Consider the following 103,524-nt stretch of genomic DNA (forward strand, 5'->3'; position numbering starts at 1 on the left):
CAGGGAAACTCAGCCTTTCCTACCAGCTATCCAGCGTAGCACTGATAGCTCATCCCCTACCGTCAAACCACAGGGAAACTCAGCCTTTCCTACCAGCTATCCAGCGTAGCACTGATAGCTCATCCAACTACCGAGCAGCCACACTACCCTACCGCCATGAAAAGCCAGCCCGTGAGGCGTGTGCTGCCTGTCGCCGGACTCTGCAGGAGGGGAGCTGATTCTTGGCTGGCGGAAATCTGCGTTGTTTTACAAAGGTCCGCTGTCTGAGCGGCTGCAAGACGCGAGTTCGGACTTTTGTAAAACGCTTTTAGCAGATTCCCGGCAGCCTAGAAGCCAGCCCCCGACGAAGCCCCGGCGGCAGGCAGCACACGCCTCACGGGCGTCCCTTTTCACCAAAAAAAGCCGAACCAGCCACATCCCGCAGCCAGTTCAGCTCACCCCATACAACTACAAACTCACTCACCATCAACCCAGGCAAGCAGCTTCCCGGTAAAAACCCTATTAAAGAAATGAATCACCGGTCCCAGCCCAAAAGCCGTCACCAGCGTACCAATACCCACAACACCACCAGTCAGATAACAGATCAGCGCACAAAGCACATCATTAGACATCCTGTGCCAGAAATAAGGAATCTTCGGCCATCTCTCTGTCATGATCAGCGAAAGACTATCATAAGGCGCAACCCCCTCATCCGGCATCTGATACATCGACAGTCCCAGACAGCAGATCACAACACCCACACACAGTGCCACCAAACGTACCGGCAGCGCCACAAGCTCCAATCCAAAAACACCAGTATAAATATTATAAAAGAAAGTAGTAATATAAGCCAGACAAACCGCATTCACAACCGTACCGATCCCCAGGAACCTTCTGCCAAAAGCAATCTCAATGATCAGCAGCACAATATTTACAATCAGCTGGAAATTACCATACGCCATACCAATCATATCCGCAACCGCCATATTCATTCCACTGAACGGATCCGTTCCAAGCCCGGCCAGCTTGAAAATTCCAATCCCCATACCTGCAAAAACATTTCCGATACACATGATCAGAACATGCTTCCAGTTAATGTTCTTCAAAAAATCCCCCATAAACCTCATACCTCATCCTCTCTGAAAATATTGTCAGGCAGATATCCACGATCCACCTTCACTGCGCAAGATCCATACCAGATAATACCTTAATAACCAGCCTGCTGCAACGCTTATATTCTATCACACCCCCTCACCCCTGTAAAACACAAAAACCCCAAGAAACAACAAAAAGCAACAAAAAAAGACATCCTGCAGACCACATTATATGATCTGCCGGACATCTCTCTTTTTCATATCACGCTGTTAATTCAATTTCACAATCACCAGTCAATCCTGAAGCTCTCATGGCAGAGCCTCGTTATTTCAGATATCCCGAAAAATTTTTTCAATATCCAATATTATTTAATGAACTTAACCTCAGGATAAATTGCCTGCTTGGCAGCCTCTTTACGCTCATTAAATACAACCTTGTTCTCCTCAAACAGGTTACGTCCCTGTGCATCGATAGATACGATCAGCGGCCCAAATTCTTTAACCTTGTTGCACCATAAAGTCTCAGGCATTCCAAGCTCATCCCAGTGATGCTCAGCAATCTTCTCAACCTCTGTAGCAGCTACAACTGCACAGCCGGCCGGGAAAACACAGTGGATCGCACCGAACTCTTTGCAGGCACGCTCAGTGTTCGGACCCATACCACCCTTACCAACGATCACTCTGACACCAGTAAGCTTGGTAAACTCATACTCGAATTTCTCCATACGCATAGAGGTTGTCGGTCCTACAGAAACCATTTCATAATCATCCTCTGTACCCTCGATCTTGCGAACGATCGGGCCGGCATGGAAAATAGCTTTGTTGCGGATATCATACGGAAGCTCTCTTCCATACTCCACCAGACGACGGTGAGCAACGTCACGACAGGTCATCAGATCTCCGTCCAGCCATACAATATCACCGATTTTGATATCAGCCAGGTCTTCTGCGCTTACAGGTGTAATAAGAACTTTTTTATCTCCTCTGATTTCGATCATGATTTTTCCCTCCGTTTATATTATGCATTAAATTTCCATGTGGAATGAGTATCACAGGTTACTGTAAGATCCGGATTTACAACCAGATGTCCACGACGGTGGGACCAGCATCCAACATTTACTGCAACACCGATGGTAGATGGATGTCGTGCAGTATTCTCAATGTTAACACCCATTACAGAATACTTTCCGCCCATACCCTGCGGTCCAAGGCCGATGGCATTGATACCATCCTCGAGAAGCTTCTCCATTTTTGCTGCGTTTGCGTTATCGTTGTGAGAACCGATCGGACGCATCAGCGCTTTCTTGGAGTTCAGAGCAGCTGTCTCTACAGATGTTCCTACACCAACACCAACAAGAAGTGGAGGACACGCATTCAGTCCGTAGGTTGTCATCTGATCAAGAACGAAATCTGTAATACCCTCATATCCTGCACCCGGCATCAGAACCATTGCTTTTCCCGGAAGGGTACATCCGCCGCCTGCCATGTATGCGTAGATCTCACATTTATCGCTGTTAGGAACAATATCCCACCATACAGTCGGGGTTCCTTTACCAACATTTTTCTTTGTATTGTACTCATCAAAAGTCTGAACTGAGTTATGTCTTAACGGTGCTGCAAAAGTAGCCTGGACAACGGCATCTTTCAGAAGTGCTTCCAGCTCATTGATATACGGGAAATTTGTTCCGCATTTCAGCCAGAACTGAAGAACTCCTGTATCCTGACAGCTTGGGCGGTTCAGCTCTACAGCAAGTCCCTGGTTCTTTGTCATTGTTTCATAAAGAACCTTTGGAAGTGCAGCTGTTTCCTGTGAACCAAGCTCTTCAAGTTTATTAACTACGTCATCCGGTAATTTTTTTCCAATATGGGCAACAAAATCTGCTACCATGTCTGTTAATACTTTAACTCCATTTTCCTTAGTCATGATTTACCTCCTGATATGGTTCGATGGTTTAATGTTTTTTAGTTACATAGGTTTTTGTTGGTTGTTTCATCATTAATTTTGGCTGATTAATGGTTAAGATGGCTTTTTTGGCTTATTTATCATTTCTCCTTCACTGTATGGTCAGTGCAGAAGGGAATGAACTTAATTAAAAGTGTTGCTGGTCACAAAGTGAACAGTAACTCAAAAGTTTCTCTCCTTACGGATAGAACGGAAACAGGATCGGTAACAGGATCATACAGATCACAAAGGATACCAGGATCAGCGGCAGACCGGATTTCACATAGTCCTTGAATTTGTATCCTCCAAGACCGACTACCATGGTGTTTGCCGGCATACCGATCGGTGTTGCATATGCACAGGAACCTGCGATAACAGTTGCGATAACAACGGCTCTCGGATCTGCTCCGAGGTTGTTTGCAAGAGATACCGCAATTGGAATCATCAGTGCTGTGGTTGCTGTATTTGACATGAAATTTGTCAGCACACAGGTTACAATAAAAATCACCAGAAGAAGAAGGATCGGACTCGGATCTGCTCCAAGAAGTCCTACGATCTTATCTGCGATCAGTTCTCCGGCTCCGGTTGTATCCAATGCTTTTGCAAGTGTCAGAGAACCGCCGAAAAGAAATACAACCTTCAGGTCAATGGAATTCAGTGCGTCTTTCTCGGAAATAACTCCTGTCAGAACCAGGAGGATCGCTCCGATACATGCGGAAACCTCAATGCTGATGCCGATCTCTTTCTCAAAGATCATTGCAAGGATCACAAGAATCAGTACTACCAGGGAAACAGTCTGTTTCCACTTCGGTACATGGCTGAAATCCTGCTGATCTTCAAGAGCTGCACCGGATGCATTCTTTCCATCCGGAAGGAATTTATATCCGATAAGGACAAAGTAAAGGATTCCGATCAGAAGCATCGGAACTCCAACCGGCGCATACATAAAGAAGCTTGTGGAAAGCCCCATCTCCTGAAGTGCATTCACACCCATCAGGTTTCCGGGTGCACCGATAATAGAAAGGTTTCCGCCAAGTGCTGCGGCAAATACCAGCGGCATCAGAAGACGGCTTCTGGAATAACCGGACTCATCGGCGATTCCACAGACTACCGGGATCAGCACTGCTGCAGTACCTGTATTGGATAAGAATCCGGACATTACACCTACGATCACCATGATCGCAATGATCAGTGTTTTTTCTGTTCTGGCAAATTTCGTGACCAGTCCTCCGATCTTATTTGCCATTCCTGTTTCGAACAATGCCTGGCCTACTACAAACATGCCAACGCAAAGGATTACGTTACTGTTTACATACTGTGAAAATGTTGTTGTTGCATCCACAACTCCTGTAAGGGTCAGACCGATCGCACAGATCGAAGCCGTCAGACCAAGAGGAATTTTTTCAAGGATGAAACTGATAATGGTGAACACAAGAAACAGCAATGTGATAGTTGTCTGAGACATTTCTGTACTCTCCTTCCATTTGGTTTTTTCCTGAAAAGTATAAGCCGTACACGTTTCTTTTGATGGTTCCATTATAACCGGTGTACATATAAAAAAACAAATTAATGAAACATATATCCGCATAAAAAATATTTATAGTATCAGTTTTTAATGATAATTTTTGTACATTACTAACATAAAATCAGCGTATCAGCAAATGAATCTGGCAAAAATTATATTTCTATGCTATTTTTATGTAGACACCAAAATACTCTGTCACATCTTTTCCGGACAGAAATGAAAAACTTTACTAAAAAATTTAATCTGACAATTCATCGAGAGAAGGTTTATCATGACACTGAATCAACTACGCTATTTCTGCACAGCCAGCCGCTGCCACAGCATCACAAAGGCAGCCGAAGAATTATATGTGACCCAGCCCACCATTTCCATGGCTATCCGCGATCTGGAGATTGAATTCGGGATCAGCCTTTTTTCCAGAAAAGGAAATCAGCTGAGTCTGACCCAGGAGGGAGAGTCCTTCTACAAAAAAGCTACCTATATCCTTCAATATTGTAATGAGCTTCAGGCCGATTACTCCAGCATGTCCAGGATAAAACCGCCTCTTCGCATCGGGATCCCTCCCATGCTGAGTACCGTATTTTTTCCGGAGCTGCTTACGGCGTTTCACGAAAAGCACCCGGAAATTGCCGTAGTACTGGAAGAATACGGATCTGTCCGTGCCTGCAATCTGGTACAGGATGACACCCTGGATGTAGCTTTGGTCAATATGGAACAGTATAATATAGATAAATTTCACAACACCGTCCTGGCCAACGACCAGGTGGTTTTCTGTGTGAGCAACGACCACAGGCTGGCAGAAAAAAAATCAGTCACAACAAAAGATATGGCGAAAGAGCAGCTGATCTTTTTCAATGCTGACTCCGTCCAGAATCAGATCCTGAAAATGCGTTTTGAGATGGATGGCCACACACCCAATATCGTTATGCGGAGCAGCCAGATCTACACCACCCTGCAATTTGTAAAAACCGGAAAATATGGCTGCTTTCTCTACTCCAGCATGACCGATAACTTTTCCACTTCCAATGTTACCGGTATCCCGCTCAATCCACCTGTCCGCATAAAAATCGGCATGGTATGGAAAAAAAGCAAATATATCAGCGGCGATATGCTGACATTTCTGCATTTCACCCGCATGTATTACAAAGAACATCCGCTGATAGAAAAGTAAATCCCAAAACTTCCAATTATATGTCGATTAATTTTTCTAATAAATGCAATTTTTTTTAAAAAACCATTGAAATCCATCAATTCATGTGATACTCTGTGTTACAGTGTTTTTCTACACGAAACGAATGACCGCCACCACCGCACACAAAAGATCCTGGCATCATTCAAAAATAAAAAAACTCAGGAGAGTCTCTTCAAATCAAAAGGGAAGAGCGCCGAAGGTGTACGCAGCACACAAAATGCTGTAAATCTCTCAGGCAAAAGGATGGAGGAAAGAGTAATGTTTACACAAATCAACAACTTTATCACATGGTTTGACGGAGTCGTTTGGGGACTTCCGCTGATCATTCTGATCCTGTTCACAGGAATTCTGTTAACCGCTCGGTTAGGTCTTTTACAGGTAAGGCACCTCGGAAAGGCACTGAAATTCATGGTAAAAAATGAAGAAGGCGGCGATGGTGAGGTCACAAGCTTCGGAGCTCTGTGTACTGCGCTTTCAGCAACCATCGGAACCGGAAATATCGTAGGTGTCGCAACTGCTATCGCAGCCGGCGGACCAGGAGCACTTTTCTGGATGATCGTAGCCGCATTCTTCGGAATGGCAACCAAATACGCAGAAGGACTTCTGGCGATCAAGTACCGTACCATTGACAAAGAAGGCCACGTTCTCGGCGGACCTTTCTACTACATCGAAAACGGTATGGGAAAACAGTGGAGATGGCTTGCCAAGATCTTCGCATTTTTCGGAGCAGGTGTGGGACTTTTCGGTATCGGAACCTTTACACAGGTAAACGGTATCGCATCTGCAGTTACCAATTTCTTTGACCCGGATAAAGCACACACAGTAGCACTTTTCGGAAATACATATTCCTGGGCAACTGTAGTTGCATGTCTGATACTTACCGTATGTGTAGGACTTGTCGTTCTCGGCGGAATCAAGAGGATCGCAAAGGTATCCCAGGTCGTTGTACCGTTTATGGCAGTTCTCTATGTTGCACTGGCACTGATCATCGTGATCACAAACATCACTGCAGTACCTGCAGCGATCGTAACTATCGTAAAATCTGCTTTCACAGGAAGCGCACTTGCAGGTGGCGCAATGGGAACCATGGTCGTAGCTATGCAGAAGGGTATCGCCCGCGGTATCTTCTCCAATGAGTCCGGTCTTGGTAGTGCCCCGATCGCAGCTGCCGCAGCTCAGACAAAGGAGCCGGTACGTCAGGGTCTTGTATCCATGACAGGTACATTCATCGATACCATCGTGATCTGTACAATGACAGGTCTTTCCATCGTCATCACAGAGACATGGAACACAGGTCTTGAGGGTGTTGCTATCACAACAGCCGCATTCCAGAAAGGACTCCCTTTCCCGCCGGTTGTAGCATCCTTCTCACTGATGCTGTGCCTGGTATTCTTCGCATTCACAACAATCCTCGGATGGGATTACTACGGTGAAAGATGTCTGGAATACCTGTTCAACAGAAACAAAGCCGCAGTTACAACATACCGCTGGCTGTACATCATCTGCGTATTCATCGGACCATATATGACTGTAGCAGCTGTATGGAACATCGCAGATATCTTCAATGCCCTGATGGCATTCCCGAACCTGATCGCTCTTCTTGCCCTGAGCGGTGTGGTTGTAAAGGAAACTAAGGATTTCTTCAAAAGACATAAAAATTACGAATTCTGATCCCAAATATCGTAATCAAATGTAAACACACGCAAACCCATGATGATCCCCTAATATCATATAAAAAAAGACGCGAACCTTTTTATCTTCCGATAAAAGGCCGCGTCTTTTTTATTTAAAAGCTTTCTATGCCAGCGTCAGGATCTCCATCTGCTGTGTCAGATCCGCTGCATCCAGAATCTCTCCATTTCGGATATCTTTCTTATCAAGCCGGACACACATTTCCTCTCCATCTGTCATATGGAAATAATTATCCTCCAGAGTAACATCCGCATCAGTAAATCCAATAGCTGTAAACGGGCTGAAGCAGCTGCTTTTTAAATGGATCACAAATGCATCACCTTGCTCCTCCACCTCGGCAGTGATCTCCGGTTTATCCAGCTCCAGATATTTATACGGAACAAGGGTCTCCACATCACAGAGCACACCTCCGTCAGCAAGTGTCACTTCCGCCTCAAGAAAGATCTCATACTTCTTGTCTTCCCATCCGGAAACATCCACCGCCAGGATCGGAGCGGACTCCTGCACACCCACAGTGCCCGTTCCGGTAAGCTTCTCAAGAATCTCGCATTCCATATTTTTCACATAAAAGGCAACCTGATATGACTGTGCGTCCATACTTTCATTTGCCAGATACACCTGCATGATATCCCCATCCATGCACATACTCACCGCCTGTGGCCCATAGAATTTTTTTGCCATATAATGAAGTGCCTTCCAACGGCCAAAGTAGTCGATACTTGCCCAGGATGCCACCGGCCAGTTGTCATTGATCTGCCAGTAAAGGGTACCCATACAGCGGCCTCTGTGACGTCTCCAGTGGTCTACTCCATACTTCATGGCCATTCCCTGAAGGATCTGGCTCACATAGAGAAGCTTGCGGAAATTCTCCGGATAACGGAAATTCTCGGAAAGATAATACAGGATCTTTCCGTTAGCTGCAGGATTTTTCTGGTGGTTCTCCATCACCCTGGAAAAAATATTCCTGTCTTTCTCTTCCGTAAAGCTCTCCACAGTTTTCAGGCACGGAAAAGACTGGAAGCCAAACTCCGAGCAGAAACGAAAATAATGTTTCTGATAATCTGTAAAAGGCTTCTGACCATGCCATACATCCCAGTAGTGACAGTCTCCTCTGTTCTCATCGTCCGGATTATCAAAGCAACCTCCGGAGCTTGGGGAAGACTGCCAGAAAAAGGTCTCGCTGTCTGCCGCCCTCACTGCTTTCGGAATCACATACTCAAACATTTTTATGTAGTCCGCACGGAGATATTTCGACTCACTCTGTACCTCCGGCCAGTGATCCCAGGCAGACTCCATCTCATTGTTTCCGCACCACAGGCCAAGGGATGCATGATGACGGAGACGTTTTACATTTTCCGTGATCTCCTTCGTGATATTATCTTCAAATTCTTCTGTAAGATCATAAACATTACATGCGAACATCAGATCCTGCCATACGATCAGTCCCATCTCATCACAAAGATCATAGAAATGATCCGAAGGATAATAACCGCCGCCCCACACACGGACACAGTTAAAATTGGCACGTTTGCAGGATTCCAGAAGATACTTCTGGACCTCCGGTGTGATCCTGGAATAGATGCAGTCCTCCGGAATATAATTTCCCCCCATGGCAAAAATTTTCACGCCGTTGACACAGAACGCGAACTCTTTTCCCCAGAGATCTTTTTCCTGGCTGATGGTAAGGGTACGGAGACCGATGCGCTTCGTTATGGTTTCCAGAACTGTGCCATACTCGTCCAGAAGTTCCACCTGAACTTTATATAACGACTGATCGCCGTAGCCGTTTGGCCACCAGCGCTTCGGGTTGTGGATCGAGGATGTCAGCACTGCTGGATTATTATTCACTGATACAGTCTCCCCCACTTTGCATACATGGGCTTCCGTTTTTCGGTCGTTAGCACCTGTTCTATGTCCACAGACGCTCTCTGCATCCTCCTGGATCGTCACCCTCAACTGACACTTATCCACAGCATCTCCGCTTACAGCCACAGTTGTACACACATCCACAGCATTATCCCCATGCACCTGTGTGATCTTCACATCCTCAATTCTCGGATGACTGTATGCTTCCAGATAAATATCCCGAAAAATCCCGGCATCAATGGTCTGGGGGCCCCAGTCCCATCCAAACATACAATGAGCCTTCCGGATCAGCTGGTTTCCTTTCATTCCACCGCAGGGAACATAGTGGATCTCTTTATTATCTTCATACTCATAAGCTTCGATATACTTGAATACCGACCGGAATACGATCCGGATCTGATTCTCCCCGGAATGAAGAAATTCTTTCACATCCAGCTTCCAGGTACGATGCATGTTATCTGCAGATCCGGCTTTTTGCCCATTGATATAAATATCTGCAAGAGTATCCAGCCCCTCACAGACCAGTATTATTTTTTCTTCTTTCAGGATATCCTCTGCAGCCACAAATGTTCTGCTGAATTCATAATCCTTCCAGAACAGTTCCCTTGTCACATCCTCATTTGTCCGGTAAAAAGGATCTTCGATCTTCCCGGCACCATAGAGCCCGGAAAGCACAGATCCCGGAACCTGTACCTCACATAATCTGTCATTTCCTGCTTCTGCCAGCTCCCACTGGCCATTTAACATTATTTTCCTCATAAAATATATCTTCTCCTGTAAAAATCCCCTTCGCACGATCTTATATACAGGGCTGTTGTATCAGCCGTACTGTATTTTATTTATAGCCGTCCCCCATAATTCCGGTAATTCTCAATATAATCCAGGATCTCCTCCGGGTCTTTCATGAACCGGCACATACCCACAACATCTCTGGACATAAATTTTTCCCCGGCTGTGTATTCCAGGAGTGCCTGCATGCTGTCGTAATATCCCTGAATATTATAAAGAACGATCGGCCTGTCGATCCGTCCCAGACTCTTCAATGTCAGAATCTCAAAAAACTCCTCATAAGTACCAATTCCCCCAGGTACCACGATAGTCGCATCCGAGCGGCTTTCCAGCAGGTGCTTCCTCTCACGCATATTTTCAGTAAAAATGAACTCTGTACAATGCTCATACAACACTCCCGGCTGGTCAAAAAATCTCGGTGCGATACCCAGGATATAGCCTTTTTCTCTGTCAACACCCCGGGCTGCCGCCCCCATCAGCCCCTCTTTTCCACCTCCGAAAACAAGGCCGTGTCCTCGCTTTCCCATCAGCTGTCCCAGCTCTTCCGTTTTCTCATAATAGATCTTTTTCAGCTCTGCGCTGGACGCTCCATAGATACAAATATTCATGCTTCCGTCTCCTTCCCTGCTGCCTCCACAAATGCCCGGAGAAGCTTCAGCTGTTCTGAAGAATCATACATCATCTCCGGATGCCACTGCACAGCTACTGCAAATGGATGATTATTTATCTCTGAATATAACTTTTGCCGGCCTCTGCACATGATACTGGCAAAGACCGGCTTTCCGTCATTTCCGATACATCTGGAGTGCATCCGGAAATGCCTGTTATTTTATTATAATCTGACATACACATGGGGTCAAGCAATTGCCGCTGCCTGAAGCTCCCGTTTTATTATACGAGAACTTTTTCTACTGCGTTTTTCCATCCGCTGTATTTCTGGTTTCTTTCCTGCGGATTCATGGAGGGGATGAACTGATTGCGGTTCTTCACCTCGAAAATGCTCTCCATCTATAATTTAGGACTGATCAGTCATACAAGCCATTCTGCTCAAAATCTCTGAACAGGCTAGCTTCTCCATCATCAGCAAATGCATCTGCATCCCCCTGATCGGAATCATCCTGTCCTCCCTGGATATCTGGGATATCTGCATCCTGGGAATCCTGGGACGTGCTATCCTCAGAGCTGTCCTTGCTATCCTTGCTGGAACTGTCATCTTTACCAAGTTTTACAGTGAGTGTCTTCTCCTTATATTCATTACCATCCAGAACTGCAACCGTCACATCGATCTTTTCCTTCGGCTCATAATACTGAAGCAGCTCAACCAGCTGATCGATACTGGTGATCGTTTTACCATCAAACTCTGTAATGACCATATTCTTGGTAATACCTGCATCATCGGCAGGGCCGCCCTCGGTTACCTCAGAAACAAATACACCCTGCGGGATACCATAAATCTGTACTGCCTCCGTACTTACTGTACTGCCTGTGATACCAAGGATACCATGATTATCCACTTTATCCCTTGCCTTGGCATTCATCATGTTCTCAAGAGAATCCGCAACATCAGAGATCGCAATGGCATAACCCATACCTTCAACCTCAGTAGAAGCAAGCTTGGAAGAGTTAATACCAACAACCTCACCATCCATATTCAGAAGCGCACCGCCACTGTTACCGGGATTGATAGCCGCATCTGTCTGGATCAGGTTCACGCCCTTGTTGATACTGCTGCTGTTATCTGTAGAATCACCCTCGATCTGTCCTGATGCATCTGTCTTACGGTTCTTAGCACTGACAATACCAGTAGTAACGGACTGGCCATAGCCAAGTGCATTACCGATGGCAACAACCTGCTCACCGATCTTCAGATCATCAGAGCTTCCGATCTTTGCAACAGAAATTGCATCCATTGTATCATCCGAAACATCCTTCGTTGCAACAGAAACAACTGCAAGATCCTCGTTTTCATCAAAGCCCTTTACCGTAGCCTCATAAGCATTACCATCTGCAAAGGCAACTGACAAGGTATCGGCACCATCCACAACATGATAGTTTGTGGCGATCAGCAGCTCAGAATCTGTTTTTCCGATGATAATACCGGAACCGCTTCCTTCAACTTCCTGCTCCTGGCTCGGCGCATACTGGGAACCAAACATGCTGTAATAATCCTGAACCTCCTGAACGGACTTGGTTGTGATGGCAACTACAGAAGGCATTGCCTCCTCAGCAACATCTGATACATCCAGACTGCCCTTTGTATCGGAGGATTTTGTATCCTTTGTATCTTCGCTGTCTTTATTTGATTTTTTATCAGACTTCATAAGAGTCAGATTCTCGGAGCTGTCGGTTGCCGCCTGTACGGACTGTGCACCGGAGAAATAATTTATACCTTCATATGCACCAACTCCAATGCCGCCGGCAAGTACTGCACACAGGCTGATGGTTGCACCCTTTTTCATCATTTTCTTTATTTTTAATTTTCTGTTATTGTTCATGGTTAAGTCCTCCCTGGGAAAAAATTCTTCTCTGTTTCCTTTTGATGCTTCAAAGTATATGGGTTAATTGTGTTTACTTTGTGGGAAAAATGTGTTTTATTTGTTAAAACTTTTCACTGTCATCACAACTACAAACCACGCAACCTCAAGAAGAACGATCATTCCACCTGGTTTCAGTCCGGCATAATAGGAAAGAAACAGTCCGGCAATGGTGGTACATACCGCCACGATAATGGCACAGATCAGTGTACCCTTATAGCTTTTTGCCATCTGCATCCCACACGCCACCGGAACTACCAGCATGGAGGAAACGATCAGGGTCCCTACTGTACGGGACGCAATGGAAACTGTCAGAGCCGTCAGAATAGTAAAAAGAAAATTAATATTCCGCACGGAAACACCGGAGATCCTTGCCGCATTTTCATCAAATCCGATATAAAATAGTTCCCTGTAAAAAAACAGCACTGCTGCCAGTACCAGCACACTGATCACAACTACCAGCGCCAGCTCTCCTTCACTGATGGACACAATACTTCCGAACAAAAAGCTGTTCAGACTGGCACCGTTTTCCACAAAGCCGGACAGCACACCGGCCAGTCCGATCCCGGCAGACATGACGATGGAGATCGCCACCTCCGAATAACGCGGGATTTTTTTGCGGATAGCCTCAATTCCAAGAGCAGCTACGATGCACATCACTACTGCACCGGCTACCGGATTCACTCCAAGTATCAGTCCCAGCACAACACCGGCCAGTGAAGAATGGGAAAGCGCATCTCCGATCATGGACATCCGTTTCAGAACAATGGTGATCCCGATGCAGGGCGTGATCACAGCCAGAAGGATTCCCACCAGAAAAGCCCTCTGCATAAATCCATACTGTAAAATACTCATACTTCGTCGATCCTCCCCTCTTCCGCTTTAAAGAACCGGTTTGCTCCTTTAAACTCACCGGAATTTCCATGAGTAACCATAAGGATCGTCAGCCCCTGTTCCTCATTCCGCTTCCTCAGAACTTCTGCAAGTGTTTTCACAGAAACCATATCCATTCCTGTGGTAGGCTCATCCAGGATCAGGATCTTCGGTTTTCCTGCCAGCGCACGTGCCAGCATAACCCTCTGCTGCTGTCCTCCGGAAAGATCTCCGATCCTTCTTTTCCAGAACTCTTCCATTTCCATTTCCGCAAGTGCGGCTTTCAAACGCGGGATCTCTTTTTTTGCCCGGAAACGTGCCTTCCAGGAAGAGGAATACACACCTGTCATCATGATCTCTTCCACAGTCGCCGGAAAATTCTGGTTTCTGCTGATACTGTTCTGTGGAACATATCCCAGATCTCCCTTTCCGAATGTGGCAGAAATATCTTTTCCATTTACAGTGATACTTCCCTCCTGCGCCTTCAGTTCACCCAGAAGAAGCTTCAGAAATGTACTTTTTCCACTTCCGTTTTCACCGGTAAGGATGGCATAATCGCCATCCTTCACCTCCAGGTTCACCTGATCCAGCACAGGTGTCCCTGTATAGTGAAACGAAAGATTTTCTATCAAAATTCCCATAATTTCTCCTTTTTTATTACAGCTGTTGTCCTGCACCTTCAGTTCAATGCCTTCCTGAGTGCCTCCAGATTCTTCCTCATCACAGAAAAATAATCCTCTCCGGCCTCTATATCCTCCTCACTTAATCCCTCGATCGGATTCAACACAGCAGTCACCGCATCCACTTCCTTCGCCACTGTCTTCGCCACCTTGGGACTTGCCAGCTCCTCAAAAAATATGGTATGGATGTCGTATTTTTTCGCATACTCGATCACTTCCTGCATCTTGGCAGGATCAGGCTCTGAATCCGGTGTCAGCCCTTCAATAGCCAGCTGCTTCAGATCATAGGCATTGCACAGATATCCAAAAGCCTCATGCGCCACTATGATATCCCGGCTCTTCGTACCTTTCAGACCATCTCTGAACTCCTGATCCAGCTCATCAAATTCACCGGCATATTTCTCATAATTTGCTTCATAATAATCACCGTTCCCAGGATCAGCCTTTACCAAAGCATCCCTGATATTCTTCATTTCCTGCTTTGCACGCATAGGATCAAGCCAGACATGAGGATCTTTTCCTTCATCACCATGAGCATGATCATGTCCTCCATCCAGAAGCTCCACACCATCCGATGCCTCAGACACAACCAGATCCTGATTCTCCAGAGTATCCAGTACATCCTCCGCCCAGTGCTCCAGATCCGCACCATTATAGACAAACACATCTGCATCCTCAAGATTCCGGATATCCGTTGCCGCCGGCTCCCAGTCATGAGGCTCCGTTCCCGCCGGAACCATATCCTTTACCTGGATCCTGTCGCCTCCTACCTTCCGGGCAAAATCATACATGGGATAAAAGCTGGCCATCACCTTCAGTCGGCCATCCTCCACAAATGGCTGTCCCACCGTTCCGGCCCTGTGCAAACCATATCCGGTCACACCGCCCACAACAAGAAGCGTCACCGCCAGAACTGCTGCCGCTGTCATCTTCCCTCTGTTAACATTCATTTTTTAAGCCTCCTGCAGCTGTCACAATATCCATAAAAGATCGTCCGGCTCTGATCGATCTCAAATCCGTGTTCATCCAGCACATGTCCCACAAAATGATCGATACATCCACACTGCAGAGGAATCGTATGCCCACATTCCAGACACACAAGCTTACCGTAATTCTTCCGCTCCTCATCACGTATAAAACGATACTGGGCAGGCGCTCCCTCCACAGACGGAACCTTCAGCACCGCTCCCTCCTTCTGCAGCCGCTCCAGTCCTCTGTATACCGTTGTCCTTCCAATCTGGATCTCTTTTCCACGAAGGAGCTCCATAAACTGATCTATGGTATAAAATGTATCTCCATATTCCTGCAGGCATTCCAGAATTATTTTCTGCTGCCTGGTGCTGTATTTCATTTTTTCTTCCATTATATTTCCTACTCTCTTCTATCAACTGCACCTTACATGGCAGATTTGAATTTGAAAACCGTTTTCATATTACATTCAAATAAGAATTTCGTCAAGATATTTTTGAAGGGAAATAATTTTTGGTATGTTCTTATAAAAGCACTTTATCTCTACCTTCTTTTATGATAAAATATAACCAAGACTTAACCAATAGAAAGAAGGTAGACCTCTATGAAATCACAGCGACTGGACATGATCGAAGAATATGTGCTGGAGCATAAGAACGCTTCTCTCGATACATTATGTGAGAAATTCAACGTATCCAAAAACACCATCAGAAGAGATGTCGATATCCTTCTGAAACGTGGCAGTATCATGAAAGTATATGGCGGTGTCGCAGCACTCGAAACTCCACAGACTCTTCCCCTTCTGTCTTACGAAGAGCGTGGCGGACGTTTTCCTGACGAAAAGAAAGAAATCTGCCGCCGTGCCGCAGAGCTTGTGGCAGAAGACGATACCATCTATATCGATACAGGTACAACCTGCCTGAACCTGGTTGATTTTATTGCAGATAAGCACTGTACGATCCTGACCAACAGCCTGCTTATTTTCAACAAGGCAGCATCCTATCCGAACCTGGATATCATTTCCGTTCCCGGAAAGCTGAACCGCAAGACCCTGTCCTTCACAGGACCGGATATCAATGATTATCTGCAGACCTACAACATTTCCATGGCTTTTATGGCCTGCACAGGTGTAACCATGAAGAGCGGACTTACCAATGCCAGCGCCGAGGAATACATCACCAAAAAAGCCATTGCAGAGAATGCCAACAGCATGATCCTTCTTGCAGACCATTCCAAATTCGGCCGGATCTCTCTTATGACCTATTCTTCCATGGAAAAGCTGGACGCCATCGTAACCGACCAGTCACTTCCTGAAGAATACGACAGCTTCTGCCAGGAGCACGGCATCCGTGTTATGACGATCGATTAAATCGGATATTGGCCCTAAAAAACGGTGCATCTGCCGGAAATCCAGCAGATGCACCGTTTTTGAATATGCTCATTTCATTAGAGGATTTTATCTGAAAGGCAGATCTTACCCGATCTGCCTTTCAGTGTCATAAATTTATTTATGAAGCTTTCTTAAGCCTCAGTACTTCCTTCCCATGTGCCGACCTTTCTCTTTCCGGCAGCTTCATCGAACCAGTGTGTTGTAACTGTTTTTGCTCTTGTGAAGAAACGATAGCCATCTTTTCCGAGAACGTGCAGATCACCGAAGAAGGAATCCTTGTTTCCGGAGAATGGGAAGTATGCTGTCGGAACCGGGATACCTACATTGATTCCTACCATACCGCCATCTGTCTCCATAGCGAATTTACGGCTGTAATATCCGCTCTGTGTAAAGATACAGGAACCATTTGCAAATGGATTGGCATTCATGACTGCGATGCCTTCCTCGTAATCCTTTACTCGTTTGATACAGGTTACCGGTCCGAAGATCTCACGGTTTCCAACTGTCATCTCAGGTGTTACATGATCAAGAATTGTCGGTCCTACGAAGAATCCGTTCTCATATCCCGGAACTACTACATTACGTCCGTCAAGTACAAGCTCCGCACCCTCATCGATACCCTTCTGGATCCAGTTGCAGATCTTCTCCTTATGGCCTGCATTTACAACCGGGCCGAGATCGGTATCTTCATCATATGCACAGCCAAGCTTCATAGCCTCTGCTTTTTTCTTAAGAAGTGAAACAAATTCGTCTGCGATACTATCCTGTACGCATACAACCGGAAGAGCCATACATCTCATACCTGCGCATCCGTATGTAGAGTTGATGATCGCATTAACAGTAGCCTCAAGGTTGCAGTCCTCAAGTACAAGTGCATGGTTCTTTGCCTCACACTGTGCCTGAACTCGTTTGCCATGAGCTGCTGCCTTGGAATATACCTGTTTACCAACACCTGTTGTTCCTACGAATGTAACAGCCTTTACTCTCTCATCTGTAAGAAGGATATCAGCCTCTACACGGCTGCAGGTCACAAGGTTTACAACACCCTTCGGGAATCCGCCCTCTGTATAGAAGAGCTCCATGATCCTCATAGCTGTAAGTGGTGTCTGGGAGCTTGCTTTCAGTACTACTGTATTTCCACATGCAATGGAAAGCGGAACCATCCAGCCCCATGGGATCATTGCCGGGAAGTTCATCGGAACAATACCAGCAGTTACTCCAAGTGGTTTGCGATATGTAGCTGTATCATATCCTGTAGTTACCTGCATTGCAGCATCGCCCTGGATCATTGTCGGAAGTGCACATGCCTCTTCTGTAGGCTCAATTGCTTTCTGAACATCTCCTCTTGCCTCTTTGATGTTCTTTCCGAGCTCTTTTGCACAAAGTACGGAAAGCTCTTCCTTATGAGCATAAAGAACATCTCTCCATCTGAACATATACTGCTGTCTCTTTGCAAGAGAAAGTGAGGACCATTCCGGGAATGCAGCCTGTGCGGAAGCGATCGCCTCTTCTACCTCATCCGGTGTACAGCAGGGAACCTGCGCGATCACCTCACCTGTACTGGAATCTGTAACATCCATGTATTTCTCTGCCTTTGACTCTTTCCACTCACCGTTTACACAGTAACCCATTTTTTTGATCTCGGCCATTTTAAGACACTCCTTTCGTGCTTACCTTTTTATTCTTAACTTCATAAAAATTTTAGTCATTCTCGTTTTGTTCTGGTCACAGATTATCATTTATTTTTAATTTTGTCAATATAGTATGGTTATATTTTGAGTATATTTTTCAAAATTATGTGTTAATTTATTCACATTTCATGATATTCCATGTTCCCTGTATAAACTCTTGAAACGCATGCATTTACAGCCATAAAACTGCATCGTGTCTTGTCGTTTTTTATTCCATTGTGAGAGCAAAAGTTACTCATTTTTGTTATTTTCATAACACACCATTCCACACACACTATTTATTGCTTCCAGCTACGCTGAGGCTTTTAGACCTGTGCAATCGGATTCACAGACAAGTAAGGGGTATCGTTGTTCTGTTACAATTACAGATTCCTCTGCTCCCGGCATATTTCCTCTGTATTTTCCAGGAACAAGAAAATACATCTGTTCGTACCTTGCGGACACGCTCATTTTCATGACCGCTCGCTTCTTTTCACGGCTTATTGCACCTTTACATACAATCCTGCGCCTGCTTATCTGATCTACAGCATTTTCATAAATTACTGCAGCAATCAAAAAAACAGGATACGGTTATCGTATCCTGCCTTAGCTTTTCATTTTCTGTTTTTCACATATTTCTGACTAACCAAATATGGTCTGCACCAGCTCCATATAAAACACCGTTCCCCCTCCTATGCTGAGCAATGTACTCTTCTTCCATTTATGTAATACCACAATGAACAGTATTGCGATCAGCTCCGGCAGTCCGTAATGCGTACTTTCCGTCACATCCTTCAGACAAAATACCACCAGCAATCCGATCACTGCACAGGGCAACACTTTTCCCAGATAGGTGATCACAGCCGGCGGTTCCTTTCCTCCCGGGAATATGATAAACGGCAAAAATCGCGTTGTCATAGTCCCCAGGACCACTACCACAACCGTTATGATCTGCTGTGTTATTGTCATAGTCATTCCTTATCCCTCCTGTCCGGCTATATCCCAACTGTCATGCCTGATATTCTCCTGACTTCTGTATACGTTCTTTTTTTCTCTTCTCCTCATGCTTCTTCATTCCCAGGAAGCATAAAACGATCGATGCCATTGACGGAAGGATAAACTTCCCGCTTCCAAAGATCACCAGGCAGATCACAGAGCATACAATTCCGACCAGCGCCGGCTTATGATCTTGTGCATCTTCCCACTGATCAATGAACATAACCACAAACAACGCAGTCATGACAAAATCCAATGATGTACGACCCTTTCTGTTTTACAATTTCCACAGCTGATGCTGCCCGTCCATGGTAACAAGATCTCCCTCATTGATATCTCTTTCGTACAGGAGGCCGTCATCATGTCGCAGACTTGTTTCATTTCCATTTTCATCTTCCATCAGCACTACTGACATAAGTGCTTCACCCGGCTGCCGCTCTTCACAGCCGAAATCCATGTCTTCTTCTATCTTCAGAACCTTGTACTGCATGATCAGATTTCCTCAAGCAGCACATCGTTAACGGCCTCATAAGCGTCCTCGAGCGCATCCAGTGCCTCTGTCAGCGTGTCCATCTTCCGGCTGTCCGCATTTTCTTCCTCATAGGCTTCTATCACTTCAGCCATTACATCCTTCAGCTCTTCCAGTGAATTTGCAATGTCCTGCAGCTTCTGATCTTTATCCTCTTTTGATGTGATATTTACGATCTTACTCATGATCCTTCCTCCTGTCGCTTTACTCTCATTCTTTATTCTGATCCTTTATCCTGCATATATCATGCTTTGCATGTCATACTCCACATTTACCCATTGTACCATATCCTGCACGCATATGCATCGGATATGTTTTCTATCTGCTTTATATAATACCACCGAATTCATAAAAAATTTGGTAAAATCTTACCAAATTACCCGTCTTAGTCTGTTTATACTGATTTTTCCACTCCGGTCTGGTATAATCGATCTAAAGGAGTTTTTCAATTTACAAACCACTCCTTTCCCATTACAAGGAGGCATATTGCCATGAAAGAAAAAACAGAAACCTTTAACCAGGGAAAAAGATATTTCTTTTATATTCTGATGTTCGCCATCCTTGGCTGGTTCATTTTTATGCAGATCTTTGGTGCGAATGAACGTTCTTCCGACACCTCAGCAGCCTCTGTGATCTATTCCGGTACCGTTACCTGGCAGAAACCGGATGGAACCACCCAGGAAATCTCCGTTCCGGGCACCTACAAGGTTCCCGTCGGTGACACGATGGTCCTCACCATCCAGCTTCCCGATGATCTTACAGATACCTGCTTTGCCATCCGTTCTTCCTTGCAGGATGTGGATTTTTATGTAGGGGACAACCTCAGGACCAGCTACTCCACGCATAAAACAAGGCTTGTGGGCAAAAACTCCGCCAGCCGTTATGTTTTCTGCCCGGTTTATGCTTCCGATGCCGGCAAAGAGCTCCGTATTGAACTGACCACCTACACCTCCAATTACACCGGAGTTGTCAATCCTGTTTACTGCGGAAACAAGGCAGATATCTGGATATATATTTTCAGCAGATACGGACTGGAAACCTACATTGCTTTTTTTATCCTGTTTGCCGGAATCGTCACGATCCTGTTCAGTTTCGCTCTAGGATTGGTCTATCATACACGATTTGACACGGAATATCTTGGATGGTGCATGGTTATGGGCGCCGTCTGGATGCTGGGTGAATCCAAGCTCCGTCAGTTCCTGGTCCCCAACGCTTCCGCTCTCGGATCTCTGTGCTTCGTTATGATCCTTTTGTGTCCGCTCCCGATCCTGTTTTTTGCGGACAGTCTCCAGAAAGGGCTACATCACAGATTTTATGTCTGTCTTGGAAGCATCGCAATGATAAACTTTGCAGTCTGTACGATCCTCACTGCTGCAGGTATCGCAGATTATATCGAAACCATGCCTGTAAGTCACGGAATCCTGGCGATCACCGTTGCCACAATATTTGTACACCTTTTCCAATATATACGCACCGAAAAAAACAAGGCCGACCGGCTTTTGCTCATTGGTCTGCTGGCAGCGATCCTGTGTATTGCCGTTGAGGCAACCTCCGTATACTTTGTCACATTAATGTCCGGACTGTTTGTGGGCGCCGGCATGCTGATCCTGCTCTTTGTCAATATTGTAAGAGCCATCAAAAATGTCCAGGATATAGAACTGAAACGCCAGCAAAGCGAAATCCGCAAAAACCAGGAACAGAATGAAAAAATGTCTCTGCAGATGATACAGACCCTTTCCACCACCATTGAGGCAAAGGATGCGTACACCCGCGGTCATTCCTACCGGGTTGCACAATATGCAGCCCTGATCGCAGAGGAGCTGGGCTGGACACCGGAGGAGATCCTGAATCTGAAACGGGCTACTCACCTTCACGACATCGGTAAGATCGGTATCCCGGATCCGTTCCTGAACAAACCGGCACAGCTGACCGATGATGAATACAACCTTATAAAAAAACACACCGTCATCGGTGCCGAGATCCTGAAGGATATAACCCTGATCCCGCATGCGGCAGAAATCGCAAGAAGTCACCATGAGCGTTATGACGGAAAAGGCTATCCGGACGGGCTGGCCGGAACAGAAATCCCCATCCATGCCCGGATCGTGGCTGTTGCCGACTGCTACGATGCCATGAACTCCCGCCGAATCTACCGTAATGCGCTTCCACCGGAGGTTGTTTACGAAGAATTCCGCAAAAACCGTGGTACACAGTTCGACCCGGAGATCACAGACATTTTTCTGAAACTGCTCAATGAAAAACGGCTGCCTCAGTGGGATCCTTCCCAGGAAGAACCGGACACCTATAACCTTCCGGATATGCAGCTTACCGTCAGCAAATTCATCTCGGACATAATGGCCACCATAAAAAGTCAGGAAGACGCAAAAAGCTATGATTTCCTTACCGGTCTTCCCATGCGTAACCTGGGCGAACGTCTTACCGCGGAATTTATGCAGACACATGATGGATGTCTGGTATTCCTTGATATGGACAACCTAAAAAAGATCAACGACATCTATGGCCACAAAGCCGGCGACCGTGCACTGAAATGTCTTGGAAAGCTGCTCCAGAAACGGGCAGATCAGGGAATTTCCTGCAGACTTGGCGGAGATGAATTCCTGATGTTCCTTCCGGACACAGATCCTGATTCCCTGTCTCTGCAGATGGACGATCTGTTCCAGAAATTTCACACCATCACTACCGATGATCCGGAACTCCGGTTTGCCACACTGTCCGCAGGCCTGTGTCTGTGCAGCACCGATGATTCCTTTGAGGACTGCTATTCCAAAGCAGATAAAGCTCTGTATTACGTAAAACAAAACGGCAAAAACCAGTTCTTTTTCTACCAGCAGATCGACCGTAGCACTCTTGCGGCATCCGGTTCCGGAAAGGATCTGGCGCTTGTGGCAGAGTCCCTTCAGAAAAGCGGCATCTATGTAGGTGCTCTTGATCTGAATTACCGGGATTTCGCACGACAGTATGAATACATGAGTCAGCTTGTCACACGCAGCCAGTGCAGATGTTATCTGGCGATGATCACCATCGAGACACTTGTGGATACAGTTCCTGATATCGAATCCATTGAGCAGGCTCTGGAGTATATGGAACAGGCCATCCGGCAGAATATCCGCCGTGTGGATATCTGTACACGCTACAGTTCCCTGCAGTATCTCATCATACTGTTTGAGCCTGACGAAACGCATATCCCTGACATCATAGAACGTATTTTTACCCAATATTACTGTCAGTGTGACAGCCATGATTTCCAGCCATCCTATGAATACCTGGAAATATCTCCACAGGAGTTATAAATACTCCCATGGCATGGACATGATAAAGCCATAACGAAAAAGAGGCCGTACTTGACGGCCTCTTTTTTGTTAAAGTTTTGCAAAATATCATTAAGACGTGGCTCTGGAATTTTCCTGCATGAAACTTTTTCCGTATGTTCGATACAGATAAACCGCCATGAAAATAGTCACGGCTTCTGCCAGCGGCATCGTCATCCAGATGCCTGCAACCCCTATAAGCTTTGGCAGGATCAATATGAACACAGCCACCAGGATCAAAGAACGCATTGATGAGATCAATGCCGAAATAAAACCTTTTCCCAGGGCAGTAAAATATCCGGAAAGAAATACATTTAAACCAATAAACAGGAAAACCGGACTAAACAGCTTCAGGCCATCCCATGTCAATGTAAATACATTTCCGTTCCCGACGAATAAATGGATGATCTGTTTTCCAAATACAAGAGATACTGTAAGGATCAATACTGAACTGATGGCAATCGTAATAAAACTATATCGTGTTATTTCTCTGATCTTATCATGATTTTCAGAGCCATAATTATAGCTTATGATCGGAGCTGCTGCAACGGCAATTCCCATATAAAAAGCGATGAAGAAATAGTAAATATACATAATGATCGTCACAGCCGCAACTCCATCTTCACCAAAATATTGCATGATAATAAGATTAAATAAAAATGTAGTGATCCCGGTAGACATCTCCGTCAGCATTTCACTGCTTCCATTGGTGCAGGATTTCAGAAGAACACTCATGTCGGTCTTCGGTCTGCAAAACCTTATATGGCTGTATTTCAGAAAATAGATAAAGCCAATCAACATGCTTACTGTAATGGAGAGAAATGTTCCCCATGCAGCTCCAAGCGTTCCCAGTCTGAATACAGCCACAAAAATATAGTCGAAAACAATATTAAAAGCCAGACCTGTCAGAGACATGATCATTCCGATGTACGATCTCCCATCCGTCCTCACAAGATATTCAAAAAACAGCTTGAATGACATCGAAACTGATCCTAAAAATATGACAAATGCGTATGGCACCACATGCTCCATCAGGCGCTCACTGCTTCCTAAAAAAATACAGATCGGTTTCAGAAAAAGGATTCCCACAGCTGTAAAAGCAACTGAAAGTACGAACAGCACGATCGTGATAAAAGTAAATATCTCATTTGCTTCCTGTTCTCTTTTTTGTCCCATCCGCTCTCCTATGATGGCACCTGATCCCGTTGCAAGCATGACAGATGTTCCGAAAATAACACAGGTGATCGGAATAACAATATTAATTCCTGCAAGCGCGTCAGAGCCTGCATACCGTGATACAAAAAATCCATCTATCGTTGTATAAAATGATAAAAAGATCATGGTCAGCACTGATGGAACCAGATATTTTAAAAATTGAGGATAAGACATTTTTGCCTCAAAGTATTTCATTTCTATAAAAACCTCCTGCTTAGTTACATAATCAGTCAAAATCTCTGGTAATGTTCGTAAGCCATTTATTTCTGAAATAGTGGATGAACACCACAGGCATTTTTTCGAACTCATCCAGGGTCATTATAAAATATACCCAGACAGGCGGCAGTTTTAAAACATATGCTGCAAGGAAGGTGAGAGGAACTGCAACAAGCCACATAAATATGGAATCTACGATCATTCCGAACCTGGAATCGCCACCTCCTCTGAAGCATCCGCATATAAGACAGGTATTGATACCCTCTCCTACAAGACGCCAGGTTGTCATGATTATAAAAATACCAAGATAATAAATGGCTGTCTCTGTCAGTTTATCCCGGTAGAAGTCCAGTATCATAGGGCGGACTGCCAGAATAATGGCACATCCGATGAGACTTACGATAATTGTTATTCTCAGCATACGTTTCCCATATTCTCTGGCTGTGTCCTTGTGATCTTTACCAAGCTCCTGGCTGATAATGATGGTAGTAGCATTGGCAAAACCGCGACAGGCGATGGCACCAATGTTTACCACCATAACAGCAACGGCATTTGCGGCAACCATATCATCGCCAATGTGGCCAAGGATCGCTGCGAACGCTGAACTGGCAAAGCTCCAGACAACATCATTTATCACAGCCGGAGAAGCAATTTTCATAAAGTCCCTGAACAGAATACCGGATTTCGCACAGAAATATTTTATCCGAAATCTGACATCGGAGCTGTTTAATGAATAGATGAGACAGATCAATACCTCTGCGATCCTGGCAATAACAGTACCAAGGGCAACACCGGTAACACCAAGCTTTGGAAGTCCAAACAGGCCAAAGATAAAGGTGGCATTACAAAATACATTGACGCAAAGCGATACAATGTATGTAACAGAAGGCAGCATTATTTTTCCGACACTTCGAAGGGCACTCATGAAAACCTGAGAGAATCCCATAAACATAAAGGAAAATGAGATCACCTTCAAATATTCGCTGCCGGCAGCAATCGTATCCGGACTGTTTGTAAAAATCTTCATGATCGTAGTCGGCATGGAAAAGGAGATAACGAAAAATACAAGAGAAACGATCAGTGAGATCCGCTCCGCCAGGCCGAGAATCTTTTCTACTGTCTTTTTATCACCCTTTCCCCAGTACTGGGCACATAAAACCGAAGTACCTGTAGCCATACCATAATACAAACAGAAAAGAATAAATGTGTACTGGTTGGCAAGAGATGAAGCTGACATGGCAGTCTGGCTTACATATCCCAGCATTACAGTATCCGCAACATTTACTAATGTTCCGATCAGATTTTGGATCATGATCGGAAATGCTAATTTTGATGCATATTTTAAAAAATCTTTTTTATTCAGCATCGGTCAGATCCTCCGTGAATTCCGATAAGATATTTACTTATAAAGAACAGTATATCATATACCCTACAAAACCGCGAGGTTTTTTCAGTACTCTTTCCAATATAATCCTCAATTGTATACTATATTTCGCCCTCTGGTCATATTTCCATTGTACATAAAAAAACAATATCACTTTAACGCAAAAAATCATTCTATTTTTTCACTTCTATGATATAATATTTTATTGTGAAACTAATAAAACGAGGTGAACCAGGTGAAGAAAAAAACAATTGTACCTCTTATCGTTTTTTTACTGGGCATATGCCTTGTTGGTTTAATTGTATACAAAATAGACTCACATGAAACTGAACAACAACACATAAAAGCACAATTAAATGCAACAACCTACGGCGAACGTATAAAAAATGAGATTACAAATGGAATTGCGATCACAGATACGCTAAAGCAGATCCTGATCAGTGAAAACGGAAAGATCAGTCAGTTTGACACAATTGCGGAAAATATTATGTCTGACGTTATTGAAAGCATACAGCTTGCTCCGGATGGTAATGTAACAGATATTTATCCTTCTGAGGGAACGGAAGCGAGTAAGATCAATCTGCTCCAGGATAAAGATTGCAGCAAAATTTCCTGTTACGCAAGAGACAATCACGTGATCATTACACAAGGTCCTTTCGATTTAAAACAGGACGGCTGTGGAATTGCTGTCCGCAATCCAGTCTACCTGAAAGATGAAAACAACCAGGAATATTTCTGGGGATTTACCATTGTTATCCTACGTGTTCCTGACATTTTTTCAGATGCGATCAGTGCACTTTCGGATTTCGGATATGAATACAGGCTCTCAAAAACCGACGCTCCCTGGAACGATACTTATAAAGTTGTTTATCAGTCAGACGACCAATTAACTCCTACTGTTTCTTATGGTTTTACGATAGGGGAAGAGAACTGGACATTAGAAGTAGCTCCTGAAAGCGGATGGAGAGACCTTAGATTACTGGTAATCGTCGGCGGAATGTTTACTGCTGTCGTTTTACTTTTCTCAGGTCTTACCCGGGTATGGTTAGTATCGAAAGAAAATAAAAACAAATTTCAAATACTGGCACACACAGATTCTCTCACCGATATTTACAACCGCTATGGATTTGATGAATTAGCCGAAAGGATGATCACTAAAAATCCAAAAACGCATTTTGTGGCCGCACTCCTTGATATTGATGACTTTAAGTTTATTAATGATATTTACGGACATGTCTATGGAGACAGGGCACTAAAGAGTCTTACAGATAGCATGAAGGCTTTTTTCCCAAAAAACACATTACTGGGAAGAAACGGTGGCGATGAGTTCTGCATTCTTCTGCCGGATCATACCTATAAAGAAGCGGGAGAACTGCTGCTGCAATTTACCAAGCTTCCAAAGACATTTTCATGCAAGGGAAAAGAATATCCGTTTTTTATTTCTCTCGGATATGCAGAATATCCAACCTTTGCATCCAGCCGTTCACAGCTTATGCGCTGTGCAGATGCAGCACTTTATGAAATAAAGCTTCACGGAAAAAACGGATGTATGGCTTACAGGGAGGGACTCCGGTCAGGAGTCCGCAAACAGCTCGGATTTGCATTCAAGGATATCTCTGAACACCTTCCGGGTGCATTTATCATATACAGAGCGGCCAAAGATGATGATGAACTCCTGTATGCAAACCATGAGTTCCTTCAAATGACCGGATATAAAACTATAGATAAACTCTTCAGCCTTACAAATAAAAGCTTCCACAACCTGATCCATGAGGATGAACAGCAGCAGATAGAAGCAAGCATCTGGAAACAGATCGATGCCGGCAATAAAAATGATTACATCCACTTTCATCTTCGAAAAGCGGACGGCACTTACCTTTCTGTTCTTGATCACGGAAGGATTGTGGACAGCCAGCAATACGGAAGAGTATTTTATGTATTGTTTATGGACTGGGAAGCTATGCATGTTCATTACAGTGATAAATTTTCCGGCTAAGATACAGACATCTCAGTCTGTGTCTTAGCCGACTGTTTTTTTCCTGAACAATTCAACCATCTTATAATATGTATTCCATCTGTCTTTCTTTTGTCCGCATTCCCATTTTTTCATAAAATTTTTCTGCTGAAGTATTTCCTGCCCACACATTCAATGTCACTTCATAGCATCCCAGCTGCTTTGCTTCTTTTTTTACATATTCAAACAGGCTTTCCCCAATATGCTGTCCTCGTGTCTCCTGATCGACACACAGGTCATCTATAAAAAGAGATTTAAACGGTACCATATTGTTTGAAAAAGGCTGCTCCTTTAATTGACAAAATGCATACCCCACACAAACATCAGCCTCATCCACTGCAACATATACTGGCTTTTCTTCATTTTTCAAAAGCTCTGTCAATTCGTCTGTCGTATATTTTGTTGTGCCCGGAATAAAGATATCAGGCCTTATATCTGCATGGATCTGCAGCACCTGTCCTAACAATTCCAGGATCCTCGGAATATCTTTTTCTTCTGCTTTTCTGATGAGCATATTTTTCCTCCTGTTTTTCAATAACTGATTTCATAGATTCTTTATACATACACCATAATACCATCGTGTGAACGCTTATAACAATAGAATCACTTTAAGCAGTCTCACTTTCCTTTTGTATTATAATGAAAAAGTTTATCGTTTTCCGTGATGTATATCACATTTTTATTCCTGAATCCGTATCATTACAGACAGTCAGCTCAAAATGGTTTCTGTTTGTTTTTATAAGTCCTTCTTTTTGCAGCTTTGATATCTCCGAAGACATTGCCGCACGGTCAATGCAAAGATAATCTGCCAGCTGCTGCCGGTCAAAAGGAATATCAAAGGATAACGATGCCTGTCTGATAGATACCGACGACAGATAGGACAACAGCTTATCCCTTGTCGTTCGCTTGCCCACATGTGTGATCTTATCGTTGAGGATCAGGATCTTATTTGCCAGAACACCGACCAGGTTACGGATTAGCTTCTGATGATGCTCACATACTATTGGGCAGGAAACCAGAAGCCTTTGAACATTTAATAAAATAATCTCACAATCTTCGTCTGCTACCACACTGACATTCAGAACAGCTCCCGGACTTGCTGCATATGGTTCACCAAAAAAATCTCCTGCATGACATTTTGACAGAATATTCCGATGTCCCCACAGGTCTTCCTGAATAACAAGAACACAGCCTGCCACCACAAGTCCCATTACTTCGGTAGAGTCTCCGGCTCTGAAAATATAAGAATCCCGTTTTCTGGAGATTGTTGCTGCATTTACACAATGCAGTATGGATAATATCTCATTATCAGTAAGACCTTTAAAGAAAGGGCTCGTTCTTAGAATGGGTAAATATTTTTTCAAAATTAATCCTCCTGTTGGAAATCAAACATACACGTTGTAATTATTATACTATACTCCTAACAGAAACCAAGGATAAATACTACTAGTCGAGGATAAAATAATAAGAAAGATCCTTCGAAAAAATCACAGAATAAAAGGAGAATACAATAATGGATAAAAAAATGTTTTGTTTTCAGTGTGAACAGACAGTCGGATGTACCGGCTGTACCGGAAATGCCGGTGTCTGCGGAAAAAAAGCAGATACAGCGAAATTACAGGATGAGCTGACAGGTGCATTGATCAGTCTGGCTAAAGCTGCCGACAGCACGGAAACTATTTCAAAAAGGACCGGACAGATCATAATCGAAGGATTGTTTACTACAGTTACAAATGTAAGTTTTGACAATGCAGCAATCGAAAATATGATACAAAAAGTCAGAGCTGAAAAAGAAAGACTGGCTCCTGACTGCAGAACAAAGGAATATGATCTTCAGCAGCTGTGGAATGCCAATGAAGATATCCGCTCCTTGAAATCTCTTATTCTCTTTGGTATCCGCGGAATGGCTGCCTATGCCTATCATGCAAGTGTTCTGAATTATGAAGATGCCGAAGTGAATCAGTTCTTCTGCGAGGCATTATCTAAGATCGGTTATGAAGAAAGCACAGAAGCACTGCTTTCCACAGTACTCAAAACAGGAGAGATCAATCTGAAGTGCATGGCACTTCTTGATAAGGCAAATACAGAAACCTATGGAACACCAGAGCCAACTGATGTTACACTTACGGTAGAAAAAGGGCCTTTTATTGTCGTGACCGGACATGATCTGAAAGATCTGCAGCTTTTGCTTGAACAGACTGAGGGAAAAGGAATCAATATCTATACACATGGTGAAATGCTCCCTGCCCATGCCTATCCATTCTTAAAGAAATACGCTCACCTGAAAGGCAATTTCGGAACTGCATGGCAGAATCAGCAGAAAGAATTTGACCATCTTCCGGCCCCGATCCTCTACACTACCAACTGTCTGATGCCTCCAAAAAGCAGCTACGCTGACAGAGTATTTACAACAGAAGTGGTTGCCTTCCCGGGAGCTGTCCATATTGACGAGAAGAAAGATTTCACACCGCTTATTGAAAAAGCACTGGAGCTGGGCGGTTACAAAGAAGATCGTATGTTCTCCGGTATCAACGGCGGAAAAAAAGTGACAACCGGTTTTGGTCATGCAGCCATCCTGTCCCATGCAGGTACTGTAGTAGAGGCTGTAAAATCAGGTGCGATCCGCCATTTCTTCCTGGTTGCCGGCTGTGATGGTGCCAAACCAGGTCGAAACTATTATACGGAATTTGTAAAGCAGACACCTTCTGACAGTATCGTTCTCACCCTGGCATGTGGAAAATTCCGTTTCAATGATCTCGATCTGGGAGAGATCGGTGGTCTTCCACGACTGATGGATATGGGTCAGTGTAATGATGCTTATGGTGCGATCCAGGTTGCTGTGGCACTTGCAGATGCATTTGGATGTTCTGTAAATGAGCTTCCGCTTTCCTTCGTACTCTCCTGGTATGAACAGAAAGCAGTCTGTATCCTGTTAACCCTCCTGCATCTGGGTATCAAAAATATCCGTCTTGGTCCTTCTCTTCCGGCGTTCCTTTCTCCTAATATTCTGAACTTTCTGGTTGAAAATTATGGTATTGCACCTATCACCACACCGGAAGAAGATATCAAAGCACTGATGAACCAGTAAAAGTAAATTTTTCAAAGCCTTTACAAAATCAACAAAGCCGATACAGGATTCCAAAAGTCCTGCATCGGCTTTATTTACAGGTCTGAAGACTCGGATCAGCCGACAACACTTTTAAACATGTGCAGCGATATTCTGATGGAGTTAAATGATAACGTTTTTTAAACAATCTGCAAAAATAATCAACGTTATGAAATCCGCTTTCATAAGCGATCGTTTTTACTTTTTTATTCGTATTTTTCAATAACCAGGAAGCTGCCTGAAGTCGATATCCTATCAGATAATTAACCGGTGTAGTATGTAAAAAACGGTGGAACAAATTAAGTGCAGTACTTTTGCTGATTCCTATATGCGAAGCAATTTCATCCAGAGACAAATTGCGATTATAGTTTTCATGTATATATTGCATGATCAACTGCACTCTTTTCTGTGCAACTTCATCCACTGTCTGTACATCTCCTTTATCAGATAACTTTACATTTTCATAAAAAGTCAGCCATAAATCCTGCAGCAATGCCAAAGTAGCAAGTTCTCTTATTTTCTCATTCCTCTGTATTTCCATTATTTTTATCATAGTTTGTATAATCTTTGTTTGCCATAGTTCATCAGGCTGAAAACGCTGGAAATATATATTCGATGAAATGATTGGCAAAATATATTTCTTATAGATCAGGCTGTTCTCCGGTGCAATAAATTCCGGCATACATACAAAGTTAGGAATGATACCACCTGATGATGCGTAAAAGCGGTGCAATATTTTAGAATTAATAAAAATTGCTTCTCCTTCTGACAATATAATCTGTTTTTCTCCTATTCCGCATGTAACTTGTCCGGACTCGACATATAAAAACTCAAATTCTCTGTGCCAGTGCCACTCAATACAATGAAAATCAAACAATTCCAGATTATCATAATAATACTGGAACGGATAATCACTGCTTCCATGCTGTTTAATTTCCATGAACTCCTCGTCTGTAAGTATTTTATTATAATCCATCCCATATCACGTTCTTTCTTTTTTACGATATTATACAGTATTTCTATAATTTAATTCAATGTATATATCTGATATTTGCTATATAATCAAGTAAAAAAAGAAAAGAGGTATTCTTATGATTTTTAAATGGATGAATGAAAGTGAGATCAACATTGAGGGCGACAAAATTGAAATAACCGCACCACCCAGAACAGACTTTTTTGTGAAAGTATTGATGAATGTGAAGATTGAACATAAAACTGTTAAAAACATTCGGAGAGGAAAATAAAAAATGAATGCTGTAAAAAAAACTAACTACCATAAGACAAAAATAGCCTGTTATATGGGATTTATCACACAGGCTATTGCGGCAAACTTCGCACCGCTTCTTTTTTTGAAATTTCATAGTGACTACCATATTTCTCTCGGTAACATTGCTCTGATATCCACTTTCTTCTTTTTCACACAGCTTCTGGTTGATCTGTTCTGTGCCAAATTCGTAGATCATATCGGATATCGTGTGTGCATTGTTGCATCAGAAATATTTGCTGCATTGGGTCTGCTTGGACTGGCATTTTTACCTGATTTTTTACCTGATCCTTTTATTGGAATTATATGTAGTGTTATTGTTTATGCCATCGGAAGCGGTTTAATAGAAGTACTTTGCAGTCCTATTATCGAGGCCTGTCCGTTTGAAAACAAAGAAGCAACTATGAGTCTGCTCCATTCGTTTTACTGTTGGGGAGCTGTTGGGACAATTTTGATTTCCAGCTTATTTTTCCTGATATTTGGAATAGACAGTTGGAAGTGGCTCGCCGTAATATGGGCAATCATTCCTGCAATTAATACTTATAACTTCATGACCTGTCCCATTGAATCTCTGGTTGACAATGGTTCTGGAATGGAAATTAAAGATCTGTTTTCCAAGCCATTTTTCTGGGTTGCAATATGTCTGATGATCTGTTCCGGAGCTTCTGAACTTGCAATGGCTCAATGGGCATCTGCTTATGCAGAATCAGCTCTGGGATTATCAAAAGCTCTGGGAGATCTAACAGGTCCATGTATGTTTGCAGTAACAATGGGAATCAGCCGTATAATTTTTGGTAAATATGGAGAGCAGTTAGATTTAATGAAGTTTATGAGTGGTTCAGGCATATTATGCGTTGTCTGTTATCTGCTTACTGCTTTGTCATCCAACCCGATCATCGGACTGATCGGTTGTATTGCATGTGGATTTTCAGTTGGAATCATGTGGCCTGGAACCATCAGTATTTCCTCAAAAACTTTTCCAACAGGTGGAACGGCTATGTTCTCTCTTCTTGCCATGGCAGGAGATTTAGGTGGCAGCATTGGACCTGGAATTGTTGGTCGTATCACTCAGAATGCTGGAAATAATATTAAGATCGGCATGGGATTCGGACTTATTTTTCCAGTAATTCTATTGTTTATGTTATTCCTGCTGTATCGGAAGAAGATATCAAAGCACTGACTTATTGATTGTAATTATATTTTTTTCACTCTGCAAACCCGGAAGCTGTATCATCACTTTGCTGCCAGATACTATAGACCTGATACAGCATTGAGCGGAACCTGAAGATTTCTGGTAAAATTGTCATGATTTCCGCATGCCAGCATCTTCATCTGTACCCGCATTGCAAAACTCAGATTTAATATCATCATGATCGCAGTACGTGCCACACGTTCTGTGCTGTATGCCAGGATATTACAAACTGTAATCCCCTTCTTCCGTGCTGCTATCAGTCGGCCATGATCTCCGAAGATCCACATAGGATATTAAAAAGTTTGCAAACCAACCGGCTGGTACAGCAAGCCAGACAAATACAATGCCAAAACGCGGTGCACAGATCAAAGCAACAGACAGGCGGATCGCCAGGTTCACCATATTTGCAATGAGGAACGGGCGCATGATCCCAAGACCACGAAGAACCCCATCGGTTGCCATTTTGATTCCCATAAAGATGAAGAAGTAACCAAGCCATCTCATATAACCCTCGGATACCTGATAGGCCAGGGCAGTTCCATCTTTACCAAGGAATAGCGAGGAAATCTGCGTGTGCAGTGTTTCAATGACTATAAAAGCAAGAACTGCAAAACATACATCTAACACCAGTGCAGCGTGATATCCTTTTTTGATCCGTTCAATTTTCTTTGCGCCAAGATTCTGGGAAACATATGGGGAAACCGCATTGCCAATGGATACAAAAATCAATGAAAAAACATTCTCTACCCGCATCGTCGCCGCATACCCCGCAAGTGCCTGTGTACCGAAGGGATTTACAACAGCCTGTACGATCATCATACCAATGGACACTGTAGACTGCTGAAGAACCGAAGGTACAGCAATTTGAAGCATGGAATGTAACTCCTGCCTGTCAAACCAGTCAAAGCGACTTTTATATCGACGCATCCGGCTAAGGAAAAGCAAAAGTGAAAACACCGCAGAAATTCCCTGTGCTATAAGAGTCGCAAGGGCTGCACCAAACACACCGAGACCAAGTCCGGCCACCATCCAGAGATCCATAAAAATATTTAAGATTGACGAAAATATCAGGAGCCCCAGCGGGATTTTTGATTCGCCTATGGAAGTAAACATATTGGAAAGAATGTTATACATAAACAGAAACGGAAATCCCACAAAATAGACCCGCAGATATAACACTGCATCATCCAGTATATCGCCAGGGGTTTGTAACACACTCATCATCCAGTGGGAAAAGCAAAATCCAAAAACCCCAAGGACTATACTTAGAATTAAAAAGCTAAACAAGGATGTTGACACGATGGTCTTCATTTTTCCATACTCCCTGGCACCGAAATAGCGGCTCACCAGCACACCGGCACCGACACCTGCCCCCAGTGCCACACAAATAAAAACATTGGTCAGCGCTGCACAGGCCCCGACAGCTGCAAGTGCGGAGGAACCAACAAATTGGCCGACGATGATAGAGTCAGCCATATTGTATATTTGCTGAAAAAAGCTGCCCAAAATCATTGGCATTGCAAAAACCGTCAGCGCTTTAAGAGGCGCATCTGTGATCAAATATTCATCTTTTGACATTATCCTATTCCTCCACAGGTTTCATAATTTCACTTATTGCTACACTGCCCGGCGTTATCAGCTGCAGCTGCAATACGATCTTATCACGTATTAAAGATATTAAAGGATTACGGCTATAAAAATCAGCCCCCAAAGCCGAGACGTTCTCTCAATGAATTTCCCGACCGATCCATTCCATGATCACATTTACAATATATTCCTGCTCCGCTTCTGTCAATTCCCGTCCTTTCGGAATACGATGCCATTTTTCCAGACATCCCCTGCAACAGGTAGCTGTGGCATGCTGGGCTACAAAAACCGGATGCCCTCTCATCGGTGTCTGTTTTCCATCATTTGGTATTTCTGCCGGTGCAAGACGCTTTCTGATAAAATCACAGGCATGCTCACGTACTTTCTCCATTCCCTTTTCTGATACATAACTCCGATCGTTTGCCTTCAGGGAAAAACTGCTTCTGAACTTTGACTGCGACAGGCGTTTCCAGAGATTTCCCTTATAAACTGCCGGTGTCTCACATACCATAGAAGGCTGGATGCTGCCCTTATAGACGATCATCTTCTTACTGTCGCTTCCATTCTCATTTGCGGTCTCGTCTACTGCTTCTTTCAAAAGCTGTGCCTTCACTTCCTGTGCTTCTTTGCTGTCCGGCTGCAGACGTCTTGCCAGACATGTATTTCTGCCAGTTGTCGTTTCATTTTTTATCGCATAATACACAGCTTTCTTCTCTCCGACAAGTACCAGGATCTTTTTCGCCCTGGTCACACCTGTATAAAGGAGATTTCTCTGCAGCATGACAAAATGACTCATAGTAAATGGCATGACAACGATTGGATATTCGCTTCCCTGGGATTTGTGGATCGTCACTGCATAGGCAAGCGCCAGTTCGTCCAGCTCTGTCACATCATAAATTACTTCCCGTTCATCAAACAGAACTGTCAGTTCCCGTTCTTCCACGTCAACTTTTGTGATAGTCCCAATATCTCCGTTAAATACTTCCTTATCGTAATCATTCCGGATCTGCATCACCTTATCCTTCAGCCGGTACTGTGTGCCGCCTCTCCGCAGAAAGATCTTTGACGGATTCATGGCTTCCTGCAGCACCTGGTTCAGATTTACTGCCCCACATTCGCCTCTCTGCATCGGAGTCAGCACCTGAATATCCTGCAGTGGATCTACATGATAGTATCTCGGCAGGTTCGTCTTACAATATTGGATGATAGTATCCACCACTTCCTGATTACTCTCTTTGGTGGCAAAGAAAAAGTCGGCATCTTTCCCGCCTCTCATATCAATGCCTTCCCCTCTATTGATCCGGTGTGCATTCATGATGATCCGACTTCCCTGTGCCTGACGGAAAATCCGTGTCAGACGAACTACAGGAACACATCCGGAATCAATAATATCTCTGAGAACATTGCCCGCTCCGACACTTGGTAGCTGATCAATGTCGCCTACCAGAATCAGAGACATCTGCTGCGGCAATGCTTTTAAAAGATTATACATCAGCATAATATCGATCATGGAACATTCATCCAGTATCAGCACATCTCCTTCCAGCGGATGCTCTTCATTTTTCTGATAGCCTTCCGGAGGTTTATATTCCAATAACCGGTGAATCGTTTTTGCTTCCATTCCAGTTGCTTCTGACATTCTCTTTGCTGCTCTTCCAGTCGGTGCAGCAAGAATGATCTGACATCCAGCCTGCTTATATGCAGAAATAATTCCCAGAGTTGTTGTAGTCTTTCCGGTTCCAGGTCCACCGGTCAGCACCATGACCTTAGAGGAAACCGCTGTCTTTACCGCCTGCCACTGAATCTCGTCATAAGTAATTTCTGATGAAGCTGCTACTTTCTCCAATATTTCTTCCGTATCCTCAGATTTCTTCTTTCCACAGGACATCAACCGAAGCAGCCGCTTTGCACAGCCACTTTCTGAAAAATAATATGGGGGCAGATAAATTGCTTCCCGATCTTCTGCTTCATCTCTGATCACATCATTCGTGCGGATCATCTCATCCAAGGTGATCTCCAGCTCCGGTTCTTCCACTTCCAGAAGTTCCTTTGCCCTTCCAGTCAGCTGTTCTCTTGTTGTATAACAATGACCTGCTTCTGCCAGCTTATTCAATGTATAAAAAATGCCACTGCGCAGACGGACAAATTTGCCTTTGTCAATCCCCATCTTCTGTGCAATGGAATCCGCTGTCTTAAATCCAATTCCCCAGATGTCATCTGCAAGCCGGTATGGGTTCTCCTTTACGATCGCAATGCTCTCACTTCCATACGTCTTGAAAATCTTTGTCGCATGAGAGGTGCTGACCTCATGACTCTGCAGAAAAAGCATGATATTCTTGATCTCTTTCTGCTCCTGCCAGCTTGTTTTGATCCGGTCTACACGTACTTTTCCTATACCTGATACTTTGAGCAGTTCATCTGGTGTCTCTTCAATAACATCCAGTGTATCCTTCCCGAATTTTTCCACAATTCTTTTTGCAAACTTTGGACCAACGCCCTTCACCAGACCGGAACCAAGATATTTTTCGATTCCATATACTGTGGCAGGAAGTGTCTCTTCAAATTTCTCCACCAAAAACTGCCGCCCATATTTGGCATCCATCTTCCACATACCTTCCAGAGACAGCACAGAACCAACATGGGTATCCGGCATCGTGCCAACTACTGTGACAAGATCACTGTAATTCTTCACCGCACATTTCAGAACCGTGTAGCCATTGTCGGCATTCTGATATGTAATTCTCTCAACTACACAACGTAAGTGCTCCATGCCCGTCTCCTTCTACTCATAATTCATTACAAATGACCACAGAATAAAATGCTCTGATCCATAAAAGATCACCAACATACATCCGCTTTACGGCAGAATCTCAAGCCAGTAGCCATCTGGGTCTACGATGAAATTTCTTCTCCTTTTGTACATTCTGTGTTTCTAATGCGTGACTTATATTGCGGATATTCAGTAATAAACCGCTTAATTACATTGGCATCATTCCAGTAATGCATTGGAAAAATGACATTGCAATCTACATTTTTAAGGAAATACAGGATCCCGTCAGCATAGTGATCTCCCTGTCTCGGATCCAAGGGAACAAATGCAGCGTCAAAATGCATACCCTTGATTTTCCTGATCGCCGCGCGATATGCTGAAGTAAGTCTCTGGTTATCAGCTTTCGACCCACCATCCCAATACCAGTCGTTTAAATCACCGGCATGATAAATGGTACCTTCCTTTGTTTTGACAATAAATGCGACACCACTATCGTTAGATAGCAATGTATCAACTTTGGTTTCATTATCCAAACTATAAGCTTGATCATGATAAACATATGTGATCTTCATATCCGACAAATGATTCCTTTTTCGTATATCATTCGCCAGGATTGCCTGATAAGTCATTCCCATATCATCAAGGATCCCAAAAATTTGTGGGTTAAAATGATCCTTATGGAAGTGACTGCAAAAAACGATCACTTCTTTCTCCTTGTCAAGATTCGGTAATTCACCCTTGTAATAATCAAAAATATAGTAGCAGTCTCTGGTCTCAACCAAAAATCCACTGTGGTTAATGTAAGTAATTTTCATAATATCACCTATATAAATTAACGCCGGTACCGGATAGCAAATCTTTCTTTGCCATGTTTATTTTTCCTTTTTCGAGCGTTTGTAAATTTCACGACAACAGCATTTCTAATACAGATTTTATCGTATTTTTTAGATTCCGTCCATCCTTTATCCACAGCTGGTAGAAAAATGTGAAATGATACTTTTACAAATTCTATTACTTGTTGTTAGTTCATAATTCATGTATAATCCTGTCTTTGACAGTCCTCTTTCACAGTGTTAATATCCTGCACCAGTGTCCGTATTTTTCAGGATCTTAATAAGACGGCTTGTTCCAAGACGCTCTGCGCCAAGACTGATAAATTTTTCTGCATCATCGAAGGATGAAATTCCACCTGCTGCCTTAACTTTTACATTTTTTCCAATATATTTCTTCATCAGCTCTACATCTGCAAAAGTTGCTCCCGCTGTAGAAAATCCGGTAGAAGTTTTGATAAATTCTGCTCCTGCATTTGTAACGATCTCACACATTTTAATTTTCTCTTCTTCGGTAAGAAGGCATGTCTCAATGATGACTTTGAGGATTCTTCCATCACAAGCTTCATGGATCGCACGAATCTCATTCTCTACTTCCTCATATTTTCCATCCTTTAAAAATCCGATGTTAATAACCATATCGATTTCTGAAGCACCATTTGCAATGGCGTCTTTCGTCTCAAATACCTTTACAGCAGTTGTATTATATCCGTTCGGGAAACCGATCACTGTACAAATCGGAAGTTTTCCCGCTACATATTCCGCTGCCTGTTTTACATAAGCAGCCGGAATACATGCAGATGCAGCCTCATATTTCATGGCATCATCCAGGATTCCTCGAATATCATCCCATGTTGCAGTCTGTCCAAGTAATGTGTGATCCACCTTTTTTAATATATCTTTTTTATCCATTTTACGTTCCTTTTACTTCAGTTCATCCAGAAGAGAACTTCCAATTGTTCCCTCCGGCATCTTAACTTCAAAATTATCTGCGATCGTTGCACCGATTACTGCAAAAGTATTCTGATCTTCCAGTTTTCCGTATCCCCCCATAGATGGGGAATAAGCAAAAAATGGTACTTTTTCTCTTGTGTGATCAGTTCCTGTATGTGTCGGATCATTTCCGTGGTCAGCTGTAATGATCAGAAGGTCATCCTCACGAAGCTCATTAAGAAGTTCACCAAGTTTTACATCAAATCTTTCAAGTTCCTCTGCGTATCCCTTTACATTGCGTCGATGTCCCCAAAGAGCATCGAAATCTACAAGATTTACAAAACAAAGCCCCTCAAACTCTCTTTTCGCAATGTCAATTGTCTGCTCCATTCCATGAACAGAGCTTTTTGACTTATTGGACTCTGTCAGTCCCTCGCCGTCAAAAATATCAAAAATCTTTCCAACGGAGATCACATCATAACCTGCATCCTTCAATGCATTAAGCGCAGTTTTTCCGTAAGGCTTCAGTGCATAATCATGGCGGTTGCTGGTACGTTTGAACTCACCTTTTTTCTTGCCAAGGTAAGGTCTTGCAATAACACGTCCGACTTTCCACTCATCCCTCATGGTGATATCACGGGCGATCTCACAGCAGCGATACAGTTCATCCAGTCCGAAAGTCTCCTCGTTTCCGCAGATCTGCAATACAGAATCAGCAGATGTGTAAACGATCATATGACCGGTAGCGATTTCTTCCTCAGCCAGTTCATCCAGGATCTCTGTTCCGCTGGAGCTCTTGTTTCCAATTACTTTATGTCCCGTTCTCTTCTCAAGCTCATCGATCAGCTCTTTTGGAAATCCGGTCTCTGTAAAAGTCTTAAACGGTTTTGTGATGTGAAGCCCCATCATTTCCCAGTGTCCTGTCATAGTATCTTTTCCGGTACTGGCTTCTTTTAAAAATGTATAATAACCCATTGGTCGCTCCACTGCTGCAACCTGTTTCAACGGATGAAGATTTGCAATTCCAAGCTTCTGAAGGTTTGGAATCGTAAATTCATCTACATTCTGGGAAATATGTCCCATAGTATCTGTTCCTTCATCCCCGTACTGGGCTGCGTCCGGCATTTCTCCTGCCCCAAAGGAGTCTATTACAATAGTAAATATTCTCTTATATTTCTTCATAATTTTTGTCTCCTTTCTGCTGTCTTACTTATGGATCTTACATATTTACAACAACTTTTGTTACTAATTCCTTGAAGGATTTCGCTACGCGGTCTGCTGTTTCCTGCACTTCTTTATGGTTAAGCTCTTTTTGGGAAATTCCTGCTGCCATATTTGTGATACAGGAAATTCCACAGATTTCCATTCCCATGTGTCGGGCAGCCATAGCTTCGCATGCGGTGCTCATTCCAACTGCATCTCCACCCCATCTCTGTGCAAGTCTTACTTCTGCAGGAGTCTCATAATTCGGTCCTGTAAACTGTACATAAACACCTTCCTGAAGTTTGATGTCACATTCTTTTGCACATTTGCGGATCACATCCTGAAGACGGCGGCTGTATACCTCACTCATATCCGGAAATCTGGTTCCCAGCTCATCCATGTTCGGTCCTATCAGAGGGCTTGGAACTCCCGTTGTAATGTGATCTGTGATCATCATGAAATCTCCCGGTTTATAGGAAGGATTAGCTCCTCCTGCAGCATTAGTGAGAAGGATTTTTTTCGCACCGAGCATTCCCATAAGACGCGTTGGAAGAACAACATCTGACATTGCGTATCCTTCATAATAATGAACACGTCCCTGCATGATTACAACCGGTGTTTTCTCCACATACCCAAACACAAAACGTCCCTTATGTCCTTTTACAGTAGAAACCGGAAATCCCTCGATGTCCGTATAGTCGATGGTCTGTTCAATCTGAATTCCATCTGCAAAATCTCCAAGTCCGGATCCAAGGATCAGTGCAACTTCTGGTTTGAAATCAATTTTCTTTCTTACGCTTTCCAGGCATGTCATTAATTTTTTATACATGATTACTTCTTCCTTTCTTTTGGGTGTTGTCATTATATTTATGCTTTTTTCATAAAGGCAATTCCTCTGCAATGGTCTTTCCAATGCCCTGCGCGCCTCCCGTCACAATCACTACCTTATTGTTAAACTCCATATAAAATCCTCCCCAAAAATCCGCTTTCTATTTCTGTTGCCACAACATTGTGTATTCTTTTTCACCAGTAGCATCATCGAATCCTTCGCATTGAATATCGAACCCTTCTCTTTGGTAAAAAGAGATGGCTCTGGCATTCTTCTGGTATACGTTTAATCGCAATCTAACTTTTTTATTCTTGATATACTCTAATAAAAGTTTACCTATACCACATGACTGCATTTCATCAGAAACAAAAATACCTTCCATGTATTCGTTACTTAATCCGACAAACCCCTGAATCATTTTATCATCTTCATACACATAGACTTCCGCTTGTGACATCATTTCTTTCACTAATTCATAATTACTTGTCCAATATTGCTCAGGAATAAAATCATGCGCTTTTAAATTGGTTTTCAACCATATGTCAGCAACTCTATTAATATCTATGTTCTGCATCTTTCTGATCATAACGATTATCCTCCATCAGCTTTGATTTCTCTTTAACAAAGAAACTTTATCATCCAAATATCTAATCGATCTTTGAGCTACCACTGATTTATCTTCCATTTTTTACTCTTTCTGCAAATTATCAGATACATTTTACGGGGTTTCCCATGGAAACGTAGGTTCCTTTTTTACTCTTTTGGGTTTCTCTTTCGGCGATATTCTTTTCTTTTTCCCTTTATCAAGGAACGAATATCTGGCGCATTTTTTCTTTTTAGGTGAAAAAAGATCATAATATTTACAATATAGCATTCCATTTTTATTTACAGAATGAAAACACTTTTTACAGTCACAATAAACTGCGGATATTAATCTTGTATTTTCAATTCTACTCATTGAGGTACCTGTTTTTTCACTTTTTATTTTCTATTCCTCTTTTTGGAATTTAATCCTTTGTTCTTCAACCAGTTTCACTTTATAATCATATCTCTTTTTGAAAATATCAGCTTGTTCATAGATCCATTCCATATCATCATACAATTTACTTCCAATATTATGCTCAAATTCTTTTTCAAGTTCTTCCTTACTCATCAGTCCATTGGCAATCAGAAGCGAAAAAAGAACATTTCTGACCATATTATAATACAAAATAATTGTTCCCGGAGCCTCATTTGGCATTTGTCTCAAATACTTTGTAAGTGCATCATAAACCTTACAGCCGCGATTAATTGCAGAAATCTCCTCAATAATCTTATCTGGCTTGCCAAAATACCTCATTGCTTCCTGTATTCCTTCTATTGTATCTTTGTTCTTTTTCTTCGCACGAATCATTTGTTCATCTAATGATTCCTCAAAATTAGGATACGAAAACGGTCTATACTTGAAATCATCTTCCATCTCTCCCTGTTTTACAAAACAATATATCTCTTTTTCATTGTCCTGACGGCGATATAGAGCTTTGGAAACAATAAACTCTTTATCATCTTCTGATATATCCAGAAAATATTTTTCGTCAACACCAAAATACTTCGATAACTGGTTTAATCTTTTCTGAGAAATAGGCTTTACACCGTTTTCCCAGGCACTTACCTGCTGTCGACTTACATCCAAAATATCTGCCAACTCATTTAAAGATATATTGCATCTTGTTCTTATAAATTTTAATCCATTCATAAAATTGTATCCTTTCTTATCATAAGTTCATTGATAAGCGCTCTCAACACTATGAATTGTAACTTTGGTTGACAGCAGGTGTCAATCTGTAACCTTTTCTAAAATTTATCAAATTATCACAACCCAAAACATATCAACACTTTTTTTGAATTATCCTGTGTTTAACACACTTCCAGATAAAAAAGGTGGAGATATTGTTTGCATTTATATGTTGCCTACCATCATATTCATTTATAATGTTTCCTACAATTTCTGAAAAAAGCATTATAGATGTAACTTATTTACAAAACAATACGGATACCCTGATTGAGCACATGAGGATGAGAAGCTCATGTTCCCGTTCAAAATGTCATCGTAGTATTCAGATTTCATTTCTTCTCGGTCATTCCTCCGTAGAAACAACGATGGTATATCTTGATATAACTACGGAACAGGAAATGACAGCCTTAGCCACCCTCTAAGGTGAAAAAAATCAGAAAGTATCTACAAAAAGGAATTCTAAAAAAGATACACTTTCTGAACTGTGTGGCCTCAGGAAACCAAAGTCATAAAACAATATCTTCATCTTTCTTGACAGGATATACCTGAAATGAGGGGTATTCCCGAAAGGTAGAGATATGTTTTTAGTTGTGATAATTTGGCGATCCTAGAGTTATTATATCGAACATACGTTCTTGTATCAATATTATAATTTATTCCTTGTTTTCTTGTCATTCATGTCATACCTAATACTACCGGATTTTCGCCCTTCATAAAATTCAACTTTAAATCCATGCTTTTGATAATAATGTTCTGATCTATCAAAATGATCTGAATCTACAGACGATAAACTACCCGATATATATTTTGCTGGCGTCGTTTTACAGTATTTAAGGAAATATTCCATAAGGATTGATCCATTACCTATCTCTTTATCTTCTACCATAATATCATCTATATGAATATACTCAGCTTCTCCGTAAGGCTTCTCATAAGTAGCCATAATTCTAGGATGATTGCTACAGGCTTTATATTTGTCGTTGTATAGCATAATCCATATATCATTGCTATGTATCCACTGAACAACAAGAACCTCATCCCCCATTTTATTAGTTTCTACTCCAATAATCACATGATTAGGTTCACGAAACACTCTATGAACTGTATCAATCAGCTTCGTTTTCTTTTGAGCTTCATAGTTAATTTCCTTTACCTTACGTTCATATTCTTTTTGTATCGCAAGCAGCTCATTTTTATAAAATGTCGTTAGGATCCAGCTTTTTAATCTTCCCATATTTATTCTTTCTCCACTAATTCCCAACCGCGAACTCCTTTTGAAGTATCCAATGTATATTTTGGAACATTCATCACAACTTATCCAAACATCATGATCACGAAATCCAGGAATATTATCATGTTCTTCTATGATTTTTCCTTTCCCGCAAGGGCACTCATATTCGTATCTCTCCGTATCACCCTCTCCTGCACCATATCTCCTACTTCTAAGTTCTGATGCACGTCATACATTTTCAACGTAATGTTTTTCAATCCATTGAGTTTCTCAAGTGCTCTCGGTTCGCTGAAATTCAGATAATTGGTCGTAAGAATCTGTCCTTTAATGCCCTTTTCCTCAAGCCCTTTTAACGTCTGCAGGAGCGGTGTCACACCACCCATCGTGATAAATGCAACACTGATCTGAAACTGATCACAGCGCAGCAATTCATCCTCCACAGATGAAATAACTTTCTTCCCATCTTCCGGATTATTCGACACAAATACTGGCTTATACGCCAGATTTGCTGCCACAGAACCATTTATATAAGCGGCATTTAAGCCGCTTTTCAATTCATTGATCACATTCGCATCCATTAATGTAGATCTCCCTCTCGTTTCGTGGTGAGCAAAACAAAATACTCTGCTTTATTATACCTTATGGGAGAGGGGTTGTCATTGAAATCTCCAGGAAGCAAGCGTGGCAAAGACACCCGAAAGTAACGATAGCAACAAAAAAACAGTTCCGGACATACTGAGGTTAATCAGTGTATCTGAACCTGTCTTTTCTATGGTCTTTCCAATGAATAGCTGGGCTGGCTTTTCCTTGGAATGGATTATTTAATTGTAAAAAATTCCCGTGAAATGCTTTATAAAATAGGTAATTTTACAAAGTCTATTACTTGTTGTTAGTTCATAATTTATGTATAATAAAATTCATATAAGAAATACATGCTCAACATGCGGCCTGGAACATAAATAATCCGCAAGTTTAGCGATATACGAGGAGGAAATTCTCATGGGTAAACAATCCACCAGGGAAAACAAAACAATTTACCAGCTTTGCCGAGAAGCGGCAGGACTTACAAGAGCAGAAGCCAGTGAAAAAATGGATGCTGTCTCTGATTCAAAAATTGAAAAATTTGAATATGAAACACAAGAACCTACGCCTTATGATATCCTCCAGATGGCAGATGCCTATAAAAGACCAGATCTTTGCAATTATTATTGCTCTCACAAATGCGAAATCGGCTATCGTTATGTTCCAGAAATAGAAATGACCGATCTGTCAAATATCATTTTGGAGACAATTGCCAGTTTAAATGAAATCAATCCTCTTACCGGTCGTCTGATCCAGATTGCCCGTGACGGTAAGATCAGTGATGATGAAATGAAAGATTTTGCTTATATCAGTAAAAAACTTGATGAAATTTCTTTAGCCATAGACTCTTTGAATCTTTGGGTAGATAAAACAGCTGGAGAACAAGGGCTCAATCTTGAACTCTTAAATGCCGAAAAAGAAAAATTAAAATAATCCATAACACCACGAAAGGATTACGACTATAGAATAACCCCAACCGCAGTCAGTGTCTTTAAAGTTGAATTAATCTATAGAAACTGCTATCATATTTTTATCAGAATTTTCCAAGTAAAGGAGGACATGAGTGGATCATGAACGTAATGCCAATTTCCGAAATCATCGAAAAAGTAACCATGATTTGCAAAAAAAATAATGTAAAGCGCCTTGATTTATTCGGTTCCTTCGCCACAGGCACTGCGACCCCCACCAGTGATATTGATTTTGTAGTATACGGCTGTAATAATCTAATGCAGTTAGAAGATGATCTTCAGCAGATTGAAACGCTAAGGAAAATTGATATTTTTGACTTTGACAATATAAAAAATGAGTATTTATTGGAGGATATAAAAAAATATGGAAAACAAATTTATTAACCGCTATAACACTTTCTGTAAAAGTCTCTCCAATCTTGCAAAAAGCAAAACAGCCGACCCCAAGACCGATTTTGTTCTCGAGGGAACTGTTCTCAATTTCAGTCTTACTTTCGACATCTCCTGGAAAGTTATGAAAGATATCCTGATCAAAAAAATGGGAATTCTTAATTTTGCAGTTGGCTCTCCACGCGAAACTCTGCAACAGGCATTTACCAATGGTATTATTGATGATGACACCTGGCTGCAAATGCTGAAATCCAGAAATCATTTGTCTCATGATTACGATGGTACTTTCGCCGCAGAGAAATTTCAGGACATTATAAATATTTATTATCCTCTTTTTGAAAAATTCAAAAACGATGTTGCGAAATACTATAAACAGTAAATCAACACCAGTGAAACATTTTTCACATTTACCACTCTTCACATTTAATATCACTTATCTGTTCGACTGGAATGACCGTTTGATCCGTCATGATTATAGCATGCTCGTATTCGTCTACCTTTTTTACAACACCAGAACACACAACATAGGAGCCGCCTGCTTTTTTTGCATCGGGAATAAAATAAGTTATCGATACATTCTGTTCTATACCGATATTATTTCTGATTATGTTGATTTTTTCGTTCAGCTGAGCAATCACTTCCTCACTCAGTTCCAATCTTTCATCTGTTAATCTTGCTGTTTCTTTTATCGCAGCATCATGCCCGGTCAAGGCTGCAAAAGGAGCAAATTGCGCTGCCCGATCCCGAAGTGGCATTTGCGGATGATTCTTAGAGACCGGATGCGGTAAATTAATGATATCGTCATAAGAATTATTTTTCATCCGCTTTCAACTCCTTTACGCCTTATGACCGCCAATCTGTTCATTTCTGTCCCTGGCGGTTGCACCTTCCTGAAGATTCATCCCCTTCAGTACAGCGTTTTTTCCAAATTTCTTTTTAATACTGAGCATTGCTTCCTGCATACGTTTTTCGCGATCCAGCGCAGCCTCTTCCTCTTCCTGCTTTTTCCTTTGCGCCTCATAATCCGTAAAAAGATCCAGCTGCTCATATACTTCTTCTTTCTTGACAGAACTTTCATCCACAAGCCTGTTCGCTGTGATATTGATTCTTCTGACAAGCAGGTTTCTGTCAACGATTCTGTCATATAACTCTATTACTGCATCCGTTATCATCTTGGTTGAGGAAGTCTGTCGTTTCAGATTGGTCGTTCCATGTGCATGTTTCGGAATTCTTCTTCCATAACGGTCGATCGTAACCTCTCCATGATACTGCTTTCTCCTGTCGGCATTGTTCAGATTCTCAATATCATAACCAACCGTCAACACGATCTGATCCGTTACAAGCTTCTTATCCACCAAATCCAAAACCATCTGGTCCGTCATCTCTTTGACGACTAATTTTGCTTTTTCAAAATCATAAGGGCAATGAAGTACCTGCCCGGAACAAACACTGTTCGTTTCCGGCTTATAAGCCTTGACCATTTCCATGGTACAGGGCTCATATCCCCAGGCATGGTCGATCAGAAGCTCTGCATTAACACCAAACAACCTATATAACAGGTCTTCATTATATAACTCATTTTCTTTTCCGATGGAACATCTGGCAATATCTCCCATTGTATAAAGCCCGTATTCTTCCAGCTTCTTTGCATATCCTTTTCCTACTCTCCAAAAATCAGTAAGTGGTCTGTGACCCCAGAGTTTCCTTCGGTATGACATTTCATCCAGTTCTGCAATTCGTACACCATCTTTATCTGCTTTAATGTGCTTCGCCACGATATCCATCGCAATCTTACACAGATACATATTCGTTCCGATTCCAGCAGTTGCCGTTATACCTGTCGTTTTCAGCACATCCTGTATCATGGTCATTGCAAGTTCTCTTGCTGTCATATTATAAGTATACAGATAATCTGTTACATCCATAAATACTTCGTCGATCGAATACGGAAAAATATCTTCCGGCGCAATATATTTCAGATAAATACTGTAAATTCTAGTGCTGTATTCCAGATAGAGAGCCATCCGGGGAGGAGCAACAATATAATCAATCTCCAGTTCCGGATTGGTATCTAATTCTGTGCTGTCATCAGAAGCTCCGATAAAAGTTCTGTTCGGCACTTTCCACCTGCGGGCGCTGTTGGCTTCTTTTACTTTTTGAACAACCTCAAATAAACGAGCCCTTCCTGGTATCCCATAACACTTTAATGCTGGCGATACCGCAAGACAGATCGTTTTTTCTGTTCTACTTTTATCCGCAACCACAAGATTGGTTGTCAAAGGATCGCGATTTCGTTCTTTACATTCCACAGACGCATAGAATGACTTAAGATCGATCGCAATATAGGTTCTTTTCTTTTCCATCATTCTACACCGTTACTGAAAACTTATAAAAAGTTATAAACTTCTATGTTTCATTCCTACTTCAACGAGTATGCTTTTGATGATATAAATATCTATCTACTCACAAGTTCTTGTACTCTCCATAGGCGTAAATTCCGGATTAACGTACCCGTACATATTTGCACTAACGTTTTAGTGTTAGCTTGCAACTCTTTCTCCATAAGCCTTGAGATTTATAGATGCCTGAAAATCTCTATCAATGACATTTCCACAATCACATTTATAAATTCTGTCAGATAATTTCAAGTCTTTTTTAATGTTTCCACAGCAACTGCAAAGCTTTGATGATGGATAAAACCGATCAGCCACAATAAGCTGGATCCCTTTATCCCTGCACTTGTGTTCAAGCTGCTTTCTAAACTCAAAAAACCCCTGATTCTGAACTGCTTTTGATAAATGTCTATTTTTCATCATTCCACTAACATTCAAATCTTCAATACAAATAAATCTTGGTTTTCGACTTACAATTTCAGATGTAATCTGATTCAAATAGTTCTTACGGATATTTGTTAATCTGTGATTTCGTTTTAATAAAAGTTTTTCCTTTTTGATTACATTATTTGTTTTGCAGTAACTTTTTCCTTTCTTATTTTTCTCGTAAGAGCGAGAGATACTACGCTGTAATCTGCGTTTCTGTTTTTCTAGTTTCTTTACTTTCTGACTTTTATTGAGGTTCTTATACTTAGCTCCATCAGAGCAAATAGCCAGATCTTTGATTCCTAGATCTATACCAATTCCATCATCATTAAGTTTTTCTATGCAATCAGGAAATTCCACACATACGCTGATCCACCAGTTCAATCCGTCAAAGGATATTCGCGGATTCATATATTTAGCATCTGTAGGAATACGACCATGCTCTGCAAGTCTTACCCAATTTAGTTTTTGTTTATTTCTTTTCCTGCTCGAAGAAAATCCTTCAAACTTAACATGAGTATTGCTGAATTGTATCTTAATATTATCCTGATAGAACTTCGGCATTGATCTCTTTTTTGACTTGAATCTTGGGAATTTCTGCAAACCTTTGAAAAAGTTCTTATAAGCAGTGCAGGCATCTTTGATTGCCTGTTTGGTTACATTATTTGAAATACCCAATAACCATGCGTATTCATCAGAATGTCTAAGCTTTGTAAATTCTTTTCTGAGTTCTGCATCTGAAATGAATTTTCCGCCTTTTTCATAGTTTTCTATTTCCCTTGCCAAAGCCCAGTTATAAGCAAATCTTGAAGCACCTGCGTACTGAAACATCTTAGTTTTCTGTATATTATTTGGTATTAACATTACTTTTATGGCTTTTACCATCTACTTTCTCCTGTATCAATTCCCGGATAAGTTTCTTGGCTTTATTCGCTCGTTTTCCTTGTAATTTGCAACTGAATACTGTGATTATCTGAACCAGATCTTCAACAAGTTCCTACTGTTCGGATTTTTCAGTATTATCAATAATCTCAATCTCACAATTATAAAGCGAAGCGATATATTCTATCAATTCAAAACCAAATCACAATAGCCGATCTTTATATAAAACAACAACCTTTTCAACCTGATTTTGAGATATTCGCCTGATCAATTCCTGGAGTCCTTTTTTCTTATAATCAATTCCGGAACCGATATCACTTATTATCTCAAATGGCTATCCTTTTGCCAGAAGATATGTCTTAACATTATCAATCTGTCGTTCCAGATCATCTTTCTATTTATGGCTGGAAACGCGACAATATCCAATTGTAATGCGAGTTTTAGGCTTTACATTTATTACCTGGTTGAGTTGCTCGTCAGAATAATATCTATAGCCGCTTACTGTAGTATGATGCGGATGAAGTTTTCCATTGGCATCCCAATTTCATAATGTCTGGGCGGATACGCCTATAATTTTTGAAAATTAATGTATAGAATAATATTTACTCAAAGCATCAACTCCTTCCAATAATATTCCACTCTAATATCTTATAAAACTCAACATGTACTTATATGATTTTATAATTTATATTTAACTGTTAATAACCTCCCGATTCTCCTGTGTTCTGTTTCTAATTCTTATTTATCCTGACCGGAAATCTTTCTCATCTTAATCAGTTCTGCCACAGCTTTCATGGTGCTTACTTTCGCCCTGGTAAAACATCCTGTATCTTACTTCCACGCCTTCCAGATATCCGGCTGATATCCAAGAGTGGATTGTTTTCCATTACGGACAACCGGTGTCTTAATCACCTGCGGATTTTCCAGCACCTTCTCAAGTTTATCTTCCTCTGCAATGTGCTTAATGAGCGCAAGCAGATCCTTATCCTTGCCCTCCCAGTTGATCATATTTTCCAGTCCACCATTTGCCTGGGCAACCGAATTGAATTCGCCCTTGCTCATGCCCTTTTCTTTCATATCAATAAACTGAAACTTGATCCCACGTTCCTTAAAGAAACGTTCTGCTTTCTTTGTATCATTGCACTTCTTTGTTCCAAAAATCTGTATGTTCAAATCAATTCTCCTTATCCATTGCCATATGTATCATTTTCTCAAAGGATTCTCTAAAATGCTCATCATCCTCCGATGTTCGTTTTCGTGGTCCTTTTAAATGATTCTTTCCGGATGCCCTTCGTGCTTTCTTATTCAGATGCCGTTCCATAAGCATCTGGTCAATATTCTCATTGGTATACCATTTCCCGGATTGATGAATCGCATATGCGCCCTTTCCAAGTGCCATTGCAGCCACACCGTAGTCCTGTGATACAACAATATCGCCTTTATGGCAAATGCTGATCAGTTTATAATCCACGGCATCTGCTCCGGCTCCAACTACGATCACTTCACTGTAATCAGAAGATAACACATGATTGGTATCACACAACAACGTTACCGGAATACTGTGCTCTTTTGCAACTTTTTCAACAATACCGACTACCGGACAGGCATCTGCATCAACAAAAATCTGCATATCTTCTCCTTTAATTACACATAAATGGCGTACGAACCTCGATGAGATTACCACTCGGATCATACAGCCTTACAAGCTTCTGCCCACCTGCAAGTTCTGTTAGTTCAGTGGCATATCGGACGAAATACTTACCAGATTCATATTTTGCAAGCAATCCATCTATATCAAAATCCTCAAAATACAATTCCATCATGTTATTGAATGGTGTAGAAGTTTCATTCAATGTTCTCCTCCATATGTCGGCATCCTGCAAAACAAGTCCCTCCGATAAGATCACATTACCTTCATTCTTAAGAATCACTTGCAGTCCAAATAAGTCCTTATAAAACTCTATGGATTTTTCTATATCATCCACCACGATCAGTACGTTTTTTAACATGTCAGACACCTCGCAATCCGCCCTGTTACTTCTTCTGTAAATAATACTTTTGATTACTTCTCTACATACCGTCTCCGATAATATTCCATCGTACGATACTCGATAATATCTTTCATCTGCTTCTTAAAAGCATCAACTTTAATTACATCTGCCAATTCATCTCGAATTCCCAGTGCATAGCCATCCTTATCTATAAAAAAGCCTTTACCTGAAGCTTTTAAAAACTTAATTGGCATACTTTTGGCTTTGCTTAAATGCTGTTTGTCTGTTATCCTTCGATACTCTTCATAAGAAGTTACTTGTGGAAAATCTTTCCAGTTCGTGCCTCGATTAAAAAATCTTTTCCAACTTTCTATCACTTCATCTTCCGTTACAGCCATCCTTACATTACCATCGTTATAAAAGCCGTATAAAATAGGCATCTTATATACTTTCTGCATATCTGTTGTTTCAATCAACTGCAGAAATTCTTTTCCTATTCCATTATAAACCTGAAGTTCTTCATCCGATAGCTCATGAATTTCATATAGGAAATCCATATATCGTTTGAACGGATTTTCCTTCGAGTGTTTCATACAGTATTCGTAAATATTATCATCCATATTCGTAAAAAGTTCCATACGTGTCGGAACTTTTCCATCAAGCAATTCTTTCACGCGATAATATTCCTGTTTAATTCTTTCCTGAATAGACAATGACTTTTTGTCCATTTCCCGAAAAAGATCAATCAAGCGCATATCAAAATCCACGATACAATCATCGGGGTATTCAATTTCAGAATAGTCATATGCGGTTCTCTCTCCAACGCAGGCACCTCCGTTTAACAAAAACGGTGCACGCCCGGCTTTTTCGTAATTTCCAATAAAATCAAGTACATTGACATACTCTTTACCCTTGCTGATACGCAAGCCACGACCCAACTGCTGTAAAAACACAGTAGGTGATTCCGTCGGTCTCAAAAACATAACCATATCAAGAGAAGCAATATCCACACCTTCGTTGAACATATCTACAGAGAAAATAACCTTTATCTCCTGATTCTTTAATTGCTCGATTGCTACATTTCTTTCTTCGGAAAATTCCCCATCTGCATTGCTGTACACAGCAATGGATTTTACACCTCGCCTGCAGAATTCCTTTGCCATTTCTTCAGCATGCATTCTTGAACTACAAAAACCTAAAGCACGTTTGGAATGATATTTTTTATAATATTTATAAATCAAATCATATCGTTTTACATTACCGATATATTTATCATTCAAGTCATTCTCATTGTATCTTCCTTTTACCAATTTAAGTGTCGAATAATCCGTTTCATCATATATACCATAATAATGGAATGGAACTAATGCCCCTTTATTAATTGCTTCTTTCAATGTAATCTCATATGGAACATTATAGTCACAGATCTCATAAATAGACTTCCCGTCCATTCTTTCCGGAGTGGCAGTAAGTCCCAGCATAAACTGTGGTTTGAAATAATTCACAATTCGCTGGTACTGATCCGTAACTGCATGATGAAACTCATCAATCACCAAATAAGTAAAGTAATCTGGAGCAAAATACTCCTCTGTCAAATACTCACTTCTGCCAAGCGTTGCTACAGAAGCAAAAATTACAGATTTTCCAGTATCCTTTTGCTTTCCGTCAAAAAAACCATAATCATCTGAATGACGTACATGCTTAAAAGATACTGCTGCCTGCTTCAGGATTTCTTCTCTATGCGCAACAAACAAGACTCTCTCATACTTTGCAGAATCAAATGCAGCCAAATATGTTTTTCCCACACCTGTTGCAGCGTGAACCAAACCACGCACAGCGCCCTCTGCTCTGCTATTCTCCAGTGCACAAAGTGCTTCGATCTGTGCCCCTCTTGGCTGGAACAACATTTCAACTTTTGTATCCGGACCAACCTGGTCATATCGTGCAAGATCTTTTGCAACTGCAGGTTTATGCCAGTTCTTCGAATACTCTTTTAATTCTGCATCATTGATCACATACGAATGATTTTTAAACAAATCTTCAAATGTTTCATAAAACAAATTAAAATTCTGACTATCCTGATTATTATTAAAACGATAATTCCATTCAATTCCAGATGTTAATGCACTTCTGGAAATATTGGATGAACCAATATAAATCTCACTCATGTTGTCATAATGAAATATGTATGACTTGGGATGGAAAGAACGCCCTTTATCACTATAAAAACGCAATTCTACCTTATCGCCCAATTCCTTTTTAAGGAGATATAGTGCTGAAGGCTGCGTAATTCCTAAGTAATTGCCAGTAAGAATGCGAATCCGAACACCACGCTGCAAAGCTGCTTTTAAATCTGAGAGCAGCATTCTTACACCTGATTCCATGAGGAATGAGACAATAATATCAATCTGTTTTGCCCGTGCCATGCTAAGCTTTAACTGATACAGCAAATATCTGCTTTTGTTTTTGTCTCCGGTCATAACATCTGTTGGTTCTATATGGAGTTCCTCTATTTCTGATTTTTCCGCAAAATTAAATTGAGCCATTTTTCTTCTCCTCTGCCCGGACGCACATCCAACGTAATCCACTGATCTTCTACCGTAAGTTCCGGTATCACCTTGATAAATTCCCGAAATGTATCTTCCATAAAATCGGTAAAATAACGACCATTACGTTCTCCTTCAAAATTACTATATTTGAAGGACGTATAAATCACCCCATTATCTTTAAGTGCAATACACATTTTTGGGATCACAGAAAGAAGTTCCTGCTTTGGCAAATGCAAAATAGAGGAACATGCCCAGATGCCATCATACACCCCAATTTCATCCAATTCCTGAAATAGCATTTCCTTTACTTTAATCCCTGTAAAGCTGCCTGCCAATCGACAGAGTTCTGCAGATCCGTCGGTTGCCGCCACCTGGTATCCCTTCTTAAGGAAATATTTTGTATCACGACCGGAACCACAACCAAAATCAAGAATTGACGCACTCCCAGGCAATAGTTGAAGAAACTTCTCTTGTGCCAGATGCATATCTGCATTCTGAGTGTTTTCTATGAAATTTTTTGCATTTAAGTTGTAATAATTAATTGTAGTGTTCATAATTTCCTTTCCCATTTAAGACGACTTTCTAATCCTTTGTGGCATCAAGCAAACCAATATAAGTGTCATCCAATCTATAAAATCACATTTCTTGTTAAATGATCTTTCCGGACAAATGATCAATTTCATGCTGGCAGATCTGTGCTGTCCATCCTGACAATTTCTGGCGCTGTTTTTTCCATTTGAAGTCATAATACTCTACTTCTATTTCCTGGTATCTGGTCGTCTTACGAACACCATCCAGCGACAGACAGCCTTCTTCTGTCTCATACATGTCACGTTTTGAAACAATCACCGGATTGAACATCACAACATTTATGAATCCCATATTCACAATGATGATATTCTTCTTTACACCAATCATGTTCGCCGCCATACCAACACAACGTTCTCTGTTCGCCTGCAGCGTATCCTGTAGATCCTTTCCAACCTGGATGTCAGCTTTCGTGGCCGGTTCAGATGGCTGGCCTAAGAAGAAAACATCTCTTACTATTTGTTTTACCATTTACTTTCTCCTGTACTCTAATTCTTATCTATCTTGACCAGAAATCTTTCTCGTCATAACAATTCGCTCAAATATTTCCTGTTCCTCTTTCATTGTTCCAATATTTTATTATCTAACACCACTTTACAACTTTTTCATAAAAAAATATCGTACAGGACTTTCTGATGTATAATGAATTTGACCCAAAACATTACAAAGGAAAGTGACCCTGTACGACAAAAACATTATACAACGAAAAAACACTGATTGGTAGACTTCATCAATATTTTTTGATTTATTTTGAAACTTTTTCTGTTCCGACAGCAGATACCTTATTTCTGCTGATATTATCCATACTGACCTTGCCACATATTTTTACTGGCAACACAAGGGTATGGCAGAAGTTCCCCTCTGCCATACGACTTCTATTGTCAGTTACCCCGGAATATACCGGGGCAATCTTTTTTCATACAGTGCTCGTTTGTCTTGTTCACACGTGTATCCCATCTCAGGGAACACCCAGTCCGTTAGCGCCATCGCAGGCAGCCTCAGCCATATCATGTATGGTCTCCAGGATCCTCACTCCTCCTGGCCGACATCATTCGGGAGTATCATTATTAATTCGCCGCTTTGCTCAGAAAGCCATCGCCACAGCAATGTTTCAATGCAAACCTCTGTTTCTGTTCATCCTCGGACCGATTGTCCTTGGACTTATCCGGAATCCTATCTGGCAGGACTCCGGCGGACTGGCAAGCTCATTCAATTTTCAAAGTATTGAGTCGGCTTTTTGATCCGAATTTCTGATCTGTAGCCTTCTCAGCTTCTAAATACAAAAAAGTTTGGGAAAGTTTAGGGAGAAATGAAAAAAGATTAGAAAAAACAAAAACGCCAGTGGAATACTCCACTGACGCCCTTACAAATACTATTGATTTTTTCTTTTATTATTTGTCGATAACTTTACTTATGATGTCGGACATATGGTCAAGACTGAATTGTCTATCAGCTAATGCATCCTCAAAGCTGCTGTCACCATAAACATCATTTACCTGCTCTTCCGTCCAAACATCACCTACTTCTTCCATTTTTTCAATAAATTCGTTGATTTCCTGTTTGTTCATACTGTTCTTTCTCCTTTTTTTAATTTGATATATGCTTAGTTTCATGTAAAACAATTTGTTTTTTATTTAGTTCGTATTCATTTCTAATTAGACGTACTGTTTCAACCATTCTGGCATATCAGGATCATCAACGGACCAGGAATCTTCTATATTCTCGTCTTCATCCCAATTATTTTCGTGTCCATCAAAAAATTTACGTCTATGACACTTATACTTTACAACCTCGCCCCCCTCAAGCCTGTACTCATACCAGTAATAGTTTTGTTTTCCGTAACCGCTCCATTCCTGCGTTCTATAAATTGTCATCTGATTGTTCCTCCTGTTTTATTAAAACTTAAAAATATCAATTTTACCACTATGTACATCGTTGTGATGTTTGCGACACAAAGCAACTATATTATCAATATTTGCTGCACCACCAAATTGATGATCAATAATATGATGTCCCTCTACATGCTTCTTGGATCCACACACCTGACATCTGTTATAATCACGTTCTCGTCCATTTCTTTGAGCTTTTGTATGTGCTGATGATCTGTTTCTTCCCATTCTGATCACCCTCCTATTCTTTTAGTCCCCTTCTGTAGAAGAGATGCAACGCTTGATGTTAGACCAGATGTTATAGTTCCTCTTCCTAAAGGTGCATTTCTCTGTTTTGATTTCATTATATCTGCTGAAATTCGTGCAGCCTGGCTATCAGTCAATCCAGATATAACTGCCACCACTGATTTGTTCTTTTTTCCTGCCATGATCTTTTATCTCCTCCTTAAAATGTTGTAACTACAATTTCGTCTGTAGTAGCTTTCACTGTGTTATTACCATAACCAATAGTTATAATATGCTCAGTGTCTACTCGTAGCCCCATCTCATCTTTAACCATCGGAAGTACCTCTACCTCTCCATTCTTTCTTTGAACAGCAATAAATTCTGACGTTACACTAAGAACTTTATCTCCTTTTTTTAATACTTCTACCCTTATCATCAAATCATCTCCTATTCTTCTCCTGATGCACTACCTTTTGTTACTGCAATTCCTATTAATAATACAATAATATCGTCAATTGGCCCTGGACACGCATCGATCGGCGATACAATATATAAAACCATTAGTATTAATAGCATGCCTTTCATAATCACACTCATAATTGAACTCGCCCTTTATTAATAGTATTTGATACAATTAGACTCGATGCAATTGTTACAGCAACTACAGCAGCTGCACTACCCGCATGTTGAATCAGCTTTGAAGAAAAGGCATTTTTAATCCATTTCTTAAAAACAAATTTTTCCGAAGAATGTACTTCTTCTATATTTGGTGTAATTGTTACCTTCTCCTGAATTTCATCTTGTTCTAGTTTAGCTAATTCAAAAGTTGCTAAAATAAAAGCAAAATCCATTTTATATTGCTGAAAGTCAAACTCTACAGGATATGCTTCTTTGCTTGTTGCCTCGTCAATAACACTTCTAACAATATCCATATCCCTTTCCGTAAGCACATCTTCTAACATAAAGCTGTCAATAATATGAACCAGCTGATTTATAAAACACGTACGAATCTGTGTATATTTGTTCTGAACCTCAATATGATTATTGGTAAACACCAAAATACTTTTAATTTGTAAATGTCCCATTTCTGCTTCAGAAAGAACTTTTCGTAATAGCTTTTCCTTTAGAGACATCTTTTCGGCAATATTGCAATCCCACTTCAGAAACTCTCCGGTACGAAAGTAATTACCTTCCTCATCAATAAAAATATTCCTTGATGTATTTTTAACTTCAATTATTGTCACACACTTCGGTGTAATTACAACTGCATCCAATTCAGATCTATTTATCTCATCCTGAAGTTCAACATTTTTGAGCACTCTATTATGAGAATGTAGATATTCGAGCGTTTTAAAAGCCTTATACTCTCCTCTATTTCCAGAAATTTCAGCCTTAATCAAATTACAAAAAGCTTTACTCTCTTCCTTAAATTTCTGAAGTTCCTCATCTGCAACATGTCCGCAATCTTCATTCATCTGTTCCAAGTACTTTTCAACATCCCAGATTCTGAGATTTGCTGTAGATGCATGATCTTCATTGAAAGTTGCTTCAACAATTTCTTTCTGAAGAGCAAACATCTCGCTTAATAGCTCATCCTTGTGATAATTCTCTTTTCTGAAAGATGTCATTCCTGCTACCAATTCTTCCATTCTCTGTGCCTTCATATCTTCCCTCTCCTTATCTTTCATTTTTTATAAGCATATTCTATTACGTATGCAGTTCTTAATACACCTCTGATAATTTGAAATGAATCTCTTTATTTCCTCTATTTCAGTGAATTACATTTACATTCAAAATATTTTTACAACAAAAAACTCACTCCTTTCTTTAGCCAGAAAAGAGTGAGTTCTACAATCTCAGTATTTTATACCAAAATAACACCTTAATTGTTCAACCAACTCTTCTGGTACTGATCAGAGGCCAAAACAAAATTTTAAACTCTGATCAGTACCAGATTTGAACAAATCAAGATGTCATCTTATACTTATTTTATTAAGATAACCTGATTTAGTCTTAATACTATTTCAATTAAATCATATAATACTATCGGCAGAGAATTGCCTTATTTGAATATATCAAAGATTTCTCTTCACGTCAACTATTCTCTCTAATTTTTATATAAACCCTAAATGAAATCAATCCTCTTACCGGTCGTCTGATCCAGATTGCCCGTGACAGTAAGATCAGTGATGATGAAATGAAAGATTTTGCTTATATCAGTAAAAAACTTGATGAGATTTCTTTAGCTATAGACTCTTTGAATCTTTGGGCAGATAAGACAACCGGAGAACAGGGACTTAATCTTGAGCTCTTAAATGCCGAAAAAGAAAAATTAAAATAATCCATAACGCCACAAAAGGCAATGAACCATTTCTGACTCATTGCCTTTTCCTTTACATACGCTGTAATTGATTGACGATACTTTCTGTTCTTCGAATAGCTTCTTCTACCTGTCTTTTTGCATTATTGATTCGATCCTGGACCACCCAGTCCACAACAAATCCATCAAAAAAATAATCCGCAAAAGAAAGAAAATCTCCAGTATCGATATTCAAGTTACATACCATATTTACATCATTTAATTCTCTACTGAAATTACGAAGATCATACTTTGCCTGTTCCATATTCCGTTTGGCCTGATCAATTCTAGAATGTTTTAGCATCGTAGTGAAAAAACCACCGCCAAACATATCTACCAGTCCCCAGTTCTTTGCACTGTTTAAATTTTCTTTTGCTGCCTGAAGACTGTTCAAAGCTCTACGTCCAGCTTCAATTGCTTCTCTTTTTTCTTTTTCAATATCATATCCCATTCGTTTTCTCCTCCTGATCGATTATGAATGTGACGTCACCAATGCTATAATGCCACCGACAATCAACAATGGAAAAGCAATGTACATCAGTCCACCTACAACCATACCAATCAATATCACCGGGAAGAAAATAACTGTGCAAAGTAATTTCATAATTCCCCAGGATGCTCTTAACCCAAAAACAAAAAATTTTCCAACAAACCAAATCATACAAATTGCAAATAATAACGATAACATTTTTTACTCCTTCTGAAACTCATTCTGATATGTGTCTTTCATTTTTTCTGTTCTTTTTCTGCTAAATATTCAGATGTGTTCTTTATGCCAAGCTTATTACTGAATGCCGGATTTTTCTCCATCTTTTCTATTATCCGGATTAATCGAATTCTCTGTGCCGCTTCCATCTGATCACCCCATTTATATTCTGTTTTTTTGTTGATATTGTCACTATAACAAATTTATTTTTCATAATACACATCCACCATGAGGAATTGCATCTTTATATTTCTCGAATTTTGAGAATTCTGTCTTTATATTTCTCTGCACGAATTGTTTCCTATCTATGCTGCCTCTTTTATAATAAGCATATCCGAGCAACATCATAAATTATTATTAAAAGGGAGATTATGCTATGCGAATTGAAAACTTGCAAAATGAAAACAGAAAATATGCGAAAAGTATCGAAAACTTCCACGTGCTTGAATATGTGCAGGATGCCAGCGTTTCACCTATGAATGCAATGAATGAATATTTCATGAGTAAAATGCATGTCAGAAGAAGACAGGTTGTTATTGATATTGATAAAGACCATTCAGCTGTTATCCAGGCTGGTGCCATGCAATGGATGGGTGGTAATGTACAAGCCACATCTGGTGTAAAAGGTATCGGAGATTTCCTTGGAAAGGCACTCAAGGGTGCGGTTACAAAAGAAACCGCAGTTAAACCGGAATATGTTGGTGAAGGCTGTCTGGTATTAGAACCGACATACAAATATATTATCCTTGCAGACATTGGCAAATGGGGACCAGCCGGAATGACAATTGAAGATGGCATGTTCCTAGCTTGTGATGCAAATGTAAAAAGTAAAGTTGTAGCCAGAAAGAGCCTTTCATCAGCAGTATTAGGTAGCGAAGGTCTGTTTAATCTGAGTTTGCATGGAAATGGTGTAGCTGCACTGGAGTCTAATGTTCCCGAAGATGAATTGATTGAAGTCATATTGGAAAATGATGAACTGAAAATTGATGGAAACCTTGCTGTATGCTGGTCATCAAATCTTGATTTTACCGTAGAAAGATCTACAAAAACACTTGTCGGATCTGCAGTTAGCGGAGAGGGTCTGGTAAATGTTTATCGTGGAACAGGACGGGTACTGATGTGTCCGGTCGCACCGACAACTTCCTTGTTTGAGTCCACTAACACCATGGCAGCTAAAGCTGCTGCTAAATCCAGCAATACATTTGGAAAATAAGTGTAAAATACATTCTCTTGTAACCAACAAACGCCGATATAGGATTATAAAAATCCTGCATCGGCGTTATTAATTGTGATCATTTTATTTTCTTTATTCAGATGAACTGCTTATCATCCATGCAAATTTTTAATTCTTTTCAATTCCATCTGACATATGATCTTTCTCAGTTATTTTTCGAATGACCCGGCATGGATTTCCAACTGCCAAACTATACGGCGGAATATCTTTTGTTACAACACTCCCTGCACCAATTACACACCCTTCTCCTATGGTGACACCACCGCAAACAACCACATTGGATGCCAGCCAGCAATTATCCTTTATAGTTATTGGCTTCGCATATTCAAGATTATAAAAACTTCCATCTTCTCTTTTCCTAATATTGCGTTCTTCAGGTAATAATGGATGCATAGGAGTTGCCAATGTAACATTTGGACCAATCATCACATTATCGCCTATATGTATTTCACATACATCTAAACATGTAAAGTTAAAATTAGCAGAGCTGAATCTTCCAAAGAACGTATTACATCCGTAATCAAAATAAACAGGCGCCTGTAAATAGGGGAGTTCCTCTGTTGCTGGCAATAATTCCCTCAATATCTGTGCTTGTTTTTCTTGATCATCTTCATCTGTCGAATTGTATTTTCTTGCTAATTTACGTGCATTCACGCGTAATTGCTCCAATTCTTTATCCGTTGGATCGTACAACTCTCCACTTAGCATTTTTCTCTTTCAGTCATTTCCGATAACCTCCAAATTCAAAGTTATAAATATCAGTTTCCCCACTCTCTCATGGTCTGCAATATTTTATCTAATGCTTTTGCACTTTCCGTCATCAAATACGGACATAGCCATAACCATATCATCTACTTTTAGATCACCGGAAAAAATATCCATCGCAGAAGGTATCTGTTTAAAATTAATTTCAACAATTTCTTCATAGTTCTCTTCTGCAAATCTTTCAACTATATATGTTTTTCCTGTTTGTCTGGTTCCCTGAATTACAAGACATTTTTTGTTTTTTGAATCTACCCATTTTTTATGTAATGCGTCACTTTTCTTTTTAACATAAAACATCTCATGTTACCAAATAATATTTTTATCAAGAACAACTTTGTAACATTTTTAATTACTATATTTCTTTTATCATCAAAATTTTAGAATATTATATCATTGATCAATATATATTAAAAGATTTTTTCCATTTCATACAATCTCTTCTGAAGCTCCGGTTCAAAGAAATTCTACATTCCTTCATTAAAGCTTATGAAAGGCTTCTCCATATCTTCAGTTGTGAAAATCAGGGCATTTTCGTTACTTTTCTTAACCGCACAGTCTGTGAAATTTTTAAATTCCTTATCAGTGACCGGCTGCTGCATATGCTTAACATCAAACAATACTTCTGTGTCAACCAGACTGTTTCCTGTTCAGGTTTTATTTGAACTCCAATATTAATATTACCATCCGTGAATAATATTATTTCATTTTTCATCAATAAGACCTTACACATTCTACCCTATCACACTCGCACCAAATGGCATGAAAGAGAGTCTTGCCATCTTGAAGAACTGCTTTCCAAATGGAATTCCAACTATCGTAATGCACCAAATGCAACCAACTATCAGGTTTCCAAGTGCCATTTCCCATCCAAAAAATATAATCCATATAAGATTTACCAGAAATGAAAACATGCCATTTCCATACACGATTTCTTTTCCAAACGGCCAAAATGCCAAGGTTGCAAATTTAAAGCATTGCAGACCTACCGGAATTCCAATAATTGTAATACACCATATGCAACCTGCAAAAATCCATGCCAGTCCGCCCAGTAATCCTCCAAATATAAACCAAAGGATATTACCTATAGTTCTCATGACAACATCTCCTCATCCAATGTCTAATATTCTTTTGCAATTTCCTCTGTTATCTCATATATCTCTTTGAATTTTTCTAAGTCCTCTGGAGATCTGATCAGCATGATTTCTTCGATTTTTCCGGTCCGTATGTCTTTGAACCCTGCTACTTCTTCTCCAGTACAAATGCTTGCACGAATAACTGGTTTCATATGTTCTCTGTCATATGTTTTTTTCACGATTTTCTTTTTGAATAATCCCATGCTACCTCCCCATCTCCGAATATCTTCGACAACACGATCAACTATCTAATTCCTAGAACATTTTTCTGCATCAATCGCAAGTACAAACATCAACGCATCCAATGCATTTCCTGGATCCTGCACATCAATAACATATATATCAGTCATATGAAACAGTTCTTTATTGACCCGTGCGATTGAATAACCGCTTCGATCAAGAATGCTATAGTCCCATTCCATAATAGTTCCATCAATATGCCATCCATTGTAATCAATATTATAATGTGGCGTCAGGAATGAGAATTCTTTGCTCAGGCATCCGATATAACTGCCGTTTTTATAAATTTCAAATTTAGGAAGAAAAGTAAGTACTTTCTGAACAACCATTCCTACTTCATTTCCATAGGCATCATAAATTACAAGTTTATGTCCCCAGGACAACTGACCTTTTACTACATAAACAGTGTTGCCTGCTTCATCATAGATATCATAGCTGTCAAACCATGAAAACAGCCTTTGTTTAAACAATAACTTCATAACTTTTCACCGCTCTCTCCAACAGATATAATTGGTTCTTTATAAGTATCATAATACCATGCCGGAACACCTTAAAAAATATGTAAATCGAAGAATTAACTCATCTTATTTCACGGATTATGATAAAACACATATTACCAGCTATAAATCTCTACTTGTTCACAAAAAGATATAAAAAAGACCATCTACTGCTTGTTTACGGTAAATGATCTTTTCATTGCAATATTTAATTAAATATCATACTGAGCCGATTGTTCACGTATCAATTTACATGTTTCTCATTGTATTGCTCGCCCTATTATAAATACAATTTATTTTCCTTCCTACCGGAACAAACCTTTTTCATTTTCAGTCCAGCGATAAAACTGACAAGCTTACTGTAATTTCTTGCTTTCTTCGGACAGACTGCTACACAGTGCATACAAGAAATACACTTATCCTTATCGGTCATCTTCGGATTGTCCAACGGAATGGCACCTGCCGGGCATTCTTTTGCGCACAGACCGCAGGAAGTGCATTTTCCATTTGCAACAGGTTTGAATGGAACACCACCATATTCTCGATATGGTCTGTTTCCCGGAAATGCAGGTATCCTTTGTGCTTCGCTGTTTTGCATAATCTTTGCGGCAAATTCCAGCAATTCCTTTTCATCCTGCCGATCCGGGCGTCCGGTTCCAAATTGGTGCATCAGGGAATGCTCTGCGACTGCCTCCATTCCTGCGATACATACAAATCCTGATGCCTCCAGAACATCCTGTAGTTCCAATAGCGTATCATCAATCATACGGTTTCCAAATACTGCCACAAGAATTGCTTTCGTACCATCTGCCTTTACTTTGCAGAACATATCCGTTACAACTGCTGGAATGCGTCCACCGTAAGACGGTACAGCAACCAAACATAGGTCCTTTTTTTCAAATTTCACCTTCATGAGTTTATCTGATTCTTTAATTAGGTCGATTTCTTCAGCATCCAGCTTCGTCCCTTTCGCAACAATATCTGCTACTTTCTCTGTACCCCCTGTCGGGCTGAAAAATATGTTATAAAATCTCATAATGATCCTCCTACTGATTCCGATTTGTTTATTGCCCTTTTATAACGGTTGACCAATTGTTTTCAATCGTCTTTATATATTTGAAAGGAATTCTTCTATCAAACTATTTATCATCTCCGGTTTATCTGTATTAGAATTATGACCGGCCCCTTCAATCCACTTTAAAGGAATTTTCGTTTTTCGATGCCATTCTCTGTTATACCTTATGCATGAACCGGCATGATCCTTTGTACCACATATCAACAGGGAAGGACATTTGATTTCATATGGCAGATTCTTTTCCATTGCCTCTGCCAGAATACGAAATCCATGCCCGGCAATTTGGGCATAACGATGCTGATCACCATCATAGACCAGCATCATTTCCTTCATCAGATTTCTGCCATAATCAGAAGTTGCAACTCCCTCAGTTCCGGATTTCAAAAGCAACTTCCATGGGTAATGTGCATATACTGGTTCCATTCTTTTCAGAAGCCAGATCTCCACTGCTGTCACATAGTTTCTCTGGAGCGGTGCTGAATCAATGGAAATAAAACCTGCCAGCCGGTCAGGATACAATTGTGCATAAGCCTGTCCCACATATCCTCCCATTGATTGACCTATTATAATTGGTTTTATGATTTCTTCTTTTTCAAGAATCACATTCAGCCATTTTGCCTTATCAAACAGATCAAAGTCAAAGCGGAACGGCCAGGAAGAGGCATGAGCCGGTGCATCCCATACAATAATATTATATTTTCCATCGAAGTACTCAACCTGTTTATCAAATAATCTATGGTCAGCAGTCAGCCCTGGTAAAAATACAAGCGTCGTTGTATCCAAACTCAGATTATTTGACCAATAGTGAATTGTTCCGCAAGGAGTTTGATATGTACTTTCCTTCAACAAATCCACCTCCGCAATTTTCATTTTTCTCAGTTACACAAACTGAAAAACTTTAACTATTTTCATATTGTTTTTTTATATCAAATACGGTCTGCTACATCTCATCCGGCATTTGACCATCGTGGGCTTTCCATTGACACTCCATCAATTTCATATCTGTAAATACCGCTTTAAACGATGAATCTTCCGGACTGCATGCATAAATTCCAAATTTGATTTTTCCTGCACCAGCCCACATATGACAAATCCTCATTTGCTTAAACCGTATTCCATCCTCAGAACATTCAATGCAATAATCATCTTCACGTCTACTGAGACGATACCACATAGATTTAATCTCTGCATCAATTTCCGTAGTTGCCCAATCTGAATATCCATTGTTTGTCACAACACTTCCCAGGTGCTGAAAATAGTCATTCTCATATTCTATAGAACCTTTCAACCAATTCTCACTGTCAAGATACATAACCACACCGCACTGATCAAAGCGATGATGGCTTTCCTTAAAATCAGTTTTCACTATAAATGAAAAAAATTTTTCCTCTGTTTCTATCTGCAGAACCGGAGCATTATCATTGCGGAAATGATAGTAAGTTCTTTGCCACAAATCAGTTCCAGGCTGTGTAATAATCTCAATTTTGTCATCTGTCAGCGTGTAATCATCAGGTTCTCTCGTCCACTTAAAATCTTTTATATTCATCTCATTATCCCTCCAACTTCCGATTTCACGACATCATTTCTAATACAGATTTTACCGTACTTTTTAATCTCAGTCCATCCTTTATACCCAGGCGATAGAAAAACTCTTCTGTCTCTGCTCCGCTGGCAAATATTTCATCACAATACTTCGTAAGCACTTCCTCTTGTTCCGGAGACAGTGTTTCCAAAAGCTTCTGGTATTCCTTCTCTATATTTTCATTAAATGGCTGTGTATCTTGATTTGATTTCCATTCAGAATATACTTTGCTCATACGATTGGAGAACATCTTATCAACAGACTCCTCTACGTCTTTTGACATCTTTGAGGGAGACTCTTGCTTTTGAACTTTTTCGTTCTTCGCTTTTTCAAGTGTTGACTCATCAATATAGTGAATAATTTCTCTCAGGTTTGCCTTCATAGATTGCAGGTATTGGTGCTAGAATATAAATAGTACAAACCAAAATGAGAAATTCCAAATACACATAGACATGATACAATAGAGGCATGCTGAAGGAGAATCTCATATGGCAAAGCAACATGACAAACAATTTAAACTTGATGCAGTCCAGTACTATCAGGATCACAAAGATCTCGGAGTACGTGGATGTGCAGAAAATCTTGGCATCGGATACAGCACATTAACAAAATGGCTGAAAGACTTCCGGGAATCAGGTGATATTCCTGTTCGTGGTTCTGGTAATTATGCATCTGATGAGCAGAAGGAAATTGCCCGTCTCAGACGTGAATTACGTGATGCCCAAGATAAAAAAAGCAATCAACATTCTGGAAAAATGACGGAAGCCATTTATCTTGAAGTGTCTGAGAAGACGGAAGCTGCCAAAAAGGCTGGACGCCGGGTTTCCGTCTCCGGAATGTTGAAATTTTTAGGTGTCTCTCGCTCAGGATATCTTGCATGGCTCCACAACGTACCTTCTGATACAGAAAAACGTCGTAAAGCTGTAAAAGCAAAAATACAGGATATTTATGATGATTCCAAGGCTCCTTCTTAAAATATATAGATTTCACAAATCCCTATCGATATACATTCTTTTGTCATAGATGTATAAAGATTTTGCACAGTTCGTTTTTTCATAAAACTTATTCTGTTTTTCAACTTCTATGATATAATGCTTTATTATAATAATTCCCATGAACAAAATGAGGTGAACCAAGTGAAAAAGAAAACACTTGTGCCTCTTATCACTTTTTTACTGGGCATATGCCTTATTAGTTTGATTGTATACAAAACAGACACCCACGAAAAAGAGCAGAGACACATAACAGCACAATTAAACGTAGCCACCTATGGCGAACAAATAAAGAATGAAATTACAAATGGAATTGAGATCACAGATACCTTGAAGCAAATCTTAATAAGTGAAGATGGCGAAATCCGTCAGTTTGAAACAATTGCAGGAAATCTTATGTCTGATTCTATTGAAAGTGTACAGCTCGCTCCTAATGGTGTTGTTACAGATATTTATCCGGCTAATGAAAATGAGGCAGGTAAGATTGATTTGATCCATGATAAAGACCGCGGAAAAATTTCCTGTTACGCAAGAGACAACCATACAATCATTACGCAGGGCCCCTTCAAATTAAAACAGGGAGGATATGGAATTGCAGTCCGCAATCCCATATACCTGAAAGATAAAAACGGACATGAGTATTTCTGGGGATTTACTATTGTTATCCTGCGTGTTCCGGATATTTTTTCAGATTCAATCAGTGCACTTTCGAATTTTGGATACGAATACAAAATTTCAAAAACAGACGCTCCATGGAGTGATACTTATAAAGTGGTTTATCAATCAGATGGGCAAATAAATCGTCCTGTTTCTTATACATTTACAATAGGAGACGAAAACTGGAAATTTGAAGTAACTCCTAAAAGTGGATGGAGAAATGCCACATTACTGATAATCATCATCGGAATTTTTCTTACAATAAGCCTTCTCCTGTCAGTTCTTACCAGAGTATGGTTAGTAGCAAAAGAACATAAGAAAAAGTTTCAGATACTGGCACGCACAGATTCTCTTACAAATATTTATAACCGCTATGGATTTGATGAATTTGCAGAAAAAATGATTCAAAAAAATCCAAAAACACATTTTGTGGCTGCGCTCCTTGATATCGATGATTTCAAGTTTATTAATGATATCTATGGACATAATTACGGAGACAGGGCACTAAAGAATCTTGCAGACAGCATGAAGACTTTTTTCCCATCCGATGCATTACTTGGAAAAAATGGTGGTGACGAATTCTGCATTCTTTTACCAAATTGTACCTTTGCAGAAGCAGATATACAGCTGCAGAAATTCACCAAACTTCCTAAATCATTCTCATACCATGGTAAGGAACATGCATTTTATGTTTCTCTAGGATATGCAGAATATCCAACATTTGCATCCAATCGTTCACAACTCATGCGCTGCGCAGATGCCGCTCTTTATGAAATAAAGCTTCATGGAAAAAATGGATGTATGGTCTACAGAAAAGGACTTCGGTCAGGTGCCCGCAAACAACTTGGATTCGCATTCAAGGATATCTCTGAACATCTTCCAGGTGCATTCATCATATACAGAGCTGACAAAGAAGATGATGAACTAATTTTTGCAAATGATGAATTTCTTCATATGTCCGGATATAAAGATATAGATGAACTGTTCAGACTTACTGAGAAAAGTTTTCGCAACTTGATTCGTGAAGATGAACAGCAACAGATAGAATCAAGTATCTGGGAACAGATTGACAACGGCAATGAAAATGACTATATTCACTTTCATCTTCGAAAAGCTGACGGAACTTATTTTTCTGTTCTTGATCATGGAAGAATTGTAGAGAGCCCGCAATACGGGAAAGTATTTTATGTATTGTTCATGGATTGGGAAGATATACATATTCGTTACAATGATAAATTCGCAAGATAAAATATTGCAAAAAACAGAGCGTATGATCTATTTTCATATAATGTTTATGTCGGCAAGCTCTATCAAAAGGAAATCGACTTTGTTGCTCAGAGAAGCAACGAGAAGTTTTATATTCAGATCAGCGACAACATTTCCGGGCAGGAAACATTTGAAAGAGAATGCTTTCCTCGGCTTCAGATTCGAGATGCTTATCCGAAAATGATTATTGCTAGAACCAAACATCCCCCATATAACTATGAAGGAATCGTAATTCACGATATAGCCGATTGGTTACTACAAGAATAAGCAAGGCGAAATATCTCCAGCATTCTCTTTTGAAATGATGGAGATATTTTTATTATGACGGAGATTGCAGATGAATTCAGACGAAGCATCCTATGAAAAGAGTTTTATATGGATGTACTGAACTGTGATCCGATGTCTTTTGACAAGGAATGCAAACTGACTATTTAGTGGCTACACCCCCCAAGCCCCTGTAGAATAAATAACGCCAGTACTGGATATCAAAAATCCCGCACCGGCGTTATTTATTAAAATATTTTGTTTTTTAATCTTCAACACTCTCTACTGAAACTTCTTTTTTCTTCCTACTTTTACCAGAAATCATCTTGTGTCCTGTATAAATAGCCATAATCATGCAAAGCAAAGAACTTGCTGCAAAGTACTTATGGCCTTCTTTTGATCCCTTATAACCTGTATAAAAAGTTCCAAGCATTGTAATCAGTGCACCGATAGACCAATATTTATGTGATTTCATTCAGATACCTCCTGCCGTTTTTCTTAATCATATACCTTTTAAAAGATATATACAAACTGGAAGTTAGCGATTTCTTTTTCCGGTATTCTCTGTCCCACGGATTTCCTCATGATAGAAATAATCTACGATCACCGGATGTCCCTGCGGGACTCTGCCATAAGGCATTTCATTATCCACAAAGGCACAATCATACTTCTTAGCCATTTTCTCAGCTTTTACTTCAAGTGCTTCAAAGTAGCTGCGGTTATGCTTGTTATAGATCTCGTCGTAAAGTGGTACAAGATCAGGATATTTTCCGGCGATATAATTCATAATTGTCTTTTTGAAACCGCCTCGAAGATTGAGATTTTCGAGCCAGAACAGATCGCACTGATCCTTTACCCGCTCAAAGATTGCTTCAAAATCCGTGATACCGGGAAATACCGGGGATACGAAACAGACTGTACGGATACCTGCCTCATATACCTGCTTCATAGCAGCGATACGGTGCTCAATGCTCGAAGCAGAGTCCATATCGTTCTTGAATTTTTCATCTAGTGTGTTGATCGACCATGAAACGGTTACACGTCCAAGCTTCTTCAGTAAATCAATATCTCGTACCACAAGATCCGACTTTGTGCAGATCAGAATATCTGCGTCACTGCCGATCAGCTGCTCCAGAAGTTTTCTGGTATTCCCGAATTGCTCCTCCTGTGGATTGTAGCCATCTGTCACAGAACCGATGACCACCCGCTGTCCGGCATATTTCTTCGGATTTTTAATTTCCGTCCAATGCTTCACATCAAGGAAAGTGCCCCATTCCTCCTTGTGCCCGGTAAAGCGCTTCATAAAAGAAGCATAGCAATACTTGCAGGCATGTGTACAGCCCACATAGGGATTGACCGAGTAACCGCCTACCGGCAGACTAGACTTAGTCATGATGTTCTTTGTTTCCACCTCACGAATGAGGATTCCATTTATTACTTCTTCCATGATTTCTGTACCTCTAACACTTTATTAAATTCTTCCGGCATTTCCTGAATCATATTTTCATCCCCTATGATAGGGACAAGGTCTTCCTTCATAAACACCGGAATGCCGAGCTTATGTGCCTGGTCCGCCAGAGACCATGCCCATTCCGGCTCCGTATGAATCTTCCTGCTCTGAGCTCCGGTCATGGTGCCCACAACGATCCAATTGATTCCGGAAAGGTCAACTGTGCCGGGATCGTCGAATAACGGCTCAAAGGTAACATGGTAATGTTTTGCTCTGACGTTTTTCCGAAGGGCGTCGATACGCCACAGTTCTGCTTTCCTCGTCACCGTAACGCCAAACCATGCGTTTTCCAAATCGGTATCAAAATCCAGCAAATCAGGTCGCTTGGTAAGGAACAGGAACTGATGCTGTGGATTTTCACGGATCTTTGCAAATACCTCGTCTCTCCATTCCGGCTTCCATCCGGAGAGATCGCTCATCCCGGTAAGAAGAAAGTTCTGCGGACGTTTCTTTTCCATCATCTTGAGCTTACCCGGAAAGAATTCAGGGTCAGCGAAGTCATCAATCATATGCCAGCGTTTCACGTTGTTGCGGGCATAGCAATATGTACACCCCACTGTGCAGCCAATGACGATATTCATGTTCTGAATCTGATCTTTGATACAAATACTCATGACTTCTGCCACTCCTCAAGATTCTTTCTGATGCGGTCGAGACATTTCTCAAACCGGGTAATTTCTTCCTCTGAAAAACCTTTGTAGTAAATACTGCCCATCTCATCAGATACAGAATCGTACTCGCCCTTTAAGGCATGTGCTTTCTCAGTCAGAAACAGGAGTGTTTTCCTTTTGTCCGTTTCAGACTGAACACGGCTTATCAGCCCTTGATTTTCCATTCTTTCCAGCATCGTAGTAAGAGATGTTATCGCTAATCCGCATTTAGTCGAGAGTGACCTGATTGAGATACCATCCTCCTGCCACAGCACATAAAGAATACGTCCCTGGGCTCCATTAAACGCATCAATATTCTTTTCACTGAGAATCTTCTCAAAAATCCGGTCTCCAAGCTGTTTTATTTTTGTGACAAGAAATCCTCCATTCATTTCCATGCAAAATCTCCTATATAGTAGTTTATTAAAAACATACTATATAGGAGCTTTATTGTCAAGAGTTTATATGTCTTAATAGGTAAATTCCATTTTTTCAATTCTCCAAACTGGAATTTGACTTGCCTATTTTCTTAAAATCTCATGTGGAGCTTCTATTTCATTTGCCAAGGTATGCTCTGTTAACTCTGACATTCCATTGTGCATTGTTGATTTCAAAACATTGGAAATTTACTCACTACATGATTACTGGAGATCATATTTTGTCCGAGATTATTATGTAGAAATGGATTTTGATGATAATATAGTAAGAACAGAAGTATTTTATTTGCCAGAACGTCAATAACAAATATGGGAAAGAGATGGTACTACATGGGAATAATTAAATATTTTAGAAAAAAGTACTGGGAAGCAGCCATTTTCAGAGGTGGGCGACGTATACCATTTACCTGTGATGGATTAACAGCTGTTCCTGATAGCGCCTATGCATTGTTTACTGAAAAAGAGTTAGAAAAAATTTACGAAGAAAGAGATATTTTTCATGAGCGGCTAATGCATATGATTGATTCTTTTTAATCACATGTACATCAGAGTTTTATATATTACTTATGATATTGTGCCGGCTTTGTCGCTTTGTATCAGCCGAATGAATACAAGAAAAGGAGCTGTCGGGAAATAGACAGCTCCTTCAAAGAAAATCTGCAGGATACCTTTCTTCTTTCCTTCTGTAAGTTCATTCCACCCACACTTTTCTCTGGATCTTTTCACCTGTTCACTTGTAAGCCCAGATTTCTTGCCATTCACCCTTTCAAGAACCTCTTCTACCGTCTGCTGATAAATTTCCTTCATCACTTCCGCCTCATCGTTTCTAAGTATTTACTACCTGAATTTCTTATGCAATGAAAGACCTCTTTGAAAAAAATATAAAAAAAAAAGACCTTCATTGCATAATAAAAAATGCAATAAAAGTCTCACCATTTCCTTATGATACCGGATGCTTCCACCGTACTGACAACATCACAAACGCAATTTGTTAAGCGCAGGTTACTCCCCTTTATTGGATCAAATCATATACCCAAAGTAACATGATTGTCAAGATACTTTATCATTACTTTTTCATTTTATGTTATACTTTTTACATCATTAACACTATTAAAATAAATTCTCCGGAGGTGAATCAAATGGATCATACGAATAATTCCTGTTGTTGCGGTGAAGCGGAACATTTTTCCGGATGTCTGATTTGTGGTGCTCCTATTACGTATCGTGCTGAAAGCTCTATTCAGACGTGCAGCATCTGCCATAAAGAGCAATTAACCAATGCGGTCTGTGAAAATGGTCACTTTATCTGTGATGCCTGTCACAGCTATGGCACATATGCTCCGGTAATCACGACACTCAGAGACAGTACAGAAAAAGATGCTTTGCTTCTTCTGGAAAAAATTATGGATCTTCCATCTGTACATATGCATGGACCGGAGCATCATGCAATTGTCCCATGTGTTCTTCTGACAGCGTTTCGCAATAATGGAGAACATATGGATTACGATGCTGCACTATCTGAAATCTGTAAAAGAGCGAAGCAGGTTCCGGGCGGTACCTGTGGTTACTGGGGTGTCTGTGGAGCTGCTGCCGGAGCCGGTATTTTCATGTCCGTTATGACTGGATCCAGTCCACTTCACAAAGATGCATGGCCGTTTCCTCAAAAACTTGTTTCCATTATTTTATCCAGACTGGCAGATGTTGGTGGACCTCGCTGCTGCAAACGTACCAGCAGAATTGCCATCGAAGAAGCCGTTCATTTTTACAGTCAGTTTTGTTCTGTAAACATTCCGTTGTCTTCTATAACGTGTAAATACTGCGAAGATAATCGCGAATGTATCCAGGAAGATTGTCCATACTATCCTGAATAACAGGCAAGGCAGTGATTCCATGATACCACGAAATCACTGCCTTGTAACTCGTTTGCCAGGATACAGCGCCCCATCTTCCCACTTTGCTTTTTTGCAGTTCCATGAACGAATATCCTTCTCTTCCAAAACACTCCTGATTCGTTCTTCTCCATTGTCCGATGTAAAAAGCGCTGTAATTTCCTTTTTTCCATCTACAATTTTCACACAATAATCTACCAGTTCCGGAATCTCAAACAGCAATTCATCCATCTCTCTGATACTTCCCAATGGATCCATCCGCTTTACAAAGTCCAGGCGTTTTATTTCACTTCCACAGAGGCATCTTCCTGGAATGATCCTTGACCAGTCACCGGTTCGATATCGAATCAACGGCTGTGCTTCCATTCCAATGGTTGTAATCACCAGTTCTCCCCATTTACCGTCCGGCAGCACATTTCCGTTCTCATCTATAATCTCTGTAATACAATGGTTTTCCCGCATATGCATGCCCTCATGCGCCGTGCAGCAAATGGCACCTCCAAGCCCCATCTCTCTGGAACCATAGTGCGGCCAAAGTCGTGTTTGCAGAATTTCTTCGATTGCTTTCATGACAGTTTTCGGACAGGCATCTCCGGATACCAGTGCTCTTTTTATACTGCCTTTTCCGCACATTCGAAGCATGGACAGCAATGCCGTCGGCATTCCCACATACGTATCCGGCTGCTCCTCTTCCAGAATCCTGTTCAGTTCGCCATAAGTTCTTCCTGTCCCGGTTGAAAGAGGTTTTGCTCCCAGACGTCTGATTGCCTCCGCGATCAGTTCTCCTAATCCAAAAGGACCTGAAAATGGCATAGCCACCATCGTTATACTTCCAGGATAAATAAATTCACCCAGACCTGCCATAAAAAGTTCTATAGTGTGTTCACAGTCTCCCTCTGTATAGAATACACGTTTACCGGCACCGGTAGTTCCGCTTGTCTGTTCTGATATCACTTTCTGTACTTCCCCCTGGGAGCAAAGCAGCATCCTGCCTCCATCTCGTGCCAGATCTGTTTCTGTCGTAAAAGGAAGGCTTCTCAAATCTATCAGGCTTTCCAGTCTTTCCGGCAAATCTCGATAAAAACCCTCTCGTTCTTTCTCTCTCTTCAGTACAATATTTAATTTCTCCAGCTGTATTCTGTGTATTTCATCTCTTGTAATCTCTGTAATACCTTCCTGCTTACAGATCATTGCATCTATATTCGATCGTTTCACTTTCTGTATAAATATATTCCTTTCGAATTCGTCAGATTATATGCACAAAATGGCACCATTCCATAATCAGAATCCACCTCGCAGATATAACATCTTTTCAGACGTTCAAGATCCAGATTCCATGCATCCTGAAAAATCATCCCTGATACTGCAAAAGTTTCATTATGAACCCGGATCAGGAATTCATCCAGCGCATCTGTCTGTGTCATTTCTCCATCATCAAATTTTTTTGTGCTATAGCTCCACTGATTTTCCACATACTGTCTGGAATTATCGCTGGTAGTACAACAACATCCTCTGCCTGATTTCTTTTCCAAAAGTTTCAGTTCCCTCTCACCTTTTTTCAGATAACTTGCATGAAAAGAACAGTATGGATTCTCTGCTCCACCACCGGCGAAATCCTTGCTTTTCATAAGCCCGTCAGTCTGTTCCTCGATCAGCTTCAACATCTTTGGTATGGTAATCGGAGCTTGTGGACGCTGCTGAGAACATCTGCCAAAATAGCTGATCGGCTGGAAATGTACTCCTCTTACAAATGGCATATGATCCATCGCAAACTTCAGAATATCTCCAACCTGCATGTCATTTACTCCTGGCGCAATGACAGGTACCAGGGCAATTCCCAGTTCCGCTTCCGAACAGTTTAACACAGCCTTTTCTTTCAGTTCTATCATAGAGCGTCCGCGCAATGTCTGATACACATCATCTGTGACACCGTCAAACTGAAGAAATACTGTATTCAGTCCTGCTTTTTTTAGTTTTCTGGCATATCCTGCTTCCTGCGCAAGACGGATTCCATTGGTATTCAATTGAAAAAATGTAAACCCTTTTTCTCTGCCCATATGTATGATCTCCGGAAGATCCTCCCGCATGGTTGGTTCTCCACCTGAGAGCTGAATATTGAATGGTCCTCCATGATCCATCAGAAAATCATATTGCTTTTCTATTTCATCAATTGAAAGATCACCGTTTTCCAGACATTCTCCTGCCGAAGCAAAGCAGACCGGGCAGTGCATATTGCAGCGCTTTGTCACTTCCAGTATCATACAACAGCCTTTTCGTTCGTGCTCCTCACAGAGTCCACAATTATCCGGGCAGGATTTCTCTTTGATTTTGGGATTTACCGGAGTCTCCGCAGACAGGTTTTCTCTTCCCCAGGAAAGATACTCTGCTGCCGTTCCTTCCCAGATCAGTGTCTGAAACTTTCCGTGGATATCACATTCTTTCACCAGATAAATGCCATCTTCACCAATACATTTTTTTGCCGTAAGTACTTTCATACATATCGGGCATACACTTTTTGTTTTACCCAGCGTAATCATAGTTCCAATATTCCCCGTTCTGTCAGTATTTCTATCACTTTCGTATAAGTATCTGCAATCAGCGCAGGACATTGCTCCATAATCACTCCCCAATCCAAATTAGAAGTGATATCCTTACAATAAAAAGCACCAAATTCTTCTTCGGTCTTCTTATGGAACCACTGATATAATTCCTGCACAGCCGGTTTCATCTGTATATCTTCTTTCTCCTGCGGAGCCAGATTGCCAAGGAACAAACCTATCGCACAGGCTCCTCCTGTCAGGCAGCCACAGGTATCTCCACAATAACCGATCCCGCCGCCAAGACCTCCCAAAGCCTTTACAAGCTGTGGATTTTCCTCACCTATGGCTTCCAGTGTCATAATCATAACCATTTGTGAGCAATGATAACCCATACTGCTAAGTTCTATGATTCTTTCATAAAGATCCATGTGCTACTCCTTTCTGCCAACCAACATGGTATAGCGCAGCTTCTTTCCTTTATACTCTTTCTGCAGGAGCTTATACTCGTCGCAGCAGAACGAATCATTCCAGATTGCTTCCAGATAATATTCCCGCCAAAGTAACGTCTGATCCTCCTGTCGGAGAATGGTAAACCCTGTCTGTTCTGCCATTTCCAAAAGATTTCCGGTATCCAGATCTGACAGTAAAAGAAATCCTCCCTTTTTCAAAACACGCCAACATTCAGATAGTGCATTTTTCTGATCTCTGCTGACAAAAAATGCACACTGGCTGATGCAAAGATCTATACTGTCTGATGAATACTGCAAATGCAGAAAATCGCCTATTTCCACATCACTGCCCCGTGGGAAAAGATCCACGCCATGTGCTTCCAGCCCAAATGATTTCAGGATTCGTACCGTGTCTCCTTCTCCTGCTCCAAGATCCAGTGCTTTCATTTCTTTTTTCCATTCTATGTTCTCCAGAAGATGAAGCGTCTGCGCTTCCCCTCCCGGATGCCTGTTCATCTATTTATCCTCCAGTGCACGCTCCACCGCGAGCACTTTTCCAAGTGCGAGTTCTTCCGGAACATACACAAACCCACACTTTGGGCAGACAGGCATTTCCACAGGAAACCCATTTTCCAGGTACATAAATTTTGCTTTTCCTTTTACAAGAGGAACCTTACATTTCATGCAGGTCAGCTTTCCTTCCGGATCAATCGTATAATATGTTCTTTCTACTGCCATTACTGTCCCACCCTTTTCATAATATTCATTCGATGACTGTATGCTCTGTGTACCAGATATCCGTCTTCTGTTTCCACAAACCGCACCCAGAATGTGACATTTCCCAGTCTGCTTCTTGTCACCAGTTCTTTTGTTTCTTCATCCAGGATTGCTTCCCGATTTTCTCTGTAATCTGATAACACACGTTCCACATCACTTTTCAGTATCATGCGCTCATCCATCATATGGATTGCCTCTTCTGTATAGGCAACAGTATAGTCTTTTTTCTCCATGATCGGTTCCTCATTCCAGATGTTTTTTAAAAGTGTCTGTTTCAATATGAGCCTGTTGTAGCGTTTCTCACTGATATCAGGCATGTTGCTGGCATTTGCACCATACAGAAGTTCCATGATATGTCTGGATTCTCTTCCCTCTCTGGCAAATCGGTCTCTGCATGCCATGCAGTATGTAATATATGGTGCATCGGAACGTTCCAGACACTTTTCTGTCATTTTCGCTGCCATATCTTTATTGGCATATGCCGTCAGACCTCCATATCCACAACATGGAGACAAATCTCTGGAATATTCTGTATCTTCAACGGTACATCCCATATCCAACAAAAGTTCTCTTATAATATCCTGTGTCTGTGCATCCCCTCTGGCACCACAGGCATCATGTATGGCAACCGGTATCTCCAGTCCTTTTGCCTGCTGTGGAAGTCCGATTTCTTTCAAAATTTCCCAGATTCCTATAACATGCGCTCCAATACTTTCTTTTAGCTGCTTCATACAGGTTGGACAACCTGCTATGATGATCGGATCACCAAGCTTGGCTAGTTCCTGTTTCAGCTGCTCATTTACTTTTTCTGTCATTTCATAGCGGCCTGCCCATTCGCTGATTGCACCACAGCATCCTAGCATCAGAGCAACACCTCCATCTACCCGATTACTTAAATCTTCGTATGCCTGCATAACCACATCCGGCGCTATCGCACCTGCCTGACAGCCTGGGAAAAATACATATCTGCAAGTTTCATATCCCGGCTGGAGTCTGCTCAAAAAAGCCTCTGAATTTGAAAATAACATGTCCATCAGTGCAAATTCATGTGGCGCCAGCGGCATCTTATCTGTAGATACCATATTTTCTCTTGCTGACTTGCACACCTGACTCATATCAAATCCATTCGGACAGATCACCGTACACTGTCCACAGAGAGCACAGGCATTCATCGGTTTGTTCATCGGATGATCTCCCATGATAATCTGCGTATTATTATAGATCTCACGGGCTAATAAACCCGGATGTTTTTGATATTCACTTAAATACACACAGCCTTTCATGCATTCGTCACAATGACACTGAATACATCGTTTTGCTTCTTCTACAGCTTCTTCTTTTGAATACCCATCCTGACCGCAGAAAATCTTATTCGATCCATGGATTCCTTCCATGTTCGTATAAAGCTTGGTAGTCACTGCTCCTTCACTGCCTCTGTTGCTGTGCGGCGATAAATTCTGTACCAGAAGATCCACTGTCAAAGCTGCCCGCTTTGCGGCAAAAGCCGCATCCATCACAGATTCCGCAGGTCCGCTGACAATCTTTGCCTGTTCTCTTAACATAATCTCGACATCTGCTGCTTCTTCCGGAGCTAACATTTTTGCCACTTCTTCTGATGCGCATACCACATCTGCCAGTTCCATTTTTTCTCTGATAAACGAAAGATTCAAACTGCATCCAAATTCAAAAGAAAGATCCATAGATTTCAGACGTTTCGCTTCATTGCTGCGGTCTGATTCCAAAAGATGTCCGGCTTCCGCTGCAATATAGCTTTCATAATCTTCTTCCTTACAATAAATTGTCGTAGGATACATTTTCTTTTCCAGTTCCCCTGCAAGAAACAGTGGAAATAATCCAGAACCAAAGATTGCTGCCCTTTTCTTCTTTCTCATGCGAAATACACTGCTTCGTCTTCCCGGTTCTCCATACCGGACAATCGCACGTTCTACTTCTCGTATGGAGACACCATCACCAAGTTCACAAAGCTTGCAATTATCTTCGCAAGGTGCCGTACATCCATCACAGAGAATCATTGGAAATGGTGTAATTTTCTCATAAATTGCCAACGCTTTCTTAAAATTTCCTTTTGCAGCATAATACAGCATCTCTTTTGTATCCATTTTGAAAGGACAGGCTGCAACACAGTAGGCCGGCTGTTCATGGACGCAGAGACTGATCATATGATCCATCTCTTCTTTTGACATTCGATTTACATGATAAACGTGAGTAGAACCCCTCTCCTGTATGTATGTCATAACCTGATACTCCTTTCGTCTGTAAAGGGGAGGCAGTTTCCCGTCTCCCCTGATTATATCACAGTTGGCAGCTTTTACTCCAACCACATTATGAATTAAGCTTATTTCTCAAGTTCTTTTAATGCTGCAAGAACCCTTTCCGGACGGGCAGGGATACGTGTAATACGTGCACCTGTCGCATTAAAGATTGCATTCAGGATTGCAGGATGTGGAGCATCCAGTGGAGCCTCACCACAACCGGCTGCACCGTAAGGACCACTTGGGCGATATGTTTCATTGAAGTGAAGTTCAATATCATCCGGAGCATCCTTTGGATATGGAATACCACAATTCTTCAAAGTGGTGTCATGGTTCAAATCTTCAAAATCTTCCGAAAGAGCAAGACCGATACCCTGTACAAGACCACCATAGAAATTACCTTCTACAAGAAGTCTGTTCATGATCGTACCTACGTCAGCTACGCAAGTAAATTTCTCAACGGTAACTTTACCTGTTTCTGTATTAACAGCAACTTCCGGCAGGAAGATAGTATACATATAAGTTGCAAATGGATCGCCCTGTGCGGTATCCTGATCGATCGGATGATCTGCACAGAATGTAGTTACCCAGTTACCTTCATATTTTGTTGCAAGCCCTTCTGCTACCATCTCATCATAAGTACGGAATGTTCCGTCTTCTTTCTTCATTGCTGCTACAAGATTTTCTGCAGCCAGACGACATGCATTACCTGACATAACCTGTGAGCGTGATCCTCCTGCAGGTCCTGCATTCGGACATGTCTTCGTATCATTCATAACCAGTTTAATCTGTTCCGGTCTGATTCCTGCCTGACGCAGTGTTTCATGAGATGATACAAGAACACCCATATCAGCCCCCTGTCCATGATCTTCCCATGCAGCATACATCGTAACGGTTCCATCCGGATTTAATTCTGCAAATGCATTTGATGTATCAACACCATCAAGACCACAACCGTATACTCCAAGAGATACACCGATACCATATTTCATCTTTCCGTCAGAAGCTGCATTCTTTTCGGCAACACGTTTTTTCGCCGCTTCATACAATGGACGTGCTTTCTTAAACAAATCTTCCTCACAATATACCTCCGGTGGATAACCTGTCGGGATGGTAGTGCCCTCTGATTCTTTATAGCAGTTCATTTCACGGATATCAAACGGATCGATTCCCATCTTAGCTGCCAGCACGTCAATCGCAATCTCAGATCCCATATAAGACTGTGGTGAACCATAAGCACGGAATGCGGAGCCCCATGCATGGTTTGTAAATACGGTTGTTGATTTATTACGAATAGAATTAATTCCATAACCTGCGCCTGTAAACTGAGAAAGTCTCATGGTAAGCAGATCGCCAAATTCTGAATATGGACCGTGATCTACATAGTTGTTACCCCAAAGTGCTAAGAGTTTACCATTTTCATCTGCTGCAAGCTTAATATTCATAAATGCAGGAGATCTCTTTCCTGTATAAGTAATGTTCTGGAACTGATTAAATACCAGCGATACCGGACGTTCCAGAATCTTAACAGCTGCACCAATCAGAGCCTCATTTGTCGGTGAGAACTTGTAACCAAATGTTCCGCCTGCATGGTTCTGAACAAGTCTTAAGTTTTCCATTGGTACACCGATACCATCTGCGATCATAGGCATATGAAGATGTATACCGATAGATTTGGAATGCACTGTTATCATACCGTCTTCATCAATATATCCATAGCCACAGTCCGGCTCAAGGTGAAGATGAGGCTGGCGTGAACAGTAGGACTCGATCTCAACCTGCTGTGAATCCGGAATGCTGTCCCAGTCAAAGTCCGGTCCCTTGATACAGTTTGTCTCAAAAAATGCGTTTGGAGTACCAGGATGGATCTCTGCTGCATCCGGTGCGATTGCATCCATTGCGTTCATATATGCAGGAAGTTCTTCGATCTCCACCTTAACTGCATCTGCTGCTGCACGTGCATGCTCTTCTGTGTCGGCAGCTACGATCGCAATCGCATCACCAAACTGAAAGATCTTTTCGTCGCAGAGTACAGGACGCTCAAATCCGTCTGTCTTATTGTGTTTCGGAAGCATTACAAGACCATTGATCTTGTTGGTTCCGCCTGCTGCCTTAATGTCCTTCGCTGTAATAACACGAACAACTCCCGGCATACTCTCTGCTTCTGTTGTATCGATACTGAGAATATTTGCGTGAGAAACCTTGGCCTGTGTAAGTGCAAGACGAAGAGTTCCCTCCGGCATCTTTAATGCATCATCTGCACCGAAATCCCAGGTACCTGTTACCTTCTGTGCTGCTGATGGACGGATATAGTTTGTACCGACGATAGAATCACCTGTCTGCTTGAATACGAGGTCTTCTTTAGTCATCTCGCCACGCATAACTGCTGCTGCCGCCATGGTCGCATCGATAAGCGGCTTGTAACCTGTACAACGACAGAGATTACGCTGCTTGTTAAACCAGTCCCTCACTTCTTCACGGGTAGGGCTCGGATTATTATCGAGAAGAACCTTTGCTGAAATAATAAAACCTGGTGAACAGAAACCACACTGTGCACATCCATATGCCATCCATGCAACCTGTATCGGATGCATATCAGAAATTGTTCCCACACCCTCGATTGTTGTGATCTCTGCATTGTCCGGAACACGGCTCATCTTGTAAATACAGGATCTTGTAACTTTTCCGTTCATAATAACATTACATGCTCCGCAATGACCTTCTCCACAACCGATCTTACATCCTGTAAGAAGAAGATGCTCACGAAGTACCTGAGCCAGTGTCTCATCCTTATCAAGAATAAGGATTCGCTCCACACCATTGATTTTCAATGTCTTTTTAATCATGTTTCATTCCTCCTTTAAAAAATACACGTTCCGATGTTACAAATCTTCTGACTTATGTGTTCCGCATGGATCATGATCGACTCCCTTACCCGTCAGATCTTTAAGTCTTTCCATTCCTCTGACAGAATAGAAAACAATGGAAGAGCTGCTTCCGTCCAGATTCTCACCGCTGAGTTTTAAAACATTCGCATTCTCATAATAATCAATCGGAAGTGTCCGACTGTATTGCTCTCCTGTGCGCTCATCTTTTACCTGTATCGTAACTTCTTTTGCGGTAATTTCAAAAATCTTATCCATGGAAACGTTCTCCTGTTTACATTATTTTTTATAATTTCATGTTATCATAATTTTGTACAGTTTTACAAATTGTAAATAATTATTAGTTGGCTATTTTCGCATTTTTTTATATTGTTTTTATTACTTTATTTAAAAATTTTACTATTTATCCTCACTTTTCATGCTATAATAATATCAAATTTGTACAATGTTATTTTTAGGAGGTATCTATGATGCAGACAGGTGCTCTCATCGTAGCTGCAGGGAAATCGTCACGAATGGGAGACTTCAAGCCCATGCTTCAGCTTGGATCCATTTCCATCGCGCAGCGTGTGATTAATAACTTCCGGCAGGCCGGAATCTCTAAAATAGTGGTGGTAACCGGATACAATGCGGATGCTCTGGAACGCCACCTTGCTTCCAATCATGTTATTTTTCTTCGAAATGAGGACTATGAAACTACTCATATGTTTGATTCTGTCAGGATTGGACTGGAATATTTAAAAGACAAAGTGGATACGGTACTCTTTACACCTGTAGATGTTCCACTATTCACAGCACATACCGTTACACAAATGCTTTCTCTTGGACAGCCTCTTGTCACTCCGGTCTGTAACGGAACTCCAGGTCATCCGATCCTGATTCGTTCCTCATTAATTGAGTCCATTTTAAGCAATGATGGAAACACTGGTCTGAAGGGTGCTGTAGAACATTGTGGAACTCCCATGTATTGTTTAAATGTAGAAGATCCTGGAATCATTCATGATGCGGATACACCAGAGGATTATGTAGAACTTCTTCGTGCACACAATCAAAGTCTGATCCGTTCAGAGATTCAGATTCAGCTGGCACGGGAAAAGGTCTTCTTTGATGAACAGCTTTATTCGCTGCTTACACTGATTCATGAAACAGGATCTGTTCGTGATGCCTGCGAACGCATGCACATTTCCTACTCCACCAGCTGGAATCTGATCCATACATTAGAATCTCAGCTTCATGAACCGCTGATTATTCGAAGTCAGGGCGGTGTAAAGGGCAGTCACAGTGAGCTGACACCATACGGAGAAGAATTTTTGAAGCGATATGCCCGTTTTTCAGAGGAAACACGTACCTGTTCCGAAGCAATATTTGAAAAGTGTTTCAGAGGATTTTTCAATGCGTAATCTTTATCTTATTCGACACGGAAAACCACAATATCCAGATGAACATTCTTACTGTATCGGTCAGACTGATTTTTCTTTATCTATGCTTGGACATCTGCAGTCAGTCCTTCTTCACGGAGAACTGGATGATAAAATAACTGCTGTTTACTGCAGTCCTTTGTCAAGAGCTATGGAAACGGCTGCACATATCACACCTGATCTTCCACATATCACTATCTCAGATTTAACAGAACGAAATCTGGGAGAATGGGATGGTCTTTCATTTGATGAGATACGCAAAAGATGGCCGGACATATATGAAGCACGTGGAATGAATCCTGATTACCCGATTCCAGGAGCAGAAACTCCTTTCGCATCTGGCATGCGTTTTTCGCAGGCAATTTATGAGATTCTTCGTTCTTCTGAGGGTGATATTGCGATTGTTGCTCATACAGATGTAATTTCTTCTTATCTGTATTTGCTTGATTCAAAACAGCATGCCAGACAGTATTTTCGTCTTCCATGTGGTTCCTATTATCATCTGAACGCAGACGATAACGATCATGTTGCCTTATCTGATTCGACTTACCTGCTGCCTCATCCTGACTTGCATGACGAACTATGCCGGATGCTTCGCGATTCGGTGTCTCTTCCTCATCATGTACAAGCGCACAGTGATGCAGTGACTGAATTGGCTTGCCATTTCTGCGATCTGCTGGAATCTCATGGTTACTTTTTTAATAAAAAACTGATTCGCTCCGGAGCACTCCTTCATGATATTGCCAGACTTCAAAAACATCACACCAAAACAGGTGGTGATCTTTTCTTACAATTAGGCTATACTGAAATCAGTCAGATTATTTCACAACATCATGGTTTGCAGAAGACAATTCTGAATGAAGCGGCTATCGTCTTTTTATCAGATAAACTGATTCAGGAAACCGAACGTGTAACCATCGAAAAACGATTTGCGGAAAGTCTGTGTAAATGTAACAGTCCCGAAGCTTTGAAATCTCATGAACGACAGCTTAAACAGGCTCTTGATCTGCAAAATATGATACAGACCATCTGTCACATGACGATATGACTTATAGAAAATTACAGGAGGTGTTTTATATATGAGAACTTTATTTCAGATCATACAACAAGAATTTCAAAAAGAAAACGACCTTGTGCTTGCATCCATCGTTGCTTCCTCAGGATCGACGCCAAGAGGTGCCGGTTCCCGTATGTTGGTTGGAAAAAAAGGCCGAGTTGCCGGAACCATAGGCGGAGGTTCTGTCGAATATCGTGCAGAGCTTATGGCGCTTGATATTCTTGAAAAGAAAGAATCCTGTGAACATGAATTCCGGTTGAATCGCAAAGATGTTGAAAATATCGGTATGATTTGTGGTGGTGATGTTACCGTATTTTTCCAGTATCTGGACCATAATGACCCTATTATTATGGAACTTGCAGTAACTGCTGAAACATTATATAAAGAACGAAAAGATTTCTGGCTGATCTGTGATCTTCATGCTACATCCGGTATGAGTCTTTACAGTGCATCCTATGGATTGACTGGAAATGTTGATGTTCCTTCTTCCATCTTATCTTCCTTATCTGCAAGACCATGCCGTCATCGCAGTGAAACCTGTGACCTATTTACAGAACAAATCGGTACATCCGGAACTGTCTATGTATTTGGAGGCGGGCATGTTTCACAAAAGCTGGTACCAATACTTGCAAGTGTTGACTTTCACTGCATCGTTCTGGATGACCGTCCGGAATTTACAGATCCTGCTCTTTTCCCGGATGCAGCAGAGACAATCCTTTGCGATTTTGATCATCTGGATCAGAGCATTTCTATCACAGATGCTGATTATTGCTGTGTCATGACACGAGGTCATGCCTATGATACGATTGTGCAGGCACAACTTCTTGCCACACCTGCATGCTATATCGGCGTCATTGGAAGTCTCGCCAAAAGAGCTGGTGTATTTCATCGTCTCGTAGAAGAGTATGGAATCGATGAGCGAGAATTAGACCGTATTATCACGCCTGTGGGACTTAATATTAAAGCAGAAACACCTGCTGAAATCGCAATATCTATCACGGGACAAATGATTCAGGTTCGAGCTGAAAGAAAGGCTGCTATGAAATGATGACAAAACATGTCTACAAAACTATTATATTCGGTGCCGGACAGATTGGGCAGATGACTGCCCGACTTCTTGGAAATTCCTATCAGATCATGTGCTTTGCCGATAATGATCCGCGCAAACATGGACAATTTATTGGTAATATCCCAATCTGTTCTCCATCAAAGGCCGCTGCTCTTCTTCCTGATCTGATTATTCTTGGTGTATTGGATGAAGAGCGGCGTGGTTCTATGATGCAGCAGATGGAGCACTTAGGCTATCACGGTTCATTTTGTGATCCTTCTGCACTTCGCATGTTTGATGCACGGGTTGCGGTTATGCGCCTTTTAGCCGAACAAATACATCAACAAAATATCCCTGGAGATGTGGCAGAACTTGGTGTTTTCCAGGGTGATTTTTCTTGCCTGATCAGTACGGCCTTTCCGGATCGAAAAATACATCTTTTTGATACTTTTGAAGGCTTTTCAGAAAAAGATATTGCCGTAGAAACCTCCAGGCATCTGTCTCGCGCTAAAACAGGTGACTTTTCTTCTACAGATGTAGACTCTGTTCTTCGCATCATGCCTGATCCATCACATGTGATCATCCATAAAGGATGGTTTCCGGATACTTTTTCCGATATTACCGATGAAACTTTCTGTTTCGTATCATTAGATGCAGATCTCTATGCTCCAACTGCTGCTGCATTACCTCTATTTTATGAACGTCTGTCTATCGGCGGAGTTCTCCTGATCCATGACGTATACAGTACCCAGTTTTCCGGATGTAACAAAGCTGTAGACGAATTCTGTCTGAAACACCACCTGTTTGCAGATCCTGTATGCGATCTGCATGGAAGTGCTATTATCCGAAAAATCATTTAAAACCTAATCGGAAGCCTTTCATAATCCTATACGCCTTCTGTATTATGCTATTTTACGAGATACCCTCCATCCACCGGAATGATTGCTCCGTTGAGATAGTCGGATGCATCTGATGCCAGAAAATCTGTGATCTCTTTATAAAGTCTGGCATCATATACCGCTATCAGCGATTCTTCTTTTCCATTATGACACAGCATAGTCACCGGTTGGTCGGCTTTTTCCATTGCGAACTTCAACAGATTTTGAAGTTCTTCCACAGGTACCAGCGGCGTATCTACCCCCAGCACCAGGCATTTTTCTGTCTTTGCCCTTCGAAAACAGCTCTCCAGACCGCCAAGTGGACCCTGACCGGAAATTCGATCCGGCACAATCTCTTCCCCACACTGTGTTCCACGATATCCAGAAATTAAGATCTGTTTTGCTCCCAACTGACATCCTTTTCCGATCTGTATCTCCAAAAATGTCTGTCCATCTAAAAGCAGATCTGACTTCTCCCTTCCCATATGGCTGCTGGCACCACCTGCCAGGACTACCAGCGTAAAATCTGATGGCAATTGCTGTTCTGCCAACTGACCGTTTTCTAATTCAGATATATCAGTCTGCATTTTCCGATTATTTTCTGGCACAGTTCGTTGCCTCCCCGGTCAGGATCTGTAATCCATGTTCCAGCGCTGGAATAATATATTCCAGACTTTCTCTGACTGCTTTCGGGCTTCCCGGCAGATTCACGATCAGTGTTCCTTTTCGAATACCTGCTGCTGCACGACTGAGCATAGCTCTTGGTGTAATCGTCATACTATATGCTCTCATTGCTTCCGGAATCCCCGGCACTTCACGTTCTATAATATCCTTTGTTGCCTCCGGCATACAGTCTCTCGGCGAAAATCCGGTTCCACCCGTAGTTACAATCAGCTCTGCTATTCCCTCATCTGCTATACGAGCCATCTCATCTGCCAGCATCTTTCTGTCATCCGGCAAAAGAATGGTATGCACCACTTCGTAATCGTTCGCTTCCAAAATTTCCTGGATTACCGAGCCACTTTTATCTTCTCTCTCTCCTGCATATCCAGAATCACTGGATGTGATAATCGCAGCTTTCATAATTCCTTATCCTCCTATCTGGGACATTAATTTACATTCATCTGTCTCAATCTCTTCCGATGTAAAATGATGACTGACCGGTTTTTCCCATATTACTTTCTGTATTGCCTCTGTCAGTTCATCATCTGTGCATCCTGAACGCATCAAATTCTTCAAATCCGTTCCAGTCTGATATTGCAGACAGGCTTTTAAAAATCCTTCTGCTGTCATACGCACACGATTACACTGGTCGCAAAACTTATGCGTCATCGCACTGATAAATCCTATTTTACCCTGAAATTCTTCTATTTTATAATAATGACACGGTCCATTCCCATATCGTTCTTTTATTGGAGTCATTCTTCCATATGCTTTCTCTAATATTTCGCATATTTCACTTTCTCCCCGAAACTGAAAATCCTTTCCATATCCAATCGGCATCATTTCAATGAAACGAACATGAATCGGATATTGCTTTGCAAGTCTCGCTATCGATACCAGATTTTCCTGCTCTTCCACTACCGGCACACAATTAATCTTCAATCCAATCTGCGGATACTGTAATGCCGCCTGGATTCCCTCCAGCACCCGATCCAGACTTTCTCTCCTGGTTACCTTTGCAAACTCTGCTGCATTTAAAGTATCCAGACTGATATTTATATCATCAAGCCCCGCTTCTGCCAGATCTGCTATCTGTTCTTCGAGCAATACACCATTGGTCGTTAATGTCACTTTTTCGATGCCAGGAAGTTCTTTTAACATTCGAACCAGTGTGGCACAATTCTTTCTAATTAACGGTTCTCCTCCGGTCAGTTTGATCTTACGTATACCTAAACCAGTCATACATCTGCTGATTCTGGTAATCTCATCATAAGTCAGAATTTCTTCATGCGGGATCTGCACAACTCCATTTTCCGGCATACAATAGACGCACCTGAGATTACATCGATCTGTAATGGATATCCGCAGATAGTCAATCTCTCTTCCAAATCTATCCTTCATACTATTCTTTCGGGTTTCGATATAACCCGCTTTTTCCTCCGCTTTTTTCTACCAGATGAATGTCCGTCAGCTCCATGGACTTGTCAATTGCCTTACACATGTCATAAATTGTCAAAAGTGCCACATTCACACCAGTAAGCGCCTCCATCTGCCTCACCTGCTGCCTTCTCTATCACAATTTCATCGCCTTCTGTCAATACGCCACCATGAAGTACTCTGGTAAAGATACCTTCTCTTGGCATAATACAGTCACCCATAATTTTATAAATCTCACATCCACTATGACATTTTTTCCCGATCTGTGTCACTTCTAATAATACCTCTCCGCTGCGAAGTCTGGTGCCAACCGGCAATGCCTTCAGATCGTATCCACTTACAATCAGGTTTTCTCCAAATGCTCCGTCTTCGATCGGTGCTCCCTTTGCCTTGAATTCTTCTATTTTTTCATAAGAAAGAAGACTCACCTGGCGATGCCACTTGCCGGCATGGGCGTCCTTCTCGATTCCAAATTCTTCCATCAGTCTGGCACTATGTACATTCTTTTTCTGTGTACCTTTCTTCTCACTGATATTTACCGCCATAATCTTTCCCATTTTATTTCCTCCTTCATCCCTCAATTCACTCTTTCGAAATAAAGAGATGTCCGTTATACTAGATCTAGTATACCACATAGTAAACATGATAAAAGAATTGTTTTTTCAATTGGAGAAATTATGTATATTAACGAACAATAACAAAATCTGTCTCTGCTAGAGACAAAAACATATCAATATATCGGAAGAAATGGAGAATCCCGTACGGAACAAGAAGAAATATTGAACGAACATATGATGGATGTCTATATAAATGATCATCTGACTATGAAACTTGTTTGCCTGCCCCAGCATCTGACTGAACTGGTTCTTGGAAGATTGCTGACAGAACAAATCATCACTTCTTCCGAAGATGTAGATCATATCTATATCTGTGAATATGGAAAACGTGCAAAAGTCTATTTAAAAAATTCGGCACGCAGCACACAATCCTCATCGGATGCCTTTGTAGAAGTAACTCCTACCTGCTGTACCGGCAATCATATTTTAAATGATTACTTTGTTACATCCAAAGAGCCGCAGTCACTTACACCGATTTTCTGGAAACCAGAATGGATCTTTCATATGGCGGATGCCTTTGCGGATGGTTCTCCTCTCCATGGCATTACCTTTGCCACACATAGCTGCATTCTCGCTCAAAAAGATCACATTCTGTTTTCCTGCGAAGATATCGGACGGCACAATGCTTTGGATAAAGTGATCGGCTACGCTCTGCGGCACAATATTGACCTGCATCAATGTATGGTATATTCCAGCGGCAGAATACCTACTGATATGACTTTAAAGGTCATCCATGCAGGGATTCCAATTCTCTCCAGCAAGGCTTCTCCTACTTCTGAAGCAATTGATCTTGCAAAAAAATATCACCTGACCCTGATCTGTGCAGCCAGAAGGGATCGAATGAAAGTATTTACGAAATAATGTTTGACAACCGCATATTAAACCACCGGAACTGGATATTGAAAGCTTTTTCGCATTTTTCACGAAAGAATCACCGTATCATAGATTACCTCAACCTTGATACGGTGATTCTTTCATTTATTTTAATAACATCACATCTTTTTCATCTATCCCAATCCATATCTTATTTCCAGAAATATGCTTTTGGTACTGCTGCCATTGTTCTTTCGTCACATCTACGCGAATCCTGGCTTCTTCTTTCGTAGATACGATCAAGATATACGAAAACACGTCCTCAATCACTCTTTCCACTTTACATGGAAATACGTTTTTCGTTGTGCCATCTGCTTCCGGTAGTACCGGATGTATAAAGTGACTTCGCACTCCTACACTGCTGGCGTCTTCTTTTCCTGTGGTGTCACACTGCAATGTAATTCCCCAGTCCAGAGCCATGACTTCGCCTGCTGCTGTCACCGCCTGCGGGCGATCCTCTATGGCTGCCACTTCCACCAGTTCTGCACCAAATTCTTTCATGCGAGCCGCCAGAAGTCCCTGATTACAATCATAAATCTTCCCCGGAATCAATCTTTTTCCGGGTGCCATTACTTCATCTCCGGTAGTCAGAACAGCTGCTCTTACCCGACGATAAACCTTCACTTTTATGACTCCCATACTGGCCAGTATACCTGCTTCAATAAATCCGATTTTGTCACCCTTTTTCAAAAGAACCGTTCCATTTTTAAAATTCTCTCCCTGATAACAGTAATTCTGCCACTGTCCGGTCGGACAGAAGATTCTGACAGTCTCTTCTCCATAATCTGTATCCTCCTGACGGACACAGCAGTCACAGCCTTTCGGAATAGCTGCGCCTGTCATAATCCGAACCGCCTGCCCCTTTTCCACTGTGACTCTGGAATACTGCCCCGCATCAATCTCTTCCAATACCGTCAACTGTACCGGATGACTTTCTGATGCATCCGTTATATCCTCCGCTTTGCAGGCATAACCATCCACAGGTGATCTGTCAAACGGCGGGTTATCAAATCCTGCAATCATATCCTTTGCCAACACTCTTCCACATGCCTGCAAAAGTGGTACAGTTTCCGTTTCCTCTATTACTTTTGTATGTTCCAGCAGTGCTTCCAGTGCCTACTCTACCGTAAGCTTTTCCATGCTTATTCCTCCTGTCCTGCTCTTATACGCCCTTTCCAAAGCTGCAGTTCGGATAATGACATTCTTTGCAGCCAAGACAGAATCCGCCATTTCCCATATGTGCCAGATCTTTTTTTGTCACTTCTATACCTGCGATAATACGTGGCAGAACAAGATCAAATACGGTGGCTTTTGCATACATCACACATCCCGGCAGTCCCATTACCGGTGTGCCATCTTCCAGATAGGATAACAGGAACATCGCTCCCGGAAGTACCGGAGCACCATAAGATACGATTCTCGCTCCTGTATTTTTGATCGCGCCCGGTGTCTTATCATCTGGATCCACGCTCATACCACCGGTACAGACAATCAGATCTGCCCCTTCTTCTTTTAATTTCATAATAGCGGCAGTGATTTTTTCCATATCATCATTGCACAGAATATGTCCGTGAATTTCAGCACCGTAAGATTTCATTTTTTCGATGATTACCGGTGTGAAAGTATCCTTAATTCTTCCATAAAATACTTCATTTCCGGTGGTTACAATTCCTACCTTCCGTTTCTTATAAGGTGCCAGCGATACCAGCGGTTTTTCTCCTGCTGTTTTCTTCACCAAATCCATTTTTTCTTTTGCAATCACCAGCGGAATCACACGGGTTCCTAAAAGACGGTCACCTTTTTTTACCGGGAAATTTGTATGACGGGTGGCAATCATAATCTCATCGATCTCATTAATAGCATCCAGCCTCGGCACATCCACCTGAAATACTCCGTCACAATCTGCAATCAACTCAATTTTTCCTTCTTTTACATCCGTTGGATGCATATTCTCATTGATGCACACATCACACAGAATCTGCGCTGCTTCATTTTCATGCAAAGTATTTTCATCCTTCTCCCACACATAAAGATGGTCTTTTCCCAGAGATAGCAAAACCGGAATATCTTCTTCCTGTACAATATGTCCTTTACGAAAGGCTGTATCTTTTACCACATCCTTCACAATTCTGGTAATATCATGGCACAGTACATGTCCTACCGCGTCCGTTGTTTTAATACACTTCATGACGTTCCCCTTTTACTTTCTGTCCAGAAAAGTTATAAATTTATATGGAGTAATTGTAACATATTGCCAAGAAAAACACAACTTTCATAAACACGGGAGTTTGACACATTGAAATCCAAAAAAATACCGCAAAGCCTTGAACACGGGATGTAATTATTCTTCTACAGCGAATAAATATGGTTGCTCCTACGGACAAGTTTATGCATGGGTTAGAAAATATAAAGATAAAGGAATCGAAGGATTATATGATCGACGAAGTAAGAACAAAGCGATTTCTCAATTATCAGATATTGAGAAGTTGAAAGCTGAAAACCGACTACTAAAAGCTCAAACACAGCAGCAACAAATGGAGATTGATTTCTTAAAAAACTCGACGAAATAGAGAGGAGGTGAACCTGACCAAGACACGCAATACAACAAAATACCTTGCAATCAAAGAATTATAGATTATTTCTGGCTTTCCATACTGGCAGTCATAATTGTTATCTCCATAATCATCGCATATATCATAGTATGAACAGGATCTTTTTATAATGATTTATTTTCTATCTAAAATTTTATTAAACCGACTAAAGACTCCATAGTTTGTGTGTTTGACTTACTGTTTATATCTATCTTCTCCTAAATATTTTTCTAGTCATTGTAATATAAAATTGCTTATACAGTCTCTTCCTTAAGAGTCCTGGTATTCTGGATAATATACAGAGCGACCGATATGACCATCATTATAGCGCACAAACCAATCAACAGATCTGATACCATCGGTGTAATGTGGAACCATATAATATGCACCGCTGCAGTTCCATATAATAAAAAGGTTACTATCTTTCCATGCCAGTCTGCACCATGTACTTTTCCTGTCTTTCGTATCACAAGACATCCACTGACTACCATATACAGCTCCTTACCTGCCATTATTACGATTAAAAGAAGCACATGCGGAAAACGAGTAAACAGACAGATTAACATCGCTGCCTGTGTCAGCTTATCAGCCACCGGATCAAGTATTTTTCCTAAATTACTAATCCTATGGAATCTTCTTGCGATATATCCATCAGCAAGATCCGTAAGACCAGACAGCAATAAGATTTCACCAGCTAACAGAGGATTTTTCTTTACACAATAACTCCATATAATTACCGGAATCAGACAAAGCCGAAAAAAAGAAAGAAGATTAGGAACCGTAATAATTCTATTCAAATTTTCTTCCTGATTCACTTCACTCTGCATGTACGGTCATCTCACTTTCCTTTTTTTTAGACATAAACCAATAAAATATAACACAAAATGCTAAAGCAAACACAACACCAAAAACATTTTGAATCACTCTAAGACTAACCGCTCCTTGTAGTCCATAAGTCTCTGCAGCAATGGCTAAAGCACCAAATGTGTTAAATACTGCCTGCCAGCCATATTGTGCTGAAAATCCTACACCGATTCCACCAAGAATTCCTATATATGCATAGATTGACGAAGGAAGCAGAAAATATAATACTGTAAAACATATAACACCTGCAATATTTCCGACAATCCTTTTACGGACTCTGTAGTGCATATCTTCCATAAACGGCAAAATCGCGGACATGGCCGCAATACCAGCCCACATTGCACGTGGCATATTACAAATTTCTGCAATGCAAAGGACAATCGGTACGCATAAAATCTGACATATCTGCCATTTTGTTCTGGAAGAAGTGATATCAAATTCTTGTATCAGATCTTTCAGATTTCTTTTATAAGTTCTGTTTTTATGATTTCGATAAAATACAAAGCAGGTAAGTGCTGCACCTAAAGCCATTCCGACTAATCGCATCTGATAGCTTTTTCCCGTAACATCATAACCATATAGCAGCAGATACCCAAGAACCAATGTAGATTGATTAAACATGAATGGATTATGGCATCCGAACAGAATCAACACAGCCAGTGCCGCAATATTTAACAGCATTCCCAATACCGGTGAAAACTGATTTGCTAAATGCGGACATACAGTCATAATTACAAAGAACAAAGCCAAAAGCATCGTAGATTGTCCGGTGTGGATCCCCAGATCCGCATTTCTAAACACCATGAGACATAATAAGACTACTACACCTACAATGCTGTTCTCATTTCCAAATAGGATGCTGAAAATACTAACAAAGAAAAAACAAAATGCCATTGTAACAGCTATCTTCACCAGATATACCCACATATGATATAATTTTTCTTTTAGTGTTTCACTCTTTTTCAACAGGTTTTTAGAACCTGCCTGATTTAACTGCAACTCCTGATAAAATGTCATATAAATCCTCCCATCTTCTAATTTATCTTAAAACTATATAATCTCATCTTTCTGCTTTGGCAGCTCTATAACAAATCTGCATCCACCATATTCACGGTTTTCTGCTTTGATTGTTCCTCCGGCACTATCTACAATCCGTTTTACAAGTGCAAGACCTAGGCCATTTCCTTCTGCTTTATGAGATCCATCTACCTGATAGAACTTGTCAAATATTCTGGATTTTACATCATCCTCTATTCCGGGTCCTTCATCTTCCAGAATGAACTTAACAGAATCCTGTTCTTGTTTCAGAAACATCGTAATTGTCCCCTTTGAAGGGCTGAACTTAATCGCATTATCCAAAAGATTTATCCAGATATGCATAAAAAGTCCTTCATTCCCAGTATATTTAACTTCCTCCAATTCTACCTGAAAACCAATTTCTTTTTCTGTCCATTTTGTTTCCAATGAAAGAAATGCCTGGCGGATCTGTTCATCCAGACGATATTCTGTTTTTTTCATTGGTATATTCTGATTCTCTAACTTGGATAACAGCAAAATATTACCAACCAATCCGGAAAGTCTTTGGGTGTTAAATAAGATTTTTTCTACATATTCCTCTTGATCCGGAGACAGTTCTTCTCCCTGAAGCAGCATTGTATATCCTTCAATGGCATTAATCGGGGTCTTAAACTCATGAGAAACATTAGATACAAAATCCATCTGCAGCACCTCTGTTGCACGAAGTTCTTTTGTCATAACGTTAAAACTTTGATAAGATTCTCCAACTTCTGCTATACGGCTGTTCGTTTCCAAATGCTGTTCAAAATCTCCCTGAGAAACTTCCTTCATTGCTTTACTAAGTCTGGTAATTGGTTCCAGTAACTTTGCATTGATAAAGGAAGTGATCAGCCCTGCAATCAATGTATTGAAAATCAAAAGCCAGCCAAGCACAGGTATGCTGCCCGGCAGATTAAAAAAATGATTCAAAAAAGCAAATAATAAAGCAGATATGACTGTTGAAAATACAAGTGCCAGCCAGATTGCACCAGTCAGACAGGATCGGATCCGCAATCCTTTTTCTTTCTTTTGTTCCATTATTTTTTCACCACCTTGTATCCAATTCCACGCATTGTTACGATTTCAAAATCAGGGTTATCTTTAAAACGCTCTCTGATTCTTCCTATATGTACCTCTATCGTATGTGGGTCTGCCTCCGTCTCGTATCCCCATACTTCATCCATCAACTGTTGTTTTGTAAATGTTCTGCCTGGCGAAGCTGCAAGCTTATATAAAAGCAGGAATTCTTTTTTAGGCAAAACAAAACTTTCCTTATCAGTTGTAACCGTCATTGCATCATAATCAAACTCTGTTGAACCGATCACAATTTTGTGTTCATTCAGTATCTGTGCACGGCGAAGCAGTGCTACGACTCTTAAAACCATTTCATTCACATTTACCGGTTTTACCATATAATCGTCACTTCCCGAAAGAAATCCCTGGCGCATATCATCAAAGGAACCTTTCGCAGTGATCATAAGCACTGGTATCTGATATCCTGCTGAACGAAGTTCTGACACCAGTTCATAGCCATCCATAACCGGCATCATAATATCAGAAATGATCAGATCAATATATTCCTTATCCAATACTTCTAATGCCTGTGCTCCATCCGATGCACTTTTGACTTGATATCCATTCTTCTCAAGCACTTTTTGGAATAGCTGGCTTAATTCTTTATCATCTTCTACAATCAATATTTGAAACACGTTTTCCTTCCTCCTTATTAAAACAGATACCTTGCCCATCCAAGCAGATGCTGTACCAAAAATATTTTTCTCTGACGTTTCTTTGTTAATTCGATTGGCTCTACATGATATGGATCATTATAAGTTCCGCCTTCTAATATCTGGCGGGACACTTTTTCATATTCCATCATGCCCTCTTCCAACTGTTTATTAATATCTTTACTGCGAATTACAAGCATCAGTTCCGTATCCAGATATGCACTTCTCATGTCCATATTAAAGGAACCGATTACAGACAGATCATCGTCAATCAGAATACTTTTTCCGTGGTATGAATAACCGCCTTCATATTCCCAGATATTAATTCCTGTACTTAAGATTCTATTTCTGTTTTTCGCATAATCGGCAGCCCCAAATGGATTCCCATTATTCGCAACTGAATTTGTCATGATAGAAAAATCTGAAACGTTCTCTGCAATCTCCTCCCATGTATTATACATCATATCATTACAGATAATATATGGCGTGTGGATCTTCACACGATTTTTTGCATTTTTCATCAATTCTCCCAACTGATACCACACTACTGGTTCTTTGGAACCTGTGTGAATAGGATTTGACACTAATGTAATCTTTTCTGTCTCAAAAGTTTCGTCCGTATAATTGGTCTCGCAGATTCTTTCCTTATTCTCTTCAAAATATTTCTGATAGCTGTTCTGCAGCTCTAAAACTGCGTTCTTTACAGATTTTCTATTTGCCAGTTTTTTATTGTTATGAAAATAACCACTGTCTTCCTGATTCCATATGGTTTCAAAATACTCTGACAACTGGTTAACTGAATTTTCTTTCTCAGGTTCATCGCAAACCACTAACACGTCTCTGTCATAGTTCTTATGTCCCGGAAAATCACCCAGGAAATAATTGTATGTATTTCTTCCCCCAAGAATATATCTCTTTCCATCTGCAATCAAATATTTATCATGCATTCTCCCCATCATCTTCCATGGTTTCAACGGATTGGCCTTATTATACAGTTTAATTTCAACATTCTCATGGGAAGATAATCCATAGAAATACGGATTTCCTTCCATATCAATCCAGCTCTCCATTCCATCTACTAACAGACGAATATGTACACCTCTGTCTGCCGCATCATGCAGTGCTCCTAAAATCAATTTTCCACTTTCATCGGATTGAAATGCAAAAGTAGAAAGAATAATTTCCTTTTTTGCATTCTTGATCAAACGCACTCTTTGTAAAAGCGCTTCTGGATTCTTTTCTATGATTACTGCCCGTTCTGTATTTTCACTGCATTCGTTCCATGACCCATTTTTTGTTTCTTTTTTGGTTGTATTGGACACTTCCGGCTGCTTTTTATATGCAACGCAGATTCCGAGCAATTCATAAAAAGCCACACATAAAAAAATTGCCAGTATAACAAGAAGGATTTTACATATTTTATGCTTTTTCATTGTACATCACCTGATTCCTTTTTATTTCATACTTATACAATACAAAGTCAATCTCAATTTAACCTCAACAAAATTTATTTTTCATAAAAAAATATGACCGGCTTCTTTTTAAAGAAACAGTCATATTTTTATTCTAATATATGAAGGAGCTTTTCTTACTCCGTTGTATTAATCACTATCCATGCAAAATCTTCTTTGTACAACAGACTGTTAGATATAGCAAAAACGGCCTTTCAAAAACAGTTAACTTCTAAATCAACTGTTTTTTGAAAGGTCGTTTCATCAGATTCTTATAGCAATCCAGCAAATAATCTCATAAATAATTGTCCCAGTCGCAAATATGCACTTCGTCCGGTTTGATATTGGTCTGTCACATCACGACATTCTCCCATCGTTCTTATCAGATCATTTTTTATTTCCACAACTGCCTGACAATCTGCCATAAAACAGCCGTTTTCAAAATGGTGATATAAACTTCGATAATCCAGATTAATTGTTCCACAAGTTGCCATACAGTCATCTGCCACACTCATTTTTGCATGACAGAAACCAGGAGTCCACTCATAAACACGAACACCATGTTTAACTAATCCATGATAAAAAGAACGAGTTATATTATAAATGAATTTTTTATCAGGGATACCAGGTGTGATAATTCTTACGTCTACCCCTCGCTTAGCAGCCAGACATAACGCATGCGTCATTTCATCTGTTATGATTAGATATGGAGTCATAAACCAACAATATTTTTCAGCTTTATTTATCATACTGATATAAACTTCTTCTCCTACTTGCTCATTATCCATAGGGCTGTCTGCATAAGGTTGAACAAACCCAGTTTGCTGTGCCGCATAATCATAGTGGAAAAGGTATTTACTAAAATCAGAATCATTAGCATCCTTATCACTTACTGCATTCCACATTTCCAAAAATGTCACCGTAAGCGACTGAACAGCATCTCCTTCTAAACGAATACCTGTATCTTTCCACTGTCCATACGGGTGTGTGTAATTAAAATATTCGTTTGCTAGATTATATCCACCTGTAAATCCGACTTTTCCATCAATAACTGTTATTTTTCTATGATCACGATTGTTCAAAAACAGATTTAAACCTGGCATAAACGGATTAAATACACGGCAATGAATTCCTATTGCCTCCATCTTTTTCACAAAATCTGTGTTAATAAAGCCTATAGAACCCATATCATCGTAGAATACTCTAACTTCCACACCTGCTTTTACTCGCTCTTCCAGAACATCTTGAATCTTATGCCATGCTTCAGCGTCTTCTATCGCATGATATTCCATAAAGATAAACTTCTGTGCTTTCTCCAAATCCTTAAGCTGTGCCTCTAATCCTTTCACTGCTTCATCAAAATACACAATATCCGTATTCTGATAGATTGGATACTGCGAATTTCTTTGTATGTAGCTTGCTATATTTCCTGCTTTCGGAATTGTTTCTTTTATTTTGCTCAAACACTCCTGACCGTCCGGAAGCATTGGTAACAATTTGCTATCAATTTCTGCATATCGCTCACGCATTTTATGTGTGCCACCATTCAAACCAATCAACAAATACAGGCCTACACCCATAATTGGGAAAATTAGAATTAAGATGACCCAAGGCATTTTCATAGAGGATGTCTTATTTGATGCGTACAATCCCAAAACCAAGATCCCACTCAAAATCCTTGTAAATAAATTTATGATTTCTGCATATTCATTCAAGCGTGTTACGATAGTAATAATAAAAATCACTTCCAGAAGAATGCAGATTATAGAAAAACACAGTCGTTTTACCCCATTTTTTGTTTTTGCTTTGCCCTCTAAAGTATCTTGTTTCATATATATTCCACCTTCCTACGTGCTCAGTTTTCTCCCTAAATTTCGTGGAACATACCAATTTTGTCTTTTATTCTCTGCATTTCATTATCTGCTTCAATGATAGCTCTTGCAGAATGAAGTAATTCTTCACTTATCTCATCATAGCCAGGCATTTCTTCAATTCCTTTTTTATAGCGAAGTTGATGTTCCAATGTTGCCCAGAAATCCATACCATTGGTTCGAATCTGTAATTCTACACGCATAGGTGTTTTACCCTTAGCAAAAAATACTGGTATTTCAACAATCATATGATAGCTTCGATAACCATTCGATTTTGGATTTTTTATATAATCTTTTATTTCAATAACTTTAATATCATCCTGTTGGGTAATCAAATCTGATATCATATAAATATCGTCAATAAACGCACAAACTATCCGAACGCCTGCTACATCATTGAGATATGTCTGTATATTTTCTGTTGTAAATTCATATCCCATCTTCTGCAGTTTATCGTAAATACTATTGGGCTTCTTAATTCTTGTTTTTATAAAAGAAATAGGATTTCGATTGTTCTCAACTGAAAATTCATCATCCAAAACCTCAAGTTTAGTTTGTATCTCCCGAATAGCACAACGATACATCATCATTAAATTATAAAATTTTGTAGCATTATTTAAAAACTGTAGTGATTCCGGACTGTTCATCCTGAGTTTTTTTACTTCATCTTTTGTCATGGAACTTTCCTTTCTACCTCATCCCTGATTTCAAAACATTATTTATTTTGATAGTTGATTCGTTCTCCTTGAATTACTGGATAACAAATCATTTTATCACTATCCAGATTTTCTACATGCATATCTACTGCACTGATCTGATGGTTTTCATAAGTATTGTAATAATAAATACCTTTTGTAACATTACAACACGACGTATACAATGTGATTTCATATTTTCCATCCGCTACTTCGCAACATCCTCGTTGCTGATCCACAGATCCGAGAATGTGGAAGAATTGGCTAACGCTTTCTTCCTCTGATTCACCTGAAATTGCATTTACCTTTGTAAAAGCTACACGTACAAAGCGTGAGGAAGATGAGAGATCTCCCGGAAGACCTAATCCTCCCATACCTCTACTATATGCATCAAGAGCCAAATTTTCGCAGAAAGTATTTCTGGGCTGTTTAGGAGATAAATACATATAATTATTTAGTTGAAACATCTGCTGTGGAAATGGCGGATTATTCGTAAGCACTCCTACTGGATTGTCATAAATATGCAAACCATCCGACATAGATTCTACCGTAATTGACTCATTCTCATCAGAAATGATCCAGTGTAATTGTGCTAATGGTAATTGCTCGCTGAAAGGAGTATTAACAATATTAATTCGTTCAAGAAGCTCGCGAACTTCAACTAAAGAAGAACACTGACTTAAAATCCACGGAATAAATTCAAACTGTGCAATATTTTCCACATCTGGCTTAATCGCGGAATAAACAGCATTTCCGACAAAATTCAGTCCTGCCATTGCCACTCCTTTTTCATTCATAGCATCATAATACAAAGGATAATCCTCTGCAACATGAGCCATTCCAATAATTGCATAATGATTTTTCATATCGTTAACATGGCGAAAATTAAACGCATAATTACGTGGTGTAATTACTATCTGATCACCATAAGAGAATTCATAATCGAGGGTTCGTCCAAAGTAAAAATCTTTTGTTTTATAAGTTGCTGCTGTACACATGATCATTTATCCTCCTAAATAGATTAAAATATGTCAATGAGTTTTTTTCTTGAACAATAGTATAGCACAATCTTTTATTCTGTTCCAACTTCATACATGATCATAACATCTAAACTTTAAACTATTTTCCTAGATTATTTCTCCATCAGTTTTTCAAACCAGGTATCCATAGCTAGGATGAATTGACCTACGTCTGGCAATTCTTGCAGCATTTCGTTTAGGATTTTGTGCTTCACATATTTCTGCACATACACCCAACAGGCAACGCTACTGGCTTCTGATACAATGTCAGCTATGGTTTTGCGCATAAGCTCTTCAAATTCAGCAATTTCTTCTTTTGGGACAACATCATACAGTGTTGGTGCCTGATGACTTAATTTTACGCCATTTTCATTTGCATCTTTAAGCAGATTCTTAACTTTTTCTCTTGAATTCTCCGGTACTTTCATGTACTCCCACATAAATGCTACCACATCGGACGGTGTGTCTTTTTTAAGTGGTGGTAACTGAATATAATCATTGTTTTCGCTCATTTTCATATCCTCCTCACGATATAATAAAATCATAGGCGTTTGCGAAACGCCACAAGCCGCATAAATACGGCATTTTTTGTTACCTAT

107 protein-coding genes, 8 pseudogenes and 1 riboswitch are annotated in these 103,524 nt (G+C 40.8%); of the genes and pseudogenes, 24 read left to right on the forward strand and 91 right to left on the reverse strand.

What is annotated here, in order from left to right:
• Nucleotides 1–455 precede the first annotated feature (455 nt).
• The 4 genes from NE671_RS08200 to NE671_RS08215 all read right to left on the reverse strand — a co-directional run bounded on the left by NE671_RS08200 (nt 456) and on the right by NE671_RS08215 (nt 4,480).
• Nucleotides 456–1,097, reverse strand: coding sequence for a YczE/YyaS/YitT family protein (locus NE671_RS08200; RefSeq protein WP_015526420.1), 642 nt, complete (start codon nt 1,095–1,097; stop codon nt 456–458).
• A 341-nt stretch (nt 1,098–1,438) separates the two neighbouring features.
• Entirely contained in the window at nt 1,439–2,071 is a 633-nt protein-coding gene (ttdB, locus tag NE671_RS08205) for a L(+)-tartrate dehydratase subunit beta (protein ID WP_015526421.1), read from the reverse strand.
• Between the two features lie 20 nt (nt 2,072–2,091).
• Complete coding sequence (ttdA, locus tag NE671_RS08210; RefSeq protein ID WP_173746530.1) at nt 2,092–2,997, reverse strand: L(+)-tartrate dehydratase subunit alpha; 906 nt, start codon at nt 2,995–2,997, stop codon at nt 2,092–2,094.
• Between the two features lie 217 nt (nt 2,998–3,214).
• A complete protein-coding gene (locus NE671_RS08215) occupies nt 3,215–4,480 on the reverse strand; it encodes an SLC13 family permease (protein WP_015526424.1) in 1,266 nt (421 codons plus the stop codon).
• Nucleotides 4,481–4,811: 331 nt separating this feature from the next.
• Here NE671_RS08215 and NE671_RS08220 point away from each other — a divergent pair, with 331 nt between their 5' ends.
• Together NE671_RS08220 and NE671_RS08225 are read left to right on the forward strand one after the other, a co-directional pair.
• On the forward strand, nt 4,812–5,711 hold the full coding sequence (locus tag NE671_RS08220; RefSeq protein ID WP_022427019.1) for a LysR family transcriptional regulator: 900 nt from the start codon (nt 4,812–4,814) through the stop codon (nt 5,709–5,711).
• Between the two features lie 170 nt (nt 5,712–5,881).
• Nucleotides 5,882–5,989: riboswitch (glycine riboswitch) on the forward strand.
• Between the two features lies 1 nt (nt 5,990).
• Nucleotides 5,991–7,403 (forward strand): alanine/glycine:cation symporter family protein, encoded by a 1,413-nt coding sequence (locus tag NE671_RS08225; protein WP_256163855.1) that lies wholly within the window; start codon nt 5,991–5,993, stop codon nt 7,401–7,403.
• 126 nt (nt 7,404–7,529) lie between these two features.
• Here NE671_RS08225 and NE671_RS08230 read toward each other — a convergent pair whose 3' ends face one another.
• The 8 genes from NE671_RS08230 to NE671_RS08265 form a co-directional block, all read right to left on the reverse strand.
• The gene (locus NE671_RS08230) at nt 7,530–10,049 is read right to left on the reverse strand and encodes a beta-mannosidase (protein WP_256163856.1); all 2,520 of its coding nucleotides are present in this window, start codon (nt 10,047–10,049) and stop codon (nt 7,530–7,532) included.
• 80 nt (nt 10,050–10,129) lie between these two features.
• Nucleotides 10,130–10,687, reverse strand: coding sequence for a TIGR00730 family Rossman fold protein (locus NE671_RS08235; protein ID WP_015526428.1), 558 nt, complete (start codon nt 10,685–10,687; stop codon nt 10,130–10,132).
• Complete coding sequence (locus tag NE671_RS08240) at nt 10,684–10,890, reverse strand: hypothetical protein (protein WP_207663255.1); 207 nt, start codon at nt 10,888–10,890, stop codon at nt 10,684–10,686. Before NE671_RS08240 ends, NE671_RS08235 begins: the two co-directional genes overlap by 4 nt.
• A gap of 214 nt (nt 10,891–11,104) precedes the next feature.
• Nucleotides 11,105–12,574: a S1C family serine protease gene (locus tag NE671_RS08245; protein WP_256163857.1), complete on the reverse strand. Its 1,470-nt coding sequence runs from the start codon at nt 12,572–12,574 to the stop codon at nt 11,105–11,107.
• A gap of 96 nt (nt 12,575–12,670) precedes the next feature.
• Entirely contained in the window at nt 12,671–13,468 is a 798-nt protein-coding gene (locus NE671_RS08250) for a metal ABC transporter permease (RefSeq protein WP_015526431.1), read from the reverse strand.
• The gene (locus NE671_RS08255; protein ID WP_015526432.1) at nt 13,465–14,127 is read right to left on the reverse strand and encodes a metal ABC transporter ATP-binding protein; all 663 of its coding nucleotides are present in this window, start codon (nt 14,125–14,127) and stop codon (nt 13,465–13,467) included. The genes NE671_RS08250 and NE671_RS08255 overlap by 4 nt, the downstream gene beginning before the upstream one ends.
• Nucleotides 14,128–14,165: 38 nt before the next feature.
• Nucleotides 14,166–15,095, reverse strand: coding sequence for a metal ABC transporter substrate-binding protein (locus NE671_RS08260; RefSeq protein ID WP_370816956.1), 930 nt, complete (start codon nt 15,093–15,095; stop codon nt 14,166–14,168).
• A gap of 17 nt (nt 15,096–15,112) precedes the next feature.
• Nucleotides 15,113–15,529, reverse strand: a complete 417-nt coding sequence (locus tag NE671_RS08265) for a Fur family transcriptional regulator (protein WP_015526434.1) — start codon at nt 15,527–15,529, stop codon at nt 15,113–15,115.
• 210 nt (nt 15,530–15,739) lie between these two features.
• On the opposite strand from NE671_RS08265, the gene NE671_RS08270 reads away from it, so the two are divergent.
• Nucleotides 15,740–16,504: a DeoR/GlpR family DNA-binding transcription regulator gene (locus NE671_RS08270; RefSeq protein WP_173746523.1), complete on the forward strand. Its 765-nt coding sequence runs from the start codon at nt 15,740–15,742 to the stop codon at nt 16,502–16,504.
• Between the two features lie 152 nt (nt 16,505–16,656).
• Here the strand turns inward: NE671_RS08270 and NE671_RS08275 are convergent, their stop codons facing one another.
• From NE671_RS08275 to NE671_RS08295, 5 genes are all read right to left on the reverse strand, one after another.
• A complete protein-coding gene (locus NE671_RS08275) occupies nt 16,657–18,174 on the reverse strand; it encodes a CoA-acylating methylmalonate-semialdehyde dehydrogenase (RefSeq protein WP_021651218.1) in 1,518 nt (505 codons plus the stop codon).
• 663 nt (nt 18,175–18,837) lie between these two features.
• A complete protein-coding gene (locus NE671_RS08280; RefSeq protein ID WP_274603394.1) occupies nt 18,838–19,164 on the reverse strand; it encodes a branched-chain amino acid transporter permease in 327 nt (108 codons plus the stop codon).
• A 40-nt stretch (nt 19,165–19,204) separates the two neighbouring features.
• On the reverse strand, nt 19,205–19,447 hold the full coding sequence (locus NE671_RS08285; protein ID WP_173722242.1) for a hypothetical protein: 243 nt from the start codon (nt 19,445–19,447) through the stop codon (nt 19,205–19,207).
• Between the two features lie 21 nt (nt 19,448–19,468).
• The gene (locus tag NE671_RS08290) at nt 19,469–19,681 is read right to left on the reverse strand and encodes a hypothetical protein (RefSeq protein ID WP_015526438.1); all 213 of its coding nucleotides are present in this window, start codon (nt 19,679–19,681) and stop codon (nt 19,469–19,471) included.
• A 2-nt stretch (nt 19,682–19,683) separates the two neighbouring features.
• Nucleotides 19,684–19,905, reverse strand: a complete 222-nt coding sequence (locus NE671_RS08295; protein ID WP_015526439.1) for a hypothetical protein — start codon at nt 19,903–19,905, stop codon at nt 19,684–19,686.
• Nucleotides 19,906–20,211: 306 nt separating this feature from the next.
• Here NE671_RS08295 and NE671_RS08300 point away from each other — a divergent pair, with 306 nt between their 5' ends.
• Complete coding sequence (locus tag NE671_RS08300; protein WP_256163860.1) at nt 20,212–23,031, forward strand: bifunctional diguanylate cyclase/phosphohydrolase; 2,820 nt, start codon at nt 20,212–20,214, stop codon at nt 23,029–23,031.
• 90 nt (nt 23,032–23,121) lie between these two features.
• Here NE671_RS08300 and NE671_RS08305 read toward each other — a convergent pair whose 3' ends face one another.
• Both NE671_RS08305 and NE671_RS08310 read right to left on the reverse strand, forming a co-directional pair.
• The gene (locus NE671_RS08305) at nt 23,122–24,459 is read right to left on the reverse strand and encodes an MATE family efflux transporter (protein ID WP_158526439.1); all 1,338 of its coding nucleotides are present in this window, start codon (nt 24,457–24,459) and stop codon (nt 23,122–23,124) included.
• Nucleotides 24,460–24,490: 31 nt separating this feature from the next.
• On the reverse strand, nt 24,491–25,846 hold the full coding sequence (locus NE671_RS08310) for an MATE family efflux transporter (protein ID WP_059086577.1): 1,356 nt from the start codon (nt 25,844–25,846) through the stop codon (nt 24,491–24,493).
• Between the two features lie 253 nt (nt 25,847–26,099).
• On the opposite strand from NE671_RS08310, the gene NE671_RS08315 reads away from it, so the two are divergent.
• A complete protein-coding gene (locus tag NE671_RS08315; protein WP_256163862.1) occupies nt 26,100–27,860 on the forward strand; it encodes a diguanylate cyclase domain-containing protein in 1,761 nt (586 codons plus the stop codon).
• Between the two features lie 61 nt (nt 27,861–27,921).
• On the opposite strand, the gene NE671_RS08320 is transcribed toward NE671_RS08315, so the two are convergent.
• Together NE671_RS08320 and NE671_RS08325 are read right to left on the reverse strand one after the other, a co-directional pair.
• Nucleotides 27,922–28,392, reverse strand: coding sequence for a GNAT family N-acetyltransferase (locus tag NE671_RS08320; protein WP_256163864.1), 471 nt, complete (start codon nt 28,390–28,392; stop codon nt 27,922–27,924).
• Between the two features lie 157 nt (nt 28,393–28,549).
• Entirely contained in the window at nt 28,550–29,242 is a 693-nt protein-coding gene (locus NE671_RS08325) for a Crp/Fnr family transcriptional regulator (protein ID WP_022427006.1), read from the reverse strand.
• A 149-nt stretch (nt 29,243–29,391) separates the two neighbouring features.
• Between NE671_RS08325 and hcp the strand changes: the two genes are divergently transcribed.
• Complete coding sequence (gene hcp, locus NE671_RS08330; RefSeq protein ID WP_173746509.1) at nt 29,392–30,966, forward strand: hydroxylamine reductase; 1,575 nt, start codon at nt 29,392–29,394, stop codon at nt 30,964–30,966.
• 70 nt (nt 30,967–31,036) lie between these two features.
• On the opposite strand, the gene NE671_RS08335 is transcribed toward hcp, so the two are convergent.
• Entirely contained in the window at nt 31,037–31,924 is an 888-nt protein-coding gene (locus NE671_RS08335; protein ID WP_022427004.1) for an AraC family transcriptional regulator, read from the reverse strand.
• Nucleotides 31,925–32,231: 307 nt separating this feature from the next.
• Here NE671_RS08335 and NE671_RS08340 point away from each other — a divergent pair, with 307 nt between their 5' ends.
• Nucleotides 32,232–33,428, forward strand: a complete 1,197-nt coding sequence (locus NE671_RS08340) for an MFS transporter (protein ID WP_021651233.1) — start codon at nt 32,232–32,234, stop codon at nt 33,426–33,428.
• Nucleotides 33,429–33,662: 234 nt separating this feature from the next.
• Here the strand turns inward: NE671_RS08340 and NE671_RS08345 are convergent, their stop codons facing one another.
• Nucleotides 33,663–35,018 (reverse strand): MATE family efflux transporter, encoded by a 1,356-nt coding sequence (locus NE671_RS08345; protein ID WP_044961387.1) that lies wholly within the window; start codon nt 35,016–35,018, stop codon nt 33,663–33,665.
• Nucleotides 35,019–35,053: 35 nt separating this feature from the next.
• Between NE671_RS08345 and NE671_RS16170 the strand changes: the two are divergent.
• A pseudogene (locus NE671_RS16170) lies at nt 35,054–35,137 on the forward strand (AsnC family transcriptional regulator); the annotation flags it as partial.
• Nucleotides 35,138–35,166: 29 nt separating this feature from the next.
• Here NE671_RS16170 and recD2 read toward each other — a convergent pair.
• From recD2 to NE671_RS08400, 10 genes are all read right to left on the reverse strand, one after another.
• A complete protein-coding gene (gene recD2 / locus NE671_RS08355) occupies nt 35,167–37,797 on the reverse strand; it encodes an SF1B family DNA helicase RecD2 (protein ID WP_256163865.1) in 2,631 nt (876 codons plus the stop codon).
• A 122-nt stretch (nt 37,798–37,919) separates the two neighbouring features.
• Nucleotides 37,920–38,612: an MBL fold metallo-hydrolase gene (locus NE671_RS08360; RefSeq protein ID WP_114002500.1), complete on the reverse strand. Its 693-nt coding sequence runs from the start codon at nt 38,610–38,612 to the stop codon at nt 37,920–37,922.
• A 258-nt stretch (nt 38,613–38,870) separates the two neighbouring features.
• Nucleotides 38,871–39,539 carry a deoxyribose-phosphate aldolase gene (deoC, locus tag NE671_RS08365; protein ID WP_092071010.1) on the reverse strand — a complete coding sequence of 223 codons (669 nt, stop codon included), beginning with the start codon at nt 39,537–39,539 and terminating at the stop codon, nt 38,871–38,873.
• A 12-nt stretch (nt 39,540–39,551) separates the two neighbouring features.
• The gene (locus NE671_RS08370) at nt 39,552–40,742 is read right to left on the reverse strand and encodes a phosphopentomutase (protein ID WP_256163866.1); all 1,191 of its coding nucleotides are present in this window, start codon (nt 40,740–40,742) and stop codon (nt 39,552–39,554) included.
• A 37-nt stretch (nt 40,743–40,779) separates the two neighbouring features.
• Entirely contained in the window at nt 40,780–41,592 is an 813-nt protein-coding gene (locus NE671_RS08375; protein WP_022427082.1) for a purine-nucleoside phosphorylase, read from the reverse strand.
• 160 nt (nt 41,593–41,752) lie between these two features.
• Nucleotides 41,753–42,178 (reverse strand): GNAT family N-acetyltransferase, encoded by a 426-nt coding sequence (locus NE671_RS08380; protein WP_256163867.1) that lies wholly within the window; start codon nt 42,176–42,178, stop codon nt 41,753–41,755.
• A gap of 132 nt (nt 42,179–42,310) precedes the next feature.
• Complete coding sequence (locus NE671_RS08385) at nt 42,311–42,550, reverse strand: hypothetical protein (RefSeq protein ID WP_173740903.1); 240 nt, start codon at nt 42,548–42,550, stop codon at nt 42,311–42,313.
• Between the two features lie 30 nt (nt 42,551–42,580).
• Nucleotides 42,581–43,327: a helix-turn-helix domain-containing protein gene (locus tag NE671_RS08390; RefSeq protein WP_173740904.1), complete on the reverse strand. Its 747-nt coding sequence runs from the start codon at nt 43,325–43,327 to the stop codon at nt 42,581–42,583.
• Nucleotides 43,328–44,012: 685 nt separating this feature from the next.
• Nucleotides 44,013–44,600 carry a hypothetical protein gene (locus NE671_RS08395; protein WP_110103040.1) on the reverse strand — a complete coding sequence of 196 codons (588 nt, stop codon included), beginning with the start codon at nt 44,598–44,600 and terminating at the stop codon, nt 44,013–44,015.
• A 128-nt stretch (nt 44,601–44,728) separates the two neighbouring features.
• Nucleotides 44,729–45,175: a hypothetical protein gene (locus tag NE671_RS08400; protein ID WP_256163868.1), complete on the reverse strand. Its 447-nt coding sequence runs from the start codon at nt 45,173–45,175 to the stop codon at nt 44,729–44,731.
• A gap of 421 nt (nt 45,176–45,596) precedes the next feature.
• On the opposite strand from NE671_RS08400, the gene NE671_RS08405 reads away from it, so the two are divergent.
• From NE671_RS08405 to NE671_RS08415, 3 genes are all read left to right on the forward strand, one after another.
• Complete coding sequence (locus NE671_RS08405) at nt 45,597–46,112, forward strand: helix-turn-helix domain-containing protein (protein ID WP_015526458.1); 516 nt, start codon at nt 45,597–45,599, stop codon at nt 46,110–46,112.
• Nucleotides 46,113–46,249: 137 nt separating this feature from the next.
• Nucleotides 46,250–46,531 (forward strand): nucleotidyltransferase family protein, encoded by a 282-nt coding sequence (locus tag NE671_RS08410; protein ID WP_256163869.1) that lies wholly within the window; start codon nt 46,250–46,252, stop codon nt 46,529–46,531.
• A complete protein-coding gene (locus NE671_RS08415) occupies nt 46,512–46,916 on the forward strand; it encodes an HI0074 family nucleotidyltransferase substrate-binding subunit (RefSeq protein ID WP_015526459.1) in 405 nt (134 codons plus the stop codon). Before NE671_RS08410 ends, NE671_RS08415 begins: the two co-directional genes overlap by 20 nt.
• Nucleotides 46,917–46,944: 28 nt before the next feature.
• Here the strand turns inward: NE671_RS08415 and NE671_RS08420 are convergent, their stop codons facing one another.
• The 17 genes and pseudogenes from NE671_RS08420 to NE671_RS08500 form a co-directional block, all read right to left on the reverse strand.
• Nucleotides 46,945–47,358 carry a hypothetical protein gene (locus NE671_RS08420; RefSeq protein WP_256163870.1) on the reverse strand — a complete coding sequence of 138 codons (414 nt, stop codon included), beginning with the start codon at nt 47,356–47,358 and terminating at the stop codon, nt 46,945–46,947.
• 15 nt (nt 47,359–47,373) lie between these two features.
• Nucleotides 47,374–48,900, reverse strand: a complete 1,527-nt coding sequence (locus NE671_RS08425; RefSeq protein ID WP_256163871.1) for a Y-family DNA polymerase — start codon at nt 48,898–48,900, stop codon at nt 47,374–47,376.
• Nucleotides 48,901–49,077: 177 nt separating this feature from the next.
• Nucleotides 49,078–50,241 (reverse strand): RNA-guided endonuclease InsQ/TnpB family protein, encoded by a 1,164-nt coding sequence (locus tag NE671_RS08430; RefSeq protein WP_256163872.1) that lies wholly within the window; start codon nt 50,239–50,241, stop codon nt 49,078–49,080.
• A pseudogene (locus NE671_RS08435) lies at nt 50,204–50,812 on the reverse strand (IS607 family transposase). The gene NE671_RS08430 and the pseudogene NE671_RS08435 overlap by 38 nt, the downstream one beginning before the upstream one ends.
• Before the next feature lie 257 nt (nt 50,813–51,069).
• Nucleotides 51,070–51,411: an arsenate reductase family protein gene (locus NE671_RS08440; protein ID WP_256163873.1), complete on the reverse strand. Its 342-nt coding sequence runs from the start codon at nt 51,409–51,411 to the stop codon at nt 51,070–51,072.
• A gap of 1 nt (nt 51,412) precedes the next feature.
• Nucleotides 51,413–51,868, reverse strand: a complete 456-nt coding sequence (locus NE671_RS08445; protein WP_256163874.1) for a YaiI/YqxD family protein — start codon at nt 51,866–51,868, stop codon at nt 51,413–51,415.
• Between the two features lie 10 nt (nt 51,869–51,878).
• Nucleotides 51,879–52,247: a VOC family protein gene (locus NE671_RS08450; protein ID WP_256163875.1), complete on the reverse strand. Its 369-nt coding sequence runs from the start codon at nt 52,245–52,247 to the stop codon at nt 51,879–51,881.
• A 53-nt stretch (nt 52,248–52,300) separates the two neighbouring features.
• Complete coding sequence (locus tag NE671_RS08455; protein ID WP_256163876.1) at nt 52,301–54,775, reverse strand: DEAD/DEAH box helicase family protein; 2,475 nt, start codon at nt 54,773–54,775, stop codon at nt 52,301–52,303.
• On the reverse strand, nt 54,739–55,332 hold the full coding sequence (locus tag NE671_RS08460; RefSeq protein WP_305145972.1) for a class I SAM-dependent methyltransferase: 594 nt from the start codon (nt 55,330–55,332) through the stop codon (nt 54,739–54,741). Before NE671_RS08460 ends, NE671_RS08455 begins: the two co-directional genes overlap by 37 nt.
• 94 nt (nt 55,333–55,426) lie before the next feature.
• On the reverse strand, nt 55,427–55,837 hold the full coding sequence (locus NE671_RS08465; RefSeq protein WP_015526465.1) for a peptide deformylase: 411 nt from the start codon (nt 55,835–55,837) through the stop codon (nt 55,427–55,429).
• A 920-nt stretch (nt 55,838–56,757) separates the two neighbouring features.
• Nucleotides 56,758–56,934 carry a hypothetical protein gene (locus NE671_RS08470; RefSeq protein ID WP_173740544.1) on the reverse strand — a complete coding sequence of 59 codons (177 nt, stop codon included), beginning with the start codon at nt 56,932–56,934 and terminating at the stop codon, nt 56,758–56,760.
• An 87-nt stretch (nt 56,935–57,021) separates the two neighbouring features.
• Nucleotides 57,022–57,240 carry a hypothetical protein gene (locus NE671_RS08475; RefSeq protein ID WP_173740545.1) on the reverse strand — a complete coding sequence of 73 codons (219 nt, stop codon included), beginning with the start codon at nt 57,238–57,240 and terminating at the stop codon, nt 57,022–57,024.
• Between the two features lie 21 nt (nt 57,241–57,261).
• Nucleotides 57,262–57,483: an HNH endonuclease gene (locus NE671_RS08480; protein WP_173740546.1), complete on the reverse strand. Its 222-nt coding sequence runs from the start codon at nt 57,481–57,483 to the stop codon at nt 57,262–57,264.
• A gap of 5 nt (nt 57,484–57,488) precedes the next feature.
• Entirely contained in the window at nt 57,489–57,683 is a 195-nt protein-coding gene (locus tag NE671_RS08485) for a hypothetical protein (RefSeq protein ID WP_173740547.1), read from the reverse strand.
• A 17-nt stretch (nt 57,684–57,700) separates the two neighbouring features.
• Nucleotides 57,701–57,916 carry a hypothetical protein gene (locus NE671_RS08490; protein ID WP_173740548.1) on the reverse strand — a complete coding sequence of 72 codons (216 nt, stop codon included), beginning with the start codon at nt 57,914–57,916 and terminating at the stop codon, nt 57,701–57,703.
• An 11-nt stretch (nt 57,917–57,927) separates the two neighbouring features.
• A complete protein-coding gene (locus tag NE671_RS08495) occupies nt 57,928–58,077 on the reverse strand; it encodes a hypothetical protein (RefSeq protein WP_173740549.1) in 150 nt (49 codons plus the stop codon).
• Entirely contained in the window at nt 58,074–59,144 is a 1,071-nt protein-coding gene (locus NE671_RS08500) for a nuclease-related domain-containing protein (protein WP_173740550.1), read from the reverse strand. Before NE671_RS08500 ends, NE671_RS08495 begins: the two co-directional genes overlap by 4 nt.
• A 458-nt stretch (nt 59,145–59,602) precedes the next feature.
• Between NE671_RS08500 and NE671_RS08505 the strand changes: the two are divergent.
• Nucleotides 59,603–59,821: pseudogene (locus NE671_RS08505) on the forward strand (helix-turn-helix domain-containing protein); the annotation flags it as partial.
• 52 nt (nt 59,822–59,873) lie between these two features.
• Here NE671_RS08505 and NE671_RS08510 read toward each other — a convergent pair.
• A complete protein-coding gene (locus NE671_RS08510) occupies nt 59,874–60,290 on the reverse strand; it encodes a hypothetical protein (protein WP_118752618.1) in 417 nt (138 codons plus the stop codon).
• Nucleotides 60,291–60,921: 631 nt separating this feature from the next.
• Here NE671_RS08510 and NE671_RS08515 point away from each other — a divergent pair.
• Nucleotides 60,922–61,758: an AIM24 family protein gene (locus tag NE671_RS08515; protein ID WP_173740551.1), complete on the forward strand. Its 837-nt coding sequence runs from the start codon at nt 60,922–60,924 to the stop codon at nt 61,756–61,758.
• A 129-nt stretch (nt 61,759–61,887) separates the two neighbouring features.
• Here NE671_RS08515 and NE671_RS08520 read toward each other — a convergent pair whose 3' ends face one another.
• From NE671_RS08520 to NE671_RS08560, 9 genes are all read right to left on the reverse strand, one after another.
• Nucleotides 61,888–62,433, reverse strand: a complete 546-nt coding sequence (locus tag NE671_RS08520; RefSeq protein WP_431833691.1) for a sugar O-acetyltransferase — start codon at nt 62,431–62,433, stop codon at nt 61,888–61,890.
• Between the two features lie 138 nt (nt 62,434–62,571).
• A complete protein-coding gene (locus NE671_RS08525) occupies nt 62,572–62,841 on the reverse strand; it encodes an AAA family ATPase (RefSeq protein ID WP_173740553.1) in 270 nt (89 codons plus the stop codon).
• 434 nt (nt 62,842–63,275) lie between these two features.
• The gene (locus tag NE671_RS08530; RefSeq protein WP_059086556.1) at nt 63,276–63,638 is read right to left on the reverse strand and encodes a YccF domain-containing protein; all 363 of its coding nucleotides are present in this window, start codon (nt 63,636–63,638) and stop codon (nt 63,276–63,278) included.
• A gap of 23 nt (nt 63,639–63,661) precedes the next feature.
• The gene (locus NE671_RS08535; RefSeq protein ID WP_015526477.1) at nt 63,662–63,880 is read right to left on the reverse strand and encodes a hypothetical protein; all 219 of its coding nucleotides are present in this window, start codon (nt 63,878–63,880) and stop codon (nt 63,662–63,664) included.
• A gap of 45 nt (nt 63,881–63,925) precedes the next feature.
• The gene (locus tag NE671_RS08540; protein WP_118609015.1) at nt 63,926–64,396 is read right to left on the reverse strand and encodes an LURP-one-related/scramblase family protein; all 471 of its coding nucleotides are present in this window, start codon (nt 64,394–64,396) and stop codon (nt 63,926–63,928) included.
• A gap of 298 nt (nt 64,397–64,694) precedes the next feature.
• Nucleotides 64,695–65,450, reverse strand: a complete 756-nt coding sequence (locus NE671_RS08545; RefSeq protein WP_256163879.1) for an EFR1 family ferrodoxin — start codon at nt 65,448–65,450, stop codon at nt 64,695–64,697.
• Between the two features lie 72 nt (nt 65,451–65,522).
• Nucleotides 65,523–66,335, reverse strand: a complete 813-nt coding sequence (locus tag NE671_RS08550) for an alpha/beta fold hydrolase (protein ID WP_118609017.1) — start codon at nt 66,333–66,335, stop codon at nt 65,523–65,525.
• 94 nt (nt 66,336–66,429) lie between these two features.
• A complete protein-coding gene (locus NE671_RS08555; protein WP_118609018.1) occupies nt 66,430–67,035 on the reverse strand; it encodes a DUF1349 domain-containing protein in 606 nt (201 codons plus the stop codon).
• A gap of 25 nt (nt 67,036–67,060) precedes the next feature.
• Entirely contained in the window at nt 67,061–67,453 is a 393-nt protein-coding gene (locus NE671_RS08560; RefSeq protein ID WP_256163880.1) for a hypothetical protein, read from the reverse strand.
• Nucleotides 67,454–67,559: 106 nt separating this feature from the next.
• On the opposite strand from NE671_RS08560, the gene NE671_RS08565 reads away from it, so the two are divergent.
• The 3 genes and pseudogenes from NE671_RS08565 to NE671_RS08575 all read left to right on the forward strand — a co-directional run.
• The gene (locus tag NE671_RS08565) at nt 67,560–68,045 is read left to right on the forward strand and encodes a transposase (protein WP_256163882.1); all 486 of its coding nucleotides are present in this window, start codon (nt 67,560–67,562) and stop codon (nt 68,043–68,045) included.
• Nucleotides 68,046–68,207: 162 nt separating this feature from the next.
• Nucleotides 68,208–69,968: a diguanylate cyclase domain-containing protein gene (locus NE671_RS08570; protein ID WP_256137230.1), complete on the forward strand. Its 1,761-nt coding sequence runs from the start codon at nt 68,208–68,210 to the stop codon at nt 69,966–69,968.
• A 36-nt stretch (nt 69,969–70,004) separates the two neighbouring features.
• A pseudogene (locus NE671_RS08575) lies at nt 70,005–70,253 on the forward strand (ATPase); the annotation flags it as partial.
• 262 nt (nt 70,254–70,515) lie between these two features.
• Here the strand turns inward: NE671_RS08575 and NE671_RS08580 are convergent.
• The 5 genes and pseudogenes from NE671_RS08580 to NE671_RS16020 form a co-directional block, all read right to left on the reverse strand.
• Entirely contained in the window at nt 70,516–70,725 is a 210-nt protein-coding gene (locus tag NE671_RS08580; RefSeq protein WP_008392833.1) for a DUF6219 family protein, read from the reverse strand.
• Nucleotides 70,726–70,788: 63 nt separating this feature from the next.
• Nucleotides 70,789–71,697, reverse strand: coding sequence for a radical SAM mobile pair protein B (locus NE671_RS08585; protein ID WP_256163884.1), 909 nt, complete (start codon nt 71,695–71,697; stop codon nt 70,789–70,791).
• Nucleotides 71,685–72,374, reverse strand: coding sequence for a radical SAM mobile pair protein A (locus tag NE671_RS08590; protein ID WP_021650119.1), 690 nt, complete (start codon nt 72,372–72,374; stop codon nt 71,685–71,687). The genes NE671_RS08585 and NE671_RS08590 overlap by 13 nt, the downstream gene beginning before the upstream one ends.
• Nucleotides 72,371–72,808 carry a radical SAM mobile pair system MarR family transcriptional regulator gene (locus NE671_RS08595; RefSeq protein WP_005608550.1) on the reverse strand — a complete coding sequence of 146 codons (438 nt, stop codon included), beginning with the start codon at nt 72,806–72,808 and terminating at the stop codon, nt 72,371–72,373. The genes NE671_RS08590 and NE671_RS08595 overlap by 4 nt, the downstream gene beginning before the upstream one ends.
• A 123-nt stretch (nt 72,809–72,931) precedes the next feature.
• A pseudogene (locus NE671_RS16020) lies at nt 72,932–73,000 on the reverse strand (LPS biosynthesis protein); the annotation flags it as partial.
• Between the two features lie 177 nt (nt 73,001–73,177).
• On the opposite strand from NE671_RS16020, the gene NE671_RS08600 reads away from it, so the two are divergent.
• The gene (locus NE671_RS08600) at nt 73,178–73,381 is read left to right on the forward strand and encodes a hypothetical protein (protein ID WP_044960377.1); all 204 of its coding nucleotides are present in this window, start codon (nt 73,178–73,180) and stop codon (nt 73,379–73,381) included.
• 30 nt (nt 73,382–73,411) lie between these two features.
• Here the strand turns inward: NE671_RS08600 and NE671_RS08605 are convergent, their stop codons facing one another.
• Nucleotides 73,412–73,654, reverse strand: a complete 243-nt coding sequence (locus NE671_RS08605; protein WP_015526489.1) for a cation-transporting P-type ATPase — start codon at nt 73,652–73,654, stop codon at nt 73,412–73,414.
• Between the two features lie 332 nt (nt 73,655–73,986).
• Between NE671_RS08605 and NE671_RS08610 the strand changes: the two genes are divergently transcribed.
• On the forward strand, nt 73,987–74,718 hold the full coding sequence (locus NE671_RS08610; protein WP_216417489.1) for a DUF5714 domain-containing protein: 732 nt from the start codon (nt 73,987–73,989) through the stop codon (nt 74,716–74,718).
• 33 nt (nt 74,719–74,751) lie between these two features.
• Here the strand turns inward: NE671_RS08610 and NE671_RS08615 are convergent, their stop codons facing one another.
• The 8 genes from NE671_RS08615 to NE671_RS08650 all read right to left on the reverse strand — a co-directional run bounded on the left by NE671_RS08615 (nt 74,752) and on the right by NE671_RS08650 (nt 83,918).
• Nucleotides 74,752–75,927 carry a DVU_1553 family AMP-dependent CoA ligase gene (locus NE671_RS08615; RefSeq protein ID WP_015526491.1) on the reverse strand — a complete coding sequence of 392 codons (1,176 nt, stop codon included), beginning with the start codon at nt 75,925–75,927 and terminating at the stop codon, nt 74,752–74,754.
• Between the two features lie 20 nt (nt 75,928–75,947).
• On the reverse strand, nt 75,948–77,273 hold the full coding sequence (trsS, locus tag NE671_RS08620) for a radical SAM (seleno)protein TrsS (RefSeq protein ID WP_092071066.1): 1,326 nt from the start codon (nt 77,271–77,273) through the stop codon (nt 75,948–75,950).
• Nucleotides 77,270–77,704, reverse strand: coding sequence for a DVU_1555 family C-GCAxxG-C-C protein (locus NE671_RS08625; protein ID WP_021650124.1), 435 nt, complete (start codon nt 77,702–77,704; stop codon nt 77,270–77,272). The genes trsS and NE671_RS08625 overlap by 4 nt, the downstream gene beginning before the upstream one ends.
• Nucleotides 77,705–77,707: 3 nt before the next feature.
• The gene (locus NE671_RS08630; protein ID WP_092071070.1) at nt 77,708–78,241 is read right to left on the reverse strand and encodes a class I SAM-dependent methyltransferase; all 534 of its coding nucleotides are present in this window, start codon (nt 78,239–78,241) and stop codon (nt 77,708–77,710) included.
• Nucleotides 78,242–78,463, reverse strand: coding sequence for a DVU_1557 family redox protein (locus NE671_RS08635; RefSeq protein WP_005427475.1), 222 nt, complete (start codon nt 78,461–78,463; stop codon nt 78,242–78,244).
• Nucleotides 78,463–80,757, reverse strand: coding sequence for a pyridine nucleotide-disulfide oxidoreductase/dicluster-binding protein (locus NE671_RS08640; RefSeq protein WP_256163888.1), 2,295 nt, complete (start codon nt 80,755–80,757; stop codon nt 78,463–78,465). The genes NE671_RS08635 and NE671_RS08640 overlap by 1 nt, the downstream gene beginning before the upstream one ends.
• 101 nt (nt 80,758–80,858) lie before the next feature.
• Complete coding sequence (locus tag NE671_RS08645) at nt 80,859–83,621, reverse strand: molybdopterin-dependent aldehyde oxidoreductase (RefSeq protein WP_015526496.1); 2,763 nt, start codon at nt 83,619–83,621, stop codon at nt 80,859–80,861.
• A 36-nt stretch (nt 83,622–83,657) separates the two neighbouring features.
• Nucleotides 83,658–83,918, reverse strand: coding sequence for a hypothetical protein (locus tag NE671_RS08650; protein ID WP_092071079.1), 261 nt, complete (start codon nt 83,916–83,918; stop codon nt 83,658–83,660).
• Between the two features lie 209 nt (nt 83,919–84,127).
• On the opposite strand from NE671_RS08650, the gene NE671_RS08655 reads away from it, so the two are divergent.
• The 4 genes from NE671_RS08655 to NE671_RS08670 all read left to right on the forward strand — a co-directional run bounded on the left by NE671_RS08655 (nt 84,128) and on the right by NE671_RS08670 (nt 88,043).
• Complete coding sequence (locus NE671_RS08655; protein WP_021650129.1) at nt 84,128–85,060, forward strand: NTP transferase domain-containing protein; 933 nt, start codon at nt 84,128–84,130, stop codon at nt 85,058–85,060.
• Nucleotides 85,053–86,126 (forward strand): histidine phosphatase family protein, encoded by a 1,074-nt coding sequence (locus NE671_RS08660; protein ID WP_256163889.1) that lies wholly within the window; start codon nt 85,053–85,055, stop codon nt 86,124–86,126. Before NE671_RS08655 ends, NE671_RS08660 begins: the two co-directional genes overlap by 8 nt.
• A 31-nt stretch (nt 86,127–86,157) precedes the next feature.
• Nucleotides 86,158–87,183, forward strand: a complete 1,026-nt coding sequence (locus NE671_RS08665; RefSeq protein ID WP_256163890.1) for an XdhC family protein — start codon at nt 86,158–86,160, stop codon at nt 87,181–87,183.
• A gap of 89 nt (nt 87,184–87,272) precedes the next feature.
• Nucleotides 87,273–88,043: a TylF/MycF/NovP-related O-methyltransferase gene (locus tag NE671_RS08670; protein ID WP_235812389.1), complete on the forward strand. Its 771-nt coding sequence runs from the start codon at nt 87,273–87,275 to the stop codon at nt 88,041–88,043.
• A 47-nt stretch (nt 88,044–88,090) separates the two neighbouring features.
• Here NE671_RS08670 and NE671_RS16175 read toward each other — a convergent pair.
• From NE671_RS16175 to NE671_RS08695, 6 genes and pseudogenes are all read right to left on the reverse strand, one after another.
• Nucleotides 88,091–88,165, reverse strand: a pseudogene (locus NE671_RS16175) (SDR family oxidoreductase); the annotation flags it as partial.
• Nucleotides 88,166–88,171: 6 nt separating this feature from the next.
• A pseudogene (gene mobA / locus NE671_RS08675) lies at nt 88,172–88,648 on the reverse strand (molybdenum cofactor guanylyltransferase); the annotation flags it as partial.
• Nucleotides 88,649–88,655: 7 nt separating this feature from the next.
• Entirely contained in the window at nt 88,656–89,144 is a 489-nt protein-coding gene (locus NE671_RS08680) for a MogA/MoaB family molybdenum cofactor biosynthesis protein (RefSeq protein ID WP_021976150.1), read from the reverse strand.
• Nucleotides 89,145–89,150: 6 nt separating this feature from the next.
• A complete protein-coding gene (gene moaA, locus NE671_RS08685; protein ID WP_044960389.1) occupies nt 89,151–90,125 on the reverse strand; it encodes a GTP 3',8-cyclase MoaA in 975 nt (324 codons plus the stop codon).
• Nucleotide 90,126: 1 nt separating this feature from the next.
• Nucleotides 90,127–90,276, reverse strand: a pseudogene (locus tag NE671_RS08690) (cyclic pyranopterin monophosphate synthase MoaC); the annotation flags it as partial.
• On the reverse strand, nt 90,227–90,718 hold the full coding sequence (locus NE671_RS08695; protein ID WP_129976025.1) for an MOSC domain-containing protein: 492 nt from the start codon (nt 90,716–90,718) through the stop codon (nt 90,227–90,229). The pseudogene NE671_RS08690 and the gene NE671_RS08695, both read right to left, overlap by 50 nt.
• Nucleotides 90,719–90,940: 222 nt before the next feature.
• Between NE671_RS08695 and fdhD the strand changes: the two genes are divergently transcribed.
• Nucleotides 90,941–91,639, forward strand: coding sequence for a formate dehydrogenase accessory sulfurtransferase FdhD (gene fdhD, locus NE671_RS08700; protein WP_244091944.1), 699 nt, complete (start codon nt 90,941–90,943; stop codon nt 91,637–91,639).
• Nucleotides 91,640–91,756: 117 nt separating this feature from the next.
• Here the strand turns inward: fdhD and NE671_RS08705 are convergent, their stop codons facing one another.
• Both NE671_RS08705 and NE671_RS08710 read right to left on the reverse strand, forming a co-directional pair.
• Nucleotides 91,757–92,764 carry a molybdopterin molybdotransferase MoeA gene (locus NE671_RS08705; RefSeq protein WP_330641805.1) on the reverse strand — a complete coding sequence of 336 codons (1,008 nt, stop codon included), beginning with the start codon at nt 92,762–92,764 and terminating at the stop codon, nt 91,757–91,759.
• 49 nt (nt 92,765–92,813) lie between these two features.
• Entirely contained in the window at nt 92,814–93,839 is a 1,026-nt protein-coding gene (locus NE671_RS08710) for a molybdopterin-binding protein (RefSeq protein ID WP_021650138.1), read from the reverse strand.
• 136 nt (nt 93,840–93,975) lie between these two features.
• Between NE671_RS08710 and NE671_RS16025 the strand changes: the two genes are divergently transcribed.
• Nucleotides 93,976–94,221, forward strand: coding sequence for a helix-turn-helix domain-containing protein (locus NE671_RS16025; RefSeq protein WP_173740560.1), 246 nt, complete (start codon nt 93,976–93,978; stop codon nt 94,219–94,221).
• A 275-nt stretch (nt 94,222–94,496) separates the two neighbouring features.
• Here NE671_RS16025 and NE671_RS08720 read toward each other — a convergent pair whose 3' ends face one another.
• The 9 genes from NE671_RS08720 to NE671_RS08760 all read right to left on the reverse strand — a co-directional run.
• Nucleotides 94,497–95,069 (reverse strand): CDP-alcohol phosphatidyltransferase family protein, encoded by a 573-nt coding sequence (locus tag NE671_RS08720; protein ID WP_055057096.1) that lies wholly within the window; start codon nt 95,067–95,069, stop codon nt 94,497–94,499.
• The gene (locus NE671_RS08725) at nt 95,059–96,123 is read right to left on the reverse strand and encodes an FUSC family protein (RefSeq protein WP_129976266.1); all 1,065 of its coding nucleotides are present in this window, start codon (nt 96,121–96,123) and stop codon (nt 95,059–95,061) included. Before NE671_RS08725 ends, NE671_RS08720 begins: the two co-directional genes overlap by 11 nt.
• A gap of 33 nt (nt 96,124–96,156) precedes the next feature.
• Nucleotides 96,157–97,200, reverse strand: coding sequence for a HAMP domain-containing sensor histidine kinase (locus NE671_RS08730; RefSeq protein ID WP_005347239.1), 1,044 nt, complete (start codon nt 97,198–97,200; stop codon nt 96,157–96,159).
• A complete protein-coding gene (locus NE671_RS08735; RefSeq protein ID WP_059086533.1) occupies nt 97,200–97,910 on the reverse strand; it encodes a response regulator transcription factor in 711 nt (236 codons plus the stop codon). The genes NE671_RS08730 and NE671_RS08735 overlap by 1 nt, the downstream gene beginning before the upstream one ends.
• Nucleotides 97,889–99,322 (reverse strand): phospholipase D family protein, encoded by a 1,434-nt coding sequence (locus tag NE671_RS08740; protein WP_106492192.1) that lies wholly within the window; start codon nt 99,320–99,322, stop codon nt 97,889–97,891. Before NE671_RS08740 ends, NE671_RS08735 begins: the two co-directional genes overlap by 22 nt.
• A gap of 290 nt (nt 99,323–99,612) precedes the next feature.
• Nucleotides 99,613–101,172, reverse strand: coding sequence for a cardiolipin synthase (gene cls, locus NE671_RS08745; RefSeq protein ID WP_015526514.1), 1,560 nt, complete (start codon nt 101,170–101,172; stop codon nt 99,613–99,615).
• 35 nt (nt 101,173–101,207) lie between these two features.
• The gene (locus NE671_RS08750; protein ID WP_005347231.1) at nt 101,208–101,888 is read right to left on the reverse strand and encodes a GTP pyrophosphokinase; all 681 of its coding nucleotides are present in this window, start codon (nt 101,886–101,888) and stop codon (nt 101,208–101,210) included.
• Nucleotides 101,889–101,926: 38 nt separating this feature from the next.
• The gene (gene bsh / locus NE671_RS08755; protein WP_215638275.1) at nt 101,927–102,904 is read right to left on the reverse strand and encodes a choloylglycine hydrolase; all 978 of its coding nucleotides are present in this window, start codon (nt 102,902–102,904) and stop codon (nt 101,927–101,929) included.
• Nucleotides 102,905–103,038: 134 nt separating this feature from the next.
• Nucleotides 103,039–103,524: hypothetical protein (locus tag NE671_RS08760; protein ID WP_330641804.1), on the reverse strand; the 486-nt coding region annotated here is incomplete at its 5' end.

It is taken from the genome of Blautia sp. DFI.9.10 (assembly GCF_024461705.1).
GTDB lineage: Bacteria > Bacillota > Clostridia > Lachnospirales > Lachnospiraceae > Blautia_A > Blautia_A fusiformis.

What these genes read in the sequence shown, in the direction of transcription:
- NE671_RS08465 (WP_015526465.1), bottom strand. Translation starts at nt 55,837, where the DNA reads ATGGTAAAACAAATAGTAAGAGATGTTTTCTTCTTAGGCCAGCCATCT.
- NE671_RS08735 (WP_059086533.1), bottom strand. Translation starts at nt 97,910, where the DNA reads ATGGGCAAGGTATCTGTTTTAATAAGGAGGAAGGAAAACGTGTTTCAA.
- NE671_RS08510 (WP_118752618.1), bottom strand. Translation starts at nt 60,290, where the DNA reads ATGGGATATGATATTGAAAAAGAAAAAAGAGAAGCAATTGAAGCTGGA.
- recD2 (WP_256163865.1), bottom strand. Translation starts at nt 37,797, where the DNA reads ATGGAGCACTTACGTTGTGTAGTTGAGAGAATTACATATCAGAATGCC.
- NE671_RS08655 (WP_021650129.1), top strand. Translation starts at nt 84,128, where the DNA reads ATGATGCAGACAGGTGCTCTCATCGTAGCTGCAGGGAAATCGTCACGA.
- NE671_RS08410 (WP_256163869.1), top strand. Translation starts at nt 46,250, where the DNA reads ATGAACGTAATGCCAATTTCCGAAATCATCGAAAAAGTAACCATGATT.
- NE671_RS08730 (WP_005347239.1), bottom strand. Translation starts at nt 97,200, where the DNA reads ATGGAACAAAAGAAAGAAAAAGGATTGCGGATCCGATCCTGTCTGACT.
- NE671_RS08480 (WP_173740546.1), bottom strand. Translation starts at nt 57,483, where the DNA reads ATGGGAAGAAACAGATCATCAGCACATACAAAAGCTCAAAGAAATGGA.
- NE671_RS08580 (WP_008392833.1), bottom strand. Translation starts at nt 70,725, where the DNA reads ATGAAATCACATAAATATTGGTCTATCGGTGCACTGATTACAATGCTT.
- NE671_RS08725 (WP_129976266.1), bottom strand. Translation starts at nt 96,123, where the DNA reads ATGACATTTTATCAGGAGTTGCAGTTAAATCAGGCAGGTTCTAAAAAC.
- NE671_RS08650 (WP_092071079.1), bottom strand. Translation starts at nt 83,918, where the DNA reads ATGGATAAGATTTTTGAAATTACCGCAAAAGAAGTTACGATACAGGTA.
- NE671_RS08530 (WP_059086556.1), bottom strand. Translation starts at nt 63,638, where the DNA reads ATGAGAACTATAGGTAATATCCTTTGGTTTATATTTGGAGGATTACTG.
- NE671_RS08425 (WP_256163871.1), bottom strand. Translation starts at nt 48,900, where the DNA reads ATGGAAAAGAAAAGAACCTATATTGCGATCGATCTTAAGTCATTCTAT.
- NE671_RS08750 (WP_005347231.1), bottom strand. Translation starts at nt 101,888, where the DNA reads ATGACAAAAGATGAAGTAAAAAAACTCAGGATGAACAGTCCGGAATCA.
- NE671_RS08305 (WP_158526439.1), bottom strand. Translation starts at nt 24,459, where the DNA reads ATGAAATACTTTGAGGCAAAAATGTCTTATCCTCAATTTTTAAAATAT.
- NE671_RS08615 (WP_015526491.1), bottom strand. Translation starts at nt 75,927, where the DNA reads ATGATCTGTAAGCAGGAAGGTATTACAGAGATTACAAGAGATGAAATA.
- NE671_RS08360 (WP_114002500.1), bottom strand. Translation starts at nt 38,612, where the DNA reads ATGAAAATTACTTACATTAACCACAGTGGATTTTTGGTTGAGACCAGA.
- NE671_RS08390 (WP_173740904.1), bottom strand. Translation starts at nt 43,327, where the DNA reads ATGAATGGATTAAAATTTATAAGAACAAGATGCAATATATCTTTAAAT.
- NE671_RS08560 (WP_256163880.1), bottom strand. Translation starts at nt 67,453, where the DNA reads ATGAAGGCAAACCTGAGAGAAATTATTCACTATATTGATGAGTCAACA.
- NE671_RS08295 (WP_015526439.1), bottom strand. Translation starts at nt 19,905, where the DNA reads ATGAGTAAGATCGTAAATATCACATCAAAAGAGGATAAAGATCAGAAG.
- bsh (WP_215638275.1), bottom strand. Translation starts at nt 102,904, where the DNA reads ATGTGTACAGCAGCAACTTATAAAACAAAAGATTTTTACTTTGGACGA.
- NE671_RS08630 (WP_092071070.1), bottom strand. Translation starts at nt 78,241, where the DNA reads ATGAACAGGCATCCGGGAGGGGAAGCGCAGACGCTTCATCTTCTGGAG.
- NE671_RS08320 (WP_256163864.1), bottom strand. Translation starts at nt 28,392, where the DNA reads ATGCTCATCAGAAAAGCAGAAGAAAAAGATATTCCGAGGATCCTGGAA.
- NE671_RS08720 (WP_055057096.1), bottom strand. Translation starts at nt 95,069, where the DNA reads ATGCAGAGTGAAGTGAATCAGGAAGAAAATTTGAATAGAATTATTACG.
- NE671_RS08445 (WP_256163874.1), bottom strand. Translation starts at nt 51,868, where the DNA reads ATGCAGATTTTTGTTGATGCAGATGCCTGTCCGGTAGTCGGTATTGTT.
- NE671_RS08500 (WP_173740550.1), bottom strand. Translation starts at nt 59,144, where the DNA reads ATGAAGGCACAGAGAATGGAAGAATTGGTAGCAGGAATGACATCTTTC.
- NE671_RS08600 (WP_044960377.1), top strand. Translation starts at nt 73,178, where the DNA reads ATGGGAATAATTAAATATTTTAGAAAAAAGTACTGGGAAGCAGCCATT.
- NE671_RS08380 (WP_256163867.1), bottom strand. Translation starts at nt 42,178, where the DNA reads ATGATCAGAAAGATGCAGAACATAGATATTAATAGAGTTGCTGACATA.
- NE671_RS08245 (WP_256163857.1), bottom strand. Translation starts at nt 12,574, where the DNA reads ATGAACAATAACAGAAAATTAAAAATAAAGAAAATGATGAAAAAGGGT.
- NE671_RS08310 (WP_059086577.1), bottom strand. Translation starts at nt 25,846, where the DNA reads ATGCTGAATAAAAAAGATTTTTTAAAATATGCATCAAAATTAGCATTT.
- NE671_RS08385 (WP_173740903.1), bottom strand. Translation starts at nt 42,550, where the DNA reads ATGAGTAGAATTGAAAATACAAGATTAATATCCGCAGTTTATTGTGAC.
- NE671_RS08450 (WP_256163875.1), bottom strand. Translation starts at nt 52,247, where the DNA reads ATGTTAAAAAACGTACTGATCGTGGTGGATGATATAGAAAAATCCATA.
- NE671_RS08260 (WP_370816956.1), bottom strand. Translation starts at nt 15,095, where the DNA reads ATGACAGCGGCAGCAGTTCTGGCGGTGACGCTTCTTGTTGTGGGCGGT.
- cls (WP_015526514.1), bottom strand. Translation starts at nt 101,172, where the DNA reads ATGAAACAAGATACTTTAGAGGGCAAAGCAAAAACAAAAAATGGGGTA.
- NE671_RS08475 (WP_173740545.1), bottom strand. Translation starts at nt 57,240, where the DNA reads ATGACAATTTATAGAACGCAGGAATGGAGCGGTTACGGAAAACAAAAC.
- NE671_RS08540 (WP_118609015.1), bottom strand. Translation starts at nt 64,396, where the DNA reads ATGAAGTTATTGTTTAAACAAAGGCTGTTTTCATGGTTTGACAGCTAT.
- NE671_RS08225 (WP_256163855.1), top strand. Translation starts at nt 5,991, where the DNA reads ATGTTTACACAAATCAACAACTTTATCACATGGTTTGACGGAGTCGTT.
- NE671_RS08495 (WP_173740549.1), bottom strand. Translation starts at nt 58,077, where the DNA reads ATGAGTGTGATTATGAAAGGCATGCTATTAATACTAATGGTTTTATAT.
- NE671_RS08710 (WP_021650138.1), bottom strand. Translation starts at nt 93,839, where the DNA reads ATGAAGTGTATTAAAACAACGGACGCGGTAGGACATGTACTGTGCCAT.
- NE671_RS08660 (WP_256163889.1), top strand. Translation starts at nt 85,053, where the DNA reads ATGCGTAATCTTTATCTTATTCGACACGGAAAACCACAATATCCAGAT.
- NE671_RS08590 (WP_021650119.1), bottom strand. Translation starts at nt 72,374, where the DNA reads ATGAGTATTTGTATCAAAGATCAGATTCAGAACATGAATATCGTCATT.
- NE671_RS08400 (WP_256163868.1), bottom strand. Translation starts at nt 45,175, where the DNA reads ATGGATGCGAATGTGATCAATGAATTGAAAAGCGGCTTAAATGCCGCT.
- NE671_RS08215 (WP_015526424.1), bottom strand. Translation starts at nt 4,480, where the DNA reads ATGTCTCAGACAACTATCACATTGCTGTTTCTTGTGTTCACCATTATC.
- NE671_RS08250 (WP_015526431.1), bottom strand. Translation starts at nt 13,468, where the DNA reads ATGAGTATTTTACAGTATGGATTTATGCAGAGGGCTTTTCTGGTGGGA.
- NE671_RS08490 (WP_173740548.1), bottom strand. Translation starts at nt 57,916, where the DNA reads ATGATAAGGGTAGAAGTATTAAAAAAAGGAGATAAAGTTCTTAGTGTA.
- NE671_RS08640 (WP_256163888.1), bottom strand. Translation starts at nt 80,757, where the DNA reads ATGACATACATACAGGAGAGGGGTTCTACTCACGTTTATCATGTAAAT.
- NE671_RS08235 (WP_015526428.1), bottom strand. Translation starts at nt 10,687, where the DNA reads ATGAATATTTGTATCTATGGAGCGTCCAGCGCAGAGCTGAAAAAGATC.
- NE671_RS08470 (WP_173740544.1), bottom strand. Translation starts at nt 56,934, where the DNA reads ATGAACAAACAGGAAATCAACGAATTTATTGAAAAAATGGAAGAAGTA.
- ttdB (WP_015526421.1), bottom strand. Translation starts at nt 2,071, where the DNA reads ATGATCGAAATCAGAGGAGATAAAAAAGTTCTTATTACACCTGTAAGC.
- NE671_RS08265 (WP_015526434.1), bottom strand. Translation starts at nt 15,529, where the DNA reads ATGGAAGAAAAAATGAAATACAGCACCAGGCAGCAGAAAATAATTCTG.
- NE671_RS08240 (WP_207663255.1), bottom strand. Translation starts at nt 10,890, where the DNA reads ATGCACTCCAGATGTATCGGAAATGACGGAAAGCCGGTCTTTGCCAGT.
- NE671_RS08255 (WP_015526432.1), bottom strand. Translation starts at nt 14,127, where the DNA reads ATGGGAATTTTGATAGAAAATCTTTCGTTTCACTATACAGGGACACCT.
- NE671_RS08680 (WP_021976150.1), bottom strand. Translation starts at nt 89,144, where the DNA reads ATGAAAGCTGCGATTATCACATCCAGTGATTCTGGATATGCAGGAGAG.
- NE671_RS08485 (WP_173740547.1), bottom strand. Translation starts at nt 57,683, where the DNA reads ATGGCAGGAAAAAAGAACAAATCAGTGGTGGCAGTTATATCTGGATTG.
- ttdA (WP_173746530.1), bottom strand. Translation starts at nt 2,997, where the DNA reads ATGACTAAGGAAAATGGAGTTAAAGTATTAACAGACATGGTAGCAGAT.
- NE671_RS08415 (WP_015526459.1), top strand. Translation starts at nt 46,512, where the DNA reads ATGGAAAACAAATTTATTAACCGCTATAACACTTTCTGTAAAAGTCTC.
- NE671_RS08565 (WP_256163882.1), top strand. Translation starts at nt 67,560, where the DNA reads ATGGCAAAGCAACATGACAAACAATTTAAACTTGATGCAGTCCAGTAC.
- NE671_RS08535 (WP_015526477.1), bottom strand. Translation starts at nt 63,880, where the DNA reads ATGGGATTATTCAAAAAGAAAATCGTGAAAAAAACATATGACAGAGAA.
- NE671_RS08395 (WP_110103040.1), bottom strand. Translation starts at nt 44,600, where the DNA reads ATGGGAAGATTAAAAAGCTGGATCCTAACGACATTTTATAAAAATGAG.
- NE671_RS08340 (WP_021651233.1), top strand. Translation starts at nt 32,232, where the DNA reads ATGAATGCTGTAAAAAAAACTAACTACCATAAGACAAAAATAGCCTGT.
- NE671_RS08585 (WP_256163884.1), bottom strand. Translation starts at nt 71,697, where the DNA reads ATGGAAGAAGTAATAAATGGAATCCTCATTCGTGAGGTGGAAACAAAG.
- NE671_RS08370 (WP_256163866.1), bottom strand. Translation starts at nt 40,742, where the DNA reads ATGAAGAAATATAAGAGAATATTTACTATTGTAATAGACTCCTTTGGG.
- NE671_RS08300 (WP_256163860.1), top strand. Translation starts at nt 20,212, where the DNA reads ATGAAAGAAAAAACAGAAACCTTTAACCAGGGAAAAAGATATTTCTTT.
- NE671_RS08280 (WP_274603394.1), bottom strand. Translation starts at nt 19,164, where the DNA reads ATGACAATAACACAGCAGATCATAACGGTTGTGGTAGTGGTCCTGGGG.
- NE671_RS08290 (WP_015526438.1), bottom strand. Translation starts at nt 19,681, where the DNA reads ATGCAGTACAAGGTTCTGAAGATAGAAGAAGACATGGATTTCGGCTGT.
- NE671_RS08220 (WP_022427019.1), top strand. Translation starts at nt 4,812, where the DNA reads ATGACACTGAATCAACTACGCTATTTCTGCACAGCCAGCCGCTGCCAC.
- NE671_RS08555 (WP_118609018.1), bottom strand. Translation starts at nt 67,035, where the DNA reads ATGAATATAAAAGATTTTAAGTGGACGAGAGAACCTGATGATTACACG.
- NE671_RS08405 (WP_015526458.1), top strand. Translation starts at nt 45,597, where the DNA reads ATGGGTAAACAATCCACCAGGGAAAACAAAACAATTTACCAGCTTTGC.
- NE671_RS08515 (WP_173740551.1), top strand. Translation starts at nt 60,922, where the DNA reads ATGCGAATTGAAAACTTGCAAAATGAAAACAGAAAATATGCGAAAAGT.
- NE671_RS08335 (WP_022427004.1), bottom strand. Translation starts at nt 31,924, where the DNA reads ATGGAAATTAAACAGCATGGAAGCAGTGATTATCCGTTCCAGTATTAT.
- NE671_RS08670 (WP_235812389.1), top strand. Translation starts at nt 87,273, where the DNA reads ATGTGCTTTGCCGATAATGATCCGCGCAAACATGGACAATTTATTGGT.
- NE671_RS08455 (WP_256163876.1), bottom strand. Translation starts at nt 54,775, where the DNA reads ATGGCTCAATTTAATTTTGCGGAAAAATCAGAAATAGAGGAACTCCAT.
- NE671_RS08605 (WP_015526489.1), bottom strand. Translation starts at nt 73,654, where the DNA reads ATGAAGGAAATTTATCAGCAGACGGTAGAAGAGGTTCTTGAAAGGGTG.
- NE671_RS08270 (WP_173746523.1), top strand. Translation starts at nt 15,740, where the DNA reads ATGAAATCACAGCGACTGGACATGATCGAAGAATATGTGCTGGAGCAT.
- NE671_RS08635 (WP_005427475.1), bottom strand. Translation starts at nt 78,463, where the DNA reads ATGGCAGTAGAAAGAACATATTATACGATTGATCCGGAAGGAAAGCTG.
- deoC (WP_092071010.1), bottom strand. Translation starts at nt 39,539, where the DNA reads ATGGATAAAAAAGATATATTAAAAAAGGTGGATCACACATTACTTGGA.
- NE671_RS08460 (WP_305145972.1), bottom strand. Translation starts at nt 55,332, where the DNA reads ATGAACACTACAATTAATTATTACAACTTAAATGCAAAAAATTTCATA.
- trsS (WP_092071066.1), bottom strand. Translation starts at nt 77,273, where the DNA reads ATGATTACGCTGGGTAAAACAAAAAGTGTATGCCCGATATGTATGAAA.
- NE671_RS08545 (WP_256163879.1), bottom strand. Translation starts at nt 65,450, where the DNA reads ATGAGATTTTATAACATATTTTTCAGCCCGACAGGGGGTACAGAGAAA.
- NE671_RS08275 (WP_021651218.1), bottom strand. Translation starts at nt 18,174, where the DNA reads ATGGCCGAGATCAAAAAAATGGGTTACTGTGTAAACGGTGAGTGGAAA.
- NE671_RS08625 (WP_021650124.1), bottom strand. Translation starts at nt 77,704, where the DNA reads ATGGATCTTTATGAAAGAATCATAGAACTTAGCAGTATGGGTTATCAT.
- NE671_RS08645 (WP_015526496.1), bottom strand. Translation starts at nt 83,621, where the DNA reads ATGATTAAAAAGACATTGAAAATCAATGGTGTGGAGCGAATCCTTATT.
- NE671_RS08610 (WP_216417489.1), top strand. Translation starts at nt 73,987, where the DNA reads ATGGATCATACGAATAATTCCTGTTGTTGCGGTGAAGCGGAACATTTT.
- NE671_RS08430 (WP_256163872.1), bottom strand. Translation starts at nt 50,241, where the DNA reads ATGGTAAAAGCCATAAAAGTAATGTTAATACCAAATAATATACAGAAA.
- NE671_RS08420 (WP_256163870.1), bottom strand. Translation starts at nt 47,358, where the DNA reads ATGAAAAATAATTCTTATGACGATATCATTAATTTACCGCATCCGGTC.
- NE671_RS08375 (WP_022427082.1), bottom strand. Translation starts at nt 41,592, where the DNA reads ATGTATAAAAAATTAATGACATGCCTGGAAAGCGTAAGAAAGAAAATT.
- NE671_RS08345 (WP_044961387.1), bottom strand. Translation starts at nt 35,018, where the DNA reads ATGTCAAAAGATGAATATTTGATCACAGATGCGCCTCTTAAAGCGCTG.
- NE671_RS08200 (WP_015526420.1), bottom strand. Translation starts at nt 1,097, where the DNA reads ATGGGGGATTTTTTGAAGAACATTAACTGGAAGCATGTTCTGATCATG.
- NE671_RS08595 (WP_005608550.1), bottom strand. Translation starts at nt 72,808, where the DNA reads ATGGAAATGAATGGAGGATTTCTTGTCACAAAAATAAAACAGCTTGGA.
- hcp (WP_173746509.1), top strand. Translation starts at nt 29,392, where the DNA reads ATGGATAAAAAAATGTTTTGTTTTCAGTGTGAACAGACAGTCGGATGT.
- NE671_RS08695 (WP_129976025.1), bottom strand. Translation starts at nt 90,718, where the DNA reads ATGGGAAAGATTATGGCGGTAAATATCAGTGAGAAGAAAGGTACACAG.
- moaA (WP_044960389.1), bottom strand. Translation starts at nt 90,125, where the DNA reads ATGAAGGATAGATTTGGAAGAGAGATTGACTATCTGCGGATATCCATT.
- NE671_RS08230 (WP_256163856.1), bottom strand. Translation starts at nt 10,049, where the DNA reads ATGAGGAAAATAATGTTAAATGGCCAGTGGGAGCTGGCAGAAGCAGGA.
- NE671_RS08665 (WP_256163890.1), top strand. Translation starts at nt 86,158, where the DNA reads ATGAGAACTTTATTTCAGATCATACAACAAGAATTTCAAAAAGAAAAC.
- NE671_RS08740 (WP_106492192.1), bottom strand. Translation starts at nt 99,322, where the DNA reads ATGAAAAAGCATAAAATATGTAAAATCCTTCTTGTTATACTGGCAATT.
- NE671_RS08525 (WP_173740553.1), bottom strand. Translation starts at nt 62,841, where the DNA reads ATGTTTTATGTTAAAAAGAAAAGTGACGCATTACATAAAAAATGGGTA.